The sequence below is a fragment of the Ottowia sp. oral taxon 894 genome, assembly GCF_001262075.1.
GTDB lineage: Bacteria > Pseudomonadota > Gammaproteobacteria > Burkholderiales > Burkholderiaceae_C > Ottowia > Ottowia massiliensis.
In genome coordinates this window covers 1129813-1244445 of record NZ_CP012073.1, presented here as the reverse complement: position 1 = coordinate 1244445, position 114633 = coordinate 1129813, and the positions used below count along the sequence as shown (strand labels likewise).

The window sequence follows — 114633 nt, the reverse complement described above, 5'->3', positions numbered from 1 at the left end:
GCTGGCGTGCGGCCCTCCGGCTGGCGGCGGGGCGCTGACGGTGGGCGCCGTGGATGGGGCGGGCGTGGCGGGTGCAGCGGGCGCGGGCCGGGAGGCGGGCAGGCGCAGCTCTTCCAGAATGTCTTGCGCGGTTTCCACCAGCTTGGCGCCCTGGCGGATGAGGGCGTGGCAGCCGCGCGACTGCGTGCCGTGAATGGAGCCGGGGATGGCGAAGACCTCTTTGCCCTGCTCCGCAGCCAGCCGCGCCGTGATGAGCGAACCCGATTGCAGCGCTGCCTCCACCACGAGCGCGCCCAGCGAAAGGCCGGAGATGATGCGGTTGCGCTTGGGAAAGTTGGCTGCCACTGGCGGCGTGCCAAGCGGGTATTCGCTGACCAGCAGGCCTTGCCGGGCGATGCGGTGGGCCAGATCGCGGTGGCGCGCCGGATAGACGCGATCGGCCCCCGTGCCGATGACGGCAATGGTGGCCAGCCGCTCCGGTTGCGCGCCCTGTAGCGCGCCTTCATGCGCCGCGCCGTCGATGCCCAGGGCCAGGCCGGAGACGACGGACATCTGCCCGGCCAGCGCCTGCGCAAACTGGCGGGCGTTGATTTGCCCTTGCGGCGTGGGATTGCGGCTGCCGACGATGGCGAGCGCGGCAGGCCAGCCCGTGGCCTGGAGCCAGTCGCAGCGGCCCATGAGATACAGCAGCAGGGGCGGGTCTTCCGTGGCGAGCAGGCTGGGCGGATAGTTCTCATCGCCCAGCGTGACGATGCTGCGCGTGACGGCGGCATCCTGCGGCCCGCCAGCTTCTTCGCCAGGCTGCATCAGCCATTGCCAGGTGGTTTCAATCTGGGCGGGCAGCCCGGGCGGCTCCTGGAGCAGCGCCGAAGCCTGGGCGGTCGTGACGACTTGCCGCAAGGCGCTGGCGCTTTGCGCAAACACTTGCTGCGGCAGGCCAAAGGCGGCCAGCAGCCGGCGGGCCGTGGCATTGCCAACGCCAGGGGTGAGCGTCAGGCGCAGCCAGGCGGTGAGTTCGTCAGGAGGCATGGCGGGGCAAAAGATGGCGCAGCTGAATGAAAAAACCCGCCGTCCGGAAGGGGCCGGGCGGCGGGCGCGGAAAGACGGTTGGGAAAACCGGTGACGGCAGGAATGCGGCGCGGCGCGCCCGCCGGATCAGTTCACGATGTCGGCGCCTTCCATGTCGGTGGGATTGATCAGCTTGTCGCCCACTTCCACGGGCAGCAAGGATTCCATCACCAGCACGTAGGAGACGCGGTCGAACACGCGGAAGACCATGCCGATGCCGTTGCGTTCATCCGGCAGGCGGATGATCCGGTTGCCATCCGTTTTGTCCTTGATGTTCTTGCCCACGGTGTACAGTGCCAGCACCTGGCCTTTTTCCACGCCGTCTTGCAGGCCCTTGTTGATGGCCACCACCTGCAAGGAGCCAGCGTAGTTCACGCCCGGCCCGTAGATGGAGACCACGCGCGCATTGACCGGATACAGCGGCGCATGCGGCGTGTAGCTGCGAAATTCCTCCGGCGGCTCGGGCACCAGGATGTCGCCCGCCTTGATTTCTTCCTTGGTGCTGATCACGTCTACCGTGGCGGGCACGGGCGTGCCTTTGACCGTGGAGCCATCCGCCGACATGTAGCCCATGCGGATCAGCTCGGCATCGGTGTATTCGCCAGCGCTGCGCATGCCGGAAGCGGGCACGCGGGGCGGGTCAAATTCGGAATCGCGCTCGTTGTTGGCTTTTTTCTTGTCGCGCTCGTCCAGAATGGTTTCGTTGCGCACCAGTTTCACCTTGCCCGCGAACTGGCCTTCGTAGCCCAGGATTTCGCCGGTTTCAGGGTCCTTGAGCGGCACGGCGCGGCGGAACACGCGGTAGAGCGTGGTTTCATTCGGCGTGATTTTCAGCGGCGCATCCTTCGGGCCGCGCGCGTAGGCGCGGTCGCCCTCGGACACCAGCACGCGCTTTTCAGTGCGGGCAACAATGCGCGGCGCTTTCTCGAAGGTTTCCAGATCGGCCACGATCGGCTCGGTCAGGAACGGCTCAATCATGTGCGGCTGCAAGGTGGGCAGCGGGCTGCTGTCAAGCATTTCCACGCGGGTTTGCGGCGTGACGCGCACCGTGCCATTCGTGCCGTCCAGCGGGCGCATCAGGCGCAGGCGAGCGCGGCCATTGGACTTGTCCAGATACAGCTTCTGCCCCGGATAGATCAGGTGGGGGTTGCGAATGTCGTTGATATTCATGCCCCACAGTTCAGGCCAGCGCCAGGGCGAGCGCAGAAACAAGCCTGAAATGCGCCACAGCGTATCGCCCCGCCGCACCGTGTATTCGTCTGGCGCGTTGGGCGCCAGCGCGGACAGCGGCACGCCGTCTTGCGCCACTTTCTGTGCGGTAGCGCGCTGCTGCGATGTGATGGGGTAGTTGGGGAAGCGCGCCTGGGCGGGCAGGGCCACGGCGGCGGCCAGCACCGCCAGGACAGGCAGAGCGAGGCGCTTGGGGAGATCCGCAAAGGTGTGTTTCATTGTTTTGCAGCTTGTATTCTTGACTAAGCGCCTGTATTTTGCATTCAACGAATGTGTCGGAGCAACGGATGTGGCGCGTGAAGCCAACGCGAAAAGCAAAAAATAAAGAAAATAGCCACATTTTTTGCAGCCGGCTTAAGCTGACTGCGTCATTTGCCGTGGTTTTTGCGCACAGGCTGGTCAGCCGGGCCGCTTCTCGCAAACCACGGGCCGACTGTGAACAGGTTCTCTAAGCTTCATGGCGCTTCTTCCCATTCTTCACTTTCCCGATCCGCGCCTGCAAAAAGTGGCGCAGCCCGTGCAGGCGGTGGATGGCCGCATCCGCACCCTCGTGGCCGACATGCTCGAAACCATGTACGAGGCCAAGGGCATCGGCCTGGCCGCCACGCAAATTGATGTGCATGAGCGCGTCATCGTCATTGACGTGTCCGAAGAACGCAACCAGCCCATCGCGCTCATCAACGTCGAGCTGCTGTGGGCCAGCGAAGAGCGCGTCAAGGGCGAGGAAGGCTGCCTGTCCATCCCCGGCGTCTATGACGGCGTGGAACGCGCCGCACAAGTGAAGGTGCGGGCGCTGGATGAAAACGGCCAATCGCGCGAAATCGAGGCCGATGGCCTGCTGGCCGTGTGCATTCAGCATGAAATGGACCACCTCAAGGGCAGGCTGTTCATCGATTACCTCTCCGCCTTCAAACGCAACCGCATCAAAACCAAGATGCTCAAGGCCGAACGCCTGGCCGCGCAGCAGGCCAAGGAAGCCGCCTGACGGCTACCGCTGGGGCCTGTTCATGGCCAGACCGCAGGGGGCAAAGCGCGGTTCAAAGATGGGAAGAAAAGCCGCCTGCGGGTGAATCAAGTCGAGGGCATGGCTTTTAGCTCCTTTATATATAGCATGATGTCCTAGTGGAATCTGCGCGAGGCTTCGTTTTGGTCCCTCAAATCTGCTCCTTTTTTTGATTGTGTCTGGCATGCGGAGCCTGCCTGGGGCCGTTTCCATCCGCCGCGTCAGCTCTGGCGTCTGTGTGGCGCCTGTGGCACGGGCCGGGGGCGGCCTGATTCAGTTCTCGCCAGCGCGCTCTACTGTCGCCCATCGGCCCCACCAGCGGCCGCGCCAAGGGCGCAGGGTGACGGCGCTGTTCTGCGGAAAGTCGGACATGGCGCGGCCCTCGGCCAGCACGCGCAGCGCGGGGGCGCCGGGGCCGGTCTGCACATAGACCTCGGCGCCGCCGGGGCCGCGCGAGGTGGGGGCGATTTCGCGCACGAGCAGCACTTGTGCGGTCTGCGCGGGCTGGGCGCTGCGGCCTGTGCGGTTGAGGTGGCTGACCACCAGCCAGGCTGCGGCGGCCAGCCACAGCAGCAGCCACAGGGCCAGGGCGGCGGGGCGCAAGCGTTGCCAGCCGCAGCGGCGCAGCGCCTGGCGGCCTGCCAGCCACAAGGCCAGCAAGGCGGCCGCTGACAGAATGAAGGGGCGCGCGGCGAGCCACAGCGCCTGCCCGGCGCTGGCGGCCTGGGCGGCTTCGCGCAAGGGTTGCAGCGCGCCATGCGGCCCTTGCATGGCTTCGCCCGCGTGGCCGTGCAGGCTGGCGCGCAGCGCAAGGGTGGCGATGACGGGGGCAGCCGTCCAGATCAGCGCGCGCCACGCCGCGCGATCCTGCTCCGGCGTGCGCGGTGCAGCCGGCTGCTGCGCTGCGGGCGCGGGGGCGCTCATGGGGGGCTGCCTCAGGCCGCCAGCCGGGCCAGGTCGGCCACGCGGTTCATGGCCTGGTGCAGCATCTTGAGCAGGCCCAGGCGGTTCAGGCGCAGATCGGGCTGCTCGGCATTGACCATCACGTCGTCAAAAAAAGCGTCCACGGGCGCGCGCAGGGCGGCCAGGGTTTGCAAGCTGGCGGTGTAGTCGCCCGCCTCGAACTGTGCGCTGGCAGCGGGCGCGGTGGCCTGCATGGCGGCGTAAAGGGCTTTTTCGGCATCTTCCTGAAGCAGGGCGTCGTTGACGTGGGCGTCCACGGGGCCTTCGGCTTCGGCTTTTTTCAGGATGTTGCCGATGCGCTTGTTGGCAGCGGCCAGCGCGGCGGCTTCGGGCAGGGCGGCAAAGGCGCGCACGGCCGCCAGGCGCGCGGCCACATCGCCCAGGCGGCCCAGCGGCAGGGCCAGCACGGCGTCCACTTCCTGCGCGCTGTAGCCCTGCTCGCGCAGGCTGACGGCCAGGCGGTCGCCAAAGAAGGCCAGCAGCGGCTGCGCGGGGTCTTGTATGAGGCTGCCAAAGGCGGGCACGGCAGCGGCAATGAGCGCGGGCAGCTCCAGCGGCAGCCGCTTTTCGCCCAGGATGCGCAGCACGCCCAGCGCGTGGCGGCGCAGCGCGAAGGGGTCGCGGTCGCCCGTGGGCAGGCTGCCAATGCCGAACAGGCCCACCAGGGTTTCGAGCTTGTCGGCCAGCGCGAGCACGCAGCCGGTGTGGTTGCGCGGCAGGGCGTCGCCCGCAAAGCGCGGTTTGTAGTGGTCTTCAATGGCGATGGCCACGCCGTCGCGCAGGCCCTCGTGGCGGGCGTAGTAGCCGCCCATCACGCCTTGCAGCTCGGGAAACTCGCCCACCATGTCGGTGAGCAAATCGCACTTGGCCAGGCGCGCGGCTTGCTGGACTTTGCTGTCCAGCGCGTCAAAGGCGCTTTTGTCTTCGGGCGTGTAGGGGTATTGCGCCTGCCGCAGCTGATGGACGATGGCATGGGCAATCTGGCGCACGCGCTCGCTGCGCTCGCCCTGGGTGCCCAGCTTGTTGTGATAGACGACTTTGGCCAGGCCGGGCACGCGGCTTTCCAGGGTTTTTTTGAGGTCTTGCTCGAAGAAAAAGCGCGCGTCGGCCAGGCGCGGGCGCACCACGCGCTCGTTGCCGCCGATGACGGCGCTGGCGTCTTGCGGGCTGATGTTGCTGACCACGAGAAAGCGGTTGGCGAGCCGGCCCGCGCCGTCGAGCAGCGGAAAGTACTTCTGGTTGGCCTTCATGGTGAGGATGAGGCACTCTTGCGGCACCTGCAAAAACTCTGGCTCGAACTGGCAGATGAGCACCTTGGGGCGCTCCACTAAAGCGGTGACTTCATCGAGCAGGGCCTCGTCCTGAATGGGCGTCAGCTCTTCGCCCAGCTGCTGGCCGGCCTGTGCGGCGGCCGCTTGCAATTGCGCGGCGATATCGGCGCGGCGCTCGGCAAAGCTGGCAATCACCGCGCCTTGCTCGCGCAGGGCGCGGGCGTAGTCGTCGGCATGGGCGATTTCGATGGGGTCGGCCTGCGCTTCAAAGCGGTGGCCATGCGTGAGGCGGCCCGCCGTCAGGCCCAGCGCGGTCACGGGCGCTACATCCGCGCCGTGCAGCGCCAGCAGGCCATGCGCGGGGCGCACGAACTGCACGCTGTCCCAGCCGGGCAGGGGCGTGCCGCTTTGCAGCTGGTAGGTCATCACCTTCGGAATGGGCAGTTTGGCGATGGCTTCATGCAGCGCCGCCTGCAAACCGGCCTGCAAGCTCGCGCCGGGCGCCACGCTGTCCAGAAACAGGGCCTCGGCCTTGCCGTCCGGCGCGCGTTGCAGGCGGGGCACGGCGGCGGCGTCAGCGCCCACGGCATGCAGCTTTTTCAGCAGCGCGGGCGTGGGCTGGCCGTCTGCCGTCAGCCCCACGCTCACGGGTATGAGCTTGATGCGGCGCGGCTGGTCATCGGCCCGGGCCTTGACTTGCGTGATGTGCGCGGCCAGCCGGCGCGGCGTGGCGTAAGGCGTGGCCCGCGCGCCTTCGGCGGCCAGGCCCTGCGCGCGCAGCTGCTCCAGCAGCCGCCCGGCAAAGGCTTCGCCCAGCTTTTGCAGCGCCTTCGGGGGCAGTTCTTCGGTGAAGAGTTCGACGAGGAGGTTTTGTGTAGTCATGCTCTGGAAGGAAAAGGGCTTCAAAAAGAGACGGATGCCAGCCCCAGCTTGCGGGCGGCTTTTTGCATGCCGGCGTCAAAAGTAGCCAGCGCGTTGCAGCCGCTGCGCGCGGCCACGGCCAGATGCAGGGCATCCGGCGCGCGCAATCTGGCGGCAGCAGGGGCGCACAGCGTGGCAGCGGCATCAAAGTCAGCCAGGGTGATGTCTGCGCACGGCACGTTGGACAAAAAGGAGCGGCCCTGCTCCAGCGCCTGCTGCGCCTTGGCCGCACTGAGCTGCCGCAAACGCTGCTTGGCGGCCAGAGCGCCAGCCAGTTCAGCGTGCGTCCAAGGCGAAATCAGCAGCTCCTGCCACTGGCAGGAACCCAGCCACCGCAGCGCGCGCTCCGATTCGGGTTCGGGGCACACCAGGGCCATCAGCACGGGGGTATCCACATAGGTGCGGGCGATGGTCATGCGCGTGCGGCTCACAGTTCTTCATCGCGCATCTGGCGCACGACGGAGTGGCCCACGGGCATGGAGCGTTGCAAAGCGCGCAACTGCTCGGCCCATTCGGCAGGCGTTTTGCTGCGCGGCTGCGCCTGCGCCACGGGCCTGATCAGCAGCCCGCCTTCAGGCAGCGGGCTGATTTCAACGCGCGCGTTCTTGTCGCCGCCCAGATGAACCAGCATTTCCGCCGGAATGCGCAAGCCGGTGCTGTTGCCCCATTTGCCCAGTTGGGTTTGCATGGCGATCCTTGCCGTGTGTTTATACAAAGCTGGCAATTGTAGATACGCCCATCACGGCGCAGCCCTTGCCACGGAACCTGCTTGCGGCCTGCGACATATCAAAAGCAGGAGCAAATTAAGAGGGGCTTAAATGCTGCCCTGCGCTGATTTCACTAGGACATATAACTATAGATAAAAGAGCAAATCAATGCACTCGCTGCCAGCGTCTCATCCCTTGCGGCCCAGCGGGGGTTTGCAAGGCCGCAGACTTCTCCCTGTCCACGCTCTTCGCGCTCCCACAGGCGGGTGGCAAACAGGCTCTCAGCGCAGGTGCTGGAGGCCGCTGGCTTCCAGCCCGTCCAGCTTCAGCCCCTTGGGCAGCGGGAATTTCATGCTTTCTTGCACGCCTTCAAGCGTGCGCACCGATACCGCGCCCAGCGCGCGCAGCCGCTCAATCACCTGCCGCACCAGAATGTCAGGGGCTGACGCGCCTGCCGTCAGGCCGATGCGGGATTTGCCCTGCACCCATTCGGGGCGCAGGTCTTCGGCGCTGTCCACCATGTAGCTTTCAGTGCCCAGGCGGCGGGCTACCTCGCGCAGGCGGTTGGAGTTGCTGCTGGTCGGGCTGCCCACGACGATGACCACATCCACCTTCGGACTCATCACTTTCACCGCGTCCTGGCGGTTCTGCGTGGCGTAGCAGATGTCTTGCTGCTTGGGCTGGCGCACTTGCGGAAAGCGCGCTTTCACGGCGGCGGTGATGCTGGCCGCGTCGTCCACGCTGAGCGTGGTTTGCGTGACGACGGCCAGTTTTTCGGTCTGCGAGGGCTGCACGCGCTGCACGTCTTCTTCCGTTTCCACCAGGTGAATCGTGCCGGGCGGCAGCTGGCCCAGCGTGCCTTCCACTTCGGGGTGGCGCTTGTGGCCGATCATGATGAATTCGTAGCCTTCCTTGTGGAGCTTGGCCACTTCCACATGCACCTTGCTCACCAGCGGGCAGGTGGCATCGAAGATGCGAAAGCCTCGCCGCTGGGCTTCGCGCTGCACGGCCTTGGGCACGCCGTGGGCGCTGAAGATGAGCGTGGCGCCGGGTGGCACGTCGTCCAGCTCTTCGATGAAGATGGCGCCCTTGGCTTTCAGGTCATTGACCACGTAGGTGTTGTGCACGATTTCGTGGCGCACATAGATGGGCGCGCCGAATTTGGCCAGCGCGCGCTCCACGATTTCAATGGCCCGGTCCACGCCCGCGCAAAAGCCGCGCGGCGCGGCCAGCAGCACTTCGGCATCCTGGCCTTGCGCGTTTTCAATGCCGTTTTCGATGCGGCTTGCAACAGCGCTTGCGATGCCGCTGGCGGCGTCCGCCGCTTCAGTCATTCATCACCCCGATGATTTGCACTTCAAAGCTCACGGGGCGGCTTGCCAGCGGGTGGTTGAAGTCCAGCTGCACCGCGCCATCGCCGCGCACGGCCAGCACCACGCCCGCAAAAGTGCCCTGGCCATCAGGCCGCGCCAGCTCCAGCACTTCGCCCACGGCATAGGCGGCGTCGGGCGCGTCCAGCTCGTCCAGCTCCTTGCGGGGCAGCCACTGGATCATGTCCGGGTTGCGCTGGCCAAACACTTCGCCTTCGGGCAGCTCGAATGTGGCGCGCGCGCCTTCGGCCAGCCCCAGCAGGCGCTGCTCCAGCGCGGGCGCCAGCGAGCCTGTGCCCAGCGTGAGCGTGGCCGGCGGCCCCGCGAAGGTATTGACGACATCGCCTTGCGGCCCGGCAAGGCGGTAGTGCAGCGTGAGAAAAGCGCCCGGATGAATGACGTTCATGAAAATCAGCTGGTGCGGTTTGAGTGGACTGGCCGCGATTCTAGAAATGCCCCTGAAAGCCTGTTGGCCGCCCGGCTATCCGGTCATCAGAATCGGTTTGCCTTCTGTCCGATGGCAAGCAGGCTTTGGCGCGGGCGCGTCTTCCGTTCCTATCATCGCCGCCCGCTTGGGCCTGAGAGACTGTTTGCGGTCTGTCCGCGCCGGGCAACCTTCGCCCCGCCTGCCCGGGCATCCCCGCTTGAATCCCCGCTTTGCGCCCCCTTCTTCAGGCGCGCGAACCCTTTTCTTTTTCTGACCAGGAGACACCTGCCATGACATCTGCCTTCCCGAGTCGCCCCGCGCGCCACTTCCTGCAACACATCATGCGCCTCGTCGCGCTGACGCTGGCCTTTGCGCTGCTGGCCGCATTCAGCTTCGACGCCGGGGCCGCGCGCCTGGGCGGCGGCCGCTCGGCGGGCCGCCAGTCCAGCCAGGTCACCCAGCGCGAAGCGGCCCGCCAGCAGCCAGCCGTGCCCGGCCAGCAGCAGGCTGGTCAGCAGCCGCGCCGCCAGTGGGGCGGCCTGCTGGGCGGCCTGGCCGCTGGCCTGGGCCTGGCCTGGCTGGCCAACGCCCTGGGGCTGGGCGAAGGCTTTGCCAATGTGCTGCTCATTGCCCTGCTCGTCATGGCGGGCATGGCCGTGCTGCGCATGCGGCGCGGCAGCGCAGCCCAGGCCGCAGGCGGCCCCGCCTGGCCAGCGGCCAACTCCTACAACCCGGCCAAGGTAGGCAACGATGCCAGCGCCCGCCCGTGGGAGCGCGCGGCCACGACCGCAGGCGGCTCCATGATCGGCTCGGCCCTTTCCGGCCCGCAAGGCTGGGGCATTCCTGCCGGCTTTGATATTGCGGGCTTTACCGAAGCGGCGCGGCGCAATTTCATCTCGCTTCAGGCCGCCTGGGACAAGGGCGACGAAGCCGCCTTGCGCGCCATGATGACCGATGAAATGCTGGCCGAAACCCGCGCCCGCCTGGCCGAGCGCGGCGGCCAGCCCAGCCAGACCGTGGTCAACATGCTGCAAGCGCAGCTGCTGGGCATTGAGGAGCTGCCTGCCGAATACATGGCCAGCGTCGAATTCAGCGGCCTTATCACCGAAGACGGCAACGGCCCCAGCCCATTTCGCGAAGCCTGGAACATGACCAAGCCCAAAACCGGCCCTGGCGGCTGGCTGGTGGCGGGCATCCAGCCTTTGTCCTGAAAACCGGCTTACGGAAACCCACCCCCCTTCGGGCGCGGCCTGGCAGGCGGGGCCAGGCGCGCTTTTGCATCCACGGACAGGCTTTGAGCAGGCTCTCAGCCCCGCTCCGGGAAATCAGGCGGCTCGATGCCCCGCTCCTTGCCGCCGCCCAGCTGCCACCAGTCCACATGGCGGGTGCCCAGCATCAGCGCAGCCAGCATGGCGAACACGAGTAGCGCGCCCAGCAAGAGGGCGTTGTTTTCAGAAGCCAGCAGCCCATACAGCGCCGCGTAGAGCACGGCCACGTAAGCCGCCAGCGCCCCGCCGCGCTGCGCGCCGCCCAGCACGGCGCTGAAATACAGGCCCAGCAGCGCCACGCTGGCTGCCGCCGCGCCCGCGTAGGCCCAGGCGAAGGCCATTTTTTCCGACAGCGCCAGCAGCAGCAAGAAGAACACGGCGATCGACAGCCCCACCAGCCCGTACTGCACGGGGTGCAGGCGCAGGCGCTTGAACAGCTCCACCATGAAAGCGGCCATGATGACCAGCGCGATGAACAGGCCGCCGTACTTGGCCGCACGCTCGCTCATGGAATACACGTTCACGGGCTGCGTCAGCGTGACATCAAAAGTTTCCAGCCGCTCCAGGTTCGCCGCTTTTTCCTGCTTGAGCGCTGCGGCCAGCTGGGCGCGCGCCTGCGTGGTCAGGGAAGAGATGCGCCAGTGCGCCTCAAAGCCCGTATCGCTCACCGTGCGTTCAGCCGCCAGAAAGCGCCCGCCAAAGCCCGGGTGCGGCCAAGACGATGAAAGCTGCGCCGTGGTGTCCTCGCCCAGCGGAGCCACGGCCAGATGGCTTTGGCCGGCCAGCGTCATATCCAGCACGTAGGGCAGCGCCTGCCCTTGCTGCCAGGTATCCAGCGCCTGGCCCGACAGCGCCGCCTGCACGCTGCCAGCGGCCAGCGCGGATTGCGCCGCGGCCCGGGGCAGCCCGCGCTCCAGCGTCAGCGCCTGCCCGGCGGCTTCAAGCTGCGGCGCGCCTTCCAGCCCGCGCAAATCAGACATGGACAGCACCAGCACCGGCGCGCCAGCTTCGCCGCCCACTTCAATTTGCGAGCCTTCCACGCTATGCGGCAGGCTGTCCACGTCAAACGGGGGAATTTCGCCCTGCACCTTGGCCGTCAGCCGGTAGAAAGGCACTTTGAAAATGCCCCGGTAGCGCTCTTGCGTGGCCAGCGTGCCCTGCATCGTTTGCGTTTTGGGGAACACGATGGCCACGTCCTGCCGCTGGCGCAACTCTTCGCCCGTGATCTGGCCCTTGTCATCGCGCACCGGCTCGCGCCAGCGCTCCACATAAGGCACCAGCAGATAAGGCGCGGCCAGCGTCTGCGCGCCCACGTGGGTTTGCGCCAGCTCTTCAGCGGCGCTGCGCTGGCTGTCGCCGCGCTCGCGAATCAGCCCCAGAATTTCGCTCAGCGGAATGCACAGCACAAGCCACAGCACAAAGAGCAAAGCGGTTTTGGCCAGCAGCGAATCGCGCCAGGCCGTCAGGCGCAAGGTCATGTTTTTTTCCTTTTCTGGTTCAAATGAGAGAGCCTGCCTGCCATCTGGCCGCGAGGGCAACAGCGCGGAAATCGGGATGGGCCGCAAGGCGAAAGCCGCAGACGGGCCTGACTGTCCGCAGACCGCCCGGGGCCGCGTTTTTTGCATCTGAGCTCGTGCCGCTTCTAGTCGTGGACGTTTGGGAGCACGCATATTACATCGACGAGTACAATGCGCGCCCGAAATATCTGGAGAAATTCTACGCAGGCATCAACTGGGAGTTCGTCTCAAGCGCCTACGAATGGGCTAAAAAAGAGGGTCTCGGCTCGGTGAAATTTTATATCGACGAGCTTCACGGCAGAGATTAAATTTAAAATTTAAGCGCATGCGGCGAGGCGATGCTACACAAAGCCAAAACCGCCTAAACGCGCTGCAGGTTCGTTGCGGACGATAACCGCCGCGGCGCTTGCTGCACGCGACCGATCGCTTAAAATTTTAATTCAAAGCTAGCGGTTAAATTTTAAGGGCTTTTCTTGAGATTAGCCGCAGCAATACCACTTTTCAATCTATCTTTTAAATTTAATAAAATTCCATCAAGACTCGGGCGCTAAATTTAATCAAAATTTTAGCCCAAAATCATCCAAAGCCCGATCGCACACATCAGCACCGAGCAGAAAATTTCGAGGTATTTCAGATGTGTTTTCAGAAGATTTTTTAGCACCGCTCCGCCCAGCGCGTAGATGCTAAGGCAGATACTTTCGCTTACGCACAGCGTGGCGACGAGGGCGAAGGTGCGCGCGCCGAAAAGATTGTCCGCGTCCAAAAACGGCGGAAAGAGCGCGGTGAAAAATATCCACGCCTTGGGGTTTGAGACTGCGACTACGAAGCCTTGTAGGAAGATATTTTCGCTGCGCTTTTGTTTTTGCAGCTTAAAATTTCCGCGCGCTAAAAAGGTCGCGACGCCCAGATAAAAAATATACGCGCCGCCTAAAATTTTAATCGCGCTAAGCGCCGCAGGGTGCGCAAGCAGAATGCCCGCGACGCCGAATATACACGCAAGCGCCACGAGCGTGACGCCCAGCACCTGCGCGAGTAGCGCGGGCAGCGCCTTAAGATAGCCGCGCGCGATGCCGAGATTTAGCGCGTAGGTCATGTTGATGCCCGGCATCAGCGATATCGGAAAGATCGTAAGAAAAAACAGAAGCATTGCAAACCCCTAAATTGCAGCTAAATTTTAAATTTATCGCGAGCCTGTCGCGGAAATTTTATGTCGCGGCGGCGAATGAAATTTTAAAATTCCGCCGCGTCTTTTTGCGATTATCATCACAAAACAGATGGCAAACAGACTCGACAAAGACCGCGATGATCGCGCCGTTTTGCGCGGAGGCGATGAAATTCGCCTTCACGCCAGCCGCACGCAGGCTTTGTACGGCGGGCCGCTTCACATTGCCTTCAAACCACCCGCCTTCAAGGGCCGCCCGCGCGGTGCAGGGCATGCCCAATTCCACTCCTTCGCCTCTACAGACCCAAAGCCTGAATTTGCTCCTTAATCAATAGCAATATGTCCTAGTAAAAAGAGCGCGGGAGCCGTTTTTCGGGGTCATGAATTTGCTCCTGTTTTGATGCCTGCATGCCTTTCTGGAAGCCTGCTCAAGACCAGAAATCGATTTTTTACCCTCAAGATTATTCCCTGCCCCATGCAAACCGTATAACCTGCCTTGCGGCATCAACCGTTGCTTCAACATTCAACGGAACAATGCACCTCGGCGTTGCGTGCCCGACATTCAAGTTATACACAATCGGCAAATCCGGCTTGTTTATTTCGCTTATCAAGAGGCGCTTGTATTCTTCATAATGCACCTCATTCATTGGCTTTCCGGCAAGAACGCCATTTGCAACTTCAAAAATGCCGGCCGCTTTCAATGTTTGCAGCATCTTTTGATAGATTTCAGGTTTGGCGCACTCTTCGCTTGATTCCAGAAGCAGTATTTTGCCACGCCAGTCATCAACACTCGGGAAAATATCATACTGGCGGCACAGGGCAGGGCTGTCATCATGGCGGGTATTGTCAAACATATCATATATTGTTTCAATGCAACCGCCCAGGATTTTGCCGGAGAATACGGCATTGCCTTGCAACAATTCAAATCCGCGATTCGGATGCCGCACCCGTTTGACGCCAATTTGCGATTCATCAAATGCCGTGCGTTCACCATACCAGACATCGCTCGGGCGTATCTCTTGTATTGTGCCGGTTGCGAGCAATTCCTCAAAATACTTCCGCGAATAGGGCAGCATTTCATCTTCAAGCTCGCACACATCTGACAAAAATGACTGGCCATAAAACGTATGGATGCCTGCTTTATGCAGCATGAAATGATTCACCGTCGCATCGGAAAAGCCGAGAAAAATCTTTTGGCTATTTCTGGCTGCATGCAGCAATTCATCATGTCCAAACAAATGCGGCAGCAGCCGGTAGGTGTCATCTCCGCCAATGGCGCACAGTATCATGTCGACAGACGGATCACGAAAAGCATCCAGCAAATCCTGCGCGCGGGCTTCGGGATGGCGTTTGAGAAACTCGATGCCCTTGCAGGCATTCGCAGCGGCAACCACTTCTATTCCGTATGAACGCAAACGCCTGAAGCCTATTTCTTTCTCGTGCTTCACAAACGGTTCGCCAAGCAAGCCCAGCGAAGGGCTGACAATAGCGATCTTTTTTACCCTCACAGGTTTTCTCCCAATATTTCTTCAACATGCAGGGATTTCTTTTGTCTGCGGCAAACCCCTTAATATCAGCCTCGGCGCTTGCAGGAATTAAAATGGCTTTACTGTTACCATCTGGATGATAAGGTTTAACAGTGAGGGGCCGCGAATCGGCATGGGCTGCAAAGCGCAGACCAGCCTGACTGTCTGCAACACGGCAGCCCCGCCCAATACCACCCACGCTTTTTGCGCCCGCGCACAGACTTTGAACCGGCCCCGAACGCCGCCGCTACACCCGCTCCCTGCTTCGCTCATGCCTGCCCCAACCTCTTTCGTCCGCCGCCGCTGGCTCCGCGTTCTTGCCTGCGCGGCCGCCATCCTGGCCGCCCTGCCGCTCATGGCCTGGGCGCTGCTGCGCGCCGCGCTCGCCCCGCAGGCGGGGGAATGGGCCGTCACCCTCGGCAGCGGCCCCTGGGCCATACGCGCCAGCGCCGTGCAACTGGCCTGGCTGGGCACCTCTCCCTGGCTCGGCCCGCAGCTTGACGGCCTGCAACTGCGCACCCGCTACGGCCCGCTGGATATCGCCTGGCTGCCCGCCCGGGGCAAGGGCTTGAACGAAGCGCCCATCCTCATCCTGCACTGCGAGCCTTGCGCACTGCCCCTGCCTGCCGCAGGCCGGCCTGCCCATGCCCTGCGCCTGCCCGCCGTCCAGCTTGCCCTCATGCGCGACCGCGTGCAGCACCTGCGCGGCACCCTCATGCTCGGCGCCAACCCGCTTACCGCGCCGCCCGCGTCAGGCAGCCTGCCCGCCAGCCCGCAGCCGCCCCTGATCACCCTGTGGTGGCAGGCCGACCGCGCCCCGGAACAAGACGGCCGGGGCTGGCTGCTGCGCCTGCACGGCCCCGCCATTCCCGTGCAGGACTGGCTGGCCTTGCTGGGCGCGCCCGGCAGCGGCAAAACCAGCGGCACCCTGGCCCTGGACGCCGAACTGCCCATGCCCGGCCCCGCCAGCGCCTGGCGCGTGCGCTGGCGGCACGACGGCCCCTCGCCCTTGCCCGTGCGGGCCTTTCCCGCCTTTTTGCAGACCTGGCTGACCCGCCCGGCCAGCGCCCCGCCCAGCCTTCCCGCCCCAGCCCTGCCCGCTGGCGAAGACGACGACGCCGGCAGCGCCCCCGCGTAAGCGCCTGCACGCAATCTGTCCGCGAGTGCGGAAAGCGCAGATTGGGGCGCGGCCTCGGCCCACGCGCTTTTTTGCCCGCCAGTGCGGGGGATTGGCCCATCAAAAGCAGGAGCAAATTCAAGAGGCCGAAAACAGCGTTTGCGCACATTCCACCAGGACATAACGCTATGAATACGGGAGCGAACTGAAGGCAGCTTTCCCTTTTCCGCCAGCGCGGGCGTTCCGTTCGTCAGGAACAGACGAGGCAGGGGCGGGAGCGCTCTTCGCGCAGGCCGCGCCGGAGCTTGCGGCGTTGTTTCGTCTTGATGGCCGGGGCAGGCCGCTTCAAGCAAGACGCCGCCTGCATGCACATCAGAAAAAGGAGCGAATTCAAGAGCATAAAAACGGCTCTTTCGCCCGCAGCACCAGGACATCATGCTATGAATCAAGGAGCTGAACTGGCCCCTTGTCAAGCCCTCTGCCCGCGCCCTCAGAACCGGTTCAGAGTCTGACCGTGAGAGCAAAAGCGCGGGCCGGGATGGGCGGCAGGCAGCGCTTGCGGCCCGGCAGGGCGGCTGCAAGGCCCCAAAGCGCCCAAGGCCGCGCTTGTCGCTCCCTCAGGCGAACTTTGAGCCGGTTTTCAGTGCGGCAGCGTGCCTTGCACGCCCTCGGCCAGCCAGTTCATTTCCATGATTTGCTGATCCGTGAGCGTTTGCCCGGCGGGCAGCACTTCGCGGCCCGTGTTGTCGCGCAAGGGGCCGGCAAAAGGGTGCAGGCGGCCTGCGGCCATGTCGGCCTGGCGGGCAAGCACCTGCTTTTGCACGGCTTCGGGCACGCGCGGGCCGAAGTGGCCCACGCTGACCATGCCGTCTTTCACGCCGCCCCACAGGCGCTGGCTTTGCCATGTGCCGTCCAGCACGGCTTGCAGGCGGCGCGTTTCGTAGTCGCCCCACTGGTGCGTCACAGCCAGCAGCTGCGCATCGGGCGCGGCCATGCGCATGTCGGAGTGGTAGGCCACGGCGAGCTTGCCGCGCTCCTGGGCGGCGGCCATCACGGCGGTCGAGCCGGTGTGAAAGGCCAGCACATCGGCGCCCTGGTTGATGAGCGTCATGGCCGCATCGCGCTCGCGCGGCGGGTTGAACCATTCGTTCAGCCACACCACCTTGACGCGCGCCTTGGGCGCGACGCTGCGCAGGCCCTGCGCGAAGGCGTTGATGCCTTGCAGCACTTCAGGAATGGGAAAGCCGGCCACATAGCCGATTTGCCCGCTTTCGCTCATGCGGCCCGCCGCAATGCCGGCCAGATAGCGCCCTTCGTAAAAGCGGGCATTGGCCACGGCCACATTGGGCGCGGTTTGCAGGCAGGTCAGGCACTCGAATTTCACGCCGGGAAACTCCGCCGCCACCTTCATCACGGGCTGCATGTAGCCAAAGCTGGTGGTGAAGATGACGCGCTTGCCTTGCCGCGCCAGATCGCGCAGCACGCGCTCGGCATCGGCGGCGTTTTCGGGCACATCAGGCACGGCGCTGGTTTGCACGCGCCCGCCCAGCGCGCGCTCGGCTTGCAGGCGGGCCTGATCGTGCTGGCGCGTCCAGCCCGCAGGCGGCACCACCGACATGTAAACCCAGGCGGCTTGCAGCGGCGCGCTTTCGGACGCGCTTTCGGGCGCGTTTGCGGGCTGGGCCAAGGCGGGTTGAGCCAGGGCAGACTGGGAAGCAGCGGCCAGCACAAGGCAGGCAACTGCGCAAGCCCGCGCAGAAAAGGCAGCCGCACGTGCCAGCGCAGAAAGGGAAAGCGCCGCGCGTGCCCTCGCAGAATGCGAAATCGCCGCGCGTTCCCTCGCGGCGGGGAGGTTTTTGTACATGGTTGTCCTCGACATGGCCCCGGATGAAATGAAAACCGCGCGCCAGCCGGGGCAAAGCTGGCGCGCGGGCGGCGGCGATTGTAGGCAGGCGGCGCTTTTGATGCCTTTTGCTTTCACGCACCGCAAAACCGCACGGCCTCGAAACCGCGCTGAAAAATGCACTCCACCGTCCGTGCGCTGATGGCTCCTTGGGCTGCAAGGCCCCGCAGCCAGCCAGCCGCCGTACCATCGCGGCCCTTTTCCTGACGCTCCCGCTGCCGCATGCAAGCCACGCCGCCTCTTTCTTTTCTCTGGCACGACTACGAAACCTTCGGGGCCAATCCGCGCCGCGACCGGCCGGCGCAGTTCGCCGCCATCCGCACCGATGCCGATCTGAACGAAACGGGCGAGCCGCTCATGCTGTACTGCCGCCCTGCGGCAGACGCGCTGCCCGAGCCTGAAAGCTGCCTGATCACCGGCATCACCCCGCAGCTTTGCGCGCAGCGCGGCCTGCCGGAGAGCGAATTTGCCGCCCGCGTGAACGCCGCGCTGGCCGAGCCGGGCACCGTGGGCGTGGGTTACAACAGCATCCGCTTTGACGACGAAGTCACGCGCCATCTGCTCTGGCGCAACCTCATCGACCCCTATGCGCGCGAATGGCAAAACGGCAATGGCCGCTGGGATTTGCTCGACGTGGCCCGCTGCGCCCACGCCCTGCGCCCCGAAGGCGTGCAGTGGCCCACGGGCGAAGACGGCCTGCCCAGCTTCAAGCTCGAACACCTGAGCGCCGCCAACGGCCTGGCGCATGAAGCCGCGCACGACGCCCTGTCCGACGTGCGCGCCACCCTTGCCCTGGCCCGCCTCATCCGCCAAAGCCAGCCGCGCCTTTTTGACTTCTGCCTGGCCCTGCGCAGCAAAGAGCGCGTGGCGCAAGAGATGGGCCTGCCCGCTGCCGTGGCCTCGGCGCGGCCCTTCCTGCACGTCAGCGGCATGTTCGGCGCGGCGCGCGGCTGCATCGCCCTCATGGCCCCGCTGGCCATGCACCCGGCCAACAAAAACGAAGTGCTGGCCTGGGACTTGATGCACGACCCCGCCGAGCTGGCCGCCCTCACGCCCGAGCAAGCCCGCCAGCGCCTGTTCACCCCCGCGCAAGAGCTGCCCGAAGGCACGCCGCGCCTGCCCATCAAGGGCGTGCACCTGAACAAGGCGCCCGTCGTCATCGCCGCCCTCAAAACCCTGCGGCCCGAACAGGCGCGGCAATGGGGCATCGACTTTGCCCAGGCCCAAACCCATCTGGAGCGCCTGCGCGCCCTGCCGGACTTGAGCGCGCTGTGGCAGCAGGTCTATGCTCGCCCCGAAACAACCGCCGCCGTGGATGTGGACGAAGACCTTTATGGCGGCTTCACAAGCCGCGACGACCGCCGCCGCCTGGACGAGCTGCGCCGCGCCTTCAAGCCCGGCAGCAGCGAGCCGCCCCGCCTGCCCGGCTTTGACGACGCGCGCCTGCACGAGCTGGTCTGGCGCTGGCGCGCCCGCAACCGCCCCGAAAGCCTCACGCCCGACGAGCAGCGCCGCTGGCGCGAACACTGCCAGGCCCGCCTGCTGCACGGCGCGGGCGGCGCGCTCACCCTGCAAAGCTACTTCGACCGCATCGACGCGCTGGCGCAAGCGCGCGAAGACGAACGCTCGCAAGACATCCTCGGCGCGCTCTACGAATGGGGCGAAATGCTGGGCGAAGGGCTGGATGAAGCGGCCTGACCAGCGCAGCCCGCACCGGTTGTCTTTGCTTTCAGCGCATCCAGCGAGTTCACCGCAGCGAACGCCACCGCCTGCGCCAGCCCGAAATGCTTGTGTCCGCAGGCAATCTTGAGGCGTTCATCCCGGCGCAGGTTTTTGTTCGCCGTACTGAACTTGGTCTCCGCCACAAAAAACACGCGCGCGCCGTTCTGAAACACCACTGCCCAATCCGGGTTGTAAGTGCCCAGCGGCGTATCTATCCTGAAGCGGCCCGGCAGCTTGAAGAAAAAGCGCACGCGCTCATCCAGTGCGCAGTCGCGGGCAAAGTCGCTTTCCACCTGGCTGTCGCTGATGACGCAGTCAAACGGCGCGGCTGCCGCATCTGTATTCAGCGGCTGCGCCTGCATCAGCGTTTTGCTCAAAGGCGGCGCGTTTGTGTCACCCGCTGGCGGATACACGCTGCTCGAAAAAACCTCTACCGGATCAAACAGCGTCATTTCATATTGACTATCCACCTTGTGATATTGAATGCCTTGCACCTGCAATTCATTCAAAGTATCTTTCAGGGCCGCCACTGTCATATCCAGAAACGCTTGCGGATTCACCATCAATTCATCCAGCCGCCCGCACCGGTCAAGAATGGAAAACAAGCTGGCGCGGCTCATGTGAACACGCTCCTGAATATAGGCATACACATCCGGCACTATCACAGGCAAATCCGCATCCCTTCCATTCACGCCGCAGGCCACGCCCGCCACGCCCGCTTCATTCATCACGATTTTCCCCCGGCTGGCCTGCACGCCCGGCCTGGCCACCGGCGGATATTGCTGCCGGTCAGACAAAGCCTTCACGCATTCGTCAATCAGCTTTCTTGAATCAAGCTCTACGCTGTAGCGCGTCTGGTAATTGATTTTCTGCCAGATGGCTTCAAACAACGCCTGCTCTTTGGCATCGAGCAATTTGCGCTTTACGCACGCCTTCTTGCGGGCATTTTGTATGCGCCCCTCAAAATGAATGCCGGTATCTTCTTCAATTTCGGCCTGCAAGGCGCTGGCAAAGCTCTCATAGCTTTCGTTGGCGATGACGGTCAGTATATTGATGGCCTTGTCCTGCACGCGCGCGCCATTTGCATTCACGCAAAGGCGCAGGCCACGGCCTATTTCCTGGCGTTTTTTCAGCGCGCTTTGCGTTTCATTCAGCGTGCAAATCTGAAACACATTGGGATTGTCCCAGCCTTCACGCAGCGCCGAATGGCTGAAAATGAATTGCAGCGGCTCATCCGGCGAAAGCAGCCGCTCCTTGTCGCGCATGATGAGCGCGTAGGTGTCGTCATCTTTCGCGGTATTGCCGCCCGTGTCTTTCCACTCGGTGCGCGCCTGGCTGCCTCTGCCTTTTTTGTCGCCTGAAAAATAACCGCCATGCACCTGGCCGGCATCATGCGCAATCAGGCCCTGATATTGCGGCATGGCGGCATGACGGGCAAATATTTCCTCAAACCACTGCGCAAATGGGCCGGGTTTCTGCCCGTTTTCATCGTACTGGCGGTAATTGGCCACCTTGTCAATGAAAAACAGGCTCAAAACCTTGATACCCAAAGGCTTCAGCTTCTTCAGCTTTGCAAAATGCGCCGCCACGGTGCGCTCGATCTGGTAGCGCATCACCTCGTCTTTCAGCGCGTCTTGCCGCTCGCCCAGGCGCAGCACGCGTCCGCCGGAAAATTCAATTTCATCCCCGCGAATATCGTTCAGTTTATAGCCTTCACGGTACGCCTCGCGCCCGTTTGATTTTTCATGCAAATCATCGCCAGGCCGAATGCGTATTTCCTTGCGCAGCACGCCGCTTTTGCCATTCACATCCATGCGCACGCGCGCGTTCATGCTTTTGGCGCCTGCGCCGATTTCCAGCAGCTCGATATACGCCTGATTATGGCCGTCATGGCCCGTTACGCCATCCACTTCAATCTGCTTGACCAGCCCCATGTCATAAGCCTGAACAGGGCCTAGCGAATACAGCAGGTTGTATGTGTTTCTATGCGTGGCCGAATAACGCAGCGTGCAAAGCGGATTCAAATCCAGCAGGGCCTGCCGGCGAATGTCCGTCTCAAAATTCTGCGGTTCATCCACAATCACGATGGGCCGCACGGAGCGGATATATTCAATGGGCGCAAAGGCGCGCTCGCCCTGCTGCCTGATCTTGTTGCCATCCTTGGTGAAACTGTCGATATTGATCACCAGCATACTCAATGCGTCGCCTTGCGCGAAGTGGCGCAAATCATTCAGGCGGCCACTGTCATAAAGCATATGCACGCAAGGCACATGGCCATAATCTTGCGCGAAATGATCGCGCGTGACGGCCAGGTTTTTCATGGCGCCTTCGCGTATGGCCACGCTGGGCGTCACGATCACGAATTTCCTGAAACCGTATACCTTGTTCAGCTCGTAAATGGTCTTGATGAAGGTGTAGGTTTTGCCCGTGCCGGTTTCCATTTCCAGCGTGAAATGGGGGCAAAACCATTCTGTTTTTCCTTCATTTCTGCGATCAGCCGCCAGCTTTTCAATCACGGGCATGGGTTTCCGGCCCTGTTTTTCCTGCTCTTCCGCCATTGCCCTTTGTATTTTTTGCACGTTCTGCGAAATCTGTTCTTCCGTCAGCAAAAGCTGGTTGGCAATGCTGCCATCGGGCGCATATTCCACGCTGCCTGAAGTCTGTTGCAGGCGAAAGCCGGGGCTGCTGATAGGCTGGCCTTCAAAAGCCTGAACCACAGCGTTCACGGCGCGGGTTTGATAATCCTGCGGCGTGAATTGCAAACGCAAGCCACCCGGCAGAGTCGCTTTGTTTTCATTCATGGCGGCGCCTTTCAAATCACGGTCAGGGCAATACCCAGCCCCTGCAATTCCAGTTGCAAATTGGCCAGTTGCTCGTCCGCCTTTTCGCCCGTAAAGCAGGAATTGAGCAAGACTACTTGCGCCGGGCGCGCTTTGGCGATTTCGTCCTTCAATGCGGACTGATAGGGTTCAAAGCACAGCCAAAGCTCCCGGTTGTCATTGAGCAAAACGCGGTGAACCGTGAGGCTCGCCACGGTTTCGGATTTGGCAATGGCCTGCACGCCCAATGCGCCCAGGCCCATTTTCAAAAGCAGCTCGGCCAGCATGGCCGTTTGCGCGTCGGTTTTTTCCTCTTTTTCCGCGTGCCGGAACATTTCCAGTTGCTCGCGCAAGGCGGCGCCATCGGCCACATCGGCGCGCCAGACCTTGAAGCAACTTGGCGACAGCGTGAATTGGGCGCAAGCCTGATTTTGCGCTTCGGCGGATTTTTCCTTTTTCAGTTTTTCAATCACCTTGGCTATGCGCGCGCGGGTAATGTCGGCAATCGTGTGATAACCGGCCTTGTAGGCTTCGGTATTTTCTTCCAGTTTTTCGGGGAATTGCACGCAAATGCATTGACGATGGCCGCCGTCTTCCAGATTAAGTTCCATCACCGCTTGCATGGTGGTTCCGGAGCCGGCGAAGAAGTCGAGAATCAGGCTATCGGATTGTGTTGCCAGATTCAATAAATACTTGATCAAACCTGTTGGTTTTGGTGTATCGAAAATCTCTCTCGGTAAACCCAAATTGGCAATTTCATCTTTTGCCGTGCCCAAACTACCGCAATCCGTCAGTAAATTGTAATATACGTTTTTCGATTGCGAGTAGTCATCAGGGCGTTTTATTACATAAACTTTCTTTTTCTCGTCATCAAAATACAGCCTGTTTTCCTTGATCAATTCTTCAATCTTTTCTTTTCCCAAGGTCCAGCGCATGCCACTGGATGGATAAAACAATTCTTTCGTTTTCTGATTTTTTATTCCGAAAAGCATCGTGGGACGTTCATAAATTCCGGAATTGGTTTTTTCAATTCCCTCAAGGTTGTATTCAGAAATCTCATCTTCATATTTGTATACCCTGTCCATATTCCTGTAATTAAATATGCCTGCCGCTTTCTTCCTGAAGTAACAAAGAACATGTTCTGTCAAACAACCCAGAATTTTTTCGGTGTTGCCTGCTCCACCTTTTTTCTTCCAGACGATTGATTCAAAATTCTCCTCCCCAAATATCTCATCACAAAGCAGCTTCAAATTCGCCGCCTCATTGTCATCTATGCTGATGAAAATCACGCCGTCGTCGCGCAGCAGGTTGCGCGCCAGATACAGGCGCGGATACATCATGGAAAGCCAGGCGCTGTGGTAATGGCCGTTTTCTTTCGTGTTTTTCTTCCACAGGCTTTGCCGGTTGAGAAAACCGGCTTCGTTTTTATCGCCGGTGCGGCGCTGGTATTCGGCGAGCGTTTCCGAATAATCGTCGGGGTAAACGAAGCTGTCGTTGCCGGTGTTGTACGGCGGGTCGATGTAAATCATCTTCACCTTGCCGTAATAGCTTTTTTGCAGGATGCGCAGCACTTGCAGGTTTTCGCCCTCGATGAGCATGTGCGGCGCTTGCGGCGGGTTGCCGGCGTCGGGCAGCAGGGTGTCGCTGGTGGTTTGCTGGATTTCGCGGCGGGCGGCGGCCTTGCCCGCCCAGCCCAGTTCGTAATGCTCTTGCGCGGCGGGCGGATCGGGTTGGTCAGGCTTCAGCAGTTGTTGCAGGCGGCGGATGTCGATTTGCCCGTCGCTGATGATTTCAGGCGCGGCTTGCCGCAGCAGCGCCGTGAGGGTGCGGGCGCGCTCTTTCAGCGCATCGGCGCTGAAGCCCGGCGCGGCGCATGCGTCAGGCTGTTGGCTGTTGGCTGTTGGCTGTTGGCTGTTGGCTGTTGGCTGTTGGCTGTTGGCTGTTGGCTGTTGGCTGTTGGCTGTTGGCTGTTGGCTGTTGGCTGTTGGCTGTTGGCTGTTGGCTGTTGGCTGTTGGCTGTTGGCTGTTGGCTGTTCATATTATAACTCATAACTCGTTGATTTAAAAGGAAAAATTCTATTTCGGCGCATGGCGGAGCCGATTTTGCAACAAATTTTGACGCGCTCAGGCCAGCAGCGTCAGGCTCTGGTCGGCGCTGACGAGCACGCGGCCCGCTTGCGCGTCCATGCACAGGGGCGTGCCGTGCAGGCGCAGGCGCTGCGCGGGCTGGAGCAGGTTGGTCAGCCATAGCGAGCCGGGGGCGTCGCCGGCTTCGGTCAGGGCCAGCACGCTGGCGCGGGTGGCGGCGGCCAGCGCCAGGCAGCGCTCGTCCGCAAAGCGCAGTTCCTGCCAGGGCGCGCCGCCGTCCAGCCCGCCTTCTTTTACATAGAACGCCTGCCGCCGGAATGACGCCGCCGCCACCACGCACGCGCCGCCCGCCAGGGCGATGAAGGCGGGTATGAGCATGTCGGTGCCGGGCAGCGCGGCAATTTCCAGGCTGCGCAGGCGGCTGCATGCGCAGCCGCTGAGCAGCGCCAGCGCGCGGCCCTGTCCGCCTCCCTTGCCACGTTCCGCACGTTCCGCACGCGCCACGCCTGCCACGCAGATGCCGCCCGCGCTGCCGTAGGCGACGCAGGGCCACATGCCTTCGGGCAGCGGGGCTTCGTCCAGCAGCTGGCCGCTGGCCAGGTCCACTTCGGCCAGGCAGCCGGGCTGGCCTGTATGCCCTGCAGGGCCGCCGCCCTGCGCCGCCGCTTGCGGCTTGAGCAGCAGCACGGCGCGGCCCGTGGCGGGGTCCACGTCCATGCTGCGGATGGCCATGCCGCCCATGCCCAGCGAGTGCGCCAGCGCCAGGCCGTTTTCGGCGTCCCACACGTCGAGCCGTGCGCCGGCTTCGCCCGCCGCGCACAGCCAGCGGCCATGCCAGCGCAGGGCGGCCGGGTGCGTGTCGGCCTGCGCCGAGGAGGGAACGGCCTGCGCGGTGACGTTTTCCAGATCCACCACGTGCAGCCCGCCGCCGCCGGGCGAGGCCAGTGCGGCATGGGCGCAGTGCGCGTCTACCGCCACGGCGGTGGCGGCGAAAGGCAGGGGAATGTGCACAACGGGGTTCATCGGCGGGCGATTTTCGGGCATGGAATCTGGCGCGCAGCGGGCGCAAGGCAGCCGCAAGAGGGGCGCGGCGCAGGGCGGGCGGGCCGTGCGCCGCTGCCGAAAAAAGAGCGGCCTGCGCCCGCTGCGCCTGGGTTTGCGAGCGGTTGCCGGCGCACGAGCGGCCTGTTCCAGCGGCCTTTGGCGGAAGGCAGGCAGGCGGCCAGCGGCCAAGCCGTCTGCCGCCAAGGCGCTGCGGGGCCGGGGCGATGCCGTGGCCTTTGATGGCCGCTCTTCAGAATCTGTCCAACGCCTGCAATGCCTGCAACGCCTGTCTATGGGCATGGGCACCCAAGCGCGGCCTCGGGCGGCCTGCCGGGCGCGTGGCGCTGGCCACGCTGGCTTGGGCGGCAGGCAGGAGATGGATGTGGAGAGCGCCTCAATTCAGCTCCTCTATCCATAGCATGAGGTCCTAGTGGAAACAGCGTAAGACGGCTTTTTATGCCCTTGAATCAGCTCCTTTTTTTGATGCCCTTTGGCCAAGTGCAGAGGCGTTGCGGGCTTGAGCGCCTGTTCGCAGGCGGCAGAGCCTGTTCAGAAAAGCCAGCCGGTTTCGGCTGGCGCGGCGGCCGGGGCGCTGGCGGGCGCGCCCGCCTTGCGCAGTGTGCCCACGCGCACGCCCAGCAGGCGCAGGCGCGCCGTGAGGTCCACGCGCTTGAGGCATTGGCCGGCCACCTGGCGGATGCGGCGGGCGTCTTGCGTGTAGCTCTCCACGGTGGTGTCGCGCGTGGCGGTTTTGAAGTTGGCGTAGCGCAGTTTGATGCCGATGGTGCGGCCTTCGTAGCCTTTGCGGGCCAAGTCGCTGGCGACTTGCTCGCACAGGCGGGTGAAGATGGCGCCCAGCTCGGCGCGGTCGGCCACGGCGTGCAAATCGCGCTCGAAGGTGGTTTCGCGGCTCATGCTGACGGGTTCGCTGTGGGTGGTGACGGGGCTGTCGTCACGCCCCCAGGCGGCGTCGTGCAGCCAGGCGCCGTGGGTGGGGCCGAAATGGCGCATCAGCCACAGGCGCTCGCGCGCGGCCAGCTCGCCAATGGTGCGGATGCCCAGCGCTTGCAGGCGCGCATCGAGCTTGGGGCCGATGCCGTTGATCTTGCGGCACGGCAGCGGCCAGATGAGCGGCTGCAAGTCGGCTTCGCGCACGATGCTGATGCCGTTGGGCTTGTTGAATTCGCTGGCCATTTTGGCCAGCAGTTTGTTGGGGGCCACGCCAATGGAGCAAGTCAGGCCCGTGGCCTCGAAGATGCTTTTTTGCAGCAGCCGCGCGAGCACGCGCCCGCCTTCGCGCTGGCCGCCGGGCACGTGGGTGAAGTCGATGAACACTTCGTCGATGCCCCGGTCTTGCATGACGGGGGCGATTTCAAGGATGACGGCCTTGAAGGCGCGCGAGCAGCGGCGGTATTCGTCAAAGTCCGCCGGCAGCAAAAGGGCTTGCGGGCACAGGCGCGCGGCTTTCATCAGGCCCATGGCCGATCCCACGCCGAACTGCCGCGCCGCGTAGCTGGCGGTGGTGATGACGCCCCGGCCCGCGTAGCTGGCTAGGCGGGGAAAGAAGTCCACGGGTACGGCGGCCATGTCAGCGCCCGTCCAGCGCCTTTCGGGGTAGCGCGCATTCAGCTCTTGCAGCATGCGCGCTTCGTTGCGCCGCCCGCCGCCGATGACCAGGGGCAGGCCCTTGAGCTGCGGGTAGCGCAGCCATTCGACGCTGGCATAAAAGGCGTCCATGTCCAGATGGGCGATGCGGCGCGGCAGGGCCTCGCCCGCCGGGGCGGCGTCAAAAGCGGCGTCAAAAGCGGCATCAGGGAGCGCGGAGGGCATGACTTTCAGAGACTGTTCATGTTCTGGCCGTGAGGGCTGAAAGTGCGCAACCGGAATGAGCTGCAAGGCGCAGATGGGCTTCGTGGTCCATCAAGAATTTGCAGCGCCGCAGAGTGCCCGGTTCCGCGCTTTTCGCGCCCACGGGCAGATTGTGAACAGCTTCCTAAAATCGCCGCCCATGCTTGACGACCGCTCCCGTGTGCTGCTGAAGGCGCTGATTGAGCGCTACATCGCCGAGGGGCAGCCCGTTGGCTCGCGCACGCTTTCGCGCGCGGCGGGGCTGGATTTGTCGCCCGCCACCATTCGCAACGTGATGAGCGATCTGGAAGCGCTGGGCCTGATTGCCAGCCCGCACACCTCCGCCGGGCGCGTGCCCACGGCGCGCGGCTACCGGCTGTTTGTGGACACCATGCTCACCGCGCGCCCCGCCAAAGCCGCGCCCGATGACGCGCCCGCCGAGCGGCTTGCCGAATGGCCGGCTGAATGCCCCACGGAGCTGCCCGCCGGCCAGCCCCGGCAGGTGATTGCCAGCGCCGCGCAGCTGCTCTCCAGCCTGTCGCAATTCGTGGGCGTGGTGCAGGCGCCCAGGCGTTCATCCGTTTTCCGCCACATCGAATTCGTGCGCCTTTCCGAGCGGCGCGTGCTGCTCATCATCGTCACGCCCGATGGCGACGTGCAAAACCGCGTGCTCTTTACCGAGGCCGAACACACGCAGGCCCAACTGGCCGAAGCGGCCAACTACCTGAACGCGCACTACGGCGGCATGGCCATCGAGCAAGTGCGCGAGCGCCTTCAGCAGGAAGTGGAAACGCTGCGCGGCGAAGTCGCCCAGCTCATGCACGCCGCCGTGCAGGCCGGCAGCGAAGCCATGCACCAGGCGCAAGGCGATGTGGTGATTGCCGGCGAGCGCAACCTGCTGGCCGTGAGCGACTTTTCCAGCGACATGAACCAGCTGCGCCGCGCGTTCGATCTGTTCGAGCAGAAAACCCAGCTCATGCGCCTGCTGGACACCTCCAGCCGCGCCGCCGGTGTGCGCATCTTCATCGGCGGCGAAAGCCAGACCGTGCCGGTGGAAGACCTCTCCGTGGTCAGCGCCCCTTACGAGGCCGACGGGCAGGTGGTGGGCACCCTGGCCGTCATCGGCCCCACGCGCATGCCTTACGAAAAGATGATTGAAATCGTGGACATCACGGCCCGCCTGGTCAGCAACGCCTTGAACACGCAGGGCTGTCGCTAGAATTCGCGCCCTTCATCCGTTCTCGGAACAGATTCTCAAAAGGGGGCGTTAGCTCAGTTGGTCAGAGCAGGGGACTCATAATCCCTTGGTCGTTGGTTCAAGTCCAACACGCCCTACCAGCCAAATCAAGGGGTTGCGGCTTCAGCAACCCCTTTTCTTTTGCGGCGCGGCATGAATCCAATGCGCCCCTTTTGCCTGCGCCCCAAATGGGCAGAGCCGGGCAGGCGGACACGGCCCAGCTCCTTGATTCATAGCATTGGCTCCTAGTGGAACCTGCGCAGAACGGCTTTTTATGCCCTTTGAATTTGCTCCTTTTTCTGATGCTGTTCAGCGGGCCATTGCGCCGCCAGACGCACCACTTCGCCAATCACCAGCAAGGCAGGCGGCTTGACGGCGTGGCGGCGCGCCGTTTCGGGCAGATCGGCGAGGGTGCTGAACCACACCTGCTGCTGCGGACAGGTCACGCGGTGAACGAGCGCCGCTGGCGTGGCGGCGGCAAGGCCGGCGGCCTGCAATTCGCGGGCAATGGCCTCCAGCCCCGTCACGCCCATGTAGATGGCCACGGTCTGCTGGGGCTGGGCCAGCGCGGGCCAGTTCAGCCGCACGCTGTGATCCTTGAGATGGCCGGTAACGAACACGCAGCTTTGCGCGAAGTCGCGGTGCGTGAGCGGAAAGCCCAGCGCGGCCGCTGCGCCCAGCGCGGTGGTGATGCCCGGCACCACTTCCACGCTGATGCCCAGCGGCAGCAGCGCCTGCATTTCTTCCCCGCCCCGGCCAAACACGAAGGGATCGCCCCCTTTCAGGCGCGCCACGCGCAGACCCGACAGGGCCTTGTCAGCCAGACACTGGCAAATGGCCTGCTGCGTCCAGGAGTGATGGCCGGGCCGCTTGCCCACGTTGATACGCTCTGTGCGCGGCGGCACGAAGTCAAGAATGGCGGGCGACACCAGGTTGTCGTGCAGCACCACGTCGGCCTGTTGCAGCCGCCGCAGCGCGCGCAAGGTGAGCAGCTCGGGGTCGCCCGGCCCCGCGCCAATGAGCGCCACGCCGCCCGGCGGCAGGGGGGCGCTGGCGTGCAGGCGCAAAAGCAGATCGCCAGAAATGGCTGACCCGCCATCGTGGGAAATCATCATTTTGTAACTTGACACAAGTCAATTTTGAAGACCGATCATCAGGCGGCGCGCGATGATATGCAAACTCTCCCCCTAGAATTTAAGCGCCCTTATTCCTTTTCCAGTATGCAGACCTTGCGCACACTCACCCGCATGAACCGGCTAGCCCGGTTGGCGCTGGCGTGGTTCGCGCTGACGCTGGCGGTGGCGGGGCTTTCGCCCATCGTCCACCCCAAGCCCATGCAGCTGGTGTGCGCCGCCGATGGGGCGTATTTCGTCACTGAAAACGGCGAGAAATTTGGCGAAAGCCTGCATCACCACACACTGGATTGCGCCATGTGCCTGGCAGTCATGCTGCCCACGCCATTTGCGCACGTTTTCGAGCCCAGCCCCGTGCCCCAGGGGCAGCTCATTGCGCTGAAGCCAGCGCCACGGACCGCCGCTCTGGCGGGGCCGCCACTGCCTGCGCGGGGGCCTCCTGCAGGCGAGGCGTCCGTGGCGGGTTAGCGCAGGCTTTCTATACGCCTGCCGCGCTTTCCGACCCCTGGCGCACAGGCGTATCTCTCTTTCGTTTCTGTGGATGCGCTCGCCCGCCCGGCCGCCTTGCAGCCAAGCACACATGGCCCGCCTTTCGAGGCCATTTTTTTTGCTCTGCAACGCGTCTTTTCCTTTTTTCATGTTCAACCTCTCTGTTTTTCGCCTCCACCCTGTGGCGATGGGTGCGGCTCTGGCGCTGCTGTGCGCGCCTGCCCTGGCCCAGTCCTCTGAAGATGCCCACGCCCCGCGCGACGGCAAGAAATCCGAAACCCAAGCCGCCCTGCCAGAAGTCGTCGTGGACGACTCCGCGCAGACGCAGCCTGCCAAAGTCCTGCTGGACACGCCTTCCTACACCGGCAGCCGCCTGGGGCTGACAGCGCGGCAGACGCCTGCCGTCGTCACCGTGGTGGACCGCGCCAGCATTGAGGCGCGCGGCGCGCGCACCACGCAGGAAATGCTGCAAGGCGTTCCGGGCGCCACCGCCAGCGATTCGCCCGGCGCCATCCGCTCCAGCTACCGGGGCTTCACGGGCGCTTCCGTCAATCACCTCTTCAACGGCATCAACGTGCAATACAGCATTGCCGCCCGCCCGGTGGACAGCTGGATTTACGACCGCGCCGAAGCCATTGGCGGCGCTTCCAGCTTTCTGTATGGCGCGGGCGGCGTGGGCGGCACGGTGAACTACGTCACCAAAACCGCCGAGCGCACCCCCATCACCGAAGGCCGCCTGCGCCTGGGCAGCCACCGCCTGGGCGAAGCCAGCGTGGGCCTGAACCGCCGCATTGCAGGCGAGGGCGCGCGCCACGGCGACCACCACCTGCGGCTGGACGTGAACCACCGCCGCGCGCACAGCCATGTGGAAGGCATGCAGTCGCGCGCCACGCAAATCGCCACTTCGCTGCTGAGCGACCTCACGCCCGCCCTCTCGCACCTGCTGGCGTATGAATACCAGACCGAGCACGTGGACCGCCCCTACTGGGGCACTCCGCTGCTCCAGCCCGTGGGCGCAGTGGGCCGCATTGACCGCTCCACGCGCTTCAAGAACTACAACAGCGCAGATGGCGTCTATGCCCAGCGCGTGCAGTGGCTGCGTTCCGTGACCGAATGGCAGGCCAGCAGCGCCTTCAGCCTGAAAAACACCTTCTACGCCTATGACGCGCGGCGCGACTACCGCAACGTGGAGGTCTATTCGTTCAACGACACCAACACCGCCGTGCGCCGCGTGGACGCCCTTTTGCAGCGCCATGAGCAGCGCGTGGTGGGCGACCGCATTGACGGCGTGTGGAAAAGCGCCATCGCGGGCCGCGCCAGCGACTGGGCTTTTGGCCTGGACATCAGCCACAACCGCCAGACGCGCTATCCGAAATACGACGATGACTACGTGAGCATCGTCGATCCCTGGAACTTCCAGACCGAGCGCTTCTTCACCATTCCGGGCCTCTCCCCCACGCTCGTGCCGCTGCGCACCAACCGCGTCAAAACCCTGGCGCTGTATGCCGAAAACCGCACTGCGCTCGTTGACGGCCTGCATCTCGTCACGGCCCTGCGGCATGAGCGCCTGCGGCTGCACCTGACCAACCACGGCCGCGTCACCGCCAGCAACCCTGCCACCCTCAGCCGCAACTACCACCCCACCACCGGGCGGCTGGGCCTGGTGTGGGACGCCTCGCCCGGCATGACCTTCTACGCCCAATACGCCACGGCCGCCGATCCGCCAGCAGGCATTCTCACCACCGCCTCCGCCGACGCCCTGCTCAACTACACCGACCTCACCAAGGGCCGCCAGTTCGAGGCCGGCGCCAAGTTCAGCTTCTGGAACGGGCAAGGCGCGGCCACCCTCGCCGCCTACCACATCACGCGCAAGAACCTGGCCACGCAAGACCCCAACAACCGGCGGCTGACCCTGCTCGTGGGCCAGCAGTCCTCGCGCGGCGTGGAAGCGGCCGTCAGCCTGCGCCCCTCGCCCAGGTGGCTGCTGGAAGGCAACATAGGCCATTCGCGCGCCAAGTACGACAGCTTCTACATCAACGGCGTCTCCATGGCAGGCAAACGCCCCGCCAACTCGCCCGACACCATCGCCAACCTCTGGGTCACCTACGGCATCACCCCCGCGCTCAAAGCCAGCGCAGGCCTGCGCCACGTCAGCAAGATTTATGCCGACGCGGCCAACACCCTGCACTGGCCCGCCTACACCCTGCTTGACCTGGGCCTGAGCTGGCAGATGCGCCCCGGCGCCACGCTGGACTTTCGCGTGCGCAACGCCACCGACAAGGTCTATGCCACCGAAATGGGTTCAGGCAAAAACATGGCCTACCTCGGCGCGCCCCGTGCGTTTGATCTGACGCTGCACCTGTCCTTCTGACCCGGCCAAAGCGCCCAGACGCGGGCGGTCATTCCGCTCGCGTCTTGCTCCGCCCTTTGATTTTGCTCCTTTAATTGGAGCATGAGGTCCTAGTGGAAAGGGCGCAAGAGCCGTTTTTAACCCCGCCAAATCCGCTCCTTTTTTCAAGAAGCATGAGCGGGCTGTGCGCCGCAGAAGAAACGGCCCTGGGCCGGGCAGCGGCCTCAGTGCGCCTGCGGCGCTGGCTCCAGCCGCTGCACCACCTGCCACTGCCGCCCGTCGCGGCTGTGCAGCAAGGCCGTGGCGGAAGGGACTTCGTCCTCCTTCCACGTCAGGGTGGCGGCGTAGCCGAAGGCGGGGTGGTAAATGGTGTCAAAGTCCCGCAGTATGGCTTGCGCGGCCTGCGGCGGCAAACCGGCAATGCTCAGCGGCTGCGGCGCGCCCAGCTGCGCCGCCGCGCCATCCCAGCGGCTGACGTGAAGCTGGCTTGGCTGGCACGAGTTGTACGCATTTTCCAGCTCGCGCCGCGCCGTGAACACCAGTGCGCCGTCCGCGCTGCCGCCCATGCCGCAGCAGCCAACCAGGCTGAACCCGTCCAGCACGCGCATCAGGGTCAGCGGCGGCGGCTCGTTGGCCGCCGCCGCCGCCAGACCATCAACGCGCGCCAGCAGCAGCGCCATGTAATCGTCTGGCGCGGGCGGACCGAGCAGCAACCAGTAGGGATAGTCAAGCGGGTCATGCACGCCGCGCGTGATCGGCGCGCCCAGCAGCCAGCGCGGGCCGCTTTCCGCGCCGGGCAGGGCTGCCAGCCAGGCTTCCACGCCGAGCACGTCCGACCAGCCAGCGGCAGACGTGGCCAGTTCGTTGACGCGCCACAGATCGCGCCCTTGCCAGCGGGCGGCCACGGCCAGCGGGCGCGTGTTCCAGCGCAGCAGCAGCGCCTGGCTAAGGTCGGAATCATCACCGCCGCCAGCCACCAGGCGCGATGTCATGCCTGCCGTCCAGAGCTGGCCAGCGCAGGACCAGGCGGCGAAGATTTGCGCGTCGTCCACCGGCTCCAGCTCCACCGCCTGCTCGGCATCTGCGGCGAACACGCGCACCTGCTGCGCGGTGTTGGCGAAAAACACTGTCAGTCCGCCCACTTGCGCGCTCACCACGGATGGATAGGGCGCTTCGGGCGGCCCGCCGTTCCATCCCCAGCCGGTGGTTGGAGCCACGGTGAGCGGCCTGTGCCCGTCCAGCAGCGCCCAGACGCGCCGCTGCGAGGCCAGCCACGGCACGCTGTCTTGCGGGGCGGCGTGGCCCCAGGCGTACACGGCGCCGCCCTGATCGTCTCGCGGCCAGAGCCGGGCGCCAATGGCCGCGCCGCCTGTGCCTGGCGTCACCGTGACGGCCTGCCCCTCCGGGCCGCGCAGCACGGGCTGGGCCAGCGCCAGAAACAAAGGGTCGATTGGGTTTGATGCGTCCATGCAAAGTCCATCCTGAAAAACGGTTCCCGGCGGCGGGCCGTGCGCTCGCAGCCGATCAAGGAGCGGCAGCGCCAGATCCGCGCCGAATCAGTGAGCGACGGCCTGATACGCGGCTTCACCGCCACGGGAGCCAAGCCAGTAGCCGACGGCTCCTGCCGCCGCGCCCACCAGAAAGCCGGTCACGTTGCCCAGCACCGGCACGATGCTGCCTGAAGCGCTGCCAACCAGCGCGCCCGCCGCCGCCGCGCCCAGCCAGCCGCCCGCCACGCGCGAGACTTCCTTGCCCGTGTTGTCCCAATGGCCGCTCTTCATGCTTTCTTGCACCTGCCGGGTGACGGATACGCCATCCATCACGGCCCCAACGACAGCCAGCGCGCGGCCTCCATGCTTCAGTGCTTTCAGGCTACGGCTGGCACTGTCGGCGTTCTGGGTGGTGGCATTGAAAGTGGGGTCACTTTTGCCCGCCCCCTCAATGATTTTTTGCGAAATGGCGATGTCCTTCTGGGCCGCTGGCATGGCAGCGTATGCAGCACCCTGCGTTTTTCGTATATCAATTTCGTTTTTCTTCCATAGCTTTTTAAATATTGGCGCGTTTTTCTTGGCGCTCTCCGAAGCGACCAGCCCCTTGGCGGAAAGCTGCTCCCGCACGTTCTTCATGATCTGGTTGCGGCTTTCGCTGGCTTCTTTGGCGGCCTGGCGCCAGGCCAGCGGATCGCCCGCCTTGGCCGGGTCGGTGATGAAGAATTTTTCCGGCAGCGTCTTCAGCGGTCGGATGTATTGCTCAACGCGGAGGCGCGCATCGGAAAACAGCTCGCCTGCAATGGCATTCAGGCCGCGCGCAGGCAGTTGGTAGCCGTGTTCGGTTGCAGCCAATACCTGCTTCAGGGGACGGCTGTCCTTCAGGGAGCTGCCAGCGTCCTGCGCGGCCGCCTCAAGCTGCTCGGGCAGCCAGCCCAGATGCGCGTCAACGGGCGCGGCGCGGGCGTAGCCCAGCAGGCCCGTTCCAACGCCTTTGGCGTCATCCGTACGAGGGGGAGAAGGATTGCGCGGCGATGTTCACGATATGGCTCCTGATGGAATAGGGGGACAGGCAGACACATACACGGTACTACTTACATGCGCCTATTCCTGGTTGCCGGCGCGGTTTTCCGTTTGCTGCGCTGCCGGCGGCCCGGCGCGCCGCTGCCGGGGCAGAATGCCATTCATATGGCTGGAGATGACGTGCGCCGCGCAGCCATGAAACTGGCGCGAGATGGCGCTGAAACAGCGATGCCAAGACCCTCATGAAACTTCACCCCAAACGCTGGCCGTTCCTTGTTCACCGCTGGCTGGGCATTGCCCTGAGCTGGCTGTTTGTGTGCTGGTTTGTCTCCGGCATGGTCATGATGTATGTGGGCCACCCCAAGCTCACCGAAGCCGAGCGGCTGGCGCACCTGCCGCCGCTGCAAGGGCAGGCGGTGCTGTCGCCGCAGCAGGCGCTGGAGGCGGCGGGCGTGCATCAGCCGCTGGCTGCGCTGCGGCTGGCCGTCAGCAGCGGCGCGCAGGCGGTGTATTTCGCCACGCCTGACACGGACGGCCGCATGGCGGGCCGCAGGCCGCAGGCCGCGCCGCCCATCCTGATTGACGCGCGCACCGGCCAGCGGCTGGATTCGCAGCCGTTCGACGCCCGCCACGCCCTGGCCAGCGCCGCTGCATGGGTTGCCGCCGAATCAGCGCAGGCGCCGCAAGCGCCGCCCGCTGCCGTCTCCTATCTGGGCCTGGTGGAAGAAGATGCCCACACCCATTCCGCCGCGCTGGACGTGCACCGCCCGCTGCACCACGTGCAGCTGCATGACGCGGCGGGCACGCAGCTGTATGTCTCCAGCCGCACGGGCGAGGTCGTGCGCGACGCCACGCGCAGCGAGCGTGGCTGGAACTACCTGGGTTCCTGGCTGCATTGGCTCTACATGTTCCGGGGCGGCGCGTGGGATGCGTGGTGGGCGCTCATCATCGACACCCTGGCCGCGCTCGGCTGCGTGGCCGTCCTGACCGGCGCGGCGGTGGGCATCTGGCGCTGGCGCTTCGGGCAGCCCTACCGCACCGGCAGGCGCACGCCCTTCCCGCAGCCCATGACGCGCTGGCATCACATCAGCGGCATGCTGTTCGCGCTGGCGGCCTGCGCCTGGGTTTTCAGCGGGCTGATGTCGATGAACCCGCTGGGCGTGTTCAGCAGCCAGGCCGAGCCGCTGCAACTCAAGGCCCTGCGCGGCGGCCCCTTACTGCCCGGACGCGCCGGTGAATGGGCCGCGCCGCAGGCGCTGCTGGCCGCCGCTTCGTCTGCCGATTCCGGCGCGGCCCCCATCCGCGAACTGCGCTGGCAGCCCGCCCTGGGCCGCACGCTCGCGCTGGCCTTTGACAGCCAGCGGCCCGGCGCGCCCCGTGTGCTGGACGCGCGCACCGCCGCCCCGCTGGATCTGCCCGCCAGCAAAGTGCAGCAAGCCGCCGCCCGCCTGCTGCCCGCCCCCGTGGCCCAGGCGCAAATGCTCACGGCCTACGACTTCTACTACTACCCCCGCGCCGACCACACCATGACCGGCGGCCACGCCAACCGCCCGCTGCCCGTGCTGCGCCTGGTTTTTGACGACGAACACGCCAGCTGGGTTTACGTCGATCCCCGCACGGCGCAAGTGCTGGAGCGCACCGACCGCGCCCGCCGCGCCAGCCGCTGGCTTTTTACCCTGCTGCACAGCTGGGACTGGCTGCCCCTGCTGGAGCGCCGCCCCTTGTGGGACGCCTTCATGCTGGCCCTGAGCCTGGGCGGCGCGGTCCTGAGCCTGACGGGCGTGGTCATCGGCGCGCGCCGCCTGGCGCTGAAAGCGCGGCAGGCGCGCGTCTTGAACCGCAGGGCGCGCAGGGCGGGCAGCTGACTGGAAACGGCGCTCCCAGGCGGTTTCCCGCCTGCCAGGCATCACCAGAAACAGGAGCAAATTCAAGAGGGTCAAAAATGCCTCTTGCGCAGTTTCCACTAGGACGTCATGCTATGAATAGAAGAGCGAAACAGCGTCATGCGGCCTGCTGGCTGTGCCTGGCCTGCTCCGCTTTGCTTCGCGCTCCTAGCGGGGCCAGGCCATGAACAGGTTCTCAGGCGCGCAGGCTTTCGCGCCGCGCCGTCCACAGGCAGGCCGCGAACATGCCCAGGCCGCCCAGCGCCAGCGCCGCGCCCACCCAGCTGGTGGAACGCCAGCCCCAGCCTGCCTCAATGGCCGCGCCGCCCAACCACGCGCCCAGCGCGTTGGCCAGATTGAAAGCCGACTGATTCAGCGCCGAAGCCAGCGACTGCGCCTTGCCCGCCACATCCATCAGCCGCATCTGCGTGCCCACGCCCAGCGCGCCGATGGTGCCCACCAGGAACAGGCCCGCAGCCGCCGTCACCGGCCACAGCGCCGCCCAGTAAAACAGCGCCATCACGGCCAGCGCCCAGACCAGAACGCCCGCGATCGAAGGCATCAGCCACCGGTCCGCCAGCCGCGCGCCTGCCAGATTACCCGCCACCATGCCCATGCCAAACAGCGAAAGCGTCAGTGGCACCCAGGACTGCGGCATGTGGCTGACATGCAGCAGCGTCGGCTTGATGTAGCTGAACACCGCGAACAGCCCGCCAAAGCCAATGGCCGCCACGCCCAGCGTGAGCCACACCTGCGGCAGCCGCAGCGCCGAGAGTTCATCCAGCACGCTGCCTTGCGCCGGAGCGGACTGCGCGGGCACGTGGCGCTGGATCAGCCACGCAGCCGCCAGCGCATTGCAGCCCACCAGCGCGAAAGCGGCGCGCCAGCCGAAAAACTCGCCCGCCCAGGTGGCCAGCGGCACGCCAACCACGGTTGCCGCCGTCAGCCCCGTCATCACCAGCGCCACGGACGTGGCCCGCCGCCCCGGCGGCGCCAGCGCGGCCGCCACCAGAGCCGCCGCGCCAAAGTACGTGCCGTGCGGCAGCCCGGCCACAAAGCGCAGCGCTATCAGGGACGGATACCCCGGCGCGAGCGCACTGGCGAAATTGCCCAGCGCGTACGCCAGCATCATCGCCACCAGCAGCCAGCGCCGCTGCCATTGGGCCGTCAGCACCGCCAGCACCGGCGCGCCCACCATCACGCCCGCCGCATACGCGCTGATGGCGCGCCCCGCCTGCGCAATGTTCACTTGCAGGCCCTTGGCCACCTCGGGCAGCAAACCCATGATGACGAACTCGCCCGTGCCGATGCCAAAGCCGCCCACGGCCATGGCCAGCATGGCTGCAACGGGAAAGCGCTCCGGACGCGCCAGTGGGGCCGCAGCCTCGCAAGAAGGTGAAGACATAGGAGAGAAAAAAAGACTGCGGATTGTGCCGCCCGGAGCCGGTTCGGGTTGCTGCAAAAAACAGAGTGACTCGCGCCCGTTTCACCAGGACTTGCGGGCGATTTGCCCCTTGCAGCCCAACCCGGCTCTCGGGTTTTGGCCCTTGACGGACAACTTGCAAGCAGGCCCTGAAAAATCCAGCGCGTTTCGAGGGTGGCGGGCGGATACCGCTGAAAATCGCGCTTGCAGGCCGCGCACAGGCCGTTCACACATTTCAATATTGCAAAGGAAATACACGTCATGACTGCTTTCGCCTTCGTTTTTCCCGGGCAGGGATCCCAATCGGTCGGCATGCTGGATGCCTGGGGCGAACACCCCGCCGTGCGCGAGACGCTGAGCGAAGCCAGCGACGCGCTGGGCGAAGACCTGGCCCGCCTGATTCACGAAGGCCCGAAAGAAGCACTGCAACTGACTGCCAACACCCAGCCCGTGATGTTGGCGGCGGGCGTGGCCTGCTGGCGCGCCTGGCGCGCCGAGGGCGGCGGTCTGCCGGTGGCCGTGGCCGGACATTCGCTGGGCGAGTATTCGGCGCTGGTGGCCGCTGGCGCGCTCACGCTGGCGCAAGCCGCGCCGCTGGTGCGCCTGCGCGCCACGGCCATGCAGCAAGCCGTGCCCGTGGGCGCCGGGGCGATGGCGGCCATTCTGGGGCTGGATGCGGCCCAGGTGCGCCAGGGCTGCGCCGAAGCCACGCGGGCCATGAACAACCCGGCAGAAGTGGTGGAAGCCGTGAACTTCAACGACCTGACGCAAACCGTGATTGCCGGCACGAAAGCGGCGGTGGACAAGGCCTGCGGCGTTCTCAAGGAAATGGGCGCGCGGCGTGCGCTGCCGCTGCCGGTTTCGGCCCCGTTTCACTCCAGCCTGATGAAGCCCGCTGCTGAAAAGCTCAAAGCCGCGCTGGAGGGCGTGACGCTGGCCGCGCCGCAAATTCCCGTGGTGAACAACGTGGACGTGGCGGTGGAAAGCGACCCGGCCCGCATCCGCGACGCGCTCTACCGCCAGGCTTTCAGCCCTGTGCGCTGGGTGGAATGCGTGCAAAAGCTCAAGGCGCTGGGCGCTGCGGCCATCGTCGAATGCGGCCCCGGCAAGGCGCTGGCAGGCATGACCAAGCGGATTGACGACAGCCTGGCGAGCGCCGCCCTGTATGACCCGGCGACGCTGGCGCAGGTCAAGGCGCTGTAATTCGCGGCCCGGCGAGGCGTTTGCTGGCCGCCATTTCAAGTTTCATCAATGGAAGGAGTGAAGTTTTCATGACCGGTTCAACCCAACAAATCGCCCTGGTCACGGGCGCCACGCGCGGCATTGGCGCGGCCATTGCCCAGACGCTGGCGGCTGGCGGCATGGCCGTGATTGGCACGGCCACGTCAGATGAAGGCGCGCAGAAGATTTCGGCGGCGCTGGCCGCCTGGCCGGGCTGCAAGGGCGTGACGCTGGACGTGCGCGATGGCGCGGCGTGCGAAGCGCTGGCGGAGTCCATCGTCAAGGAGCGCGGCGCGCTGCATGTGCTGGTGAACAACGCCGGCATCACGCGCGACACGCTGGCCATGCGCATGAAAGACGAAGACTGGAACGCAGTGCTGGAAACCAATCTCACGGCCGTCTTTCGCATGAGCCGCGCCGTGATGCGGCCCATGATGAAGCAGCGCTATGGGCGCATCGTCAATATCACCAGCGTGGTGGGCGCCACGGGCAACCCCGGCCAGGCCAACTACGCGGCGGCCAAGGCGGGCGTGGCGGGCATGACGCGCGCGCTGGCGCGCGAGCTGGCCAGCCGGGGCGTGACGGTCAATTGCGTGGCCCCGGGCTTTATCGCCACCGACATGACGGCCGTGCTGCCCGAAGAGCAGCAAAAGGCGCTGGCCGCGCAAATTCCGCTGGGCCGCATGGGCACGGCTGAAGAAGTGGCCCATGCCGTGGCCTGGCTGGCCAGCCCCGGCGCGGCGTATGTGACCGGGCAGCAGCTGCACGTCAATGGCGGCATGTTCATGGACTGAAGGCCGCCGATGCTGCGGCAGGCCGCGCCAGCGCTCTCTGCAAGCGCGGCTAGAATCCCCTGTTTTTCACAACCCTTAGAGGGAATCCATGAGCGATATCGAAGCACGTGTCAAGAAAATCATCGCCGAGCAGCTTGGCGTGGAAGAGTCCCAGGTCACCAACGAAAAAGCATTCGTGGCCGATCTGGGCGCTGATTCTCTGGACACTGTGGAGCTGGTGATGGCCCTGGAAGATGAGTTCGGCATCGAGATTCCGGACGAAGACGCCGAAAAAATCACCACGGTTCAGGCGGCCATCGACTACGCCAACACCAAGAAGGCAGCCTGACCGGCCCACGCGCATGCCGTCAGCAGGCGCGCTGCCCGGCGCTCCATGATCGCCCGGTCCAGGCCGCCGCTTGCAAGGCCACTCCCGCCGACAGGCCCGCTCCCGTCTGCGGGAGTTTTGCTGTTGGCCCTTTGATTTTGTGGAGCAAGACAAGATGAGCCAACACCGTCGCCGCGTTGTCGTCACCGGCCTGGGCTGCGTCAGCCCCGTCGGCAACGACGTCAGCCAGAGCTGGGCCAGCCTGCTGGCAGGCCAGAGCGGCATCACCGCCATCACCCGTTTTGATACATCGGCTTTTGCCTGCCGCATTGCGGGCGAAGTCAAGGGGCTGGATGTGTCCGCCGTGGTTTCCACCAAGGAAGCCAAAACGATGGACACCTTCATCAAGTACGGCCTGGTCGCCGCCGCCGAAGCCGTGGCCGATGCGGGCCTGCCTACGGGCGAGGCGCTGGATGAGGCGCAGGCCGAGCGCATTGCCTGCGTCATCGGCTCTGGTATCGGCGGCCTGCCCATGATCGAGGAAACCTGCGCCGATTACGCCCAGCGCGGCCCGCGCCGCATTTCGCCCTTTTTCGTGCCCGCCTCCATCGTCAATTTGCTGGCGGGGCATGTTTCCATCAAATTCGGCTTCAAAGGCCCCAATCTCACGCTGGCCACGGCCTGCTCAACGGGGCTGCACTGCATCGGCCAGGGCGCGCGCCTCATCCAGTATGGCGATGCCGATGTGGTGGTGGCCGGCGGCGCTGAATCCACGGTTTCGCCGCTGGGCGTGGGCGGCTTTGCCGCCATGCGCGCCCTCTCCACCCGCAACGACGACCCTGCCGCCGCTTCCCGTCCGTGGGACAAGGAGCGCGATGGTTTCGTGCTGGGCGAAGGCGCGGGCATTCTGGTGCTGGAAGAGTACGAACGCGCCAAGGCGCGCGGCGCGAAGATTTACGCCGAGCTGGCCGGCTTTGGCATGAGCGGCGACGCCAGCCACATCACCGCCCCCAATGTGGACGGCCCCCGCCGCGCCATGCAGGCGGCCCTGCGCGATGCGGGGCTGAACGCTGACGAGCTGGACTACATCAACGCCCACGGCACCTCCACGCCGCTGGGCGACATCAATGAAACCAACGCCATCAAGGCCGCTTTTGGCGAGCAGGCGCGCAAGCTCGTGATCAGCTCCACCAAGTCCATGACCGGGCACCTGCTGGGCGGCGCGGGCGGCATTGAAAGCATCTTCACCGTGCTGGCCCTGCACCACCAGAAAGTGCCGCCCACCATCAATCTGCACACGCCCGATCCCGAGTGCGACCTGGACTACTGCGCCAATACCGCGCGCGATGTCAGGCTGCAAGCCGCCCTGAAAAACAACTTCGGCTTTGGCGGCACCAATGGCTCTTTGGTGTTCACGCGCGTGTGAAGCGGCGGCATGCCACTGATCCGTGTTTTGGCAAGGCCTGCTTGGAATCCCCCTGGAAAACACTGGCGTATTAGGCGGCCCTGTCAGCTGGCAAGGCCAGGCGCTTCTAGACTCGCGCCCTTTTTCAGCCTTGTTTTCCATTCACATGCAAAAACTGCTTCTGGCCGCGCTGGCCGCCTTCGCTTCGCTGACCGCCTGCGCGCAAACCCCTTCTTCCACCGCTGCACACATGACTGCTTCCGCCGCCCAGGCTTCACCCGCCGCCACCAAAGCCCCCGGCATCTGGATTGACGTACGCACGCCCGAAGAGTACGGCCAAGGCCACCTGAAAGACGCGGCCAACATTCCCTTGCAGGAGTTTGCCGAGCGCATTCAGTCCGCCGTGCCCGACAAAAATGCCGCCGTGCATTTGTATTGCCGCAGCGGTCGCCGCTCCGGCCAGGCCGAGCAAATCATGCGCGAGCTGGGCTACAAGAACGTAACCAACCAGGGCGGCTACGAAGACCTGAAGGCCCAGGGCCTGAGCTGATTGGCGCGGTTGCCCGGACAACCCCGGCCACGGCAAGGCGCACTGCTTGCGGTGCGCTTTTTTTGCGCCTGCTGCTTTCTGCTTTGACGGTCGCGCGCCAGGAACTTGTTCAAAGTCTGGCTGAGAGGGCGGAAAGAGCAGGATGTGGGTACGGGCACTGGATAGATGGCTGTCTTTCGCTTCTTTATTCATAGCGTGATGTCCTAGTGAAATGTGCGCAAAGCCGTATTTCGATGCCTTGAATTTGCTCTTGTTTTTGATGCCACCAGGCTGAAATACCAGCCAGAGAACCTGTTCTGAGGGCAGCTTTGCAAGCATCAGCCGCGCGGGTCTTGCGTGCGGCCGTTCAGCCTTGAAGCCGCCAGTGGCGGCCTTATGTGCGGCGGCATTGTTTTTTTGATGAGAAAGAACGCATGAGCACCGCAGATTCCTCAAATCCCCAGAAGCACGCTTTTCAGGCCGAAGTGGCGCAGCTGCTGCACCTGGTCACCCACTCGCTTTATTCCAACCGCGAAATCTTCTTGCGCGAGCTGATTTCCAACGCTTCGGACGCGTGCGACAAGCTGCGTTTTGAGGCGCTGTCGGACGCCAGCCTGTATGGCGGCCAGCCCGATTTGCGCGTGCGCATCAGCTTTGACAAGGCTGCGCGCACGCTCACGGTGGCAGACACCGGCATCGGCATGAGCGAGCAAGAGGCCGTGGCCAATCTGGGCACCATCGCCAAAAGCGGCACGCGCGAATTCATGAGCCGCCTCTCGGGCGACCAAAAGCAGGACGCGCAGCTGATTGGCCAGTTTGGCGTGGGCTTTTACGCGGGCTTCATCGTGGCCGATCGCATAACGGTCGAATCGCGCCGCGCGGGCCTGCCGCCCGAGCAAGGCGTGCGCTGGAGCAGCGAAGGCGCGGGCGACTTTGAAGTGGCCCCCATCACCCGCGAAGAGCGCGGCACGAGCGTGACGCTGCACTTGCGCGAAGACGCGCTGGAATTTGCCGACGGCTGGCGCTTGCGCGAGCTGATTGCCAAGTACGCCGACCACATCGACCTGCCCATTCAGATGGAAGGCGAAAAGTGGGAAGACAGCCCGCAAGAAGGCCAGCCCGGCCGCATGGTGAAAACCGGCGAGTGGGAAACCGTGAACCAGGCCACGGCCCTGTGGGCACGCCCGCGCAAAGACATCACCGACGCGCAATACGAAGACTTCTACAAACACCTGGCGCACGACTGGCAGCCGCCGCTGGCCTGGAGCCATAACCGCGTGGAAGGCAACGCCGAATACACGCAGCTGCTCTACATCCCGCAGCACGCCACGCAAGACTTGTGGGACCGCACGCAGAAAACCGGCATCAAGCTCTACGTGCGGCGCGTGTTCATCATGGACGATGCCGAGCAGCTGCTGCCGCGCTATCTGCGCTTTGTCAAAGGCGTGGTGGATTCGGCCGATTTGCCGCTGAACGTCAGCCGCGAGCTGCTCCAGCAAAGCCGCGACGTCAAAGCCATCCGCGAAGGCAACACGCGCCGCGTGCTGTCCATGCTGGAAGAGCTGGCCAAGGAAAGCGAAGCGAAAAGCGCGGAACAAAGCCCGGCGGACGCGAAGGCAGAAGATGCCAAAGAAGCCGGCCAGCCGGAAAACCCGCAGCCCGAAGGCGGCAAATACGCCGTTTTCTGGCGCGCCTTTGGCGCCGTGCTCAAGGAAGGGCTTGGCGAAGACGCTGCCCAGCGCGAGCGCCTGCTGGGCCTGGCGCGCTACGCCTCCACCACGCACGCCAGCACCAGCCTGGCCGATTACAAGGCGCGCATGAAAGAGGGCCAGAAGGCCATTTACTACCTCACCGCCGAAACGCCCGCTGCCGCGCAAAGCAGCCCGCAGCTGGAGCTGTTCCGCCAAAAAGGCATCGAAGTGCTGCTCATGAGCGACCGCGTGGACGAATGGGCCATGAACTTTGTGCAGGCGTTTGACGGCACGCCCATGCAGTCTGTGGCGCGTGGCGCGGTGGATTTGGGCGATTTGCAAAACGAGGCCGAAAAGAAAGCCGCCGACCAAGCCCATGCCGCCGCCGCCCCGCTGATTGCCCGCCTGAAAGAAGCCCTCAAGGACGAAGCCGCCGACGTGCGCGCCACGGCCCGCCTGGTGGATTCGCCCGCCTGCCTGGTGGCTGAAGACGGCGGCATGAGCCTGCAAATGGCGCGCCTGCTGCGCCAGGCCGGCCAGAGCGTGCCCGATGTCAAGCCCGTGCTGGAAATCAACCCCGCCCATCCGCTGGTCCAGCGCCTTGCGGGCCTGGAAAGCGGCGATGCGCGCTTTGGCGATCTGGCGCACATCCTCTTTGACCAGGCCCTGCTGGCCGAAGGGCAAATGCCCGCCGACCCTGCCGCCTACGTGCGGCGGGTGAATGCCTGGCTGCAGCCGTGAGGCTCCGTTCGCAGTCTGCTGCGTGGGGGCAAAAGCGCGGGCCCGGGCGGTTCGCTCCTTGCAGCCGTTCTGATCTGCTGCTCCTCGCGGTCAGACTGTGAGCTGCTTTCCGCAAAGGCAAAGGGCGCTTGGAGCGCCCTTTTCTGTTTCATGGCGGCGGGGAAATCGGCGGTTTGAGGGGCGGGGCTGATGTCTCTGCGGGGGCGGCAGGCTTATTAAAAGAGGAGCAAATTCAACAGGTCTAAAACGGCGTTTGCGCAGTTTTCACTAGGACCTCATGCTATGAATAGAGGAGCTGATTCAAGGCGGCGGCGAGTGCGCCGGGAGCACGCCAGAAATGTGCTGGAAATGTGCCGGCAAGGAAGCGCGGCCAGCCTGAAACAGGCGTGAGGCGGGCCGATGCAGCGCATGCGCCGTGGCTGCGCATGGCGATTGCCGGTCGGGATGCCGCCGTGCGGCCAGCCAGCAGGAGGACGCGGGAGCTGCTCTTTCTTTCGTTCTCTTGCGCCTGCCTTCGCGCCAAGCTCAGTTCTGGAACAGATCGAGGATGCGGTTGCGCTCAGTCCGGGGCGCGCCTGTGGCGGGCTGGCCGGCACCGTCGTCGTCATCGTCCAGGAAGGAGTCGCTTTCCTGCCCTGCGCCGTCCAAGTGGGTGATGCCGGAGCCGTTGGCGTATTCGGTGTAGGTCCAGTCGCCGCTGGAGCGGGTCACGCCTTCGGGCGGCTTGACTTGCGCCACGGGCACGCCGCTTAGGGCGGTGCGCATGAAGTCAATCCAGATGGGCAGGCTCAGGCCGCCGCCGGTTTCGCGGCTGCCCAGGTTGCGCGGCTGGTCGTAGCCCATCCACACGGCGGCCACGAGGGTGGGCTGGTAGCCGACGAACCAGGCGTCCACGGCGTCATTGGTGGTGCCGGTTTTGCCGTAGAGATCGCTGCGTTTGAGCGTGCTTTGGGCGCGGGCGGCGGTGCCGGCGCGGGCCACGTCTTGCAGCATGGTGCCGGTGATGAAGGCGTTGCGGGCGCTGATGACGCGGTTTTCTTCCGTCAGCTCGGGCGCAGGCGTTTCGACGAGAGTGCGGCCATTGCTGTCGGTGATGCGAGTGATGAGGTAGGGCTGCACGAGATGCCCGCCATTGGCAAAGACGGCAAAAGCGGCGGCCATTTGCAGCGGGGTGACGGAGCCTGAGCCGAGCGCCATGGGCAGATAGGGCGGCTGCTTGTCGGCGTCAAAGCCAAAGCGCGTGACCCACTCTTGCCCCACTTGCGGGGTGACGGCTTGCAGGATGCGGATGGAGACCATGTTCTTGGAGCGCATCAACGCGCGGCGCATGGTCATCGGGCCTTCAAAGGAGCCGTCGTAGTTTTTGGGCTCCCAGGGCTTGCCGCCGGTGACGCTGGCATCGAAATACAACGGGGTGTCATTGATGACAGTGGCCGGCGACATGCCCGCTTCCAGCCCGGCGGAGTAGATGAAGGGCTTGAAGCTGGAGCCGGGCTGGCGCCAGGCTTGCGTGGCGTGGTTGAACTTGTTTTTGGCGAAGTCGAAGCCGCCCACCATGGCCTCGATGGCGCCGGTGCGCGGATCAAGCGCCACCAGCGCGCTTTCCACTTCAGGCTGCTGCGTGATGTGCCATTCCTTGCCCACCTGCATGATGCGGATGATGGCGCCAGGACGGATGCGCACGGCGGGCCGCGCCTTGGGCGAAAGGCCCGATTGCGCCGGACGCAGGCCGTTGCCAGTGATTTCGATGAGGCTGCCACTGCGGGGCAGAACGATGACTTTTTTGGGCGAGGCTTCCAGCACGACGGCGGCCAGCAGGTCGCCGTTGTCGGGGTGGCTGTCAAGCGCGTCGTCCACGGCGTCCATGATGCCCTGGGCGTCTTGCGGCAAGTCGATGAATTTTTCAGGCCCCCGGTACACCTGCCGGCGCTCGTAGTTCATGATGCCGTCGCGCACGGCGGTGTAGGCGGCGCTTTGCTCGCGGCTCTGGATGGTGGTGTACACGTTCAGCCCGCGCGTGTAGGTTTCATCGCCGTACTGGGCGTAGATGAGCTGGCGGGCCATTTCGGCGGCGTACTCGGCAGGTATCGTGGTGGGCTTGACGGGGGGGCGGATGTTCAGCGGCTCTTTTTTGGCTTCATCCGCTTCGGCCTGCGTGATGAAATGGTGGGCGGCCATGCGGTCCAGGATGTAATGCTGGCGGATGCGCGCACGCGGCAGATTGCTGATGGGGTTGTTGGCCGAAGGCGCTTGCGGCAGCCCGGCCAGCATGGCCGCTTCAGCCAGCGAGATGTCTTGCAGGGGCTTGCCGAAGTAGGTTTCGGCCGCTGCCGCAAAGCCGTAGGAGCGGTTGCCCAGATAAATCTGGTTCATATAGATCTCAAGAATCTGGTCTTTGGTGAGCTGCTGCTCGAGCTTGTAGGTGAGCAGCATCTCGTAGAGCTTGCGGGTGTAGGACTTTTCAGGGCTGAGGTAGGCGTTGCGCGCCACCTGCATGGTGATGGTGGAAGCGCCCTGGCTTTTGACGCGGCGCAAGTTGGCGAGAGCGGCGCGCAAAACGCCGATGTAGTCCACGCCGCCATGCTGGTAAAAGCGCGCATCTTCAATGGCCACCACGGCATCGCGCATCACTTTGGGAATGTCATTGACAGGCACCATGCTGCGGCGCTCTTCGCCGAACTCGCCGATCAGATCGCCATCGGCGCTGTACACGCGCAAGGGCTGCTTGGGGTAATAGTTCAGCAGCTCGGAGATGTCTGGCAGATTGGAGTAGGCCAAGGCAAAGGCGATGCCGAGCACAAAAGCCGCGCTGGCCGCCATGGCTGCCAGCGTGATCAGAATGCCGGCACAGAATTTCAGAACGCGGCGCGTCATCGGCGGCGTGGCGTCGCCAGCACGGGAAGGTGTGGTTTTGTTCACAAATTGCGGGTTTTTTTAACGTTTGACGCCGCCCCTGTCTGGGAAAAGCAAGGTTTCATGCGACCATCAGCGCACGGCCTTGCGCAGCAAGCCTGCCAGTCTATCAACCTGCGCAACGCCCTTTTGGCGCGATCTGTAGCCGTGCGTGAGCTGCCGGGAACAGAGCGTGAGCGAAGGTTGCATTTGTTAGTTCTTGGCAACACTTTGTAGGGGCGAACAGGCTGCTTTTCTTTCCTTGGCGATGGGTTTGCTGCTAGGATTTGAGCGAATTCGTAAGGAATTTCACCTTCAGAAATACAAAGCAACGAGGTGTCCTCTTGAGTTTTTTTGATTCCCTGATCAGCACAAAGTCTGCGCCTGTGGCGGGCTTGGACATCAGTGCGTCCAGCGTCAAGCTGGTTGAGCTGACGCAAGGCCGCCCGGGTTCTTTCTCTTTGGAGCACTGCGCCATTGAGCCGCTTGAGCGCGGCTGGATCACCGACGGCAACATCGAGAAATTCGATGAAGTGGTCGAGGCCGTCCGGCGCGTGGTGCGCAAAAGCGGCACCAAAGCCAAGCGCGTTTCCATGGCCCTCCCTGCTTCGGTGGTCATCACCAAGAAAATTGTTCTTCCGGCAGGGCTGGGCGAGCGGGAGCTGGAGGTCTATGTTGAGTCAGAAGCCAATCAGTACATCCCTTTCTCCCTGGATGAAGTGAGCCTGGACTTCTGCGTCATAGGGCCTAGCCAGGCTTCGGCTGGCGACGTGGACGTCATGATCGCAGCTGCCCGCAAGGAAAAAGTGGAAGACTGCCGAGGTCTGGCGGAGGCTGCGGGGCTTGAACCTATCGTGATTGACGTGGAAACCAACGCGTCGCGAATAGCGGTCAATCGTCTGATCTGGAGGTTGCCTGGCCGCGGCAGGGACTCACTGGTTGCCTTATTTGAAATTGGCGCGACTTTGGCGTCGATGCAGGTGTTGCGCAACGATGAGCTGATTTATGAGCGTGATCAGGTTTTTGGCGGTGCACAGCTGACTCAAATGCTGGTCCGTCAATACGGTTTCACTTTTGAAGAGGCAGAAGCCAAGAAGCGCAGTGGCGAATTGCCTGAAGATTATGCAAGCGCCGTGTTGCAGCCTTTTGTCGAAACGCTGGCAATCGAAGTTGAACGAGCGCTGAAATTCTTTTTCACCAGCACGCCGCATAACCGTGTGGATGCAATTTTTCTTGCGGGAGGAACGGCATCGTTGCCCGGTTTGGCTGAAACTATTGCGCAACACGCCTCTGTTCAATGTCAGGTGGTCAATCCATTTGATGGAATGAATATCAGCCGGAGCGTCAACAAAGGAAAAATGGCAAGAGAAGCTGCGTCGTATCTGACGGCATGCGGGCTTGCGCTGAGGGGGCTTGCGTCATGATTTTGATTAACCTGCTTCCGCACCGTGAAATTGCACGCAAGAAGGCGCGTCAGGCTTTTAATGTGGCTCTGCTTGTTTCAGCAGCCGTTGGCGCAGCGATCGGTGGTGTCATTTATATGTGGTATCAAGGCCAGATTGAAATGCAGGAGGGCCGAAATCAGTTTCTGATTAGCGAAAACCAGAAACTGGACGCCGAGATCAAGGAAATCGCCAATCTGCAAAATGAAATTGATGCGCTGAAGGCAAGGCAGCGGGCAGTCGAGACCTTGCAGGCGGATCGCAATCTCCCTGTTCATTTGTTCAATGAATTGGTCCAGCAACTGCCAGAAGGCATGTACCTGAAATCCATCAAACAGGAGGGGCGTAGCGTGCTGATAGGGGGGGCTGCCCAATCGAGTGAGCGCGTTTCCGAACTGCTGAGGAACCTCACGCGCAATACAGAATGGGTCAGGCAGCCTGAGTTGATCGAAGTGGTGGCCGGTGATTTGTCATTGAGCAAGACGGACAAGCGCAGGGTCTATAACTTTACGGTCCGTGCGCAGCTGGGTAGCGCTGAAAGCAAGGCAGAAACCAATGGCAAATGATTGAGGTGAGCAAGTGGCTGCGAAAGATAAAAAAAATCTCAATGAATCAATTGGACGAATCGGTGACCAGTTCCAGAATCTTGACATGCGGGATCCGGGGCTATGGCCAGCAATTCCCCGATATGCGTTGTGTCTGCTGGTGGTAGTGCTGACGGCGGCGGTGGTATGGTTCTTCTTTGTGCAGAAGGTCATGGCGGAGCTTGATGAGGCGCGTCAAAAAGAAGAAACACTGCGGCAAGAATACAAAACGAAAGTTGCAAAGGCAGTGAACTTGGATGCGCTGAAGCAGCAGCTGGAAGAAGTTCAACAGTACGTTGCCTTATTGGAGCGGCAGCTTCCAAGCGAGGCTGAAATGGATGCATTGCTCTCTGATATCAGTCAGGCGGGGTATGCCAGGGGATTGCAGGTCAATTTGTTTCGTCCAAATCAAGTCGTGGTTCAGGATTATTATGCGGAGCTGCCTATTTCTATCAAGGGGTCGGGGAAATTCCATGATGTAGCTAACTTTGCTGCGGATGTAGCGAATTTGTCCCGAATCGTTACCCTTAATAATATAACCATGAATCCTGCGAAAGACAATGGTTCCGGGACGGGAGAATTGATGCTTGAGGCCACTGCAAAGACTTTCCGTTATCTGGATGAAAAGGAAATAGAGGCTCAGCGTCAGGCAAAACAGAAGAAGGACAAGAAATGATTGTCAGAAAATCTGAAATTATTGGTCTGTTGTCCTTGTGTGTGCTGGGCGTCGTCGGATGTGCAGCCTCCTACCAGGAAGAGTTGAGGCAATGGATGGACCAGGAGCGACGGTCTGTTGTTCCAAAGGTCACGCCGATTAGCGAGCCTAAACAGTTTGTGGCGGCCAAGTACAAGGAAAGTGAAGCGGCAGACCCATTCAATATGAGTCGGTTAACGGTGGCTTTGCAAAAAGACAAAGCGCAGAATGCAGGAGCGCTTTTGATTGCAGCAGAAGAAAAGAGAGCTAAAGAACCTTTAGAAAATTATCCGCTCGATACCATTGTCATGGTAGGCAGTTTGACAAAAGGCGGTCGTATTGTTGGGTTGGTAAAGGTGGACAATCTTCTTTATCAGGTTGTTCCAGGGAATCATCTTGGTCAGGATTATGGAAAGATCATGGCCATTGATGAAGGGCAGATTACTTTGCGTGAAATTGTCCAGGATTCTCTGGGCGAATGGATAGAGAAGATTACAGTAATGCAATTGCAGGAGAGCGATAAATGATCAAGGTCATGCGGTATATTGGAAATTCGGCGCGCGATGCAATTGTTGCAAGCGTAATGGTGGGATTTTTCTCGGCGGTATATGCCGATCCCCAAATTGAAGCGGTTTCCAGCTCCATCCAAGGGGGGGTTGATGTGGTTCGCATCGATTTCTCTGAACCATTGAAGGCTGTGCCCGATGGCGTTGCAGTGCAATCGCCAGCACGGATCGCCTTGGATTTCCCCGGCGTTCGTAATGGCATGGGACATACAAATGTTGGAATCAATCAAGGCAATGTAAAGGGAGTCAATGTTGTTCAGGCAAATGACCGAACCCGCGTTGTTCTGAATCTTAAGCGGGCAACACCTTATAAGTCTGTGATTGATGGGAATTCCTTGCTGGTGTCGCTAGCACCCGCTTCTGAGGCGGCGTCTTCGGAGAAAGGAGGAAGCACGGTTTTTTCTGAAAGCAGAAATACAAGTGTAGCTCCACTGAAAAATATTGACTTTAGACGCGGCGTGGAGAATGCGGGAAGGGTTGTTATTGATTTGGATAGCAATCAGGTTGGGGTCGATATTCGTCAGCAGGGAGACAAGCTGGTTGTGGAGTTCCTGAAAACCAGCCTTCCTGAAGGATTGCGCCGAAAGCTGGATGTGTCTGATTTTGGTACTCCGGTTCAGATGATTAGCGCGGTTCAGAGCGGAGACCGCGTGCGCATGACAATTGAGCCTAAGGGACAATGGGAACATTCAGCCTATCAAAGCGATAATCAGTTGGTTGTAGAAATTCGTCAGCAGAAAACTGATGATGGAAAATTGGCCCAGGGGGGGGGTTATCGCGGAGAAAAGCTTTCTCTGAATTTCCAAAACATTGAAGTTCGTTCGCTGCTTCAAGTTATTGCGGATTTTACGAATTTCAATGTGGTGACGTCCGATTCCGTGACTGGCAACGTGACGCTGCGTCTGAAGGATGTACCATGGGATCAAGCGCTTGACATTATTCTGCAGGCCAAGGGCCTGGGAATGAAGAAAAACGGCAACGTGCTTCAGATTGCACCGAAAGATGAGCTGGCCGCAAAAGAAAAAGCGGAGCTTGAAGCGCAAGCAGCCATACAGGATTTGGAACCGCTTCGCACACAATCTTTTCAATTGAATTACGCAAAAGCTGCGGATATAGCTGAGCAGTTGACGCGAAGCAGCGGAACTCAAGGTGGTAATACATCAAGGATTTTGAGCAACCGAGGAAGTGTTATTGCTGAGCCTCGAACCAACCAGATTTTTGTCTCTGACATACCGTCGCGCTTGGCCCAAGTTCAGGAAATGATCGCCAAGCTCGATGTGGCGGTGCGGCAGGTGTTGATTGAAGCCCGGATTGTCGAAGCCAGCGATTCATTTGGCCGTTCGCTTGGCGTTAAATTGGGCGGGTCCGATTTGCGAGGGGTACGCGGCGGCGATCCCGGTTATAGGGTGCGCGGCAGCAATCGTGTTGCTTTGGGAGGCTCCTACAACGCGGTTTCCGCGACGACGGGGGAAGGGGAGTCGAGTATGTTGAATACTTCGACAACGCAATTCCTGAATTTGCCAGCCAGCGCTGTTGATGGCAGTGCTCCTGCTACGTTTGCCTTGTCTCTTTTCAGTGCGGCTGCTAACCGCTTCCTGAACCTTGAGCTGTCGGCCATGGAAGCTGATGGGCAAGGCAAAGTCGTTTCAAGCCCGAGGGTGGTGACCGCCAATCAGGTAAAGGCGATTATTGAGCAAGGTACTGAATTCGCGTATCAGGAGTCTGCGCAGAATGGTGCGACATCCGTTCAATTCAAGAAAGCCGTCTTGAGTCTGGAGGTCACTCCTCAAATTACTCCAGAAGGCAGCATCATTCTGGATCTGGCTGTTAATAAAGATAGCCCGGGAACTGTTGTGGCAGGCGCAATGTCAATTGATACAAAACGCGTTAAAACACAGGTGCTGGTTGAGAATGGCGGCACCGTTGTGATTGGCGGTATATTTGAATTGACGGAAAAGGACAGTGTTGCCAAAGTTCCTTTGCTGGGTGATATTCCGGTGGTTGGTAATCTGTTCAAGAATCGCACTCGTTCCTCGCGGAAGGAAGAGATACTGGTGTTTATAACGCCAAAGATTATTTCTGATCAAACTGCCCTTCGATAATTTTTTTGGAGCAACATGAGATGAAGCATTTGCATTTTCTGAGGCATGCGATCGCATGCGCTGGCGTAGCCATGCTGGTTGCGGCCTGTGGCGGCGGCGGGGGGGATCCTGGAACCAATCCGCGGGACAACAATTCTGGCGGTGGTACGACTGCCCGTTCGGCCAGCAGCGTGGATGTGTATTCCAGCGCAGCGTCGATCCCGACGGGAGGGGCAGGCGCAGCCATTACGATTACGGCCATTGTCAAAGATTCCGGTAACGTTGCCATTCCCAATTTTCCTGTGGCGTTCAAGACGGAATATGGCTCATTGAGTCCCGTGACAACGACAAACGATAAAGGGGTCGCGACGGCGGAACTGACTCCGCCCAAGACAGATAACGCCTTGAATCGTTCATTTGGCGTGACGGTGGCGGCCAAAGGCGCCAGTAAGAAAATCGATCTCAAAGTCGAAGGCACGACGGTGGCTTTGAGTGGTGATACCTCATTGGGTGTCAATCAGGAAGGTGAATACACAGTCAATGTTCGTGACGCGGCCGGAGAAACTGTATCCAATGCTGGCGTAACCATCACCGCCCAGCAAGGCGGATCGCAGGCCCAAGTGGCTTCCGTTCAGACAGGAAGCAACGGCATTGCGACGTTCAAATACAAGCCCACGGCTGCAGGAAGTGTTCGCCTGGTTGCGGACGGCCTGAATGCCGAAAATACATCGCGTTATCTGGATATATCTGTTGGTAGCGCTGTTATTCAATTGACCACGGAGTCGCCTTATTGGCACTTGAACCAGGCCAACCGGGTTGTCGTTCGTGTGATGGATGGCAACCAGTCGCCCGTTGCAGCGGGAACAAAGGTACTTTTCAGTACGACGCGAGGATGTATTGTTGATGCGGGCGCCACTGTTTGCACACCTGACCCTAATACTGTCCCTGTTGTTTCATCAAAGGTAATTACAACCAATGCCGCTGGTTATGCGGAAGGGTACGTGCTTTCAACTGATGCGGGTACGACGAGCATTAAAGCAGAAGTGACTTCTGGCAGCCTCCAAGGTATTGGAACCTTGTCTGCTCAATTTATGGCCCTCTCGCCTACTCGTTTGATTGTTCAGGCTAATCCTAATGCCATTCAAACAAGTGCAGCAACTTCTGGCAATTCAGCCGTTATTGATGCATTACTGCTGGATGATCAGGGAAATCCGGTGGCTAATATGCCAGTGTATTTCACCATACTGGCAGATTTGAGCGGTGGACGTTTGGCGGCGACTTCGGTTAAAACCAATGAGCAAGGCCGTGCGAAAAATACTTTTTATGCTGGCCCTCGTAGCACGGGATCTGATCAAGTAAAAATTCGCGCTGCTTTGGGTGGAGAGGACGCGAATACCGTAAAAGGTGATGCAACACTGACAGTTGGCGGTGATGGTCTTTCTATTGCTTTGGGTGAAAGCACAGTCATTGAGTCCGCCAATGGAGATACCCAATATCGTAAGCTGCATACTGTTTATGTCACGAACTCGGCGGGTGCCGCTCAATCGTCATTGCCCGTCACGTTGCGCGCTGAACCATTTGAATATGCGACAGGCGTGCGCTGTTGGAATGGAAGCGTTTGGGCACCTTACCCACCCAATTATCATCCCAATGAAGACATTAACTTCAATGGAATCAGGGATCCCGGAGAAGCAAACCTGGTGTCGGATCCTGCTGGCTTGAAGCCAGGTTTTGTAGTCAGTTTGATCCCGGCCAAAGCCGATGGAACAACAACAGCCAATGGTGGCAATACCATAACAGTAACGACTGATGAAAATGGATTCGCCTATTTCTATATGCAATATGCAAAGCGCTATGCGCATTGGGCAAGCATGCGAGTCGTTGCTTCGGCGCAGGTAGGAGGGTCTGAAACCCGCAATGCGACGCCAGGGCAGTTCTTGCCAGCGGCAGCGTCTGATGTGAATAGCAAAGACAAATCAGCTCCAGGCATGATTAGTCCATATGGCAGCGAAGGTGCCTCGTGTTCGACTCCAACTCCAACTCCAACTCCAACTCCAACTCCAACTCCAACTCCAACTCCAACTCCAACTCCAACTCCAACTCCAACTCCATGATGGAGCGAGTGATACTCGTTGGCTTGCCAGGTTCTGGCAAGTCAACGATTGGGAGGCAACTTGCGCGAAGGCGTGAGTTGCCTTTTTTTGATTCTGATCAGATTATTGAGTCCCGCCTGGGTGAGACGATCAGAGCATTTTTTGCACGTGAAGGAGAAAAGACGTTCAGAGATTTTGAAGAACGAGTGATTGATGAATTGACCATGCAGGGGAGCTGCGTGTTGGCCACGGGAGGTGGCGCAGTGCTTCGAAGCGAAAACCGCCAGCGAATGCGCGAACGAGGAGTGGTGGTGTATTTGCGCGCTTCACCGGAACAGTTGATAAGGCGATTGCGAAACGACACAAAGCGGCCTCTGCTACAAGTGGCAGATCCCATGGCGCGCTTGCAGGATTTATATGAAGAGCGCGAGTTGCTGTATAAGGAAGTGGCTGATTTCACGTTTGACGCTTGCGGATCTTCGCCAGCTTTGCTGGTGAGCCGGGTGATGATGCAACTGGATTTGACGTGTAAATCATTGCCAGGCAGTGAGACTGGCTGAAGCGATTTATTTGCATGCCACGCAATAATTATCGTGAAATTGTAAGCCAGACTGCTGGCCCCGAATACGCGACCGTCATTGGTTTTCTTTTTGAATAATATAAATTCTATTTAACCCATTATTTTGGTCTTGTATTGTTGCAGCAGTTTATTGGCAAGCCGGAATTTCTGTGCCTGCCTTTATGAAGAAGACTTGGCATGAATACGCAGCATGTTTCTATTGCGCTGGGTGAGCGCAGTTATTCCATTCTGATTGGCGCAGGGCTGCTTGATTGCGCTGATGCATTTGGCGCGGCGCCAGAAGCGGCAGGCAATGGGCGCGCGCTGATCGTGAGTAATGAAACAGTAGCGCCACTGTATGCCCGCAGGCTGGCGCAGACGCTATCTGGCCGCCATGCCAGTGTGCAAATCCTGGCGCTGCCTGATGGCGAGGCTTACAAGAATTGGCAAACGCTGAACCTGATTTTTGACGCCTTGCTTCAACAAGGGGCAGACCGCAAAACTACGCTTTACGCTTTGGGCGGCGGCGTGGTAGGCGACATCACAGGCTTTGCCGCAGCCTGCTATATGCGTGGCGTGCCTTTCGTGCAGGTGCCAACTACGCTGCTGGCGCAGGTGGACTCGTCTGTGGGTGGGAAAACGGCCATCAACCACCCGCTGGGCAAAAACATGATTGGCGCGTTCTATCAGCCGCAAAGGGTTGTGTGCGATCTGGACGCAATCAAAACCCTGCCTGCGCGCGAGCTTTCCGCTGGTCTGGCTGAAGTCATCAAATATGGCCCGATTGCCGACATGGCTTTCCTTGATTGGGTCGAGGCGCATCTGCCCGCATTGCGCGCCTGCGAGCCGCAGGCGCTGGCCCATGCCGTCAGGCGCAGCTGTGAAATCAAGGCGCAAGTGGTGGGCGCTGACGAGCGGGAGGCGGGTTTGCGCGCCATTCTCAATTTCGGACATACCTTCGGCCATGCCATTGAGGCTGGCATGGGCTACGGCGCGTGGCTGCATGGCGAGGCTGTGGGCGCGGGCATGGTCATGGCGGCCATGCTTTCGCAGGAGCTGGGCTTGGCGGATGCAGCCTTTGTTCAGCGCCTGACAGCGATCATCGCGGCGGCGGGCCTGCCCGTGCACGGCCCTGTGCTGAATACCGCCGATAACGCAGGCCGCTATCTGGAGCTGATGCGGCTGGACAAGAAAACGTTGGCGGGCGAAATCCGCTTTGTGCTGGTCGATGGCCTCGGCCAAGCCATCGTGCGCGGTGCGCCAGACGCGCTGGTGAAGCGGGTCATTGACCGCTGCTGCGCTGCGCCAGCTTGAATAGCTCTGTTCAAAGCCCGCCTGAAAGAGGCGGCAGGAGCGCATCAGGCGCGCAAGGCGTGGGCAGTGAAGGTTGCATGCGAACACACCGCCACATACGGCATCTTGCTGTTTTATTCATGGCGGAATGCCCTGAATCGTTCCATCACATCATCCAATTGATGGCGGAAACGAGATGAATAACGCCGAGGCAGTTGGTTGCGAGATGCTTTGTCGTAGCGAGTGACAGTGATCCGCCGCTGCTTCAGGCGTGCAAAGAGCCCGCTCAAGGTTTGCCCGTGGGAGCGGAAAGCGCGGACCCGGGCAGCCTGTAGCGTTGCAAATCCTTGGCGGGCTACGAGGCCCATCTGCGGTTTGCGCCTTTCAGCCCATCCTGATCCGCACGTTCACCCCTCACGGACAGACTCTGAACAGGTTCAAAGAAGTTCTCGATGGCGTGGTGTGCCTTGTAAAGATCCACGTCATCTTCACGCTGCTCTTTGCCGCACGATGGAACCACTTCCGTGCCTGTAGTCAGCAAGGTTCCAATGACTCTGCTGCGCACGTCACAAGCCTTGTCGGCAATAGCCGTTTTGCCTGCTCGCCCGGTCGGAATGTGTCGGCGCTCTCCAAGTTGTGCGTCTGCCTGGCGTAAGGTGAAAGTCAGCGGGGAGCGGGGTTTTCTGAAGCGCAAGCGTGAATCTGGCGCTCAGTCAGGCAGTGCCCGATGCTCTGGGCACCTTGTTTTCGCCCCGGCGCTGTTGCTGGTGTGCACGCACGATGGTGAATCAATCAGCGCCTGCTCATTGGCGGCGTCCTGGACCAATGCCGGAAACTGCGCCAAGGCTGAAACCCTCCGGCTTGCGCCGTCTCGGGCGCAGATTGCATCAAAAACAGGAGCAAATTCAAGGGGCGGAAATATCGTTTCCCGCAGTTTCCAGCAGGACCTCATGCTATGAATAGAGAAGCGAAATAAGCCACTTGCCGGTGGTGCGGGAGCACGCTGCCTTGCCTTCCGTCCTGCTGACCAGACTGCGATCAGGTTTTCGTGAGCGGGTTTTCAGGCCGTGGCGCGCTTTTGCAGGATTTCGATGGCGGGCAGGGTTTTGCCTTCCAGCATTTCCAGAAAGGCGCCGCCGCCTGTGGAGATGTAGCCCACGTCTGGCGCTATGCCGTATTTGGCGATGGCCGCCAGCGTGTCGCCGCCGCCGGCAATGCTGAAAGCGCTGCTGCTGGCGATGGCTTGGGCAATGCAGCGGGTGCCGTTTTCAAACTCGGGCAGCTCGAACACGCCCACGGGGCCGTTCCACACAATGGTGCCGGCGGCCTTGAGCTGCGCGGCCAGTTTTTGTGCGGTCTCGGGGCCAATGTCCAGAATCAAATCGTCTTCAGCCACATCCTGCGCGCGCTTGGTTTCAGCCTTGGCGTCGGCGCTGAAGGTTTTGGCGGTGACGACATCGGCGGGAATGGGCACTTCGGCGCCGCGCGCCTTCATCTCGGCCATGACGGCGCAGGCTTCGTCTGCCAGGTCTGGCTCGGCCAGGCTTTTGCCGATGGGCAGGCCCGCTGCCAGCATGAACGTGTTGGCGATGCCGCCGCCGACGATGAGCTGATCCACCTTTTGCGCCAGCGCCTTGAGGATGGTGAGCTTGGTGCTCACCTTGCTGCCGCCCACGATGGCCGCCAGCGGGCGGCGCGGCTGGGCCAGCGCGCGGGCAATGGCATCCATCTCGGCGGCCAGCAGCGGCCCGGCGCAGGCCACGGGGGCAAATTGCGCGATGCCGTAGGTGGTGGCCTCGGCGCGGTGGGCGGTGCCGAAGGCGTCATTCACGTAGATGTCGCACAGCGCGGCCATCTTGCGGGCCAGCGCTTCGTCGTTTTTTTTCTCGCCCCGGTTCACGCGGCAGTTTTCCAGCAGCACAAGCTGGCCGGGCTGCACCTGCACGCCATCGGTCCAGTTGCTGATCAGCGGCACATCGCGGCCCAGCAGCTCGCCCAGCCGCCGGGCGATGGGGGCCAGCGAATCGGCGGCGGTGAGTTCGCCCTCCTTGGGGCGGCCCAGGTGCGACGTGACCATGACGGCCGCGCCCGCCTCCAGCGCCATGCGGATGGCGGGCACGCTGGCGCGGATGCGGGTGTCTTCGGTGATTTCGCGCGCCTCGTTCAGCGGCGCGTTCAGGTCGCAGCGGATGAACACGCGCTTGCCCTTGACGCGGCCTTGGGCGCAGAGGTCGGAAAAACGCAGCACTGGCATGGGATGGAGTCCTTTAAAAGAGGCGGTTGGCTTTGAAAATGATCGCTGCCAGCGCCCAGTTCACGGGCGCTGGCAGTCTTTTTGATGTCTGATACGCCGATGGCAGAGGCGCGCGGGCGGGCTTTCACCAGTGCTGCACGAAGCGGGTCAGATCGGTGTTTTTCGGCCCGGCCAGCGGATCAGCGGCCGTGCCAATGGCCAGCAGGGCAATGATCTTGTCGGTGGCGGCGCAGCCAAAGGCTTGGCGCAGCGGAGAGCTGCCCACCCAGGGGCCGGTGATCCAGGCGTTGTCAAAACCTTGCGCCTTGGCCGCCAGCTGGATGGCGTAGGCCGCGCAGGCCGCGCTCAGGTGCTGCTCCCACTCCGGCTTGGGGCGGCTGCTTTCCAGGCGCGGGGCAGCCACCACGCCAATCATCAGCGGGGCCATGTGGCTGATCTGGCGGGCCTTGGCTTCGCCTTCCTCGCCCAGCCCCAGCGTTTGCGCGGCTTGCAGCAGCGCGCGCTCCAGCCGCGCCTGCGCCGCTTCGCCAGCCATGACCACAAAGCGCCAGGGCGTGAGCTGCCCGTGGTCAGGCACTTGCGTGGCCGCTTGCAGCATGTTTTCAATGTGCGCGGCGCTGGGCGCGGGCAGCCCCAGTTTTTTGACGGAGCGGCGGGTGGTCAGCAGTTCAATGGGGGTCATGTGAAAGCCTCCTGGAAAAAACGCTTTGGGGTTTGGGGAATGGGCCGCTTATTGTGTCAGCGGCGTCAGCAAAAGCGGCTGGCCGCAAAGGCGAAAGAAGCAGGGGCCGCAGCGAGCCGCCATGGTGCGGCGCAAGGCGGCTGGCGCGCCGCTGTTTCGCTCTTGTATCAATAGCAATATGTCCTAGTGGAAATTGCGCAAAGCGGTATTTCACACCCTTTGAATTTGCTCTTCTTTTTGATGAAATCTGGCAGGCGAGAGGCGGCCCGCAAGGCCCTTCACAAGATGATGCCGCCGCCCAGGCACACCGGGCCGTCATACAGCACGGCGCTTTGGCCGGGCGTGACGGCCCATTGGGGCTGGGCAAAGCGCAGGCAAAAGGTGTCTGGCGCGCTGCCCGCTTGCAGCGTGCAGGCAGCGTCTTGCTGGCGGTAGCGGGTTTTGGCAGAGAAAGCGGCCAAAGGGGGCGGCTCGCCAGCGATCCATGAAGCGTCGCCGAACGTCAGGCTTTCGGAAAGCAGCCAGGGGTGGTCGTGGCCCTGCACGGCGTAGAGGGTGTTGGCGGCCATGTCCTTGCGGGCGACAAACCAGGGGGCGTGGTCGCCGCCGCCGCGCGGCGCGCCTTTTTCCTTGATGCCGCCGATGCCCAGGCCCTGCCGCTGGCCCAGGGTGTAGAAGCTCAGGCCCATGTGCTGGCCGATGGTGCGGCCCTGGCTCGTCTTGATGGGGCCGGGGCGTGTTTGCAGGTAGCGGCCCAGAAATTCGCGAAAGGGCCGCTCGCCGATGAAGCAAATGCCGGTGGAGTCTTTCTTTTTGGCGTTGGGCAGCCCGGCTTCGGCGGCGATGCGGCGCACGTCGCTTTTGCGCAAATCGCCCACGGGAAAGAGCGCGCGGGAAAGCTGCGCTTGCGTGAGGCGGTGCAGAAAGTAGCTTTGGTCTTTGGCCGGATCGGCGCCCTTGAGCAGCTCGTGGCGGCCCGTGGCGGGGTTCAGGCGCTGGCGGGCGTAGTGGCCGGTGGCGATTTTTTCGGCGCCCAGGCGCATGGCGTGGTCCAGAAAGGCCTTGAACTTGATTTCGGCGTTGCACAGCACGTCAGGGTTGGGCGTGCGGCCGGCCTGGTCGAGCGCGCCCTTCAGGTGCTGGACAGTTTTGGCATTGCCCACCTGCACGAGCGGGCCATGACCGCCCTCTCCGGCGGCCAGCAGCAACTGGTGCTGCTGGCCCAGCGCCTGATCCGTCAGCCCCGCCTGCTTTTGCTGGACGAAGCCACCAGCGCGCTGGACATTCGCCACCAGATGCAGGTGTTTGACCGCCTGCATGAATACGTGCAGGCCAGCGGCGCGCTCGTTGTCATCGCCATTCATGACCTGAACCTGGCCGCCCAGCACGCGCAAACCGTGCTCATGCTGGGCGCGTTCCGCTTCGGGCTGAACGAACAGGTGGTGGAAAACCTGCGCGCCGCGAAAATTAATATTCCGTTCCCGCAGCGCGATGTGCATAATATCGAGCAGCAGGGCTGATTGGGCGTTTCAGGTAGCCCGAAAGGCAGCTTGGGTTGCCGCCTTTATTTTAGGCCGTCTGAAAAAGAATGCCCGAAACAGCAACAACAGGAATTTTTCAGGTAGCCTTTATCGCAAGGCAGATGGAACAAACGCCGCGAGCGTTTTTCAGACGACCTTTGAACCCATAGGTAGGGCGTGTGCCACAAGGCACGCACGCGGTGGGTTGGGGGTTGTAGGGAAAATGGAGAACTACATACGAGCGACAGCTTACTATTTTAGGAGACATCAATGTCGATATATTTAGAACGTAAAACATTTATTGGTAAGTTACCAGAATTATTAGACGAGGGAATTTTTACCGCTTGTTCTAAGGAAATATTGAATTATGATGCCGGCATGAATTTCTTAGGCGCATTAGGAGAACACCCTAATCATCAATTATCAGACAGAAAGGTGAAGATTTTTTGTGCTTGGGACGGTGAAGTATCCCAACCATTAAAGTGGGATGATGTGGGTGTAAAAAGACAACCGAATATACTATATGATTACAATGGATCAGGAGAGCATTTTCAAAATAATGACCCTCGTTATCTTCTGCCAATTGGTTCAAATGGTTTACTTCTAAATAAAATTGAATTCCTTGATTCTGAGGCAGAAAAAAATTTTTGGTTATCGCGCCAAAATTTTTTGGCGAAATTATTTTTTAAATTTAAAAGTAAAAAAAGGCAGGACGATTGGATAAAACAAAAAACAATAGAATTGAACGCTGCTTTAAGTAAAGAACCCAAACAAATTAGTGTTAGCGCTCCCGAAATGCACGGCGGCCATATGGCTGGCTGAGGCCCTTTTGATGAAGTGGTGACTTGCGAAAGCCTGCGCCGCGTGTACGGCATCGAGGCCGAATTCGCCCGCGCGCCCAGCGGCCGCACCGCCATCGTGCCCTTGCGCGGCTGCCAGCAGGGCGCGCCGCCCGGGCAGACGGCGTGACGGCAGGAACCGGTTCGCCGCCCGCCCGCAAACCGGTTTTTCTTGCTGCCCGCGCCTTGCGAGCCTTCCCCCTTTTTGCTCCTGGTTTGATAGCAGCCAATCCCGTCAAACCGTGCGATGGGGGCGTTTTCGGGACCTTGAATTTGCTCTCAAAAACGGAGTGAAACGCGCCGTGCCAGGCCCCGTATCCGGTTCTTTCCGGCTTTTTCCGGCTTTGGGCTTGCTGGCGGGTGCCTGGCGTTCGCGGATGCGCCGGGATTTGCCTTTCACGACTTGGCGTGTGAAAGCCGGTTTCCGGCCCGCCTGCACCCCGCAAGCCCTCGTTTTTTCGTTATTTGTTTGATAGCAGCCAAGCCCGTCAAACCGTGCGATGGGGGCGTTTTCAGGGGGGCTGAATTTGCTCCTGTTTTTGCAGCGAAACCGGGGCGCTGCATGCGTTTGCGGGCGGCCAGGCTTTGGGCAGGCGCTCACAAGATGATGCCGCCGCCCAGGCACACCGGGCCGTCATACAGCACGGCGCTTTGGCCGGGCGTGACGGCCCATTGGGGCTGGGCAAAGCGCAGGCAAAAGGTGTCTGGCGCGCTGCCCGCTTGCAGCGTGCAGGCAGCGTCTTGCTGGCGGTAGCGGGTTTTGGCAGAGAAAGCGGCCAAAGGGGGCGGCTCGCCAGCGATCCATGAAGCGTCGCCGAACGTCAGGCTTTCGGAAAGCAGCCAGGGGTGGTCGTGGCCCTGCACGGCGTAGAGGGTGTTGGCGGCCATGTCCTTGCGGGCGACAAACCAGGGGGCGTGGTCGCCGCCGCCGCGCGGCGCGCCTTTTTCCTTGATGCCGCCGATGCCCAGGCCCTGCCGCTGGCCCAGGGTGTAGAAGCTCAGGCCCATGTGCTGGCCGATGGTGCGGCCCTGGCTCGTCTTGATGGGGCCGGGGCGTGTTTGCAGGTAGCGGCCCAGAAATTCGCGAAAGGGCCGCTCGCCGATGAAGCAAATGCCGGTGGAGTCTTTCTTTTTGGCGTTGGGCAGCCCGGCTTCGGCGGCGATGCGGCGCACGTCGCTTTTGCGCAAATCGCCCACGGGAAAGAGCGCGCGGGAAAGCTGCGCTTGCGTGAGGCGGTGCAGAAAGTAGCTTTGGTCTTTGGCCGGATCGGCGCCCTTGAGCAGCTCGTGGCGGCCCGTGGCGGGGTTCAGGCGCTGGCGGGCGTAGTGGCCGGTGGCGATTTTTTCGGCGCCCAGGCGCATGGCGTGGTCCAGAAAGGCCTTGAACTTGATTTCGGCGTTGCACAGCACGTCAGGGTTGGGCGTGCGGCCGGCCTGGTATTCGCGCAGGAATTCGGCAAAGACGCGGTCTTTGTATTCGGCAGCGAAATTGACGTGCTCGATGTCGATGCCGATCACGTCGGCCACGGCGGCGGCGTCCAGAAAGTCCTGGCGGCTGGTGCAGTGCCCGCTGTCATCGTCGTCTTCCCAGTTTTTCATGAAGATGCCAATGACTTCGTGCCCGGCCTGCTTGAGCAGCCAGGCGGTGACGGCGGAATCCACGCCGCCGGAAAGGCCGACGACAACACGGTGATGGGTGCGGGACATGACAGAAATCGAATAGCGGCTGAAACGGCGCTTTCAGGGCAGGCGCAGCGCAGTGGCGTCGGTGTGGATGGCATCCAGCGGCAGGCGCTGGCCGCGCAAGTGGTCCCGCACGCAGCGCCACACCAGCGGGCTGCGGTGGCGCTGCTGCGTGGCGGCGATTTCATCAGGCGTCATCCACAAGGCGCGCACGATGCCTTCGTCCAGCGCGGGCAGCGGATCCAGCGCCTGCGCCGTGCCGCAAAAAGCCAGGCGCACCCAGGTGGTGGGCACGCCTTGCGCATCCGGCGAGGCGGCCAGGTAAATGCCCAGCAGCGCCTGCGGCGCAAAAAGGTGGCCGGTTTCTTCCAGCGCCTCGCGCACGGCGCCTTGCTGGGGCGTTTCGCCCGGCTCCAGATGGCCGGCGGGCGTGTTCAGGCGCATACCCGCGCGGGTATGCTCCTCCACCAGCAGGTAGCGGCCTTCGCGTTCGATCACGGCGGCCACGGTGACGCTGGGCTTCCAGCGCGGCGCGCGGGCATCGTGGGGCTGGGTGTCGTGGGTATTCATCAGGCCGCCGATTATCTTTTTTCAGGGCGTTTTCATGGGATTTCTGATGCAGCTGCTGGGCCTTTTGACGGCCCTGATTTTTGTGGCCGAGGGACTCAAACGCCTGGGCATCGACGTAGGCTGGCTCAACCCGCTCACCTTCTTTCGCCGCCGCGCCTGGCAAAAGAAAGTCAGCCTCTCGCCCCTTTACGCGCTGGAGCACCCCGTGGACGTGGCCGGCGTGCTGGCGCTGGCCGTGGCCGAATGCGCCGGGCCGCAGACCGAAGAGCGCCGCGCCGCCACGCAAGCGCTGCTGGCGCAGCGCCTGGGCATGCAGGAAAAAGACGCGCAAGACTTGTGGCTGGCCAGCGCCCACCTGCTGCGCGCACACCCGCTGGCCACGCCGGAAGTGCCCGCCGTGCTGCAAAAAAGCAGCGGCAAATTCACCGCCTACCACCGCCAGACGCTGCTGGCGCTCATGCAAGACGTGGCCGCGCGCACGGCAGGCGGGCAGGCCAATGTGAACCAGCAGGCGCTGATCGAAGCCGTGGAGCGCTTTTTCCAGCAGCATTCATGATGAAATCGCCCGCAAGCCCCTGCCCAATCAGCGCAACCCGCTCTCTTTTTTGAAGCTGCCGCTTCTCCCACCTCCCTTCCAGAAAAGGCTCCCGACTCCATGAAACACGTCCACCGCCTCTGCCTTGGCCTGTCACTCATCGCCGCCCTGGCCGCTGCCGGATGCGCCCACCGCGCGGCCAGCCACGCCACGCCCGCCACGGCGCAAGGCAGCGCCAGCTCCGCCGCCAGCGCCGCGCCGCGCATCACCGTTTACCCCGCCAGCGTGGGGCAGTGGCGCGATCTGGGCGCTGAAAACGCCCCGTGGCTGGCAGGCGAAATGCCCGTGCCCGTGGCCCGCGCCGCCACGCGCGCCGTGGGGCTGCGCGACGCCGAAGGGCGCTGGCTGGCGCTGGTCATCGTGCAAGCGGCCCCGGCGCAAAGCGCGGGCTGCACCGCGCTGGAAAGCCTGCGCGTGTCCGGCGGCGCGTCAGGCCGGGCCAGCAAAAACTGCCTGCGCATGCGGCGCGACGCCCTGTTTGACCACTACCTGGAGCGCCAAAACTCGGCGCTGTGGGCCTGGCTGGGCCAGCGCGGCCTCACCCCGCCGCCCGCCGCCTGGGTGGCCGCGCGCGTGCCCGACGGCCAGCAACTGCTCGAAGTGCACGCATTGCTGGAGCCTTCGCTGCTGGAAGCCGTCACGCGCTCCAACGACGACTTTCTGAACGCGGGCCATGCCGGCGTGGAATGGTCGCGCCAGCTGGCCCGCGCCGCCCAGGCCGCCGCCGCCAGCGGCGCGCTGGCCGTGCCCCCCTTCCCCTACGCGCCCGCCCCGCGCGTGACTGAACCTGCGCCGCCGCCCGCCGAACCCGCCCGCCCAGCCCCGGAGGCAGACGCGCAAGGGCCCGCCAAGAAGGAAGAGCCTGCGCCCGAGCCGCAGCAAGCGCAGCAGGTGATCGAGCGCAAAGAGCGCATTGAAGCGCCCCGCGCCGCAGAGCCTGCCCAGGCCGAGCAAGTCTTGCCGCCCAAAGCCAGCAAGCCGCCGCGCCGCGCCAAACGCAAAAACGCCGCCCGCCGCTGCAATTGCTGACCAACCGCCGCAACCGGCCAGGCGGCGGCAAGGGGCCGGGAGAAACTGAAAGGGGCAACCGATCGACCGGCTTTTCTTGCTCCACAAACAATAGCAGGATGTCCTGGTGAAAAGGGCGCGAAAGCCGTTTTTGATCTTCTGGATTCGCTCCTCTTTTTTAAATCGCCCGCCCAAAATCTGCGCGTAGGCGCGAAAAGCCCGGCCTCGGGCGGCCTGCCTCAGCTTGGCGCGGCAAGCCAGAGCGCGCCGGTCCACACGGCCAGCGCAAGCAGCGTCCACCCAAAACCTGACCGGCCGCCAGGCAGGCGCAGGCGCTCAATGTCCCGCAGGGCCGAAATCAGCATGCCCACAGAGTCCGCCGCGCGCCGAAAAAGGCGGCCAGGGCGGCATCAAACAGCCGGGAGGGCCAATCGGCGTTTTTCATGACAAGCAGGCCGAATCGAAAGCCTTATTTCGCTCTTTTATCAATAGCAGTATGTCCTAGTGGAGTCTGCGCAAGTCGGCATTTAGAACCCTTTGTTTTTGCTCCTGTTTTTGATGCTTCCTGGCGGCTTTCAGGACTGCGGCAGGCCCTTGCCGGGCGCAAGCGCGAAAGGCGCTGCTGCCACGCTTTTGCTCCGGGCCAAGCGCTGAACAGGCCCTTCAGGGCAGGGGCGTGAGCTGGGCCACCGCCAGGGCCAGCAGCTTCACGCCGTGGCGCTTGAATTCAATGCGGGCCTTGGCGTCGTCTGCCGTGCCCTGAATTTCAAGCACGGTGCCTTCACCGAATTTGTTGTGAAACACCTGCATGCCCGCACGGATGGGCGCGCCTTCGCGCGTGTTGGCGGTGGCAGAGGGCAGGGCGGCGGCGCGGGCGGCGTCAGGCATGGGCCGCCAGGCGCGTTCGCCCAAACCGGCATTCAGACCAAAGCGGCGGCCTGCGCTGCCGAAGGCTTCGTCATCGGCCAGGCTGCGGCCCGGGTTTTTGGGCGTGAGCCACTTGAGCGCTTCATCGGGCATTTCGTCCAGAAAGCGGCTGCGCACGTTGTAGCGGGTTTGCCCGTGGAGCATGCGCACTTGCGCGTGGCTGAGATACAGGCGCTGGCGCGCGCGGGTGATGGCCACGTACATCAGGCGGCGCTCTTCTTCCAGCCCGTCGGGGCTGGCTTGCGCGTTGTCGTGCGGGAAGATGCCTTCTTCCAGGCCGGTGATGAACACGGCCTCGAACTCCAGCCCCTTGCTGGCGTGCACGGTCATCAGCTGCACGGCGTCTTGCCCGGCCTGCGCCTGGTTGTCGCCCGCTTCCAGCGCGGCGTGGGTGAGAAAGGCGGCCAGCGGCGGCTCGCCTGCCGCCGGTTCGCTGGCGGGCGCGGCTTGCGCTTCCATTTCCGCTGGCATTCCCGTTTCCATGCTTGCGTCCATCTGCGGCGCGGCAGAAGGCAGCGCCACGGCGTCGCGGCCAAAGCCTTCCTGCTGGGCGAAGGCCTGGGCGGCGCTGGCCAGCTCTTGCAGGTTTTCCAGGCGCTCCTGGCCGTCTTTTTCGGCGCGGTAGTGATCGGCCAGGCCGCTGCCTTCCACCACCAGCTCCACCACTTGATCAAGCGTTTGGCCCTGGGCCTGCTGGCGCAGCGTGGCAATCAGGCCGGTGAAGGCGGCCAGGTTCGCCCGGGCGCGGCCCGTCAGCGCGGGCACGGCCTGATGCAGCGGGGCATGCGCGGCGCGCGCGGCGTCTTGCAGCTGCTCCAGCGTGCGCGCGCCAATGCCGCGCGGCGGGAAATTGACCACGCGCAAAAAGCTCGTGTCGTCTGCCGGGTTGAGCAACAGGCGCAGCCAGGCCAGCGCGTGCTTGATTTCGGCGCGCTCGAAAAAGCGCAGGCCGCCATACACGCGGTAGGGCACGCCCGCGTTGAACAGCTGCGACTCGATGGCGCGGCTTTGCGCGTTGCTGCGGTAGAGCACGGCGATTTGCTGGCGCGGCAGGCCGCCTTCGCGCACGAGATGGCGGATTTCGTCCACCACCCATTCGGCCTCGGCAAAGTCGCTGGGCGCTTGCAGCACGCGCACCGGCTCGCCCGCGCCCAGCGCAGTGCGCAGGTTTTTGCCCAGGCGGCGCTGGTTGTGGCTGATGAGCAAATTGGCCGCGTGCAGGATGTGGCCGTGGCTGCGGTAGTTCTGCTCCAGCTTGATTTGATGGCGCACGCCGAACTCGCGCACGAAATCGGCCATGTTGCCCACGCGCGCGCCGCGAAAGGCGTAGATGCTCTGGTCGTCATCGCCCACGGCCATGATGGCCCCGCCCGTGCGCTCTGGCTCGCCTGTATGCGCGCTGCCCTCTTGCGGCAGGCCCGCCAGCATCTTGATCCACGCGTATTGCAGCCGGTTGGTGTCCTGAAACTCGTCAATCAGGATGTGTGCAAAGCGCTGGCGGTAATGCCCGCGCAAATCGGCATGGTCGCGCAGAAGCTCGTAGCTGCGCAGCATCAGCTCGCCAAAGTCGGCCACGCCCTCGCGCTGGCACTGCTGCTCATACAGCTCGTACAGCTCCACCTTGCGGCGGCTGTCGGCGTCTTTCACCGGCACATCGGGCGGGCGCAAGCCCTCTTCCTTGCAGCCGTTGATGAACCATTGCAGCTGCCTGGCAGGCCAGCGCTCCTCATCCACGTTGAACTGCTTGCACAGGCGCTTGATGGCGGCGAGCTGATCCTGCACATCCAGCACCTGAAACGACTGCGGCAGCCCCGCCGCCTTCCAGTGCGTGCGCAAAAGCCGGTTGGCCAGCCCGTGAAACGTGCCCATCCACATGCCCCGCGCATTCAGCGGCAGCATGGCCGCCAGACGCGCCTGCATCTCGCGCGCGGCCTTGTTGGTAAACGTCACGGCCAGCACGCCGCCGGGCGACACCTGCCCCGTCTGCAACAGCCAGGCAATGCGCGTGGTCAGCACCCGCGTCTTGCCCGAACCGGCCCCGGCCAGAATGAGCGCGTGCTCCGCCGGCAGGGTGACAGCGGCGCGCTGCTCGGCATTCAGCCCCTCCAGCAACGCGTGGGCCGCCTGCCCGCGCGCGGCGGCAAAGGCGGCGGGCGTGAGAACGGCAAGGGCGGCGGGGGCTTCGGAATCCGGGGCGGCAGGCATGGGCGCGAATTGTAGAAATCGCCTTCTGGCAGGCGGGGGAAGAGACATGGCAAGCGGGCATGACTACCGGTTCGGCCCCCGCCAGGCCCGAACGCCGGTTGGGACATGAAGTCAGGTTTGCCGGATGCCGCTCCCAAGGGCTGTTCACGGAGCCAGCCCATGAGACAGGGAAGGCGGCCCGGACGCTGGAGTCGGGTGCGTCTGCGTCTCAAGCCCCGCCCAAGGCGGATGCGGCAGGAGCTTCTTTTAAATCAAAAAAAGGAGCTAATTCAAAGGTCAAAAAAGCCGCCTTGCGCTGATTGCACTAGGACATAACGCTATTGATAAAGGAGCTAAATAACGCCCAGCAAGCGCCACGTGCTCCATGCTCAAACGGGTTCATGGGCGGCCTGCGCCTGGTTCATTGCGGCGCGCGGCCTCTGCCGGGCGGTTCTCGAGCGGGCGCCCAAGCCGTCTGGCCGCCGGAGCCTGGCAGGCTCAGTCGCAAGGACGCAGCGGCTTGCCTGCCAGGGCCTGGCGCAGCGATGGCCGGGCCAGTTTTTCGCGCAGGGCGGCATCGGCTGCCGGCAGGCGCAGCAGGTAGGCCGGGGTGTCGCGCCGCTCGCGCACCACGCGCAGGCCGCTGATGCCCCGGCGGGCGAAATCGGCAACGGCGCGGTTGGCGCTGTCTTCGCTGGAAAAGCGGCCCAGCGACAGGCCCGGCTCCAGCGCCGCGCCGGGGCGGTCGGTGTCGATGCCCCGGGCGTTCAGTTCGCGGCGGCGCGCGGCGGCGGCTTCGGCGCTGGCGAGCTTGCCGGTATAGACCATCCAGCGGCTGGGCAATTGCACGGCGTGCAGCTGCCATGAATCGGCGGGCAAGGCAGCGGCGGCGCGGCGCAAGGCGTCGGCCTGGGCTTCGGTGAAAGCGCCCGCTTGCAGGCAAACGGACGGCGGGGCCTTGGCGGCGGGAGCGGGCGGCGTTTCTGGCGCTGGCGCGCCGGGCGGCTCCGCAGCGGGCGCGGCATCAGCGGGGGCGGCATCAGCGGGCGCATGCCCGGGCTGCGCTTCATCCGCTTCATCCGGCGCGGCGGGCGCATGCGAGGCTTGCGCGTCAGGGCCGCTGCTGGTTTCGGGCGCGGGGGCCGTTTGGCTGCCGCCTTCTGGCGCGGCCGGGGCGGCAGGCGCAGCGGGCGCGGCGCTGGCATTCGTGGGGGAAGCGCCATCCACACGCAGGGCTTCCGGTTTCCATTGCCCGGCCACGCGCTCCGGCTCGCCCTGGCGCTGGGGGCCAAAGCCAATGGGGCGCAGCCAGCCTTGCGCCCAGGCCAGCCAGGCCAGGTTGGCAGCCAGCAGCAGGGCGACGATCCAGCGCAGCATGGCTTCAGGCCCCCGTGGCCAGCCGCACGCTGATTTCGCCGCTGGTGATGCGCTGCACGCCCGCTGCCGTGCGCACGCGCAGGGCGCCCGTGGCGTCCACGCCTTCGGCCTGGCCTTGCGTGCCGTCAGACAGGCGCACGGTCTGGCCTGCCAGCGCGTCGCGCGCCGCAAAGCGCGCCTCAAAGGGCGCAAAGCCCACGTGGGCGAAGGCTTGCACGGCGCGCACCAGCGGCAGCGCCACGCGCTCCAGCGCAGCCGGGGCGGTGATGCCGGGCAGAAGCGATTGCAGCCAGGCGGGCGGCACGCCGCTGACGGCGGGCGCGTCTGGCGCGCTTGTGTCTGGCGCGTGAAGCAGGACTTGCGCAGGCGCGATGTTCAGGCCGATGCCGATGACCACATAGCGCCCGGCCCCGCCCGCGTCGGCTCCGCCCGGCAGCGCGGTGGTTTCGATGAGGATGCCGCCCAGCTTGCGGCCTTGCTGCCACAAGTCATTGGGCCACTTCAGCGCAATGCCTTCGTGCAGGCTTTCGGCCACGGCCAGCCCGGCAGCCAGCGACAGGCCCTGCCAGTCGGCCGGATGGAGCGCCAGTCCCAGCGAGAAGGTGAGCGAGGCCTGGCCGCTGCTGCGCCAGCCGCGCCCCATGCGGCCGTGGCCCGCCGTTTGCTCTTCGGCCACCAGCAGCGTGGGCGCGGCCAGGCCGGCGCGCGCGCGGCGCATGAGTTCGCTGCTGGTGGAGTCGATTTGCGGCAGCACTTCAACCGTGAAGCCGGGCAGGATGGGGTCGATGGCCTGCCACAAGGCTTCGGCAGGCCAGCGCAAGGGGCTGATGGCAGTCATGCGCGCAGAGGAAAACGGGATGGAGAAAAAAGAGAGCGGGGCAGGAAGGGCGCCCGTCACAGCCCGCGCGGGCGGCGGGGCGTTTTTTGCTATCTTGAACTCATGTGCGCGCGAGGGCGTGCGCACGCGAAGCAACGGATTGTAAAAGCATGAAAACCCTGGTCATTGCCGAAAAGCCCTCTGTGGCGCAAGACATCGTGCGGGCGCTTGCGCCCGTGGCGGGCCGCTTCGACAAGCACGAAGACCATTTTGAAAACGAGCAGTACGTGGTCACGAGCGCCGTGGGCCACTTGCTGGAAATCCAGGCGCCGGAAGCATTTGATGTCAAGCGCGGCAAATGGAGCTTCGCGCACCTGCCGGTGATTCCGCCGCACTTTGACCTCAAGCCCGTGGAAAAAACCAAATCGCGCCTGGCCGCCGTGGTGAAACAGGCGCGCCGCAAGGACGTGGGCCGCCTGGTGAACGCCTGTGACGCGGGGCGCGAGGGCGAACTCATCTTCCGCCTGATTGCGCAATATGCGTTTGACGGCAAGCACGCGCCCAAGCCCGTGGAGCGGCTGTGGCTGCAAAGCATGACGCCGCAGGCCATACGCGAGGGCTTTGGCCGCCTGCGCAGCGACGCGCAGATGCAGGGCCTGGCCGATGCCGCCCGCAGCCGCAGCGAGGCCGACTGGCTGGTGGGCATCAACGGCACGCGCGCCATGACGGCCTTCAACTCGCAAGGCGGCGGCTTTTTCCTCACCACCGTGGGCCGCGTGCAAACGCCCACGCTGGCCATCGTGGTCGATCGCGAGGAGCAAATCCGCAAGCACGTGCCGCGCGACTACTGGGAAGTGCACGCCACTTTTCTGGCGCAGGCGGGCAGCTACCCGGGCCGCTGGTTTGACCCTGACTGGAAAAAAGACCCGCAAGACGCCGAAAAGCGCCCCGAGCGCCTCTGGAGCGCCGACGAAGCCGCCCGCATTGCCGCCGCCGTGCGCGGGCAGGCGTGCAGCGTGCGCGAAGAAAGCAAGCCCAGCACGCAAGCCAGCCCGCTGCTGTTTGACCTGACTTCGCTTCAGCGCGAGGCCAACGGGCGCTTCGGCTTTTCAGCCAAAACCACGCTGGCGCTGGCGCAGTCGCTTTATGAAAAGCACAAGGCGCTCACCTACCCCCGCACCGACTCGCGCTGGCTGCCCGAAGACTATCTGCCCGTGGCCCGCCAGACTTTCGAGATGCTCGCCGCCAGCGCCATGCCCCACCTGGCCGGGCACGCGCAAACGGCGCTGGCGCAAGGCTGGGTGCGCGCCAGCAAGCGCATTTTTGACAACGCGAAGGTGAGCGACCACTTCGCCATCATCCCCACGCTGCAAGCGCCCGGCGCGCTCTCGGAAGCGGAGCAAAAGCTCTACGACCTGGTGGCGCGCCGCTTCATGGCGGTGTTCTTCCCCAGCGCCGAATACCTCATCACCACGCGCATCACCACCGCCACGCACGCGGGCGCGCATCACCACTTCCGCAGCGACGGCAAAGTGCTCGTCAAGCCCGGCTGGCTGGCCATCTACGGCAAAGAGGCCGAAGCCGAAAGCCAGGCAGCGGGCCAGCCAGCGGGCCAAAAAGGCGAAGCCGCCGCCAAATCGCTCGTGCCCGTGGCCGCTGGCGAGATGGTGCGCAATGAAGCCGTGGACATCCGCGCGCTGCAAACCCGCCCGCCCGCGCGCTACAGCGAAGCCACGCTGCTGGGCGCCATGGAAGGCGCGGGCAAGCTCATCGACGACGAAGAGCTGCGCGCCGCCATGCAGGAAAAAGGCCTGGGCACGCCCGCCACGCGCGCGGCCATCATCGAGGGCCTGCTCACCGAAAAATACATGCTGCGCGAAGGCCGCGAACTCGTGCCCACCGCCAAGGCCACCCAGCTCATGACCCTGCTGCGCGGCCTGCAAGTGGAAGAACTCAGCCGCCCGCAGCTCACCGGCGAATGGGAAGCCAAGCTCGCCCGCATGGAGCGCGGCCAGCTCGCCCGCGCCGACTTCATGCGCGAAATCGCGGACATGACCGCCCGCATCGTCGCCAAAGCCAAGGAATTCAACCGCGACAGCGTGCCCGGCGACTACGCCACGCTCGCCGCCGCCTGCCCCAACTGCGGCGGCCAGATCAAGGAAAACTACCGCCGCTACGCCTGCACGGGCCAGGCCGCAGGCGGCCAAGCGGGCCAGGGCTGCGGCTTTTCCATCACCAAAACGCCCGCAGGCCGCACCCTGAGCGTGCCCGAAGCCGAGGCGCTGCTGGCCCAAAGGCGCATCGGCCCGCTCGAAGGCTTTCGCAGCAAGGCCGGCTGGCCCTTCACCGCCGAACTCACGCTGGCCGAAGACGCCGAAGCGCCCGGCCGCTACAAGCTGGAATTCGACTTTGGCGACAGCGCCCCTGCCGAAGAAACTCCCCAGGCCGCGCAAGAGCTGGCCGCCCAGCCCAGCCTGGGCCCCTGCCCGCGCTGCGGCAGTGCCGTCAAGCTGCTGGGCAAAAACTACGTGTGCGAAAAATCCGTGGCCACCAGCGCCGCCCCCGCCAGTTGCGACTTCAAAAGCGGCCAAACCATCCTTCAGCAGCCCATCAGCGCCGAGCAAATGGGCAAGCTGCTGCAAACGGGCAAAACCGACCTGCTCGACAAATTCATCAGCAACCGCACCCGCCGCCCCTTTGCCGCCCGCCTGGCCTGGAGCGCCGGCGATGGCAAGGTGATTTTTGAATTCGAGCCGCGCGAAGGCGCGCGCGCCCGCCCGGCCTACAGCCGCGCCGCGCCCGCCGCCAGCGCGGCAAAACCCGCTGCAAAAACAACCACGAAAGCCGCCGCCAAAACAGCGAAAGCCGCCGCCGAAAAGAAGAAAACCCCGCGCGCCGGCAGCCTCAAGCCCAGCGCGGCGCTGGCCGCCGTCATCGGCCCCGGCCCCTTCGGGCGCGGCGAAGTCATGCAAAAACTCTGGGACTACATCAAGGCCCACAACCTGCAAGACCCCCAAGACAAGCGCACCCTCATCGCCGACGAAAAGCTGCGCCCCCTGTTTGAAGCCGACCGCATCGGCATGTTCAAGCTCGCGGGCATCGCGGGCAAGCACTTGTCCTGAGCGCCTGCCCGCAATCTGGCCGTGGGCAGGCCCCCAGCCGCTGCACTGCTCCGAAAGCCCTTGGTTTTTTTGCTATTTATCTAATAGCGTCAGGTCTTACTGGAATGTGCGATAGCGGCGGTTTTTGAGGGCTTTAATCCGCTCTCAAAAATAAAGCGGTCAGCGTGCCGCCCCGGACTGGCGCGCCTCTGTGGCATGGCTTGGGCCTGGCCTGCGCGCGCAGGCGCAGTCTGAAGGGGGCTGAAGCCTAGACTCGCTGCCTTCTTCGCCACTTCAAGGAGTTTTGCCATGCAGCCTGACCAGCTTTGCAGCGCAGACCCCGCCTGCTGGCCCGTGGCCGAGGGCTGGCGGGCCGCGACACAGGCGTTTTTCGCCAGTGCCGCCGGGCACAAGCTCTTGCGCTTTTTGCAGGCGCGCCTGGACGCGGGCGCAAGCATCTTTCCGCCCCAGCCGCTGCGCGCGCTGGAACTCACGCCGCCCGAGCGCGTGCGCGTCGTCATCCTCGGGCAAGACCCCTACCACGGGCGCGGGCAGGCCGAAGGGCTGGCCTTTTCGGTGCCCCCGGGTGTGCCCCTGCCGCCTTCGCTGCGCAACATCTTCAAAGAACTGGAGCGCGACCTGGGCGTGCCCGCGCCCGCCTTTCCGCGCCCCGGCGGCAGCCTGGCCGGCTGGGCGCGGCAAGGCGTGCTGCTGCTCAACACCTGCCTGACGGTGGAAGAAGGCCGCGCGGGCAGCCACGCCGGGCAAGGCTGGGAGCCGCTGACCGACGCGCTGATCGCCCAAGTGGCCCGGGGCAGCCGCCCCATCGTGTTCATGCTCTGGGGCGCGCACGCGCAGTCCAAGCAGGCGCTGATTGCAGCCAACAGCGGCCCGAATCGCGGCCCCGATCACGGCCATCTGGTGTTGCTGGCCAATCACCCCTCGCCCCTGTCGGCCACGCGCGGGCCGCGCCCTTTCATCGGCTGCGGGCACTTTGGCGCGGCCCGCGCGTTCCGCGACCGGCAGGGCCTGGCGCTGCCGCCAGATTCATGACGCAGTCATGACGCAGGCCCATCCAGGCGGGCATTGGAGCCCGTTCAGAGCGCGCGGCTTGCCCCTCTTTCAAGCGCCAGGCATTGCGCTCCAGCGCTTCGAGAACCTGCCCGGCGCGCGCCTGCGCGGAAGCAGAAAAGCCGCGCGAAACAGGCAGGCTCCCAGATGAATACACGGAAAGAAACGGTGTTTCTTGCTCCTGCAAGCATAGCAATGGGTCCTAGCGAAACCTGCGCGGAAGGCTGTTTTATGCCTGCTGAATTTGCTCCTGTTTTTGGTTCGGCTTGATGGGTGCTGCGCCGATCTGGCCGGGATCGGTGCGCTTTGGATTTCCGCTCTCTGAAAAAGGCCAAAGCGCCATCACCGCCAACGGGCGGGCTTGGCGCGCCCATCGCATGTGCGGTGAGGTTTGGCTCCGCAGTCTGGGCAAAGCCGCTTTGGCCCCCCGTTTTGGCGCTCGCGCTCCAAGCCCAAGAGCGGAGCCGCTGATGACGGCGCAAGCGCGCGCGGCTTTATCGGGCTAGCTGCAAGGCCGCCCAGACTTTGAGCGCCTGGGCGGTTTCGGCCACGTCATGCACGCGCACGATGGCGGCGCCGCGCTCAACCGCCAGCAAAGCTGCGGCTACGCTGGCGCTGATGCGCTCTTGGGGCGGGGGCGGCTGCTGCCCCGGCGCGGCCAGCGCCGCCCCCAGAGAAGATTTGCGCGACCAGCCGATCAGCAGCGGCAGCCGCGCGCTCAACAGCTCGCCTTGCCGGGCCAGCAAGGCGAAGTTTTGCGCCACCGTCTTGCCAAAGCCAATGCCAGGATCCAGCGTGATGCGCTCGGCCTGCACGCCATGCGCCTGAAGCGCCTGCGCCCGCTGCTGCAAAAAGGCCAGCACCTGCGGCACAGGATCGCCCGGCATGGGAGCCAGCTGCATGGTCTGCGGGTTGCCGTGCATGTGCATCAGGCAAACGCCGCAGGCCGGATGGCGCGCCACGGCTTCCAGCGCGCCGGGCTGGCGCAGCGCCCAAATGTCGTTGATGATGTCCGCCCCCGCATCCAGCGCGGCGGCCATGACTTCGGGCTTGTAGGTATCGACCGAGACGGGCGCGCCCATCCGGACGGCCTCGCGCAGCACAGGCAGCACGCGCGCCAGCTCTTGCGGCAGAGAAACGGCGGGGCTGCCGGGGCGAGTGGATTCGCCGCCAATGTCCAGAATGTCCGCCCCCTCGCGCAGCAGCCGCTCGCAGTGGCGCAGCGCCGCAGCCGCGCTGGCATGCTGGCCGCCGTCTGAAAACGAATCGGGCGTGACATTGACGATACCCATGATGCGCGGGCGCGCCAGATCAATGCGAAAGCGGGCGGTTTGCCAATGAAGGGGGCGGTGTGTCATACAAATGGTGAGCAGGCGGCTCTAATAATGAAAGGCATGCTGCATTTGGCCATTTTCAGCATGGCCTGATAATCTGGCGAAGCAGAAAGCGCATTTACGCCATGAACCGGATGCATTATATATGAGGCGCTGGAGCGGCGCAGTTTATATCTTTCAGCAAGAAACCAATAAACAGGCCGACCCTATGCGCAGGATTTGCAATGACAAATTCTGTTTTCTTGAGAAAATCTGCTTCAGGCCGCCGCTCATGCAATTTCAATTGATGCATGGCCTTGCGAAAAGCCGAATAATCTGTAAAAGGAATGATTATTAGGCGGGCGGTTTTGTGCTATTCAGAGCAAAGCAGAGGCGGTTTCAGAGCCTGATTTTTTCTTGCCGAAAAAAGCGTGCGACAACGGCTTGCCGTGAATGCAATAGCGCCCGTTTCAGCGCGCGCCAGCGCTTGCGGTTGATTCAGACGTGAGAGCGGGCATGAGAGCCATTGCACCATCTGTCGTAGCATGACGGCGGCTCACAAGCCTGCTTTGGCCCTTTGGCCCATTCCGCCGGGAACATGACATGCGCACACTTCTTCTGCTCGCTCCATTGGCATTGAGCGCCTGCATTGCTGCAACGCCCACTGAAATTGACGCCCAGCAACTGGAACGCCTGCTGCCCGCCCAGGCGCTGCTGATTGGCGAGCAGCACGACGCTCCTGATCACCAGCGGCTCCAACGCCAAGTCATTGACTGGCTGGCGGCGCGCGGGCAACTGGCTGCCGTTGCCCTTGAAATGGCTGAACAGGGCCACAACACCCGCCGCCTGCCCCGCTCTGCCAGCGAAGCCGCCGTGCAACAAGCGCTGTCCTGGAACGACCGCGCCTGGCCTTGGGCCAATTACGGCCCCGCCATCATGGCAGCCGTGCGCGCGGGCGTGCCCGTGGAAGGCGCAAACCTCCCCCGCGCCCGCATGAAAGAAGCCATGGGAAACCTTGAGCTGGATACCCAGCTGCCCGCCTCCTTGCTGGCTTTGCAGCAAGACCGTTTGCGCCAAAGCCATTGCGATTTGCTGCCCGCAGAGCAGACGGCGCCCATGACACGCATCCAAATCGCCCGCGACATGACCATGGCCGCCACACTGGCCCGCCTGGCTGAACAAGCGCCCTCCAGCCAAACAGTCATCCTCATCACAGGCAACGGGCACACCCACCGCGCCCTGGGCGTCCCACGCTTCTTGCCCCAACACCTTCTCACACGGGTTCTTTCCGCACGCGCCCGTTCGGCTGCGGGCAAGCCGCACTCGCAAGAAGACCCCGCCGCAACATCCGCCCTGGCTCCCTCGGACATGATCTGGCTCACTTCGCCCATTCCGCCGCTTGATTACTGCGGGAAACTGCAAAAACAGATTGCCGGAAGCAAATAAATCTTGGTATATATTTGCTGCTGCTTTTGCTGGAGTGCATTTCCCAGTGATCTAAAATGGCATTCAACAGCGGCCGGTGCAAGGACGTGTTCCGGATAGAGCGCATTTCCCAGTGATCTAAAATTCATCGCTGCGGCGTGCCTTGGCCTTTACAGTTCCGGATAGAGCGCATTTCCCAGTGATCTAAAATTCATCGCTGCGGCGTGCCTTGGCCTTTACAGTTCCGGATAGAGCGCATTTCCCAGTGATCTAAAATGCGCCCGGCAATACCTGTCCCACGCGACACGTTCCGGATAGAGCGCATTTCCCAGTGATCTAAAATCCACGAATCGTTTTGGCGCTGCATTCGGCCGTTCCGGATAGAGCGCATTTCCCAGTGATCTAAAATCGTGCGCGATCTGCGCCGGGGCGGCCATCTGTTCCGGATAGAGCGCATTTCCCAGTGATCTAAAATAATATTCGCCCGGCCTTGAATAATCCATAGGTTCCGGATAGAGCGCATTTCCCAGTGATCTAAAATCGCGGCTTCACGCTTGTAATACCACGTGATGTTCCGGATAGAGCGCATTTCCCAGTGATCTAAAATATCATAGACCTATACCCGTTAGCCCTAGAGGTTCCGGATAGAGCGCATTTCCCAGTGATCTAAAATGGAGCCGCATCATGATCATCGGCGATCTGCGGTTCCGGATAGAGCGCATTTCCCAGTGATCTAAAATTTCGCCTTGCCGTAGACCTGCGCGTCGTGGTTCCGGATAGAGCGCATTTCCCAGTGATCTAAAATTGGAGTAGGATTCCTTGTGCTCGATCTTCGGTTCCGGATAGAGCGCATTTCCCAGTGATCTAAAATTCAGCACGACATCGACACCATCGTGCCTATGTTCCGGATAGAGCGCATTTCCCAGTGATCTAAAATTTTGACTATTTCTTGCGCATGGACCTCGAGTTCCGGATAGAGCGCATTTCCCAGTGATCTAAAATGTAAACTTTAGAGCATGCATCTTTACTCTGGTTCCGGATAGAGCGCATTTCCCAGTGATCTAAAATAAGCATGGGCTAGAGGACCTGGTAGAGGTAGTTCCGGATAGAGCGCATTTCCCAGTGATCTAAAATTACGCGCCCACGCCGTGCAACCGCAGCACGGTTCCGGATAGAGCGCATTTCCCAGTGATCTAAAATTTCTTTCTGCGCCGAAAGGAAATGCAAATGGTTCCGGATAGAGCGCATTTCCCAGTGATCTAAAATCAGCTTCACCCACATAGGACTGTTTCGGCAGTTCCGGATAGAGCGCATTTCCCAGTGATCTAAAATCTACGCCGAAGCGCTGAACATCCCCGCGGAGTTCCGGATAGAGCGCATTTCCCAGTGATCTAAAATCAATCGTACCTTTGAATGCCTTCATTCCAAGTTCCGGATAGAGCGCATTTCCCAGTGATCTAAAATTCCGGTTCCATTCGCCCCAGTGACCAGATAGTTCCGGATAGAGCGCATTTCCCAGTGATCTAAAATCGCACCGGACACATCCACAAGCAGCCAGCAGTTCCGGATAGAGCGCATTTCCCAGTGATCTAAAATACAAGAAACCTGCTTCTTTGGTGACGGTGCAGTTCCGGATAGAGCGCATTTCCCAGTGATCTAAAATAGCTTGAAAACTGTTTTGTTATACCGATAGGTTCCGGATAGAGCGCATTTCCCAGTGATCTAAAATGCCTTTGCCAAACTTCACTCCCCGCTTGAGTTCCGGATAGAGCGCATTTCCCAGTGATCTAAAATGCATCAGCTCCGCGCCCGGCTGGCGGCTAAGTTCCGGATAGAGCGCATTTCCCAGTGATCTAAAATACCGAAAATTTCGCCCATTCAGCAACTCTGGTTCCGGATAGAGCGCATTTCCCAGTGATCTAAAATTTGTTCCGTGGTTGATACGCGTGCATACCCGTTCCGGATAGAGCGCATTTCCCAGTGATCTAAAATTGCATAAGCAAGTGCGCGTATCCGGGCACCGTTCCGGATAGAGCGCATTTCCCAGTGATCTAAAATAGGAATCAAAAATGACACCTGAAGCCAGCGGTTCCGGATAGAGCGCATTTCCCAGTGATCTAAAATCCCTTGCGCTGCCGCAGTGTGCATCGCAACGTTCCGGATAGAGCGCATTTCCCAGTGATCTAAAATCGTACCGTGGCGACACCACGCGCTGCGTGCGTTCCGGATAGAGCGCATTTCCCAGTGATCTAAAATTGTCATGAGCCACCTGTCCAACGCCACCGCGTTCCGGATAGAGCGCATTTCCCAGTGATCTAAAATTCAACATGAGATGTATTGTGCCTTAATAACGTTCCGGATAGAGCGCATTTCCCAGTGATCTAAAATGGAGCCGTTCCCACACCCCCAGAAACTCCAGTTCCGGATAGAGCGCATTTCCCAGTGATCTAAAATCTGTTGCGTGTAGCAACGGCAACCGATCGAGTTCCGGATAGAGCGCATTTCCCAGTGATCTAAAATGGTGCGCCTGACGGTTTGCTGATGACGGGCGTTCCGGATAGAGCGCATTTCCCAGTGATCTAAAATGCGGTCGTCTCTCATGCCCCGGCTCCTTTAGTTCCGGATAGAGCGCATTTCCCAGTGATCTAAAATACAGCTTCACCCACATAGGACTGTTTCGGCGTTCCGGATAGAGCGCATTTCCCAGTGATCTAAAATTCATGCAGTTGGTGACTACACCTTCTGCTAGTTCCGGATAGAGCGCATTTCCCAGTGATCTAAAATTGACAACACCGTCGATTTCCCCGTCACGCTGTTCCGGATAGAGCGCATTTCCCAGTGATCTAAAATTCATCGCACATCTATCTGGATGCGCAGCATGTTCCGGATAGAGCGCATTTCCCAGTGATCTAAAATGAATCTGCCGTTATAGAAAACAGGCCGTTCGTTCCGGATAGAGCGCATTTCCCAGTGATCTAAAATGAATATCAAAATAGTCTCCAGTCCATGTGAGTTCCGGATAGAGCGCATTTCCCAGTGATCTAAAATAGGCAGGCGGGCATGACTGCTCTGTATAGAGTTCCGGATAGAGCGCATTTCCCAGTGATCTAAAATCAGTAGCGGCATTTAAGAGTTCAGCCATGGGTTCCGGATAGAGCGCATTTCCCAGTGATCTAAAATCGCCGCCGTTGCCGCCGCTGGCGCGATGCTGTTCCGGATAGAGCGCATTTCCCAGTGATCTAAAATGGCCTCGTCGTGCAAGAGTTGTCCGCGCCCGTTCCGGATAGAGCGCATTTCCCAGTGATCTAAAATTTCACGGCACATCCCCCCGTATTCGATTCGGTTCCGGATAGAGCGCATTTCCCAGTGATCTAAAATGCGGCATTGAGCGGGTGTGTAGGTCTGGCCGTTCCGGATAGAGCGCATTTCCCAGTGATCTAAAATGGGGCCGGGTGTCGCAGCCCGCAAGCATGGGTTCCGGATAGAGCGCATTTCCCAGTGATCTAAAATTCGCCCGCCAGCTGGCAGGCATGGGGGGCAAGTTCCGGATAGAGCGCATTTCCCAGTGATCTAAAATCGCACAGGGCGGCTCCGTAAAAGTGGGAATGTTCCGGATAGAGCGCATTTCCCAGTGATCTAAAATCGAAAGGGCATCTAGGCGATAGGTCATTATGTTCCGGATAGAGCGCATTTCCCAGTGATCTAAAATGGCCCGCTCGCGCGACCTCTCGCGCAACAAGTTCCGGATAGAGCGCATTTCCCAGTGATCTAAAATCTCGACTTTGGCGAGGATGGCCGCGCCGACGTTCCGGATAGAGCGCATTTCCCAGTGATCTAAAATCGGAAAATGTCCGTATCCCTCAAGGCCGAGGTTCCGGATAGAGCGCATTTCCCAGTGATCTAAAATCCAGAACACCTAACTCCTTGTCGCCAAACACCTTTTAGGTGCTGCGAGGTATAAAAAAGCGTTGTTCAACATCAGAAGAGATCGAACTGATCTGGTGTTTTCGGTGGGGCTTGTCGCATCTTGCCGTGGAAGGTGATGATGCGCTCATACTGTTTGTCCGTGAATTGAAGTAGGTTGACCTTGCCGCCGGCGGGAAGGATGGACTCAACGCGTTTTGCGTAGGTGTCAATTTGAGTCTGGCTTGTGCAAAAGCGCATGTAAACGCTGAGCTGGCTCATTTCAAAACCCATGTCCAACAAGGCCTTGCGAAAGTCTGTGGCGGCCTTCCGCTCGACTTTTTCCAGCACGGGTAGATCGAACATCACCAGTATCCACATCAGCCTGTACCCGGAAAGCATGGTGAATCCATCATGAAGGGCGCAGGTTGCCTGTCAGGGATAGCGGCAGACTGGGCAAGGGCAAGTCCAACTTTTCTCTTTGACCAACGTAAACCTGTGCTAACGAGGTGGCCAACTTTTGCATGCACGCCATCATGGGAGTGGTCCCTGCGCTGGTCTGCATGTCGTCATAAAGAATATGCGCCAGCATTCGCTTGGTTTCAGGCGTGACTTGATGATGACCTGAACATTGCAATCGCCAGACTTTCAAGTCAATCATGGGGCGAAAGGGTTCCATCAAATCATCGACCAAGCGCATGGGGTTGCCATCGTTACTGTGGTGCAGTCCCACGCTGGGATGAAGCCCTGCTGCGACAACAGCTCTTGCAGTGGCGGAACGAACAATGGCGTAGCCATAGTTGAGCAGAGCATTAACGCCATCGCCCTGCTGATCACGCCGAAAATCTTTTCCGAAAAGAAGTGTCCAGTAACGGCGCGCGCCTTGAGCTTCCATATTTTCAGGGTCACCGCTGCGAACTTTTTTCGCCAATGCTGCAAGTGGCATATGAGGAACGCCTGTGGCTTCCAGGGCGGCAGCTTGTTGTTCCAGCTTGCATTTAACGATGGCTGCCCAGAGGCGTTTGCGCGTCGGCTGGCTGGCAGCAATTTGCGCCTCCATGCGGTGGGCTTGTACATGATGTCCATTCAGCGTCAGCAGCATCCCTACGGCATTGTGATTGGCGGCACAAAGTACAAATGGAACGCCACGCTCGGCCAAGGCCACTAGTAAATTCCCGGTATAGGTGATGCCGTATGCATTGGCGATGACGGCTGCGATGTCATCTAGGGGTACCTGACCCAAAAGCCGGCGTTCGCCTTCCGTATCGTGCACGACCATGAAACCCCGGCGTACGGATAGATGCCGTCTGTCGTCTGCGATTTCGACAATGTGTCCAATCATGGCGCTCTCTTTTTTACTTTTAAAAGCCGGGATCGTGCAATTCGCCTATTGGAGAGATGGTGATACGCCTAGCCTTAGCCTTCTGAAAAGAGCCCGCATATTTAGACACGTAAGCGAATGGGTCTGTTTTGTCGCTATTTCGTTTATCCACATTGGCTTCATGCACAGGAGCCATGAATACTTGACCATTTCCGGTTATTTTGACAACCCGCAGCGTTTTTTTGTTGCCGTCCAGCTCCAGCCGAACACAATCATCAATCATTAGCCGCATGACCAGTTTTTTGGGTTTCCCATATACATCCAGCGTCTGTGCCAGTGTTGGATGCCGTAAGCGGCGAGGCCCCTGTTTGCTGCCCAGTCGTCTGACAATGTCATAAGCTTGGAAAGTGGTAATCACATTTCCTTCCCATTTTCCCTGTTCATTCTGTGTGATTTCAATGCAGTCATTGCTGCCGCCCACATAGCCTTTATAAGCCAGCGGCTGCCCTTGCGCGTCTACGCCATGCCGCAGATTTTGGGTAGGCTCAGTGATTCGAATCAGATGAGTGATTTCCCGCCCCGTACTGCCATCGGCTTTTGTTTTTTGCCTGATGGAGCCGTCTTTCCGGATGCCGTAAGCCGTTTCTTCCATCATGGGGCCTTCATAACCATGATCCGGCTTGTGACTGACCCATATGCATTGAATGGCGCGCTTCACATGGTCTCTGTAGGTTGCCCAGGGAACAGGCATGTTTTCCACCAGTTTTTCTAGTCCATTCCCGCGCGCATCCGCGCTGGCTTGCGCAAATCGTTGCAACAGTCCTTGATCCGTCACGCCAATTACACAAGCATCCACGGCATGGTGGCGGTGGTCATCGCGATTTTTCTCGCCATTGAGGCCCAGTACGTCATTCAGACCAAATTTGGCGCGCAGCAGCGCTGTCATCTGTCCAGGAATCACTCTCGTGCCGAGTGGGCACACCAGCTCCATATATGTTTTGGCGACTCGTGAGAGATAGCGAGTGTCGTTCAGTGCTCGCGCCAGAAAATCCTTGTCTTCTTTCAACCAGCGTTCATAACCATCGCGTGAGAAACGGTAGCGTTTAGCCTTGGGCATTCGCTCGGCGCGTTGCAGAATGCTGTCATATGACCAGCCTTGGCGCTCAAAGTCCTCCCGCGCCTGCCACGGCGTACGGTTGCCCTTGATGCGGTTGGCCTGTCGCATGGCAACTGTGCGGTTATTCAAGGAGTTGTCCAGCGTTTGCGAAAACGGCAGGATGTGCTCGATTTCCACTTGGTTGGACAGCAGCATCTGCGCACTGATCTGCACGCCACTGTAGGGGCAGCGCCGATCGGCCACGTCAAAGCTCAATTCTTCCCAGAGAATCCATTTCTGCACGTCGGCATGGCTCACTCGTTCTTCGGCGCAGCCGTGCATGCTGGCAATTTCGCGGCGAATATGCTCATTGCGCTTCTGGTAATCGGCCTGCCGCTTTTGCTCCTCCTGTCTTTGTTCGCGGCTTTGTTTCAAATCGCGAGCCAGCTCCACCACCACTTCTGTTGGTCTTCCGTAGCGGCGAATCAGCGCATTGACCACCACCCGTAGCTGGTTCAGCCCGATATGCACCGTGGGATTGGCAATCTTTCCATAGCGTTCCTCCTCATTGCGTGGATGCTCCTTGGCAAACGCCACATGGCGTCGCAAGGCTTTGCCGTAATACGGCAGCTGTTTGAAGGCAAAGACAGGTTTGACTTCACCCGTTGAGGCAATCACACGTTCGCCAATCCGCTCCACTTCATCGTGGCTGTGTTCAAAATCAAATCCGGAATCCAGATCGCTGTGGTGCGCAAAGCCTGCCGCCTGTACGGCTTGGTCATATGTGCGTGGCACATCTATTCCATTTGCCACCTCCGTACCACGCAAGGCAGGAATGATGCGCGCCAGCGCCTTGTAGCTCAGCGAACCGTAGCCTTCAGGCAATCCGGCATTGGCAATGGTCTCGGCTTGCGTGGCATTCACGCCCGTGTTGGCCTGCAGCCAGTTCTGCAGCTTTTCCTCGCTTTGTTCCGAAACCAGTTGCCAGACGATTGCATCTTGCAAAGCTTCGTCAAGATTCCACCAGTTCTCACCAAACAGGCCGTCTTTGGACAGAGTTGCGCTCGTTGCATTGCCCTTGAGTTCCTTGCGTTTCTCATCTTCCAGATTGAACTTCACTGTGCCGTTGAGCTTGAGCAGCTTGCGCAGCTGCTCAAACGTGCGTTTGCTGTTGTGTTCCAGCGCATCCACCACGGCATCGCGCTGGGCCAATGACAGTGGTTCCTCACGCAAGTCCGGATGCAGCAGCCGCAAGTGATTGGCTTCTTGCAGAATGCGAAAACGCTGCACGCTGGGCAGTGCCAATGGGGCACGCTCCTCATCGGGCAGCAAAGTGCAGCGCCCTGGCCTGACAGGTCGCAAATCGCGCTGAAACAGCAAAACATCACGTAATTCGCCACGCGCCTGTTCACTAAACTGCTGCGGATTGAAGGCTGCCTGTGCCGCCCATAGCGCGTCAAATTCCTCTGCAATCATCTGCCGGTCAACGTAGAGGTCGTAGCTCTTTTCAATGCGCGTCTTGCCATTGGCCTGCGCCACTCGGCTTTCGCGGTAGCGGGCGCGCGTGCCCAGGCCTGCTTGCAGGCGCTGCCACAGCCATTCGCCCACCGTGCGCGCCTTTCTTTCATGCAACTGCTGGCGCAGGTGGCTAATGGCAGCCTTCAGCGCCCCGCTGTCGTTTTCCTTCTTGTCCGTCTTGCGGTTGCTCTTGAAACCGCGCCGCTGATTGATGTGAAAGAGTGCCCGAGCAAATTCACCCGGCGTTAGCGGCGCATCCAGTCCTTTGGCGCGAAGCTCGTAGGGATTTATGCGTTCCAGCTTTTTGCGTTCAGCCACATCGGCCGGAAAAAAACCATACTCCACCAGCTTGTTCATCATGCGCGCTTTGCGCTTGAGCAGTCGGTCACGGCGGCGGCGCATGGCGCGAGCAGCGCGGCGCGTCACGGCCAGAGAGGAGCCGTCTTTCGGATTGCGCCCGTTGCTGAAGATGCGCACCCCCGCGCGGATGATGGCGTTGGGCTCATGCTGCTCATTGAGCCGCAACACGGCCCAGCCCAGCGAAGTGGATCCCAAATCCAGCGCCAAGCGGTAACGAGTAGACTTTTGTTTCGGCATTCGTTTTCCTTTTAGTGCAATTTGTTTCAAGTAAATCAATTAGTACACGCTAACGAACGCGTGTGCATCGGTGAAAACCCTGTGCTTTTATTTGCAACAAGTTGCTATACTCTTCGAAGCCCTGATCACTGGGAAATGCGCTCTACCGCTAACAAGCTTTAGATGCACCAAATGGAAAGCCCCGTATACGGGGCTTTCGCTTTTCCAGAAAGCCATTCACCACCTGTTCAAGGTGGACTGCACACCATCTGAAGTTGTCTTCATACGCTCGTGCAGTCGCAGTGGATTCCAAACAAGCACCGTCGGCTTGATGGAGCAAATGCCCAGAGGCAAACGCGTCCAGCCTTGCGGTGGGCTGTTGCCATGGTCAGCAGGCGGTCTGGACAAGTGGAGCCGGCGCTCAATATCCGTTTGAATAAATCCCTGTTTCTTGTCGCAGAGGGATCGCATTTTTCCTAGGGATTCGAGGCGCGGAGCAATTCGGAGCGGCTTCGCCTGCTTTCTCTCTCCTGTGCTTTGTCCAAGAGCTGCGCCGTTCGCTCTTCGCCGCCAGGCCGCGAGCGGGTTCTGCCAGCTTGCAAGCCCGCGTGGCTTTTACCCTCGTGAAAAGAGCGTTCAAGCCTGCCGTGTGTGCCTATCGTCTGGCCGCTTGTCCGGCGCATAGGGGGCTGCCAGCGCCAGCAGAGAATCATTTAACGATACTTTTGGTTCAAATATGGGTTCACTCGCAGGAAAAAGAATACTTTTTCTTGTAGCCTGTCCACAATCCGCCGCGTTTTGACAGACAAAGAGGAACCCTGATATGAACCCCGCTTCGCAATGCCCTTGGCTTGGTCAATACCCTGAAGGCGTGCCCGCCAGCATTGACGTGGCCGCCTTTCCTACGCTGGCCGCGCTGCTTGAGGCCAGTTTCAGCCAGTTCGCCAGCCGGGCGGCCTTGAGCTACATGGGCCGCGAATACAGCTACGCCGAGCTGGAGCGCCAAAGCCGCGCGCTGGCGGCCTTTTTGCAATCGCGCGGGCTGAAAAAGGGCGACCGCGTGGCGGTGATGATGCCCAACGTGCCCCAGTACGCCGAAACGGTGGCCGCCGTGCTGCGCGCGGGCATGGTGGTGGTGAATGTCAATCCGCTCTACACCCCGCGCGAGCTGGAGCACCAGCTCAATGACTCGGGCGCCCGGGCGCTGGTGGTGATGGAAAACTTTGCCGACACGGTGCAAGCCTGCCTGCCGCAGACCCAGGTGCAAAACGTCATCCTCGCCAGTGTGGGCGAGCGCCTGGGCTGGGTGCGCGGCGCGGTGGTGGACTTTGTGCTGCGCCACGTGCGCAAGGCCGTTCCGGCTTTTCGCCTGCCGGGCGCGGTGCGCTACGCCAAGGCCATCGCCAAGGGGCGCAGGCTGCCTTTTCAGGCCCCGCCCGTGCAGCCCGATGACATTGCCGTTTTGCAATACACCGGCGGCACCACGGGCGTGCCCAAGGGCGCGATGCTGCTGCACCGCAACCTGGTGGCCAATGCCCTGCAAGCGCAGGCGTGGTACCAGCCCGTGCTCAAAAACGTGCCTGAAGGCCAGCAAATCATCGGCATCTGCGCCCTGCCGCTTTATCACATCTTCGCCTTCACGGCCAGCCTGATCCTGACGCTGCGCATTGGCGGCAAGACGGTGCTCATTCCCAACCCGCGCGACATGAAGGCCACGCTGCGCGAGCTGGCTCGCCACAAGTTTCACCAGCTCCCGGCGGTCAATACGCTGTTCAACGGCATGCTGCATCACCCGGACTTCGACAAGGTGGACTGGAGCCATTTGAAAGTGGCCGTGGGCGGCGGCTCATCGGTGCAAAGCGCCGTGGCCCAGCAGTGGCTTCAGCGCACGGGCACGCCCGTTTGCGAGGGCTACGGCTTGTCTGAAACCGCGCCCATTGCCTGCTGCAACCCCGTCACCTTGCACGAATACAGCGGCGCCATCGGCCTGCCCCTGCCCAATACCGACGTGCGCCTGCTCGATGACGAGGGCCGCGAAGTGCCCCAGGGACAAAGCGGCGAAATCGCCATCAAAGGCCCGCAAGTCATGGCCGGCTACTGGCAGCGCCCCGATGAAACCGCGCTGGCCATGACCGCCGACGGCTATTTCAAAACGGGCGACATCGGCGTGATGGACGAAAAAGGCTACATCCGCATCGTGGACCGCAAGAAAGACATGATTTTGGTCAGCGGCTTCAACGTCTATCCCAATGAAGTGGAAGACGTGATGGCCGCCGTGCCCGGCGTGCTGGAAGCGGCCGTGGTGGGCGTGCCCGACGACAAAACGGGCGAAGCCGTCAAACTCGTTGTCGTGCGCAAGGACGAGAGCCTCACCGAAGAAGCGCTGCGCCAGCACGCCCGCCGCTGCCTGACGGGCTACAAGCGCCCCTCGCGCATCGAATTTCGCGCCAGCCTGCCCAAATCGCCCGTCGGCAAAGTGCTGCGCCGCGAGCTGCGAGAGCCTGCGAAAGCGGGTGAATGACTCTGCCGGCGCAGGCATCTTCTGCCGCGCTGGCAGCGGCAGCCCGGGCCGCCTCGAAGCTGGCGCCGCGTGGCGGGATGGGCGGAACACGCCCATTTGCCCGCCCTTTAATTCGCTCTTTTATTCATAGCATGAGGTCCTAGTGCAATTTGCGCAAATTGGCATTTTTGGCCCCTTAATTTGCTCTTGTTTTGATATTCCCTGGCAGACGAAGCCCGTGCGCCTTGGCGCTGCAACGCGAGCGGCGAGGGGCAGGCATACCGTTCGGCAATGCCGTCAGGGGGAAAGCGGCGGGCAAGCGGTTTCCTGGCGGGCCGCGCCCATTCCGTGTGCGCTGGGCGTGCGCTAGCATTGCGCCCCGTTTTTGCCCATCCAGCCTGCCCGTTCATGTCTTCACGCCCTGTTGCCGACCCTCTTTTTGCCGCTGATGACTGGCCGCGCTACGGCGAGCGGCTGGTGCGCGAGGGCAAGCTGGGCGCGCGCGATCTGGAGCGGGCGCTGGCAGCGCAGCGGGAGATGGGCGGCTCGCTCGACCGCGTGCTGGTGAGCCTGGGGCTGGTGTCTGATGTGGATGCCGCGCGCGCGCTGGCTGATCATCTGGGCGTGCCTTTCGTGACGGGCGAAGCCTTTCCGGCCGTGCCGCCGGAGCCGCAAGGGCTGCTGCCGGGTTTTTTGCGCGCGCATCACGTGCTGCCGCTCGCGCAGGACGACGCGGGGCGGCTGCACGTGGCGATGGCCGCGCCGCAAGACGCCTTTGTGTGCAAGGCGCTGCGCCTGAGCACGGGGCTGGAGGTGCTGCCCGCCGTGGGGCTGGCCGCCGAGATCGACAAGGCGCTGGAGCGCCTGTTCGAGGAGCCTTCCGCCGAGGCCGAGGGGCCGGAATCGGGCTTTGGCCCGCTGGGCGAGGGCGAGGCGGGCGATTTCGTGGAGCACCTGCGCGATCTGGCCAGTGAAGCGCCCGTCATCCGCCTGGTGAACAACATCATTGGCCGCGTGATCGAGCTGCGCGCCTCTGACATTCACCTGGAGCCGTTTGACGACGGCCTGCACGTGCGCTACCGCGTGGACGGCGTGCTGCTGCCCGGCGAAATCGTGCCGCCGCAGCAGGGCGCGGCGGTGAGTTCGCGCGTGAAGCTGCTGGCGCATCTGGACATTGCCGAGCGCCGCCTGCCGCAAGACGGGCGCATCAAAACGCGCGTGAAGGGCCGCGAGCTGGACTTGCGCGTGTCCACCGTGCCCACGGTGTATGGCGAAAGCGTGGTGATGCGCGTGCTCGACCGCGCCAGCGTGCGCTTCAGCCTGGAAGACATGGGCTTTGAAAAAGACACGCTGGAGCGCTTCAACCAGCTCATCGCCCGCCCGCACGGCATTTTGCTGGTGACCGGCCCCACGGGTTCGGGCAAGACGACCACGCTCTACGCGGCGCTGGCCAAGCTGGACGCGGCCACGCAAAAAATCATCACCGTGGAAGACCCCGTGGAGTACCAGCTGGAGGGCATCAACCAGATTCAGGTGCACGCGCAAATCAACCTCACCTTCGCCAGCGCGCTGCGCTCCATCCTGCGGCAAGACCCCGACATCATCATGATTGGCGAAATGCGCGACGGCGAGACGGCGCAGATTGCCGTGCAGTCCTCGCTCACCGGCCACCTGGTGCTTTCCACCCTGCACACCAACACCGCCGCCAGCGCCGTGGTGCGCATGCAGGACATGGGCGTGGAGCGCTACCTGATCACTTCCACCGTCAATGGCGTGCTGGCCCAGCGCCTGGTGCGGCGCCTGTGCGGGCACTGCAAGGCGGCCTTGCAGCCCGCGCCCGCGCTGCTGCAAAGCTCCGGGCTGGGGCGCTTTCTGCCCGAGGGCGCGCCCATTTACAAGGCCGTGGGCTGCGAGCGCTGCCGGGGCACGGGTTACAAGGGCCGCACGGGCATACACGAGCTGATGGTGGTGGATGACGCGCTGCGCGCCGCCATCTTGCAAGGCCAGGACGCCGCCAGCCTTCAGCATCTGGCCGTGCAGCGCGGCATGCACACGCTCTATGACGACGGCCTGCGCAAAGTGGCCGCCGGCCTGACCAGCCTGGATGAAGTGCTGCGCGTCACGCAAGACAGCCAGGAAGGCGCAGATGCCTGAATTTCTCTGGCGCGCCGCCCATGCCGACGGCCAGGCCGCCGAAGGCCGCACCGAAGCCGCCGCCGAAGCCGATGTGCTGCGCCAGCTGCGCGAGCGGGGGCTGACGCCCATACGCGTGCAGCCGGCCGGCCAGGCCGAAGGCGCGGCGCTGGCCGGCCCGCGCCCGCGCGCCGCGCGCGGCCCCGTCAAGCCCGCCGACGTGCTCTCGCTCACCAGCGAGCTGGCCATCATGCTGCGCGCCGGGCTGGCGCTCGATGCCGCGCTGCGCGTGCTCATCGACATGAGCCACAAGCCCAGCGTGCGCGCCATGCTGGAAAAAGTGCTGGAAGACGTGAAAGGCGGCGCGCCCTTCAGCCGCGCGCTGGCCGCGCACCAGGCGCACTTTGGCGACTTCTACATCAACATGATCCGCTCGGGCGAAGTCAGCGGCCAGATGCCGCAGGTGCTTGACCGCCTGGCCGGCCACATGCAGCGCCTGCGCGCGCTGCGCGAGAGCGTGGTGTCGGCCACGCTCTATCCGGCCATCTTGCTGGGCGTGGCCGTGCTGTCGCTGGTGGGCATGCTGGGTTTTGTGGTGCCGCAGTTTGAAAAGCTGTTCAAAGGCATGGGCGACGCGCTGCCCATGCCCACGCGCGTGGTCATGCTGCTGGGGCAGGGCTTTCGCCACTACGGGCTGGCGCTGGGGCTGGGCGCGGCGGCGCTGGGCTGGCTGGCCTGGCGCTGGCTGCGCACGCCGGCGGGGCGGCAGTGGTGGCAGGCGCGCCTGATTGCGCTGCCGGTGCTGGGCCCCATCGTGCGCAAATACCAGCTCACGCTCTTTGCCCGCTCGCTGGGCACGCTGCTGGACAACGGCGTGCCGCTGCTGGCGGCGCTGCACATCTCGGTAGAAACCGTCACCCATCAGGCCCTTCGGCAGGCGCTGGCCAAAATGGCCCCGCTCGTCAAGGAAGGCTCGCGCATCGTGCCCGCCATGCGCGCCACCGGCGTTTTCGAGCCGCTGGCCATCAACCTGGTGCGCGTGGGCGAAGAAACAGGCCGCGTCGGCGCCATGATGAACGAGCTGGCGGCCATTCTTGACCGCGACGTGGAAACCGGCATCAAACGCGGGCTGACGCTGCTCGAACCCGCCCTCATCCTCGTGCTGGGTCTCTTGATTGCGGCCATCATCGTCTCCATCCTGCTGGGCATCATCTCCGTCAATGACCTGGTGAAGTAAACCCCTCTACAGAAAGGAAAACCCATGCGTTTCATGCGCCTGCAACCCACGCCCGCCCGCGCCCGCGCGCATGCCCAGGCGGGCTTCACGCTCATTGAGCTGCTGGTGGTCATCGCCATCCTGGCCCTGCTGGCCGGGCTGGTCGGCCCGGCAGTCATGGAGCGCTTTGGCGGCGCCAAAACCAAAACCGCCAAGCTTCAAATCGAGGAAATCGCCAAGTCGCTGGACATCTACAAGCTCGACACGGGCCGCTACCCCACCACGGCAGAGGGTCTGGCCGCGCTGGACAAGAAACCCGGCTCCGTCAGCGGCTGGAACGGCCCCTACATGAAAGGCGGCGTGCCCACCGACCCCTGGGGCAACCCCTACCGCTACGCCAACCCCGGCCCCAGCGGTGGCCTTGAAATCGCCTCCTACGGCGCAGACAACGCGCCCGGCGGCGAAGGCGAAAACGCCGACGTGAGCAATGGCCGCTGAACGGGCGGGCCGCAGTCCGGCCCGCCGCGCGCCAGCTCTCTTTCCTTCCTTATTTGCTTCTTTTCCAATAGCAAGAAGTCCCCGTCCTGATTGCGCCAAACGCTTTTTGCGGGGTCTGGATTCGCTCCTTGTCCAGGAGTAAATGGCTTCAGTCCGCCGCTTTCCGCATGCCCTCGCTTCGCTTCGCCCCGCGCGCGCCACACCGCTTCAGCGGCTTCACCCTGGTGGAGCTGATGGTGGTGTTTGCCATTTTGGCGCTGGTGATGGCGCTGGCGCCCGCTTCGCTGGGGCGCATGTACGAGACGGCGCAATACCGCAGCGCGGTGCGCGGCATCGTCACTGAAATGCGCGCGGCGCGCCAGCGGGCGCAAAGCGAAGGCGTGGAGGCGCGCTTTACGGTGAACCTGCGCGAGCGCACTTACGGCATGGAAGGCGGCGAGCGCCACGCCGTGCCCGATTCGCTGCAACTGCGCGCCGTGGCGGCGCGGCAGGAAACGAGCGCTGACGGGCAGGAAATGGGCATCCGCTTTCTGCCGCGCGGCGGCGCCACGGGCGGCAGCGTGGATCTCATCCGCCCCTCCGGCAGCGGCGTGCGCCTGCGGGTGGACTGGTTTTCTGGCCGCGTGGAGCAGGAGCCAGCCAGCGGCGAGGCAGCGGGAGCGACGCCATGAACGCCGCCGCCGCGCCTCAAAAGAAGGAGCAAATCAAACGCCCCGAAAAAGGCGTTTGCCACAATGAATGCGGGGACTTCCTGCTATTGAACAAGGAGCGGAATATCGCCCTGAATGCCGCCCTGCAAGGCGGCTTTTCGCTGCTGGAAGTGCTGGTGGCCTTTGCCATCATGTCGCTGTCCATCGGGCTGCTTTATCAGGCGATGGGCAGCAGCGCGCGGCAAACGGCGGATGTGACGGCGCGCGAGCGGGCGGCGCTGCTGGCCGAGTCGCTGCTGGCGCTGCACGAGACGGTGCCCGCGCAAGGGCTGGCCGAAGGGGGCGAATCGGCGGGCATGGCCTGGCAATTGCGCAGCGCGCCCTTTGCCACGCCCGTCTCGTCGGCCAACCCTGCCGCGCCGCTGCTGCACGAGCTGCGCATTACCGTGCGCTGGGGCGACGACCCGCCGCGCGAGATGACGCTGCAAACCCTGCGCCCCGAGCAGCGCCCGCAACCCGGAGGGCTGATGCGATGACGCGCCAGCGCGGCTTTACCCTGATGGAAGTGCTCATCGCCATGGCGCTGCTTTCGCTGCTGATGCTGGCGCTGGGTTCGACCCTGTACTCCGCCGCGCAAACCGAAGAGCGGGTGGACGCGCGCGTGCAGTCCGCCGAAGACTTGCGCCTGGCCGCGCGCTTTTTGCAGGAGGCGCTCTCGCAAGCCTCGCTGCGCCCCGTGCGGCAGGGCAACGAGCGGTTGCGGCCCTTTTTCAGCGGACAGGCGCAAGCCGTGGAATGGGTGGGCGTGATGCCCGCGCGCTACGGCCTGGGCGGGCGGCACTTCATGCGCCTGGCGCTGGAGCGCGATGTGAACGGGCAAGGCCGCCTGGTGCTGCGCTACGCCCCGTGGAGCGATGAGCCGGGCGGCATTGACTGGGCGCGCGCGCCGTGGCAGGCGCTGGCGCAGCCGGTCACGGGCCTGTCCATCCGCTACCGGCACCCCTTGAGCGGCGAATGGGTGGGCGACTGGGCCGCAGCCGCCGGACGGCGCGCGCGCATTCCGTCCGCCGTGGCGCTTGACATTCGCGGGCCGCAGCCGCCCTGGCCGCTGCTCATCGTGCCCATGCGCGCGCCGCTGGCCTCGGATACCGACGCGCGCAGCGAGGGGTTCGGGCCATGAAGATCCAGACAGGCGCAGGCCGGGCCGCAGCGGCGGCGGGCGGGCTTTTTCATATCAGGAACAGGAGCAAATTCAGGGGGGGTAAAAGCGGCTTTTGCGCTTTCTGCACTAGGACCTTATGCTATGAATCTGGTAGCGCCAAAAGCGGCCGGGGCAAGGGTCTGGCCCTGATCATGGTGCTGTGGATCGTGGCCGCGCTCAGCCTGCTGGTGGTGGGCATGAGCCAGACGGTGCGCGGGCAAGTCAGGGCCGCGCAGGCCATTTCGGAGCAGGTGGCCGCGCAGGCGCTGGCCGAAGGCGCCATCGCGCTGGCCTTGCAGCAGCTCAAGGCCGAAAGCGCGCGGCCGGAAGGCATGGCCGCCACGCGCGTGAGCTACGGCGGCGTGGAGATACAAGTGCTGGTGCAGCCCCTGAGCGGCCTGATTTCGCTGAACGCCGCCCAGCCGCCCCTGCTCTCGGCCCTGCTGCAAGTGGCTGGCGGCGTGCCCGAAAAGCAGGCCGACCAGCTGGCGCACGCCATCGACACCTGGCGCGCCGGCGGCACGGGCGACGCCACGCGGCGCGTGCCCCGCCGCCAGTTCGAATCGGCGGATGACCTGCTGCTCGTGCCCGGCATGGACTACGCCACCTACGCCCGCATCCGCCCGCTGGTCACGGCAGACACCTACCAGCACACCAACGTGAACCCGCTGGCTGCGCCCCTGCCGGTGCTGCTCGTGCTGGCGCGCGGCAACGCCGCCGTGGCCCAGCGCATTGCCAGCCGCCGCGACGCAGGCGAGGCGGGCGTGGACACCACGGGGCTGGACCCGGCGCTCACCGGCGCGGGCTTTTCACAATTTTTCAGAGTCACAGCCCGCGTACCGCTGGATGCGGGCAGAATATTCAGCCTCGCGCACGACGTAACGCTATCTGCTTATTCATCTTCCATTGCGCCCTGGCGCACCTTGCGGACGCAGGGGCAGGTTTTGCCCGCAGGAAGCTAGCTTCCGTTCGCTCCGCTCCCTCTTCCCTTTCACATGGCATTGGCACCTTCCAGCGATCCGCGCCTGTTCGGCATTGACCTTGGCCAGTGGCTGCGCCAGTGGCAGTCTGCCGCTGCGCTGCTGCTGGCGCACCCGGCGCTGGGCGCGCTCACGCCCGCCGTGCGCGTGCGCCTGCACCAGGCCAGCGGCCAGCGCACGCTCTGGAGCGTCAAAAACGGCGAGGCCGAGCCGCTGCCCGCCAGCGCGGGCGCACCGCAGGCCGAGGCCATCGAACTGCCGCGCGAAGAGGCGCTGGAGCGCACCCTCACCCTGCCCGCCCTGCCGCAGGCCGATCTGGACGAAGCCGTGCAGCTGGAAGTGCAGGCCATCACCCCCTTCAAGCCCGAGCAGACCGTGGCGGGCTACCGCAGCGCGCCTCTGGGCGATGGCCGCGTCCGCGTTGATTTGGCGCTGACCTCGCGCCAGCGCCTGGACGCGCTGCTGCTGCAACACGCCCGCGTGAGCCGCCCCGAAGTGTGGGTGCTGCCCGCCAGCGGCCACGCGGTCAGCGCGGCGGGTGGTGTGCTGCGCCCCATTTGCATGCCGTCTGATGGCGCGCGCGTGCGGAAGGCCCTGACCGCCCGGGGCCGCCGCCTGCGGCTGGCGCTGCTGGCCCTGGCGCTGCTGCTGCTGCTGGCGCTGGCCGTCACGCCCACGCTGCAACTGCGCCAGCGCGCCATTGCGGCGCAAAGCGCCTATGCCGCCATGAGCGCCCAGGCCGCCCCCCAGATGGCCGCGCGCGAAGCCCTGCAACAGCAGGCCGACCGGCTGGCCCAGCTGCAGCAAGCCACAGGCCCCCAGCTGCGCCTCGTGCCCGCGCTGGCCCTGCTGGCCGAGGCCATGCCCTCCAGCGCCTGGATCAGCAACTTGCGCACCGAGGGCGAAAAAGTGTTCATCAGCGGCTTTGCCGAAGATGCCGCCGCCCTCGTGCAGCGCCTCAGCCGGCAAGACGGCATCCACAGCGCCCGCCTGTCATCGCCCGCCATCCGCAACGCCAATGCCAAGCAGGAAAGCTTCACCATTGAAGTGGAGTTCGCCCCTGCTTTGCAACGCCTCTCGCCCGCAGGCGGGGAGGCCGCGCCATGAACGCCGTCCGCAACCCCGAGCGCATCTGGCTGGCCCTGCTGGCTGCCGCGCTGCTGGCTTGCCTGGCGCTGGGCGCGTTCAAGGTGTATGACAAGCACCGCTGGGCTGCCTCGCGCCTGGCCGAAATCGAGCCGCGCTACGCCCGCCTGGCGGGCCTGCAAGCCAGCGCGCCGCAGCTGGACGAGCTGGCGCAGCAGCTGCGTGAGCGCATGTCGCAATACGCCTATCCGGCGGGAGACGACCCCTCCTACGCGGGCAACGGCGCCTTGCAGCGCGTGCGCGAGCTGGCCGCCGCCGCCGGCTTGAGCGTGACCAGCAGCCAGGCACTGGCCGCGCAGGAAAAAGAAGGCTTTTACCGCGTGGGGCTGAACCTGCGCCTGGAAGGCGAATGGGCGTCCATGGCGAAGCTGCTGCAATCCATCGCCGCCCTGCGCCCGGCCGTCTATGCCGAAAGCGTGCAGATCAACAGCCTGGCGGGCCACATGCCCGAAGGGCCGCAGACGGTGGCCGTCATGCTCAACCTTTTTGTCTTGCAGGAGCGCCCGTAAGCGAGCTTTCTCCGCGCCACTTCAGCGTCATTTCCTGCGCCATTGCACATGCCCCGCCCGTCCCGCCCTTTTCCCTTTGTTGCCGCCATGCTGTGCGCATGCGCCGCGCTGCTGGCGGCGCTCGCCTGGCTCTGGCTGGGCGCTGGCGCGCGCGCCTGGCAGCCGCCCCCGGCGCAGCCCCCGCAGTTCGACGGCCTGCTGGCCGCCGCGCCGCCGCTGGAGGCGCCTGCCCGCGCCGCGCCTGCCGTGCTGCTGGAGCGTCCCCCCTTTCACAGCAGCCGCCGCCCGCCGCCCGTGGCCGCCGCGCCAAGCCAGGCCAAGCCCGCCGTGGCGCTGGACAAGGTGCGCTTTTACGGCATCGTCACCGGCCCGGCGCTTACCACCGTGATGGCCGAGGTGGAGGAGCAGCCCCGCGCCCTGCGCGTGGGCGACCGCATCGGTGAATGGGAGCTGGCGGCCGTCAAAGGCCGCAGCATCACTTTCAGCAAAGGCGGCGAGCGCCACGTGATTGAACTTCCATACGTTCACACTGCGCCAGCCTCGCCCGCCGGGGCCGCCGATGCGCCGCCTCCGCCCGCTGGCATGCCCGCCCGCCCGCCGCAGGGCCGTCCGGCCCAGGGCGTGCCGCCGCCTTCTTCTTTTAGACCGCAGTTTTGAGTTGCGACCGCGATTTCAATCCGCGCCACGAACCGTGTTTCCTATGCCGCATCACCTCACGCCCCGCACCGCTCTTTCCCTGATCGCCCTGGGGCTGCTTGCCGCAGGCTGCAACAGCCATGCGCCCATCGCGCCGCAGGCTCCTGCCGCCCTGGAAACCGTGGAAGAGCAAGCCGCCGCCGCGCCCAAGCCCGCCAGTGCGCCCGCCGTGCAGGCCGCCTCCAGCGATGAAGCCAGCGAGGAGCGCAAGCCCGTCATCATGCGCGGCACCGACGAAGTCGTCCGCCCGCCGAAGCACGCCGCCCGCGTTTCCGGCCCTGTGAGCGCCTTCAAGTTTGAAGATGCGCCCGTGGGCGAAGTCGTTCACGTCATGCTGCGCGACCTGCTCAAGGTGGATTACGTCATTCACCCCCCGCTCAATGGCCGCGTCACCCTCGTCACGCGCGGCGAAGTCAGCGCCGACAGGGCCATGAACCTGCTCGAAAGCGCCTTGCAGCTCAACGGCATCGTCATGGCGCGCGACTCCAGCGGCACCTACCACGTGGGCGCGCCTGCCGCCCTGAAAGACATTGTGGCCGCTCCCCGCATTGCCGACGACGGCCCCATGCCTCCCGGCTACGGCGCCATCATCATTCCGCTGCAATACTTGGGCGCGGGCGAAATGGCCAACATCCTGCGCGCCATGGTGCCGCCCGAAGCCATCGTGCGGGTGGACACGCTGCGCAACATCATCATCATGCGCGGCACCCGCACCGAAGCGGAAGGCTGGATGGATGTCGTCAAAACCTTTGACGTGAACCTGCTGCGCGGCATGTCAGTAGGCGTCTTCCCCCTGCAATACACCTCGCCTGCGGAGGTGCAAAACGCCTTGGCCGTGCTCTCCGGCGCTACAGGCGCGGCCAGCGCTGGCGCAGCCCTGCCTGCCGCCGCGCCAGCCGCCGGAAAAGCCGCCGCGCCAGCCGCAGCCGGGGCCGGAGCCAGCGCCCTGGGCGAAAGCAACCCGCTCTTTGGCGCGTTGCGCATCTTGCCGCTGGAAAGCATCAACGCCGTGCTTGTCATCACCCCCCGCGCCGCGTACCTGGACGAAGTCCAGCACTGGATCAGCAAGTTCGACCGCCCCAACGCGGGCAGCGCCGAGCCGCAACTCTTCGTCTACAAGGTCAGAAACGGCTCCGCCGACCACCTGGCCGAACTGCTCAACGGCATCTACGGCGGCAGCGCCGCCACCGTGCAAGGCGCCACGGGCGCCACCGGCGTGGCCCCCGGCCTGGGCAGCGTCTCCGGCAGCAGCGCCCGCAGCACATTCGGCAATGCTTCAGGCGGCAGCGCCGTGGGCGGCTCGCTGGGCGGCGGCGCGTCTGGCAGCTCCTTGGGCGGCAATGCTTTCAGCAGCAATGCTTTCAGCGGCAATGCCTTCGGCAATTCAGCCAGCACGCTTCGCAACGCCTCCGGCGCCGCAGGAAGCGCCTTCGGCAGCAACCGCATGAGCGGCCAGCAAGGCGGCGGCGACCAGGGCGCCGCCAGCGTCACTGTCAATCTGGGGCCAGACGTGCGCGTCATGGCCGACCGCATCAACAACACTTTGCTCATCTACGCGCCGCCCGCTGAATTCACGCGCATTGAAACCACCCTCAAGCGGCTGGACATTCAGCGTGCGCAAGTTCTCATCGAAGCCAGCATCATCGAAGTCACCCTGCGCGACGGCCTGCAATACGGCCTGCAATGGGCCTTCAAGAACAGCGGCGACTTCGGCACGGGCCGCACCGGCCTGGGCGTGCTCAACAACAACAGCAACTTAACCACCATCGCAGGCGCAAGCCGTGGCGGCACGATCACCAACGCAGCCCAGGGTTTCAGCTACACGCTCACCAGCTCCATCGGCAACCTCACCGCCGTACTCAACACCCTGGCTTCCAAATCGCTCCTGAAGGTCATCTCCAGCCCCTCTCTCATGGTGCTTGACAACCACACCGCCGCCATCACCGTGGGCGACCAGCAGCCCATCAACACCGGCACCACCATCAGCAGCAGCGGCACCATCGCCACCACCAACAACATCCAGTACAAAGACACGGGCGTCATGCTCAACGTCACCCCGTCCGTCAATGCGGGTGACCTTGTTACGCTCGAAATCGACCAGACTGTCACCAACGTGGGCGAGCAAGACAAAATTACCGGTCAGCGCAGCTTCCTTCAGCGCCAGATCGCCTCCAAGGTCGCCGTGCGTTCGGGCGAAACCATCGTGCTCGGCGGCCTGATCAAAAGCAAGCACACCCAAGGTTCCGCTGGCCTGCCCGTGCTGTCATCCATCCCGCTGCTGGGCGGCCTGTTCGGCAACCAGTCCCGGGAAGACGAGCGCACCGAGCTGCTCGTCATCATCACCCCCCGCGTGCTGCGCTCCGACGAAGACGCCCGCGCCGTTAGCCGAGAACTGCGCGACCGCATGAGGGGCCTGTCTTTGCCGGGACACATAGCTAACCAGTAGAAGTTTTATTCCGCTTGCATTGATAAGGCATTTTTGGAGAGTCCATGAGAACAGTGTCATTTATGAAAACAGGATTTCTGATCATTGCTATGCTGCTGACAGCCTGTGCCAGCAACCCTCAGCAAACACCAGAACAGCAGGTGGCGCAGCGCGCAGAGGCGCGTTGGAAGCACCTCATTGCCAAGGATTACCAGCAGGCGTGGGAATATCTGATGCCTTCTTATCGCAACCTTGTCTCCCCGCAGGACTACGGTAAACGCTTTGGCAGCGCCGGTGCCTGGACGAACGCAATCATCCATGAGGTCACTTGCGAGCCAAGCGTCTGCAAAGTCAAGGTGCGCATCACTACAAAGATGCGCGTGCCCCTGTTCGCAGCCAAGATTCCGGAAGTCAATACGTATGTGGATGAGCGCTGGGTGCGCGAAGATGGTCAGTGGTGGCTGTACGAGAAGCTGTGACGCATTCGTGCAGACCTTCGCTGTGGCGGTGTAGCAAAAAAATCACGCTGGACGGAAAACAATGCAAAGAAGCTTGATTTCAGTCCCAGCTCCTATGATAGGATTCGTAGTGCATTACCAAGATCGTCTCTTGGGTGTTGCAATCTTTCCTTTTTATGGAGTCATAGCTATGAAGAAAAGCCTCTTGGCCCTGAGTGCCGCCGCAACTCTCGCTGGTGGTCTGGGTTTTGTTTCCTCCGCGCACGCCATCATCGTTCAAGATGATGCTGTTGCTAGTGTTCCTGCTACAGTGATGGGTGGTGTTCAGTCGGGTGGCGTGGGTCACGTTCTGTTCACCCCTTATTTCAGCACCGTTAATGGCAATGTGACGCTGATTAGCCTGGTTAATACGGATACGACTAACGGTAAGGCCGTGAAAGTGCGTTTCCGTGGTGCCGCCAACTCTGATGATATTCTGGACTTTACTGTCCTGATGTCTCCTGGTGACGTGTGGACCGCTTCTATTGAGCCGAGCCTCACAGGCGTTTCCCGCATTCTGTCGCCTGACTCTACTTGTGTGCTGCCTCGTCAACTGGGCACTGATGGCGTGGATTTCCGTACCAGTCGCCTGGACCAGAAGCTGAGCGCTGATGCGCAGGCTCTGCATACGCGCGAAGGCTATGTTGAATACCTGAACATGGCCAACATCAAGCCGGGAACTGATCTGTTTAAAGCGATTAAGCATAAGGACGGTGTGGCGCCTTGCACGTCTTCTGAATTGTCTAAGTTGATGAACACGGATGTCGTGGCGTATTCGGATGCGGCTGATCATGGTTTGGAGCGCCCAACAGGTGGATTGTTTGGTAATTGGTCCATTTTCAACAACCTGAATATCACTTCTTATGGTGGTGGTCACGCTTCTGTCCGCGCTGTTGATGGCACGGGTGCCAACGCGGCCGCTCGTCTGTTCTTTGCTCCCCAAATGGGTGCTGATGCATCGGCTGTCGCTGCAGCCAATACGGCTGACCCCTTGCTGGTGGGCGGCGAAGCTGGCGTAACCCGTAACACGGAGTTTGAGGGTGTTTCCTATGCGCCGGATGCTGCCGTGGCCGCTTTGGTTCCCCCGCTCTGGCTCGATTTGCCGGACCTTTCGACACCCTACACGCAGGCCGATACCAGCCCGCAAGCTCGCGCACATGATTTGTCTGAATCGCTGGCCGCCAAGACTATCATGAACGAGTTTGTGGCTACGCCTTCTACGGCTTCTGTGCCATTTGCGACAGACTGGGTGTTCTCGCAGCCAACGCGTCGTTACCAAACGGCAATGGCCTACTCCACCGGTGGCGCGAATCTGCCGGTGAATGCGGCTCTGCCAGCTACTGACAGGCATTACAAGGCTGGTACGGCCGGTAATCTTAGTGTGAGTGCTCGCACTGTGGGTACATTGGCCTTGGGCGACTTCCTGTGCGCTAAAGGTTCCTTCTCCGGTACCGACCGTGAAGAGTTCCAGGCAGTGACGTCGGGCGACTTCTCTCCGCTGGTGGTGGCTGGCAGTGCGCCGATTTGCGGTGAGGTCGCTACCCTGTCCTTCAATAGCGATACGTCCAAAGTCCTGAATGCTCAGCTGACCAATGCTCGCGTCAATGTCAAGAACGCTTCTGACTACGTGACTGCTGGTTGGGCATCTCTGGGTCTGAATACGCCTACGAATAGCACGAATGTCCGTGGTGTGCCTGTGGTGGGCTATGCCGCTACTTCGTTCACCAATGGTTTGACGAACGGCAACTTTGGCGACGCGATTGCCCACCGTTACGGCTTCTAATGGTGAGGTTTGGCAATACGGGGATTCCCTGTATTGCCATTAAAAACAAAAGGCGGGGGTTTCTCCGCCTTTTGTTTTTAATGGCACAAGTGCGTAATCCTGCTTGCTTGCGCTAAATTAATGCTTGGGAAGTGAAAGATGCAGAAAACAGAAGCGTCGCAATTGGCGGTTTTCAAAGTTGCGGTACTGGCTTGTGCAGTAGCTGTTTGCGCCCTGGGTAACCCGGCGAATGCTCAGCAAGCCAATATTGCACCGCCTGTTGCTGACAATGTGGTGGTGTTGCGTGGTCCAGCTGGAGAAATCAGCTTGGGCGACGTGCGGGCCTTGGCCAGTGTGGTGTTGCCTATCGAACAGCGGCAAGAGGTATTGGCTAGCGCCAGCGGTGTCCAGCAGTTGGCTCTGGCGGCCTACACGCAAAAAAACCTGGCAGCGCAAGCGAGGGCCGCAGGCTATGACCAGCAGGCAGATGTTAAGCGTGTTGAACAACTGGCAGCCCAGCGGGCACTGAGTGATAGCTGGATGATTCATCAAGCCGACATCAAGGCGCCAGCACTGGATAAATTGGAACCTTATGCTCGAACAGTTTTTGAAAACGAAACGGCAAACCACGAAGCGCAGCCCAAAGTGCATGTGCGGCATTTGCTGATTCGTTCAGGTGCTGAAGCTGGAAGGACTGACGAGCAGGCTTTGGCATTGGCCAGCGAGCTGTTGGCAAGAGCCAAGGCGGGAGAAGATTTTTCGAGTTTGGCCAAGCAATATTCAGACGACCGAAAGAGCGCAGAGCAAGGTGGGGAGCTGGCTGCGTTTGCTAGAGGAAAAATGGTGCCTGAATTTGAGCAAGCTGCATTTGCCTTGAAAAAACCTGGTGATTTGTCCGCACCGGTCAAGACGCACTTTGGCTACCACCTCATCGAATTACTTGAACGTGCAATTCCTGGAAAGCCTAAGTTTGAGGATGAACGTGATGAGCTGATCCAAAAACTGCTGCAGGAACGCAAAGAACAGATTCGCCGCACCATATGGCAACAAGCACAGGAAGGCATTGAGTTTGATGTTGCCGCCATAGAGTCGGCAGCAGCCAAGCCCTTCTCAGAAGCAACCAAGATGGAACTCGAGGCTGCACAGAAGATGCGCCAGCGCAAGTGAGTAGACGGTCAGAGTGCCAGGAAAAGCGGATCTTGTGCTTGCCGCCTTGCTATCTGATGCTCGCGCCCTGCTGCGCTTGCGCCGCCTGCTGGGGCAGCTGACGCTGCGCGAGCTGAAGGCGCGCTTTGCCGGTTCGGCGGGCGGGCTGCTGTGGGCCTGGGCGCAGCCCGCGCTGGGCATTGCGGCTTATTACCTGGTGTTTGACGTGGTGTTTGCCTTGCGCGCCGGGCAGGCCGAAGGCGGCGCGGCTGCGCCGAGGCTGGGTTCTTTTCTCATCGTGGGCATGCTGGCCTGGATGGCGTTCAGCGATGCCACGCAACGCGCCATGAACAGTCTGGTTGAAGCGGGCGGGCTGCTGCAGAAAAACCCCTTGCCGCCCGCGCTGTTTCCGGCCCGCGCCGTGCTGGCCAGCGCTCTGGTTTTCGCGCCTTTGCAGCTGGCGCTGGCGCTGGCCTACTGGCCCATGCATCACGGCGCGTGGGCCGTGGCGGCGCTGCTGCCGCTGGTGCTGGCGCAGGCGGCGCTGGCCTGGCTGCTGGGCTATTTGCTGGCTGTGCTCACGGCAGCGCTGCGCGATGTGGCGCAGGTGGCGGGCTTTCTGTTTTCCATTGGCGTGTTCGCTGCGCCCGTGCTGTTTCCCATGAGCATGTTTCCTGAGCGCTGGCGCGCGCTGCTGTGGCTCAATCCCATGACGGCCTGGGTGCTGTCCTATCAGGCCGTGCTTTTGCAGGGGCAATGGCCGCCTGCCCAGGCCTGGCTGGCTGTGCTGGCCTGGCTGGCTGTGCTGGCCTGGCTGCTGAATGCAGCCTTGCGCCGCGTGCGCGATCAACTGGTGGACTGGCTGTGAGCGGTGCAAGAATGAACGGCGGGGCTGGGGCGGCAGATGCCGTGGTGCTGCGCGCATGCGGCCTTGGCAAGGAATACCGTTTGTACGATTCGCCGCGCCAGCGCCTGAAGGCGCTGCTGACCGGGCGGGCGCAGCACAGGAGCCACTGGGCCTTGCGCGATGTGTCATTCGAGTTGCGGCGCGGTCAGTGCATAGGCGTGATCGGCGACAACGGCGCGGGCAAAAGTTCGCTGCTCAAGCTGCTGGCGGGCACTTTGCAGCCCACACGGGGCCGGATTGAGCGCCAGGGGCGCATCACGGCCATTCTGGAACTGGGCGCGGGTTTTCACCCTGATTTCAGCGGGCGCGACAACCTGTATTTCGGCGGCAGCATGATTGGCATCAGCCACGAGGAAATGGCGCGGCTGGAGCCTGAAATCGTTGCTTTTGCGGGCCTGGGCGAAGCCATGTCGCGCCCCGTCAAGACTTATTCCTCCGGCATGGCGGTGCGGCTGGCTTTCGCGCTGGTCACGGCGGTGCAGCCGGATGTGCTCATCATCGACGAAGCGCTGGCCGTGGGCGACCAGCATTTCCAGAAGAAATGCGTGGAGCGCATCACGGCCTTCAAGAAAAACGGCTGCACCATTTTGTTTTGCTCCCACAGCCCCTACCACATCCGCACGCTGTGCGACGTGGCCTTGTGGCTGGATGGCGGGCAGGTGAAGGAATTCGGCCCGACCGAGCCAGTGCTGGGCGCTTACGAGATGCACACGCGCCTGCGCAATGCCCCGCCCGAAGAAGCAGAGGCAGCAAAAGCGCCCGCGAAGGCGGTTGAAGGCAACGCGGCTGATGTCCCCGCCGCTGGCAGCGCGCCGCCCGCGTCGCCCTACCCGCCGCCGCAGCCAGACGCATCGGCGCGCATCATCTCGGTGGACATTGCCAATTTGGGCGAGGGTGAGCCGCCCCTGCTGCAAGGGCGCGATCTTGTCGCCACCATCATCGTGCGCGGCCACGGCCAGGAGCGGCCCAACGTGGGTTTCATGATCGAGCAGTCGCGCGGCGTGGGCATTACCTCGCTGGCCACGCATGAGGAAGGCGCAGCCCCGCAGCCGCTGGGCGATGGCCTCTGGCGCAGCGTGCTCACCTTCCCCGACTTGCCCTTGCACAGCGGCGAATACGTGGTCAGCGCCTTTTTGTTTGACGCCAGCGGCCTGGTGGTGTACGAGCAGTGGTTCCAGTTTTTGCATTTCCGCTTCGTCACCCCCACGCTGATGCCCGGCCTGGTTCGCCTGCCGCACCGCTGGGAATGAGCGTTTTTCAAGTGCCTCTCAGAACCTGTTCAACGTCCGTCCGTGGGTGCAAAAAGCGCGAACGCGGGCGGTTTGCGGCGTTGCCAATCCTCGCCAGGCAGCAAGGGGGCATCAGGCCCGCCGGTGGTTGCCGTTCAGCCCAATCTGCGCCCTCTCACGGCCAGACGCTGAACAAGGTTTTGAAGCGCCTTTTGTGCGCCTTCGGGCGTCTTTCGCAAGGAACACAGCCATGACTTCATCTTCCCCCGCCGACTGGCTCGCCCAGGGCCAGGCCGCCTTGCAAACGGGCGACCGCGCCGCCGCCGCCCAAGCGCTGGAGCAGGCGCGCAAGCATGAGGCCACGCGGCTGGCCGCGCACAACCTGATCGAACGCCACGGCCTGCCGGGCGCATTTGCCGAATGGATGGGCGTGAACTGCGAGATTTCGCCGCAAGACGACATCTACCGCTTCTTTGACGGCCACCCCACCTCCATCAACCCGCTGCGCGACTACCTGGCCGATGGCTGGCGCACGCTTGCCGAGCTGATGCTGCTGCTCGAAAGCGTGGACCGGCCCCTGCTACGCGTGGCGAGCTTTCTGGAATTTGCCAGCGGCCACGGGCGCTTCACGCGGCATCTGGCCCAGGCGCTGGGCGCGGGCAAAGTCACCGTGTCCGACGTGGTGCCCGACGCCGTGCAATTCGCGCGCGATGTGCTGGGCGTGCAAGGCTTTGTCTCCACGCGTGAGCCGCAAGCGCTGGCCTGGCGCGGGCGGCACGAAGTGGTGTTCGCGCTCTCGCTGTTCAGCCACTTGCCGCGCGCCAGCTGGGGGCCTTGGCTGACGAAGCTGGGCGAGCTGGTCGCGCCCGGCGGCCTGCTCATCCTCACCACCCACGGCGCGGAAGCGGCGCGCCGCCAGCAGGTCGCGCTGGATGCCGAAGGCTTTTTCTTCGCGCCCTCCAGCGAATCCACCGCAATTGACGCGCAAGACTACGGCACCACCTTCACCAGCGAAGGTTTCGTGCGCGCCCGCGTGGCCGAGTGCCTGCCCGGCATGGCGCTGCTGCGCTTTGCGCCCACGTGGTTCTGGCATCACCAGGATGCCGTGGTCATTCACAAGCCGGCCTGAAAGCCTGTGCAAAGCCCGTCATGGCCCGCAGACACAGGCCGAGCGGCATCAGAAACAGGAGCGAATTTAAGGGGGTAGAAATGCCGCTTTGCGCAGTATCCACTAGGACATCGTGCTATTGATAAAATAGCGAAATTGCGCCCTTCTGCTCTCTGCCTTCGCTTCGCCCTTCGTTCATGCCGTGCCGCGATGACTTTCGCCGTGGCTTTTCTTCTTGCGCCTTGATGACCGATTCCGCTCAAGCTGCCGCCGCCCGCTCGCGCTGGCCCGCCCGTTTTTGCCAATGGATCAAACGCGGGTGGCGGCGGCGCCTGGTGTCGCTGATCATCTTCGCCGCCGCGCTGCTGGCCGTGGGCGCATGGCAGACGCGGCATGTGCCTGACGGCATGGCGCCCGCACTGGCAGGCACGCTGCCCGACGGGCGCGCGCTCACGCTGGCGCAGTGGCGCGCCGCCCATCCGGGGCGGGCCGTGGCGGTGCACTTCTGGGCCGAGTGGTGCTCCATTTGCCGGCTGGAACAGGGCCACGTATCCAGCCTGATGCAAAACTGGCCCGTGCTGACGGTGGCCACCCGCTCCGGCGACGGGCAGGCCGTGGCCCGCACGCTGGCGCGCCGTGGCCTGGGCGGCTGGCCAACCATCGTGGATGAAGACGGCGCCATTGCCCGCGCCTGGGGCATCAGCGGCGTGCCCGCGTTCATCGTCATTGACCCGCAGGGCCAAATACGCGCGGCCAGCATGGGCTACACGCCCACGCTCACCATGCGCCTGCGGCTGTGGTGGGCGCAGCGTTTCTGAACGCCCGGGGCCGAGAGTCTGTTCAAAGTCTGCCCATCCCAATTCGCCTTCTGCCTCCCACGGCCAGATTGCGGACTGGCTCTGATACAGCCTTGTGGCGAAGCCGCTGGGCTGCGCGCCTGGGCGAATCAAACCAAAAACAGGAGCGAATCTGAAGGGGTTCAGATGCCGCGTCGCGCAATATCCACCAGGACCTATCGCTATGGATTAAGGAGCGAGAAAAGGCCCGGTCAGCGGCGCGGGGCGATGGCGCCGCGCACGCGGCCTTTGAGTTGCGCGATGCCGCTGGCGCGGTCGTATTCAAAAGCGTCGCCCGTGAAGCGGTCAGGCCCGCGCGTGATTTGCACAGGCTCATGCGAGATGACGCGCTCGTCGTTGATGAAGGCCAGCAGGCGTTCGCCTTCAAAGACGATGGCGGGCGCGCCCTGGCTGGCGGGCGCGGCCTGGCGTTCCACGCGGGCGTGGCCGATGAGTTCGACTTCGCTGCCGTCGTCTTTGGCGGTGGCGCTTTCGGCGGTGGCGGTGGCGAGTTCGCCGCCCTCTCCCCAGGCTTGCAGGCGGGGGGTGCGCACGTGCAGGGTTTGCGTGGCGGGGTAGTGCCGGCCTTGCGCGCCGGTGATGCGGCTGCGCAGCTGCCCGTCGGGCGCGAAGGTTTGCACGGTGAAGTCGCGCATGAAGTAGTCCGGCTCGTCAGCGGGCGCTTGCTGCGCGGCGGGCGGCACGATTTGCGGGGCGCTGCGCACCAGCCACCAGGTGCCCAGGGCGAACACGCCCATCATGAGGGCGGGCAGCCAGGCGAAGAAGTGGTCTCGGCTGCGGCGCAGCAGGCGGGCGCGGTTGATCATGCGGGGCGGCCGCTTTCAGCTTCGGTTCCGGTTTCGCTTGCGGCTGCGCTGATGCTTTCCGCGCCGCCTGCATCCAGCTGGGCTTGCAGCAGGCGGCGGTAGCGGCCGCTGGCGGTGAGCAGCAGGTCGCAAAACTCGCGGGCCGCGCCTGCGCCGCCCGCCGCGCGGGTGACGTAGTGCGCGCGCGCCAGCACTTCGGGGTGGGCGCCCGGCGGGGCGCATGCGAAGGCGGCGCGCGTCAGCAGGGGCAAATCGGGCCAGTCGTCGCCGATCACGGCGGCTTCGCGCCAGCCGCAGCCCATTTCGTTCAGCAGGGCCTGGGCGGCGGGCAGCTTGTTTTCTGCGCCCAGGCGCTGGCGCGTCAGGCCCAGGCTGGCCAGGCGCGCGCGCAGTGCGGGCGAGTCGCGGCCTGAAATGACCACGGGCGCGATGCCCGCCTGTTGCAGCAGGCGGATGCCGTGGCCGTCCAGCGAGTGAAAGCGCTTGAGCGGCTCGCCGCCGGCGTCCAGATACAGGCCGCCGTCGGTGAGCACGCCGTCCACGTCAAAAATGGCCACGCGCATGCCTTGCGCGGGCAGCAGGATGTCGGCAGGCCAGGTCAAAAAAGCGGTGGCGTTCATGCGGGCTTTCAGTGCGGGTTCAGATGACTTTGGCGCGCATCAGGTCGTGGCTGCTGACCACGCCTTGCAGCCGGCCTTCGTCGCCCTGCACCAGCAGCACGCTGATGCGGTGGCGCTCCATGAGCTTGGCCGCTTCGGCGGCCAGGGCGGCGGGGGCGATGTGGCGCGGGCTGGCGTGCATCACGTCGCGCGCGGTCAAGGGGCGCAAGTCGCGCCCGGTTTCGATCAGGCGGCGCAAATCGCCGTCGGTGAAGATGCCGATGGCGCGGCCTTGCGCGTCGGCAATGGCGGCCGCGCCCAGGCCCTTGGCGCTGATTTCGCGCATCAGCTCGCTGAAAGAGGCTTCGGGCGGCACGCACGGCACTTCGCTGCCCTGGCGCATCACATCCGCCACGCGCGTGAGCAGCTTGCGGCCCAGCGCGCCGCCGGGGTGCGAGCGGGCGAAGTCTTCGGCCTTGAAGCCGCGTGCATCCAGCAGCGCCACGGCCAGCGCGTCGCCCAGCGCCAGCTGGGCCGTGGTGCTGGCGGTGGGGGCCAGGTTGAGCGGGCAGGCTTCCCGGGCCACGCCGCTGTCGAGCAGCACATCGGCGCAGCCGGCCAGCGTGGAATGCGGCTGGCCCGTCATGGCCACCAGCGGCGCGCCCATGCGCTTGATGAGCGGCAAGATGGCGTTCAGCTCGGCGCTTTCGCCGCTGTTGGAAATGGCCAGCGCCACGTCTTGCGGCTGAATCATCCCCAGATCGCCGTGGCTGGCCTCGGCCGGGTGCACGAACAGCGCGGGCGTGCCGGTGGAAGCGAGCGTGGCGGCCACCTTGCGCCCCACGTGCCCGCTTTTGCCCATGCCCATGACCACCACGCGCCCCTGGCAGGCCAGCATCAGCTCCACGGCGCGCGCAAAGCCTTGCGGCGCCAGGCGGCTTTTGAGGCCGAGAATGGCCGCCGATTCAATGTCCAGCGTCTCGCGCGCCAGCCGCAGCGCTTGTTCGGGAGAAAAATGCATGGGCGCGGATTCTAGGCAGCGGCGCTGCAAGAGCCGCCCGCCAGAGCGCCGGAAAGCGATGCGCGCGGACAGGAAAAGAGCGGCATGTTTTCGCTCCTCTATTCATAGCATGAGGTCCTAGTGGAAATTGCGCAAAACGGCATTTCAGCCTGCCTGAATTTGCTCCTGTTTCCTTGAAATCTCCGCCCGCTGCGCCAGCCAGACGAGCGCCAGCACCGGCAGCCCCAGCAGGGCCGTGGCGGTGAAGAAGTTCGCGTAGCCAAAGGCATTGACGTAGTGCCCCGAAAACCCCGCCAGCAGCTTCGGCCCCAGCAGCATGAGCGAGGAAAACAGCGCGTACTGCGTGGCCGAGTAGCCCAGGCTGGTCAGGCTGCTCAGGTAGCCCACGAAGGCGGCCGAGGCCAGGCCCGAGGCCAGGTTGTCCGCCGACACCACCGCCGCCAGCGCCGCCACGCTGTGGCCGTAGCCCGCCAGCCAGGCGAAAAGCAGATTGCTCAGCGACGACAGCAGCGCCCCCAGCATGAGGATGCGCATCACGCCAAAGCGCAGCGCCAGGCCGCCGCCCACGAAAGCGCCCAGCAGCGTCATCACCAGCCCCCAGGTCTTGCTGACGGCGGCCACTTCATCCTTGGTGTAGGCCATGTCCACGTAAAAAGGATTGGCCATGATGCCCATCACCGTGTCGCTGATGCGGTAAGTGCCGATGAGCGCCAGCAGCAGCAGCGCCTGCCGGCCGTGGCGGCCAAAGAAATCGGCGAACGGGGCCACAAAGCTCGCCTGCCCCCAGGCCAGCGCCAGCGCCGCGCGGCTGCGTGCGGCAGGCCGCCAGCGCGGGCCGCGCCCCTTCGCGCCCGCCCAGGTGAGGGCCGCTGCCAGCGCCGCCACGGCCATTTGCGGCCAGACAGAGGCCCGGGCGGCCCAGGCCGTCCCCGTCAAGGGCAGCAGCGCCGCTGCCTGCGCCTGCCCCCAGCCTTGCACGGCTGCCACCCAGCCCGCGCCTGTGGCCGCGCCCGCCAGGCTGGCCAGCAGCAGCGCCCACAGCGAAGCCGCCGCCAGCGCCGCCAGCGGCACGCCTCGCGCGACCACACGGCGCACGGCGCGCAGCCACTGGGCGCGGCCGGCCATGCCGCGCTGCGTGGTGGCCGCCGGCTCGGGCGCAAGCAGCAGCGTGCCCACGCCCACCAGCATGGAGGCAGCCATGACCAGATAGGCGCGGCGCCAGCCCGCGTTGTCATACCCGCTGGCGGAGGCGCTGGCGGAAGCGCTGGCGGAAACGAGCGCGGGCGCGTCCTGCGCCGCGCCCGCCAGCCACAGCGCGCCGGCGCCCGCCCAGATCATGGCCAAGCGGTAGCCTGTCTGGTAGCTGGCGGCCAGCAGCGGCTGCTGCTGCGCCGGGGCCGATTCGATGCGCCAGGCATCCAGCGCAATGTCTTGCGTGGCCGAAGCAAAAGCCACCGCCAGCGCGCACCAGGCCACCATGTGCAGGCCGTTTTGCGGATGGGCCAGCGCCATGCCCGCCAGCCCCGCCATCACGCCCAGCTGCCCCAGCAGCAGCCAGCCGCGCCGCTGCCCCAGGCGGCGCGTGAGCAGCGGCACGGGCAGGCGGTCCACCAGCGGCGCCCACACCCACTTGAAGCCGTAGGCCAGCCCCACCCAGCTCAGGTAGCTGATGGTGGCCCGGTCCACTCCCGCCTCGCGCAGGCGGAACGAGAGCGTGCCCATCACCAGCAGCAGCGGCAGCCCGGCCGCAAAGCCCAGCGCCAGCATGCGCAGGCTCATGGGCTGCATCATGGTGCGCAAACGGGCGCGCAGGCGGCTGGCCCATGATCGGGGGAACAAGAAAGGCGGGAAGGCGGGCATCAGGGCAGGCCGCAAACGCGGGAGAGGCCGTAGAAAGGGCGTGGAGAAAAAGTGGCGGGCAATTATCCGGAGCCATGCTGGCATGCCGCCGCGCCGCGCTGGCCCTGGCAAACATGCCGCCTGAAAGCCTGTGCCAAGCCTGTCTGCGGGTGCGAAAGGCGCGGAAAACTCCAGGACAGGCTCTGGAAAGCAGCGTGCAGAAAACCTGAAGGCCGGAAAGCGCGCGGGATGGCGCTTTTTCTGCGGCGCGGTTTGAGGCTCGCCTTTGCCTGCCTTGCGGAGCCTGCCGCCGCAGGGCGCGCCTACAATTTGCAGTTTTGTTACGACACCTGCAAAAAGGACACTCCCATGAGCACACCCGTCCCTTCCCTGGACGACCACGACGGCAAGATCTGGCTGGACGGCCAGCTGGTGGACTGGCGTGAAGCCAAGGTCCACGTGCTCACCCACACCCTGCACTATGGCTGTGGCGTGTTTGAAGGCGTGCGCGCCTATGAAACCGCCAGCGGCACGGCCATCTTCCGCCTGCCGGAGCACACCCGCCGGCTGTTCAACAGCGCCAAGGTGCTGCGCATACACATGCCTTTCACCGAGGAGCAGGTCAATGAGGCGCAAAAGCAGGTCATCCGCGCCAATGGCCTGAAAAGCGGCTACATCCGCCCGCTGGTGTGGCTGGGTTCCGAAAAACTGGGCGTCAGCCCCAGGGGCAACAAGGTGCATGTGATGGTGGCGGCCTGGCCCTGGGGCGCCTACCTGGGCGCTGATGGCCTGGCGCGCGGCATCCGCGTCAAGACCAGCAGCTACGCGCGCCACCATGTGAACATCACCATGACGCAGGCCAAGGCGGTGAGCAACTACACCAATTCCATCCTCGCCAACATGGAGGCCACGGACGATGGCTATGACGAGGCGCTGCTGCTGGACACGGCGGGCTTCGTGAGCGAAGGCTCGGGCGAGAACGTCTTCATCGTCAAGGATGGCGTGATTTACACGCCCGATTTGTCTGCCGGGGCGCTCAACGGCATCACGCGCAACACGGTGTTCCATATCGCCAAGGACCTGGGGCTGGAAGTAGTGCAAAAGCGCATCACGCGCGATGAGGTGTATATCGCCGACGAAGCCTTTTTCACGGGCACGGCAGCGGAAGTCACGCCCATCCGCGAGCTGGACCGCGTGACGCTGGGCGCAGGCCAGCGCGGGCCGGTGACGGAAAAAATCCAGAGCGCCTTCTTCGACATCGTGGGCGGCAAAAACGCCCGTTATGCCCACTGGCTGAGCGCCGTCTGACCCCCTTGCCGGAGCGCCCAAGCCATGAGCCAGATCGCCACGCCCGAAGTCGTCGAGCTGTCCGTTGCCGACCTCAGCCACGAAGGCAGCACCTGCTGCCCCAACCCCAAGGCCAACATGCAGCTGTGGAACATGCACCCGCGCGTGTACCTGGACCTCTCGCACCAGCGCGAGGCGCACTGCGCTTATTGCGGGCGCATCTACCGCCTCAAGGAGGGAGAGGTTTTCAAAAGCGGGCACTGAAAGCTCCCGGCATGCGGCATCGCGCCTCAGAAATAGGAGCGAATTCAGGCTATAAAAAACGGCTCTTGCGCACATTTGGCGGGGACTTCCAGCTATGAATCAAGGAGCAAAAATCCCCTGCCATGGCGCGGTTTCTGCGGCCCGGTTTCCGGGCCGTTTTCAAAAGCGGCCCAACCTCATCCGCCCGTCACCCCGCCGCCGCAGCGTCCCTGCGGCGGCATTTTTGTGAAATCAATTGCAAGCAAGCCAGGCTCCTGCCCCCGCACCTGCCGACGCAGACGCCGCCGCGCTTTCTGCCGCGCTGGCGCAAGTCACCATCGTCATGGTCAGCTACAACAGCGCGCACTGCTTTGCGCGGCAGGGCGCGCTGCTGCGTGCGTGCCCGCATGTCATCGTGGTGGACAACGGCAGCGACGACGGCTCGGCGCAGCAAGTCAGCCGCCACCTGCCGCAGGCGCGCGTGCTGGCGCTGCCGCGCAACCTGGGCTTTGGCGCGGCCAACAACCGGGGGCTGGCGCAGGTGGCCACGCCCTTTGCCTTGCTGCTCAATCCCGACTGCGACATGCAGCCGCAGGCCATTGCCGCCCTGCTGGAAGCCGCCCGCCGCTGGCCGGACGCCGCCATCGTCGCCCCCCAGCTGGTGGAAGCGGGCGGCGGCGCGGAGGTGAACTACCGCTTCGCCCTGA

General features: G+C 63.1%; 92 protein-coding genes, 1 tRNA gene, 1 pseudogene and 1 CRISPR repeat array (2 of these 95 cut by a window edge). Of the genes and pseudogenes, 55 read left to right on the top strand and 39 right to left on the bottom strand.

Annotated elements, in window-relative coordinates; all coding sequences use genetic code 11:
• Window positions 1–1029, bottom strand: the 5' portion of a protein-coding gene (gene dprA / locus ADJ79_RS05235) for a DNA-processing protein DprA (protein ID WP_050715079.1). The gene continues 162 nt to the left of window position 1, outside the view; 1029 of the gene's 1191 nt are visible here — the first part of the coding sequence; the start codon lies at window positions 1027–1029; the stop codon falls past the left edge of the window.
• 126 nt (window positions 1030–1155) lie between these two features.
• Window positions 1156–2517, bottom strand: a complete 1362-nt coding sequence (locus ADJ79_RS05230; RefSeq protein WP_050715078.1) for a LysM peptidoglycan-binding domain-containing protein — start codon at window positions 2515–2517, stop codon at window positions 1156–1158.
• Between the two features lie 238 nt (window positions 2518–2755).
• Here ADJ79_RS05230 and def point away from each other — a divergent pair, with 238 nt between their 5' ends.
• Entirely contained in the window at window positions 2756–3283 is a 528-nt protein-coding gene (def, locus tag ADJ79_RS05225; RefSeq protein WP_050715077.1) for a peptide deformylase, read from the top strand.
• Window positions 3284–3574: 291 nt separating this feature from the next.
• Here def and ADJ79_RS05220 read toward each other — a convergent pair whose 3' ends face one another.
• The 6 genes from ADJ79_RS05220 to ADJ79_RS05195 all read right to left on the bottom strand — a co-directional run bounded on the left by ADJ79_RS05220 (window position 3575) and on the right by ADJ79_RS05195 (window position 8939).
• Window positions 3575–4225, bottom strand: coding sequence for a hypothetical protein (locus ADJ79_RS05220; protein ID WP_050715076.1), 651 nt, complete (start codon window positions 4223–4225; stop codon window positions 3575–3577).
• 11 nt (window positions 4226–4236) lie between these two features.
• Entirely contained in the window at window positions 4237–6417 is a 2181-nt protein-coding gene (glyS, locus tag ADJ79_RS05215; RefSeq protein WP_050715075.1) for a glycine--tRNA ligase subunit beta, read from the bottom strand.
• Between the two features lie 20 nt (window positions 6418–6437).
• Window positions 6438–6872 carry a type II toxin-antitoxin system VapC family toxin gene (locus ADJ79_RS05210; protein WP_156304037.1) on the bottom strand — a complete coding sequence of 145 codons (435 nt, stop codon included), beginning with the start codon at window positions 6870–6872 and terminating at the stop codon, window positions 6438–6440.
• Between the two features lie 11 nt (window positions 6873–6883).
• Entirely contained in the window at window positions 6884–7144 is a 261-nt protein-coding gene (locus ADJ79_RS05205) for a hypothetical protein (RefSeq protein ID WP_050715073.1), read from the bottom strand.
• A 300-nt stretch (window positions 7145–7444) separates the two neighbouring features.
• Window positions 7445–8497, bottom strand: coding sequence for a 4-hydroxy-3-methylbut-2-enyl diphosphate reductase (gene ispH, locus ADJ79_RS05200; protein ID WP_082203073.1), 1053 nt, complete (start codon window positions 8495–8497; stop codon window positions 7445–7447).
• Window positions 8490–8939: a peptidylprolyl isomerase gene (locus ADJ79_RS05195; RefSeq protein ID WP_050715072.1), complete on the bottom strand. Its 450-nt coding sequence runs from the start codon at window positions 8937–8939 to the stop codon at window positions 8490–8492. The genes ispH and ADJ79_RS05195 overlap by 8 nt, the downstream gene beginning before the upstream one ends.
• Before the next feature lie 311 nt (window positions 8940–9250).
• Between ADJ79_RS05195 and ADJ79_RS05190 the strand changes: the two genes are divergently transcribed.
• Window positions 9251–10171, top strand: coding sequence for a Tim44 domain-containing protein (locus tag ADJ79_RS05190; RefSeq protein WP_371256927.1), 921 nt, complete (start codon window positions 9251–9253; stop codon window positions 10169–10171).
• Window positions 10172–10266: 95 nt separating this feature from the next.
• Here ADJ79_RS05190 and creD read toward each other — a convergent pair whose 3' ends face one another.
• Window positions 10267–11706, bottom strand: a complete 1440-nt coding sequence (gene creD / locus ADJ79_RS05185; RefSeq protein ID WP_050715071.1) for a cell envelope integrity protein CreD — start codon at window positions 11704–11706, stop codon at window positions 10267–10269.
• Between the two features lie 23 nt (window positions 11707–11729).
• Here creD and ADJ79_RS15425 point away from each other — a divergent pair.
• Window positions 11730–11984: pseudogene (locus ADJ79_RS15425) on the top strand (Fe-Mn family superoxide dismutase); the annotation flags it as partial.
• Between the two features lie 326 nt (window positions 11985–12310).
• Here ADJ79_RS15425 and ADJ79_RS05175 read toward each other — a convergent pair.
• The 3 genes from ADJ79_RS05175 to ADJ79_RS05165 form a co-directional block, all read right to left on the bottom strand.
• Window positions 12311–12892 carry a LysE family translocator gene (locus tag ADJ79_RS05175; RefSeq protein ID WP_050715070.1) on the bottom strand — a complete coding sequence of 194 codons (582 nt, stop codon included), beginning with the start codon at window positions 12890–12892 and terminating at the stop codon, window positions 12311–12313.
• A 58-nt stretch (window positions 12893–12950) separates the two neighbouring features.
• Window positions 12951–13181 carry a hypothetical protein gene (locus ADJ79_RS05170; protein ID WP_050715069.1) on the bottom strand — a complete coding sequence of 77 codons (231 nt, stop codon included), beginning with the start codon at window positions 13179–13181 and terminating at the stop codon, window positions 12951–12953.
• A gap of 187 nt (window positions 13182–13368) precedes the next feature.
• Window positions 13369–14415: a S66 peptidase family protein gene (locus ADJ79_RS05165; protein ID WP_050715068.1), complete on the bottom strand. Its 1047-nt coding sequence runs from the start codon at window positions 14413–14415 to the stop codon at window positions 13369–13371.
• Window positions 14416–14704: 289 nt separating this feature from the next.
• Between ADJ79_RS05165 and ADJ79_RS05160 the strand changes: the two genes are divergently transcribed.
• Window positions 14705–15571 (top strand): hypothetical protein, encoded by an 867-nt coding sequence (locus tag ADJ79_RS05160; protein WP_050715067.1) that lies wholly within the window; start codon window positions 14705–14707, stop codon window positions 15569–15571.
• Window positions 15572–16190: 619 nt separating this feature from the next.
• On the opposite strand, the gene ADJ79_RS05155 is transcribed toward ADJ79_RS05160, so the two are convergent.
• The gene (locus ADJ79_RS05155; RefSeq protein ID WP_050715066.1) at window positions 16191–17279 is read right to left on the bottom strand and encodes a BMP family ABC transporter substrate-binding protein; all 1089 of its coding nucleotides are present in this window, start codon (window positions 17277–17279) and stop codon (window positions 16191–16193) included.
• 396 nt (window positions 17280–17675) lie between these two features.
• On the opposite strand from ADJ79_RS05155, the gene sbcB reads away from it, so the two are divergent.
• A complete protein-coding gene (sbcB, locus tag ADJ79_RS05150; RefSeq protein WP_050715065.1) occupies window positions 17676–19151 on the top strand; it encodes an exodeoxyribonuclease I in 1476 nt (491 codons plus the stop codon).
• Here the strand turns inward: sbcB and ADJ79_RS05145 are convergent.
• Together ADJ79_RS05145 and ADJ79_RS05140 are read right to left on the bottom strand one after the other, a co-directional pair.
• A complete protein-coding gene (locus ADJ79_RS05145) occupies window positions 19103–21976 on the bottom strand; it encodes a DEAD/DEAH box helicase family protein (protein ID WP_216597154.1) in 2874 nt (957 codons plus the stop codon). The genes sbcB and ADJ79_RS05145 overlap by 49 nt on opposite strands.
• 11 nt (window positions 21977–21987) lie before the next feature.
• The gene (locus ADJ79_RS05140) at window positions 21988–23592 is read right to left on the bottom strand and encodes a site-specific DNA-methyltransferase (protein ID WP_050715063.1); all 1605 of its coding nucleotides are present in this window, start codon (window positions 23590–23592) and stop codon (window positions 21988–21990) included.
• Between ADJ79_RS05140 and ADJ79_RS14050 the strand changes: the two genes are divergently transcribed.
• A complete protein-coding gene (locus ADJ79_RS14050; RefSeq protein ID WP_156304036.1) occupies window positions 23566–24039 on the top strand; it encodes a hypothetical protein in 474 nt (157 codons plus the stop codon). The two genes, ADJ79_RS05140 and ADJ79_RS14050, sit on opposite strands and share 27 nt — an antisense overlap.
• A gap of 79 nt (window positions 24040–24118) precedes the next feature.
• Here ADJ79_RS14050 and ADJ79_RS05130 read toward each other — a convergent pair whose 3' ends face one another.
• Both ADJ79_RS05130 and ADJ79_RS05120 read right to left on the bottom strand, forming a co-directional pair.
• Window positions 24119–25105, bottom strand: coding sequence for a hypothetical protein (locus ADJ79_RS05130; protein WP_156304035.1), 987 nt, complete (start codon window positions 25103–25105; stop codon window positions 24119–24121).
• 570 nt (window positions 25106–25675) lie between these two features.
• A complete protein-coding gene (locus tag ADJ79_RS05120; RefSeq protein ID WP_082203023.1) occupies window positions 25676–26956 on the bottom strand; it encodes a DNA polymerase IV in 1281 nt (426 codons plus the stop codon).
• A gap of 55 nt (window positions 26957–27011) precedes the next feature.
• Here ADJ79_RS05120 and hrcA point away from each other — a divergent pair, with 55 nt between their 5' ends.
• Window positions 27012–28193 carry a heat-inducible transcriptional repressor HrcA gene (gene hrcA / locus ADJ79_RS05115; RefSeq protein WP_371256926.1) on the top strand — a complete coding sequence of 394 codons (1182 nt, stop codon included), beginning with the start codon at window positions 27012–27014 and terminating at the stop codon, window positions 28191–28193.
• Window positions 28194–28235: 42 nt separating this feature from the next.
• Window positions 28236–28312, top strand: a tRNA-Ile gene (locus ADJ79_RS05110).
• Window positions 28313–28483: 171 nt separating this feature from the next.
• Here the strand turns inward: ADJ79_RS05110 and cobA are convergent.
• The gene (gene cobA, locus ADJ79_RS05105) at window positions 28484–29326 is read right to left on the bottom strand and encodes a uroporphyrinogen-III C-methyltransferase (protein WP_253273872.1); all 843 of its coding nucleotides are present in this window, start codon (window positions 29324–29326) and stop codon (window positions 28484–28486) included.
• A 114-nt stretch (window positions 29327–29440) separates the two neighbouring features.
• Here cobA and ADJ79_RS05100 point away from each other — a divergent pair, with 114 nt between their 5' ends.
• The gene (locus ADJ79_RS05100) at window positions 29441–29812 is read left to right on the top strand and encodes a DUF2946 domain-containing protein (protein WP_233199828.1); all 372 of its coding nucleotides are present in this window, start codon (window positions 29441–29443) and stop codon (window positions 29810–29812) included.
• Between the two features lie 169 nt (window positions 29813–29981).
• Window positions 29982–32204, top strand: a complete 2223-nt coding sequence (locus ADJ79_RS05095; protein ID WP_050716425.1) for a TonB-dependent siderophore receptor — start codon at window positions 29982–29984, stop codon at window positions 32202–32204.
• Window positions 32205–32407: 203 nt separating this feature from the next.
• On the opposite strand, the gene ADJ79_RS05090 is transcribed toward ADJ79_RS05095, so the two are convergent.
• Together ADJ79_RS05090 and ADJ79_RS05085 are read right to left on the bottom strand one after the other, a co-directional pair.
• The gene (locus ADJ79_RS05090) at window positions 32408–33652 is read right to left on the bottom strand and encodes a hypothetical protein (protein WP_050715060.1); all 1245 of its coding nucleotides are present in this window, start codon (window positions 33650–33652) and stop codon (window positions 32408–32410) included.
• A gap of 87 nt (window positions 33653–33739) precedes the next feature.
• Window positions 33740–34525 (bottom strand): hypothetical protein, encoded by a 786-nt coding sequence (locus ADJ79_RS05085; RefSeq protein WP_050715059.1) that lies wholly within the window; start codon window positions 34523–34525, stop codon window positions 33740–33742.
• A 410-nt stretch (window positions 34526–34935) separates the two neighbouring features.
• Here ADJ79_RS05085 and ADJ79_RS05080 point away from each other — a divergent pair, with 410 nt between their 5' ends.
• Entirely contained in the window at window positions 34936–36558 is a 1623-nt protein-coding gene (locus ADJ79_RS05080) for a PepSY domain-containing protein (RefSeq protein ID WP_050715058.1), read from the top strand.
• A gap of 214 nt (window positions 36559–36772) precedes the next feature.
• Here the strand turns inward: ADJ79_RS05080 and ADJ79_RS05075 are convergent, their stop codons facing one another.
• Complete coding sequence (locus ADJ79_RS05075) at window positions 36773–37981, bottom strand: MFS transporter (protein ID WP_050715057.1); 1209 nt, start codon at window positions 37979–37981, stop codon at window positions 36773–36775.
• A 279-nt stretch (window positions 37982–38260) separates the two neighbouring features.
• Between ADJ79_RS05075 and fabD the strand changes: the two genes are divergently transcribed.
• The 6 genes from fabD to htpG all read left to right on the top strand — a co-directional run bounded on the left by fabD (window position 38261) and on the right by htpG (window position 44687).
• On the top strand, window positions 38261–39202 hold the full coding sequence (fabD, locus tag ADJ79_RS05070; protein ID WP_050715056.1) for an ACP S-malonyltransferase: 942 nt from the start codon (window positions 38261–38263) through the stop codon (window positions 39200–39202).
• Between the two features lie 68 nt (window positions 39203–39270).
• Window positions 39271–40014 carry a 3-oxoacyl-ACP reductase FabG gene (gene fabG, locus ADJ79_RS05065; protein WP_050715055.1) on the top strand — a complete coding sequence of 248 codons (744 nt, stop codon included), beginning with the start codon at window positions 39271–39273 and terminating at the stop codon, window positions 40012–40014.
• 88 nt (window positions 40015–40102) lie between these two features.
• Window positions 40103–40342, top strand: coding sequence for an acyl carrier protein (gene acpP / locus ADJ79_RS05060; protein ID WP_050715054.1), 240 nt, complete (start codon window positions 40103–40105; stop codon window positions 40340–40342).
• Window positions 40343–40496: 154 nt separating this feature from the next.
• Window positions 40497–41747, top strand: coding sequence for a beta-ketoacyl-ACP synthase II (gene fabF / locus ADJ79_RS05055; protein WP_050715053.1), 1251 nt, complete (start codon window positions 40497–40499; stop codon window positions 41745–41747).
• 145 nt (window positions 41748–41892) lie between these two features.
• A complete protein-coding gene (gene pspE, locus ADJ79_RS05050) occupies window positions 41893–42276 on the top strand; it encodes a thiosulfate sulfurtransferase PspE (protein ID WP_050716424.1) in 384 nt (127 codons plus the stop codon).
• Window positions 42277–42689: 413 nt separating this feature from the next.
• Window positions 42690–44687 (top strand): molecular chaperone HtpG, encoded by a 1998-nt coding sequence (htpG, locus tag ADJ79_RS05045; RefSeq protein WP_050715052.1) that lies wholly within the window; start codon window positions 42690–42692, stop codon window positions 44685–44687.
• A gap of 525 nt (window positions 44688–45212) precedes the next feature.
• Here htpG and ADJ79_RS05040 read toward each other — a convergent pair.
• Entirely contained in the window at window positions 45213–47561 is a 2349-nt protein-coding gene (locus ADJ79_RS05040; RefSeq protein ID WP_050715051.1) for a penicillin-binding protein 1A, read from the bottom strand.
• A gap of 362 nt (window positions 47562–47923) precedes the next feature.
• Here ADJ79_RS05040 and ADJ79_RS05035 point away from each other — a divergent pair, with 362 nt between their 5' ends.
• The 8 genes from ADJ79_RS05035 to aroB all read left to right on the top strand — a co-directional run bounded on the left by ADJ79_RS05035 (window position 47924) and on the right by aroB (window position 56912).
• Window positions 47924–49003 carry a pilus assembly protein PilM gene (locus ADJ79_RS05035; protein ID WP_050716423.1) on the top strand — a complete coding sequence of 360 codons (1080 nt, stop codon included), beginning with the start codon at window positions 47924–47926 and terminating at the stop codon, window positions 49001–49003.
• A complete protein-coding gene (locus ADJ79_RS05030; protein ID WP_050715050.1) occupies window positions 49000–49587 on the top strand; it encodes a PilN domain-containing protein in 588 nt (195 codons plus the stop codon). The genes ADJ79_RS05035 and ADJ79_RS05030 overlap by 4 nt, the downstream gene beginning before the upstream one ends.
• A gap of 13 nt (window positions 49588–49600) precedes the next feature.
• Window positions 49601–50281 (top strand): type 4a pilus biogenesis protein PilO, encoded by a 681-nt coding sequence (locus ADJ79_RS05025; protein WP_050715049.1) that lies wholly within the window; start codon window positions 49601–49603, stop codon window positions 50279–50281.
• A complete protein-coding gene (locus ADJ79_RS05020; protein WP_050715048.1) occupies window positions 50278–50826 on the top strand; it encodes a pilus assembly protein PilP in 549 nt (182 codons plus the stop codon). The genes ADJ79_RS05025 and ADJ79_RS05020 overlap by 4 nt, the downstream gene beginning before the upstream one ends.
• Window positions 50823–52967 (top strand): type IV pilus secretin PilQ, encoded by a 2145-nt coding sequence (gene pilQ / locus ADJ79_RS05015; RefSeq protein WP_050715047.1) that lies wholly within the window; start codon window positions 50823–50825, stop codon window positions 52965–52967. The genes ADJ79_RS05020 and pilQ overlap by 4 nt, the downstream gene beginning before the upstream one ends.
• Before the next feature lie 20 nt (window positions 52968–52987).
• The gene (locus ADJ79_RS15175) at window positions 52988–55060 is read left to right on the top strand and encodes an Ig-like domain-containing protein (protein WP_082203015.1); all 2073 of its coding nucleotides are present in this window, start codon (window positions 52988–52990) and stop codon (window positions 55058–55060) included.
• Complete coding sequence (locus tag ADJ79_RS13075) at window positions 55057–55599, top strand: shikimate kinase (protein WP_371256923.1); 543 nt, start codon at window positions 55057–55059, stop codon at window positions 55597–55599. Before ADJ79_RS15175 ends, ADJ79_RS13075 begins: the two co-directional genes overlap by 4 nt.
• A gap of 197 nt (window positions 55600–55796) precedes the next feature.
• On the top strand, window positions 55797–56912 hold the full coding sequence (gene aroB / locus ADJ79_RS05010; protein WP_050715046.1) for a 3-dehydroquinate synthase: 1116 nt from the start codon (window positions 55797–55799) through the stop codon (window positions 56910–56912).
• Window positions 56913–57951: 1039 nt separating this feature from the next.
• On the opposite strand, the gene ADJ79_RS05005 is transcribed toward aroB, so the two are convergent.
• The 3 genes from ADJ79_RS05005 to mnmA (ADJ79_RS04995) all read right to left on the bottom strand — a co-directional run bounded on the left by ADJ79_RS05005 (window position 57952) and on the right by mnmA (ADJ79_RS04995) (window position 60996).
• Window positions 57952–59145 (bottom strand): phosphoglycerate kinase, encoded by a 1194-nt coding sequence (locus ADJ79_RS05005; RefSeq protein ID WP_050715045.1) that lies wholly within the window; start codon window positions 59143–59145, stop codon window positions 57952–57954.
• Window positions 59146–59269: 124 nt separating this feature from the next.
• Entirely contained in the window at window positions 59270–59827 is a 558-nt protein-coding gene (locus ADJ79_RS05000; protein ID WP_050715044.1) for a nitroreductase family protein, read from the bottom strand.
• 278 nt (window positions 59828–60105) lie between these two features.
• Entirely contained in the window at window positions 60106–60996 is an 891-nt protein-coding gene (gene mnmA, locus ADJ79_RS04995; RefSeq protein ID WP_253273871.1) for a tRNA 2-thiouridine(34) synthase MnmA, read from the bottom strand.
• Between the two features lie 9 nt (window positions 60997–61005).
• Between mnmA (ADJ79_RS04995) and ADJ79_RS15615 the strand changes: the two genes are divergently transcribed.
• The 3 genes from ADJ79_RS15615 to ADJ79_RS15575 all read left to right on the top strand — a co-directional run bounded on the left by ADJ79_RS15615 (window position 61006) and on the right by ADJ79_RS15575 (window position 62316).
• Window positions 61006–61347 carry an ATP-binding cassette domain-containing protein gene (locus ADJ79_RS15615; RefSeq protein WP_216597170.1) on the top strand — a complete coding sequence of 114 codons (342 nt, stop codon included), beginning with the start codon at window positions 61006–61008 and terminating at the stop codon, window positions 61345–61347.
• A 270-nt stretch (window positions 61348–61617) separates the two neighbouring features.
• Entirely contained in the window at window positions 61618–62169 is a 552-nt protein-coding gene (locus ADJ79_RS14040; RefSeq protein ID WP_156304034.1) for a hypothetical protein, read from the top strand.
• A gap of 15 nt (window positions 62170–62184) precedes the next feature.
• On the top strand, window positions 62185–62316 hold the full coding sequence (locus ADJ79_RS15575; RefSeq protein WP_256381510.1) for a hypothetical protein: 132 nt from the start codon (window positions 62185–62187) through the stop codon (window positions 62314–62316).
• A gap of 467 nt (window positions 62317–62783) precedes the next feature.
• On the opposite strand, the gene mnmA (ADJ79_RS04985) is transcribed toward ADJ79_RS15575, so the two are convergent.
• Together mnmA (ADJ79_RS04985) and ADJ79_RS04980 are read right to left on the bottom strand one after the other, a co-directional pair.
• Window positions 62784–63893, bottom strand: a complete 1110-nt coding sequence (mnmA, locus tag ADJ79_RS04985) for a tRNA 2-thiouridine(34) synthase MnmA (protein ID WP_050715043.1) — start codon at window positions 63891–63893, stop codon at window positions 62784–62786.
• A gap of 33 nt (window positions 63894–63926) precedes the next feature.
• A complete protein-coding gene (locus ADJ79_RS04980; protein WP_050715042.1) occupies window positions 63927–64439 on the bottom strand; it encodes an NUDIX hydrolase in 513 nt (170 codons plus the stop codon).
• Between the two features lie 34 nt (window positions 64440–64473).
• Between ADJ79_RS04980 and ADJ79_RS04975 the strand changes: the two genes are divergently transcribed.
• Both ADJ79_RS04975 and ADJ79_RS04970 read left to right on the top strand, forming a co-directional pair.
• Window positions 64474–64995 carry a hypothetical protein gene (locus ADJ79_RS04975; protein WP_050715041.1) on the top strand — a complete coding sequence of 174 codons (522 nt, stop codon included), beginning with the start codon at window positions 64474–64476 and terminating at the stop codon, window positions 64993–64995.
• 99 nt (window positions 64996–65094) lie between these two features.
• A complete protein-coding gene (locus ADJ79_RS04970) occupies window positions 65095–66063 on the top strand; it encodes a hypothetical protein (protein ID WP_050715040.1) in 969 nt (322 codons plus the stop codon).
• Between the two features lie 642 nt (window positions 66064–66705).
• Here ADJ79_RS04970 and ADJ79_RS04965 read toward each other — a convergent pair.
• The 3 genes from ADJ79_RS04965 to ADJ79_RS04955 all read right to left on the bottom strand — a co-directional run bounded on the left by ADJ79_RS04965 (window position 66706) and on the right by ADJ79_RS04955 (window position 71368).
• Window positions 66706–69174, bottom strand: coding sequence for a UvrD-helicase domain-containing protein (locus ADJ79_RS04965; protein ID WP_082203007.1), 2469 nt, complete (start codon window positions 69172–69174; stop codon window positions 66706–66708).
• A 477-nt stretch (window positions 69175–69651) separates the two neighbouring features.
• A complete protein-coding gene (locus ADJ79_RS04960; protein WP_050715039.1) occupies window positions 69652–70530 on the bottom strand; it encodes an SPOR domain-containing protein in 879 nt (292 codons plus the stop codon).
• Window positions 70531–70534: 4 nt separating this feature from the next.
• Complete coding sequence (locus ADJ79_RS04955; RefSeq protein ID WP_050716421.1) at window positions 70535–71368, bottom strand: biotin--[acetyl-CoA-carboxylase] ligase; 834 nt, start codon at window positions 71366–71368, stop codon at window positions 70535–70537.
• Window positions 71369–71517: 149 nt separating this feature from the next.
• Between ADJ79_RS04955 and ADJ79_RS04950 the strand changes: the two genes are divergently transcribed.
• Both ADJ79_RS04950 and ADJ79_RS04945 read left to right on the top strand, forming a co-directional pair.
• On the top strand, window positions 71518–74469 hold the full coding sequence (locus ADJ79_RS04950) for a DNA topoisomerase III (protein WP_050715038.1): 2952 nt from the start codon (window positions 71518–71520) through the stop codon (window positions 74467–74469).
• Between the two features lie 288 nt (window positions 74470–74757).
• On the top strand, window positions 74758–75501 hold the full coding sequence (locus ADJ79_RS04945) for a uracil-DNA glycosylase (RefSeq protein WP_050715037.1): 744 nt from the start codon (window positions 74758–74760) through the stop codon (window positions 75499–75501).
• Window positions 75502–75748: 247 nt separating this feature from the next.
• Here ADJ79_RS04945 and ADJ79_RS14035 read toward each other — a convergent pair whose 3' ends face one another.
• Together ADJ79_RS14035 and folP are read right to left on the bottom strand one after the other, a co-directional pair.
• Window positions 75749–75898 carry a hypothetical protein gene (locus tag ADJ79_RS14035; protein ID WP_156304033.1) on the bottom strand — a complete coding sequence of 50 codons (150 nt, stop codon included), beginning with the start codon at window positions 75896–75898 and terminating at the stop codon, window positions 75749–75751.
• Window positions 75899–76013: 115 nt separating this feature from the next.
• The gene (folP, locus tag ADJ79_RS04940) at window positions 76014–76877 is read right to left on the bottom strand and encodes a dihydropteroate synthase (RefSeq protein ID WP_050715036.1); all 864 of its coding nucleotides are present in this window, start codon (window positions 76875–76877) and stop codon (window positions 76014–76016) included.
• Window positions 76878–77435: 558 nt separating this feature from the next.
• Between folP and ADJ79_RS04930 the strand changes: the two genes are divergently transcribed.
• Window positions 77436–78278 (top strand): ChaN family lipoprotein, encoded by an 843-nt coding sequence (locus ADJ79_RS04930; protein ID WP_050715034.1) that lies wholly within the window; start codon window positions 77436–77438, stop codon window positions 78276–78278.
• Window positions 78279–78300: 22 nt separating this feature from the next.
• Window positions 78301–82164: a CRISPR direct-repeat array (repeat unit 36 nt; unit sequence GTTCCGGATAGAGCGCATTTCCCAGTGATCTAAAAT).
• Between the two features lie 71 nt (window positions 82165–82235).
• Here ADJ79_RS04930 and cas2 read toward each other — a convergent pair.
• From cas2 to cas9, 3 genes are read right to left on the bottom strand one after another with little or no spacing between them, the layout of a single operon-like run.
• Complete coding sequence (gene cas2 / locus ADJ79_RS04925; protein ID WP_172674028.1) at window positions 82236–82562, bottom strand: CRISPR-associated endonuclease Cas2; 327 nt, start codon at window positions 82560–82562, stop codon at window positions 82236–82238.
• Between the two features lie 10 nt (window positions 82563–82572).
• Window positions 82573–83502 carry a type II CRISPR-associated endonuclease Cas1 gene (gene cas1 / locus ADJ79_RS13060; RefSeq protein WP_082203005.1) on the bottom strand — a complete coding sequence of 310 codons (930 nt, stop codon included), beginning with the start codon at window positions 83500–83502 and terminating at the stop codon, window positions 82573–82575.
• 19 nt (window positions 83503–83521) lie between these two features.
• Window positions 83522–86722: a type II CRISPR RNA-guided endonuclease Cas9 gene (gene cas9, locus ADJ79_RS04915; RefSeq protein WP_253273870.1), complete on the bottom strand. Its 3201-nt coding sequence runs from the start codon at window positions 86720–86722 to the stop codon at window positions 83522–83524.
• Window positions 86723–87494: 772 nt separating this feature from the next.
• Here cas9 and ADJ79_RS04910 point away from each other — a divergent pair.
• The 19 genes from ADJ79_RS04910 (at window position 87495) to ADJ79_RS04820 (ending at window position 108092) form a co-directional block, all read left to right on the top strand.
• On the top strand, window positions 87495–89192 hold the full coding sequence (locus ADJ79_RS04910; RefSeq protein WP_050715030.1) for a long-chain-fatty-acid--CoA ligase: 1698 nt from the start codon (window positions 87495–87497) through the stop codon (window positions 89190–89192).
• Between the two features lie 387 nt (window positions 89193–89579).
• Window positions 89580–91325 (top strand): type II secretion system ATPase GspE, encoded by a 1746-nt coding sequence (gspE, locus tag ADJ79_RS04905; protein ID WP_050715029.1) that lies wholly within the window; start codon window positions 89580–89582, stop codon window positions 91323–91325.
• Window positions 91318–92541: a type II secretion system F family protein gene (locus tag ADJ79_RS04900; protein ID WP_050715028.1), complete on the top strand. Its 1224-nt coding sequence runs from the start codon at window positions 91318–91320 to the stop codon at window positions 92539–92541. Before gspE ends, ADJ79_RS04900 begins: the two co-directional genes overlap by 8 nt.
• Window positions 92542–92565: 24 nt before the next feature.
• Complete coding sequence (gene gspG / locus ADJ79_RS04895) at window positions 92566–93018, top strand: type II secretion system major pseudopilin GspG (protein ID WP_050715027.1); 453 nt, start codon at window positions 92566–92568, stop codon at window positions 93016–93018.
• A 167-nt stretch (window positions 93019–93185) separates the two neighbouring features.
• Window positions 93186–93689, top strand: coding sequence for a GspH/FimT family pseudopilin (locus tag ADJ79_RS04890; protein ID WP_050715026.1), 504 nt, complete (start codon window positions 93186–93188; stop codon window positions 93687–93689).
• Window positions 93686–94204 (top strand): prepilin-type N-terminal cleavage/methylation domain-containing protein, encoded by a 519-nt coding sequence (locus ADJ79_RS04885; protein WP_082203003.1) that lies wholly within the window; start codon window positions 93686–93688, stop codon window positions 94202–94204. Before ADJ79_RS04890 ends, ADJ79_RS04885 begins: the two co-directional genes overlap by 4 nt.
• Window positions 94201–94848 (top strand): prepilin-type N-terminal cleavage/methylation domain-containing protein, encoded by a 648-nt coding sequence (locus tag ADJ79_RS04880; protein ID WP_050715025.1) that lies wholly within the window; start codon window positions 94201–94203, stop codon window positions 94846–94848. The genes ADJ79_RS04885 and ADJ79_RS04880 overlap by 4 nt, the downstream gene beginning before the upstream one ends.
• A gap of 173 nt (window positions 94849–95021) precedes the next feature.
• The gene (locus ADJ79_RS04875; protein WP_050715024.1) at window positions 95022–95831 is read left to right on the top strand and encodes a general secretion pathway protein GspK; all 810 of its coding nucleotides are present in this window, start codon (window positions 95022–95024) and stop codon (window positions 95829–95831) included.
• A 33-nt stretch (window positions 95832–95864) separates the two neighbouring features.
• The gene (locus tag ADJ79_RS04870) at window positions 95865–96956 is read left to right on the top strand and encodes a PilN domain-containing protein (RefSeq protein ID WP_050715023.1); all 1092 of its coding nucleotides are present in this window, start codon (window positions 95865–95867) and stop codon (window positions 96954–96956) included.
• Window positions 96953–97504 (top strand): type II secretion system protein GspM, encoded by a 552-nt coding sequence (gene gspM / locus ADJ79_RS04865; protein ID WP_050715022.1) that lies wholly within the window; start codon window positions 96953–96955, stop codon window positions 97502–97504. Before ADJ79_RS04870 ends, gspM begins: the two co-directional genes overlap by 4 nt.
• Before the next feature lie 87 nt (window positions 97505–97591).
• Window positions 97592–98161 carry a hypothetical protein gene (locus ADJ79_RS04860; protein ID WP_156304032.1) on the top strand — a complete coding sequence of 190 codons (570 nt, stop codon included), beginning with the start codon at window positions 97592–97594 and terminating at the stop codon, window positions 98159–98161.
• Window positions 98162–98204: 43 nt separating this feature from the next.
• On the top strand, window positions 98205–100646 hold the full coding sequence (gene gspD / locus ADJ79_RS04855; protein ID WP_172674027.1) for a type II secretion system secretin GspD: 2442 nt from the start codon (window positions 98205–98207) through the stop codon (window positions 100644–100646).
• 44 nt (window positions 100647–100690) lie between these two features.
• The gene (locus tag ADJ79_RS04850) at window positions 100691–101104 is read left to right on the top strand and encodes a hypothetical protein (RefSeq protein ID WP_156304030.1); all 414 of its coding nucleotides are present in this window, start codon (window positions 100691–100693) and stop codon (window positions 101102–101104) included.
• 109 nt (window positions 101105–101213) lie between these two features.
• Window positions 101214–102905, top strand: coding sequence for a hypothetical protein (locus tag ADJ79_RS04845; RefSeq protein ID WP_156304029.1), 1692 nt, complete (start codon window positions 101214–101216; stop codon window positions 102903–102905).
• Window positions 102906–103043: 138 nt separating this feature from the next.
• Window positions 103044–104051: a peptidylprolyl isomerase gene (locus tag ADJ79_RS04840; protein ID WP_082203000.1), complete on the top strand. Its 1008-nt coding sequence runs from the start codon at window positions 103044–103046 to the stop codon at window positions 104049–104051.
• A 46-nt stretch (window positions 104052–104097) separates the two neighbouring features.
• Window positions 104098–104898, top strand: coding sequence for an ABC transporter permease (locus ADJ79_RS04835; protein ID WP_253273869.1), 801 nt, complete (start codon window positions 104098–104100; stop codon window positions 104896–104898).
• 11 nt (window positions 104899–104909) lie between these two features.
• Window positions 104910–106187, top strand: a complete 1278-nt coding sequence (locus ADJ79_RS04830) for an ABC transporter ATP-binding protein (protein ID WP_050715016.1) — start codon at window positions 104910–104912, stop codon at window positions 106185–106187.
• A gap of 229 nt (window positions 106188–106416) precedes the next feature.
• A complete protein-coding gene (locus tag ADJ79_RS04825) occupies window positions 106417–107295 on the top strand; it encodes a bifunctional 2-polyprenyl-6-hydroxyphenol methylase/3-demethylubiquinol 3-O-methyltransferase UbiG (RefSeq protein WP_050715015.1) in 879 nt (292 codons plus the stop codon).
• A 224-nt stretch (window positions 107296–107519) separates the two neighbouring features.
• On the top strand, window positions 107520–108092 hold the full coding sequence (locus ADJ79_RS04820) for a redoxin domain-containing protein (RefSeq protein WP_082202998.1): 573 nt from the start codon (window positions 107520–107522) through the stop codon (window positions 108090–108092).
• A gap of 230 nt (window positions 108093–108322) precedes the next feature.
• Here the strand turns inward: ADJ79_RS04820 and lptC are convergent, their stop codons facing one another.
• From lptC to ADJ79_RS15415, 4 genes are all read right to left on the bottom strand, one after another.
• The gene (lptC, locus tag ADJ79_RS04815) at window positions 108323–108937 is read right to left on the bottom strand and encodes an LPS export ABC transporter periplasmic protein LptC (protein WP_050715014.1); all 615 of its coding nucleotides are present in this window, start codon (window positions 108935–108937) and stop codon (window positions 108323–108325) included.
• Window positions 108934–109557: an HAD family hydrolase gene (locus tag ADJ79_RS04810; protein ID WP_082202997.1), complete on the bottom strand. Its 624-nt coding sequence runs from the start codon at window positions 109555–109557 to the stop codon at window positions 108934–108936. Before ADJ79_RS04810 ends, lptC begins: the two co-directional genes overlap by 4 nt.
• Before the next feature lie 19 nt (window positions 109558–109576).
• On the bottom strand, window positions 109577–110557 hold the full coding sequence (locus tag ADJ79_RS04805; RefSeq protein ID WP_050716417.1) for an SIS domain-containing protein: 981 nt from the start codon (window positions 110555–110557) through the stop codon (window positions 109577–109579).
• Window positions 110558–110701: 144 nt separating this feature from the next.
• Window positions 110702–112417 carry a permease gene (locus ADJ79_RS15415; protein WP_050715013.1) on the bottom strand — a complete coding sequence of 572 codons (1716 nt, stop codon included), beginning with the start codon at window positions 112415–112417 and terminating at the stop codon, window positions 110702–110704.
• 348 nt (window positions 112418–112765) lie between these two features.
• Here ADJ79_RS15415 and ADJ79_RS04795 point away from each other — a divergent pair, with 348 nt between their 5' ends.
• The 3 genes from ADJ79_RS04795 to ADJ79_RS15685 all read left to right on the top strand — a co-directional run.
• The gene (locus ADJ79_RS04795; protein WP_050716416.1) at window positions 112766–113704 is read left to right on the top strand and encodes a branched-chain amino acid transaminase; all 939 of its coding nucleotides are present in this window, start codon (window positions 112766–112768) and stop codon (window positions 113702–113704) included.
• A 24-nt stretch (window positions 113705–113728) separates the two neighbouring features.
• Entirely contained in the window at window positions 113729–113947 is a 219-nt protein-coding gene (locus ADJ79_RS04790) for a zinc-finger domain-containing protein (RefSeq protein WP_050715012.1), read from the top strand.
• Between the two features lie 235 nt (window positions 113948–114182).
• On the top strand, window positions 114183–114633 hold the start of the coding sequence (locus ADJ79_RS15685) for a glycosyltransferase (protein WP_371256922.1). It continues 1418 nt past the right edge of the window; the window shows 451 of its 1869 coding nt (coding positions 1–451); the start codon lies at window positions 114183–114185; its stop codon lies beyond the right edge, outside the window.

Excerpts from the sequence above, each read along its gene's own strand:
- folP (WP_050715036.1), bottom strand. The coding sequence starts at position 76,877 with ATGACACACCGCCCCCTTCATTGGCAAACCGCCCGCTTTCGCATTGAT.
- ADJ79_RS04970 (WP_050715040.1), top strand. The coding sequence starts at position 65,095 with ATGAAACACGTCCACCGCCTCTGCCTTGGCCTGTCACTCATCGCCGCC.
- ADJ79_RS05160 (WP_050715067.1), top strand. The coding sequence starts at position 14,705 with ATGCCTGCCCCAACCTCTTTCGTCCGCCGCCGCTGGCTCCGCGTTCTT.
- ADJ79_RS04850 (WP_156304030.1), top strand. The coding sequence starts at position 100,691 with ATGAGAACAGTGTCATTTATGAAAACAGGATTTCTGATCATTGCTATG.
- cas2 (WP_172674028.1), bottom strand. The coding sequence starts at position 82,562 with ATGCTTTCCGGGTACAGGCTGATGTGGATACTGGTGATGTTCGATCTA.
- ADJ79_RS04820 (WP_082202998.1), top strand. The coding sequence starts at position 107,520 with ATGACCGATTCCGCTCAAGCTGCCGCCGCCCGCTCGCGCTGGCCCGCC.
- ADJ79_RS05140 (WP_050715063.1), bottom strand. The coding sequence starts at position 23,592 with ATGCTCATCGAGGGCGAAAACCTGCAAGTGCTGCGCATCCTGCAAAAA.
- ADJ79_RS04790 (WP_050715012.1), top strand. The coding sequence starts at position 113,729 with ATGAGCCAGATCGCCACGCCCGAAGTCGTCGAGCTGTCCGTTGCCGAC.
- gspM (WP_050715022.1), top strand. The coding sequence starts at position 96,953 with ATGAACGCCGTCCGCAACCCCGAGCGCATCTGGCTGGCCCTGCTGGCT.
- fabF (WP_050715053.1), top strand. The coding sequence starts at position 40,497 with ATGAGCCAACACCGTCGCCGCGTTGTCGTCACCGGCCTGGGCTGCGTC.
- def (WP_050715077.1), top strand. The coding sequence starts at position 2,756 with ATGGCGCTTCTTCCCATTCTTCACTTTCCCGATCCGCGCCTGCAAAAA.
- ADJ79_RS05030 (WP_050715050.1), top strand. The coding sequence starts at position 49,000 with ATGATTTTGATTAACCTGCTTCCGCACCGTGAAATTGCACGCAAGAAG.
- ADJ79_RS04825 (WP_050715015.1), top strand. The coding sequence starts at position 106,417 with ATGACTTCATCTTCCCCCGCCGACTGGCTCGCCCAGGGCCAGGCCGCC.
- ADJ79_RS04870 (WP_050715023.1), top strand. The coding sequence starts at position 95,865 with ATGGCATTGGCACCTTCCAGCGATCCGCGCCTGTTCGGCATTGACCTT.
- ADJ79_RS04890 (WP_050715026.1), top strand. The coding sequence starts at position 93,186 with ATGCCCTCGCTTCGCTTCGCCCCGCGCGCGCCACACCGCTTCAGCGGC.
- acpP (WP_050715054.1), top strand. The coding sequence starts at position 40,103 with ATGAGCGATATCGAAGCACGTGTCAAGAAAATCATCGCCGAGCAGCTT.
- cobA (WP_253273872.1), bottom strand. The coding sequence starts at position 29,326 with ATGATGATTTCCCACGATGGCGGGTCAGCCATTTCTGGCGATCTGCTT.
- creD (WP_050715071.1), bottom strand. The coding sequence starts at position 11,706 with ATGACCTTGCGCCTGACGGCCTGGCGCGATTCGCTGCTGGCCAAAACC.
- ADJ79_RS05220 (WP_050715076.1), bottom strand. The coding sequence starts at position 4,225 with ATGAGCGCCCCCGCGCCCGCAGCGCAGCAGCCGGCTGCACCGCGCACG.
- ADJ79_RS14035 (WP_156304033.1), bottom strand. The coding sequence starts at position 75,898 with ATGCGATGGGCGCGCCAAGCCCGCCCGTTGGCGGTGATGGCGCTTTGG.
- ADJ79_RS04965 (WP_082203007.1), bottom strand. The coding sequence starts at position 69,174 with ATGCCTGCCGCCCCGGATTCCGAAGCCCCCGCCGCCCTTGCCGTTCTC.
- ADJ79_RS05230 (WP_050715078.1), bottom strand. The coding sequence starts at position 2,517 with ATGAAACACACCTTTGCGGATCTCCCCAAGCGCCTCGCTCTGCCTGTC.
- ADJ79_RS04955 (WP_050716421.1), bottom strand. The coding sequence starts at position 71,368 with ATGACTGCCATCAGCCCCTTGCGCTGGCCTGCCGAAGCCTTGTGGCAG.
- ADJ79_RS04875 (WP_050715024.1), top strand. The coding sequence starts at position 95,022 with ATGGTGCTGTGGATCGTGGCCGCGCTCAGCCTGCTGGTGGTGGGCATG.
- aroB (WP_050715046.1), top strand. The coding sequence starts at position 55,797 with ATGAATACGCAGCATGTTTCTATTGCGCTGGGTGAGCGCAGTTATTCC.
- ADJ79_RS05205 (WP_050715073.1), bottom strand. The coding sequence starts at position 7,144 with ATGCAAACCCAACTGGGCAAATGGGGCAACAGCACCGGCTTGCGCATT.
- sbcB (WP_050715065.1), top strand. The coding sequence starts at position 17,676 with ATGCAAGCCACGCCGCCTCTTTCTTTTCTCTGGCACGACTACGAAACC.
- fabG (WP_050715055.1), top strand. The coding sequence starts at position 39,271 with ATGACCGGTTCAACCCAACAAATCGCCCTGGTCACGGGCGCCACGCGC.
- lptC (WP_050715014.1), bottom strand. The coding sequence starts at position 108,937 with ATGATCAACCGCGCCCGCCTGCTGCGCCGCAGCCGAGACCACTTCTTC.
- ADJ79_RS04880 (WP_050715025.1), top strand. The coding sequence starts at position 94,201 with ATGACGCGCCAGCGCGGCTTTACCCTGATGGAAGTGCTCATCGCCATG.
- gspD (WP_172674027.1), top strand. The coding sequence starts at position 98,205 with ATGCCGCATCACCTCACGCCCCGCACCGCTCTTTCCCTGATCGCCCTG.
- hrcA (WP_371256926.1), top strand. The coding sequence starts at position 27,012 with ATGAGCTGCAAGGCGCAGATGGGCTTCGTGGTCCATCAAGAATTTGCA.
- ADJ79_RS04900 (WP_050715028.1), top strand. The coding sequence starts at position 91,318 with ATGCCTGAATTTCTCTGGCGCGCCGCCCATGCCGACGGCCAGGCCGCC.
- ADJ79_RS05090 (WP_050715060.1), bottom strand. The coding sequence starts at position 33,652 with ATGGACGCATCAAACCCAATCGACCCTTTGTTTCTGGCGCTGGCCCAG.
- ADJ79_RS15615 (WP_216597170.1), top strand. The coding sequence starts at position 61,006 with ATGACCGCCCTCTCCGGCGGCCAGCAGCAACTGGTGCTGCTGGCCCAG.
- ADJ79_RS05195 (WP_050715072.1), bottom strand. The coding sequence starts at position 8,939 with ATGAACGTCATTCATCCGGGCGCTTTTCTCACGCTGCACTACCGCCTT.
- gspG (WP_050715027.1), top strand. The coding sequence starts at position 92,566 with ATGCGTTTCATGCGCCTGCAACCCACGCCCGCCCGCGCCCGCGCGCAT.
- ADJ79_RS05080 (WP_050715058.1), top strand. The coding sequence starts at position 34,936 with ATGAAACTTCACCCCAAACGCTGGCCGTTCCTTGTTCACCGCTGGCTG.
- ADJ79_RS05175 (WP_050715070.1), bottom strand. The coding sequence starts at position 12,892 with ATGCTTCTGTTTTTTCTTACGATCTTTCCGATATCGCTGATGCCGGGC.
- ADJ79_RS05170 (WP_050715069.1), bottom strand. The coding sequence starts at position 13,181 with ATGCCCTGCACCGCGCGGGCGGCCCTTGAAGGCGGGTGGTTTGAAGGC.
- fabD (WP_050715056.1), top strand. The coding sequence starts at position 38,261 with ATGACTGCTTTCGCCTTCGTTTTTCCCGGGCAGGGATCCCAATCGGTC.
- ADJ79_RS04805 (WP_050716417.1), bottom strand. The coding sequence starts at position 110,557 with ATGCATTTTTCTCCCGAACAAGCGCTGCGGCTGGCGCGCGAGACGCTG.
- ADJ79_RS04950 (WP_050715038.1), top strand. The coding sequence starts at position 71,518 with ATGAAAACCCTGGTCATTGCCGAAAAGCCCTCTGTGGCGCAAGACATC.
- gspE (WP_050715029.1), top strand. The coding sequence starts at position 89,580 with ATGTCTTCACGCCCTGTTGCCGACCCTCTTTTTGCCGCTGATGACTGG.
- ADJ79_RS05210 (WP_156304037.1), bottom strand. The coding sequence starts at position 6,872 with ATGACCATCGCCCGCACCTATGTGGATACCCCCGTGCTGATGGCCCTG.
- ADJ79_RS04910 (WP_050715030.1), top strand. The coding sequence starts at position 87,495 with ATGAACCCCGCTTCGCAATGCCCTTGGCTTGGTCAATACCCTGAAGGC.
- ADJ79_RS14040 (WP_156304034.1), top strand. The coding sequence starts at position 61,618 with ATGTCGATATATTTAGAACGTAAAACATTTATTGGTAAGTTACCAGAA.
- ADJ79_RS04810 (WP_082202997.1), bottom strand. The coding sequence starts at position 109,557 with ATGAACGCCACCGCTTTTTTGACCTGGCCTGCCGACATCCTGCTGCCC.
- ADJ79_RS05145 (WP_216597154.1), bottom strand. The coding sequence starts at position 21,976 with ATGAATGAAAACAAAGCGACTCTGCCGGGTGGCTTGCGTTTGCAATTC.
- ADJ79_RS13075 (WP_371256923.1), top strand. The coding sequence starts at position 55,057 with ATGATGGAGCGAGTGATACTCGTTGGCTTGCCAGGTTCTGGCAAGTCA.
- ADJ79_RS04830 (WP_050715016.1), top strand. The coding sequence starts at position 104,910 with ATGAACGGCGGGGCTGGGGCGGCAGATGCCGTGGTGCTGCGCGCATGC.
- ADJ79_RS05020 (WP_050715048.1), top strand. The coding sequence starts at position 50,278 with ATGATTGTCAGAAAATCTGAAATTATTGGTCTGTTGTCCTTGTGTGTG.
- ADJ79_RS04945 (WP_050715037.1), top strand. The coding sequence starts at position 74,758 with ATGCAGCCTGACCAGCTTTGCAGCGCAGACCCCGCCTGCTGGCCCGTG.
- ispH (WP_082203073.1), bottom strand. The coding sequence starts at position 8,497 with ATGACTGAAGCGGCGGACGCCGCCAGCGGCATCGCAAGCGCTGTTGCA.
- ADJ79_RS15415 (WP_050715013.1), bottom strand. The coding sequence starts at position 112,417 with ATGCCCGCCTTCCCGCCTTTCTTGTTCCCCCGATCATGGGCCAGCCGC.
- ADJ79_RS05190 (WP_371256927.1), top strand. The coding sequence starts at position 9,251 with ATGACATCTGCCTTCCCGAGTCGCCCCGCGCGCCACTTCCTGCAACAC.
- ADJ79_RS04840 (WP_082203000.1), top strand. The coding sequence starts at position 103,044 with ATGCAGAAAACAGAAGCGTCGCAATTGGCGGTTTTCAAAGTTGCGGTA.
- ADJ79_RS15175 (WP_082203015.1), top strand. The coding sequence starts at position 52,988 with ATGAAGCATTTGCATTTTCTGAGGCATGCGATCGCATGCGCTGGCGTA.
- ADJ79_RS04885 (WP_082203003.1), top strand. The coding sequence starts at position 93,686 with ATGAACGCCGCCGCCGCGCCTCAAAAGAAGGAGCAAATCAAACGCCCC.
- pspE (WP_050716424.1), top strand. The coding sequence starts at position 41,893 with ATGCAAAAACTGCTTCTGGCCGCGCTGGCCGCCTTCGCTTCGCTGACC.
- ADJ79_RS04795 (WP_050716416.1), top strand. The coding sequence starts at position 112,766 with ATGAGCACACCCGTCCCTTCCCTGGACGACCACGACGGCAAGATCTGG.
- ADJ79_RS05040 (WP_050715051.1), bottom strand. The coding sequence starts at position 47,561 with ATGACGCGCCGCGTTCTGAAATTCTGTGCCGGCATTCTGATCACGCTG.
- ADJ79_RS05120 (WP_082203023.1), bottom strand. The coding sequence starts at position 26,956 with ATGCCCTCCGCGCTCCCTGATGCCGCTTTTGACGCCGCTTTTGACGCC.
- ADJ79_RS04975 (WP_050715041.1), top strand. The coding sequence starts at position 64,474 with ATGGGATTTCTGATGCAGCTGCTGGGCCTTTTGACGGCCCTGATTTTT.
- htpG (WP_050715052.1), top strand. The coding sequence starts at position 42,690 with ATGAGCACCGCAGATTCCTCAAATCCCCAGAAGCACGCTTTTCAGGCC.
- ADJ79_RS04930 (WP_050715034.1), top strand. The coding sequence starts at position 77,436 with ATGCGCACACTTCTTCTGCTCGCTCCATTGGCATTGAGCGCCTGCATT.
- ADJ79_RS05075 (WP_050715057.1), bottom strand. The coding sequence starts at position 37,981 with ATGTCTTCACCTTCTTGCGAGGCTGCGGCCCCACTGGCGCGTCCGGAG.
- ADJ79_RS05095 (WP_050716425.1), top strand. The coding sequence starts at position 29,982 with ATGTTCAACCTCTCTGTTTTTCGCCTCCACCCTGTGGCGATGGGTGCG.
- ADJ79_RS05005 (WP_050715045.1), bottom strand. The coding sequence starts at position 59,145 with ATGCCAGTGCTGCGTTTTTCCGACCTCTGCGCCCAAGGCCGCGTCAAG.
- ADJ79_RS04960 (WP_050715039.1), bottom strand. The coding sequence starts at position 70,530 with ATGCTGCGCTGGATCGTCGCCCTGCTGCTGGCTGCCAACCTGGCCTGG.
- mnmA (WP_050715043.1), bottom strand. The coding sequence starts at position 63,893 with ATGTCCCGCACCCATCACCGTGTTGTCGTCGGCCTTTCCGGCGGCGTG.
- pilQ (WP_050715047.1), top strand. The coding sequence starts at position 50,823 with ATGATCAAGGTCATGCGGTATATTGGAAATTCGGCGCGCGATGCAATT.
- ADJ79_RS04860 (WP_156304032.1), top strand. The coding sequence starts at position 97,592 with ATGCTGTGCGCATGCGCCGCGCTGCTGGCGGCGCTCGCCTGGCTCTGG.
- ADJ79_RS05000 (WP_050715044.1), bottom strand. The coding sequence starts at position 59,827 with ATGACCCCCATTGAACTGCTGACCACCCGCCGCTCCGTCAAAAAACTG.
- ADJ79_RS05130 (WP_156304035.1), bottom strand. The coding sequence starts at position 25,105 with ATGAACCCCGTTGTGCACATTCCCCTGCCTTTCGCCGCCACCGCCGTG.
- glyS (WP_050715075.1), bottom strand. The coding sequence starts at position 6,417 with ATGACTACACAAAACCTCCTCGTCGAACTCTTCACCGAAGAACTGCCC.
- ADJ79_RS04980 (WP_050715042.1), bottom strand. The coding sequence starts at position 64,439 with ATGAATACCCACGACACCCAGCCCCACGATGCCCGCGCGCCGCGCTGG.
- cas1 (WP_082203005.1), bottom strand. The coding sequence starts at position 83,502 with ATGATTGGACACATTGTCGAAATCGCAGACGACAGACGGCATCTATCC.